Raw genomic sequence first — 113,627 nt, forward strand, 5'->3', positions numbered from 1 at the left:
GAGGCGGTGGACACGCTGCTGACCGACCCGCGGGTGCAGGGCGTCAGCTTCGTCGGCTCCACCCCCATCGCCGAATATGTCTATGCGACCGCCACCGCTCATGGAAAGCGGGTGCAGGCGCTGGGCGGGGCCAAGAACCACGCCATCGTCATGCCCGACGCGGACCTCGACAACGCGGTCAGCGCGCTGATGGGGGCGGCCTACGGCTCCTGCGGCGAGCGCTGCATGGCGATCTCCGTCGTCGTCGCGGTGGGCGACGAGGTGGCCGACCGGCTGCGGGACAAGCTGTCGGTGGCGCTCCGCGACCTCAAGGTCGGCGCCGGCACGTCCGCCGGCTGCGAGATGGGGCCGCTGGTCACCCGCGCCCATTACGAGAAGGTGAAGGCCTACGTCGACCAGGGCGTCGCCGAGGGCGCCGAGCTGGCGGTGGACGGCCGCGGGCTGGTGGTGCCCGGCCATGAGAACGGCAATTTCCTGGGCGGCTGCCTGTTCGACCGCGTCACCCCGGACATGACCATCTACCGGGAGGAGATCTTCGGCCCGGTCCTCTGCCTCGTCCGCGTCAAGACGATGCAGGAGGGCATGGACCTGATCGACGCCCACGAATACGGCAACGGCACCTGCCTGTTCACCCGCGACGGCGAGGCCGCCCGCTATTTCAGCGACATGATCAAGGTCGGCATGGTCGGCATCAACGTGCCGCTGCCGGTTCCGGTCGCCTATCACAGCTTCGGCGGCTGGAAGCGGTCGCTGTTCGGCGATCTGTCGGCCTACGGTCCGGACGGCGTGCGCTTCTACACCCGCCGCAAGACCGTGACCCAGCGCTGGCCGACCGGCGGCGTCCGCGAAGGCGCCCAGTTCGCCTTCCCGTCGATGAAGTAAAGATCCGTCAGTAATATGGAGCGGCGGCGGGACGCCGCCCCGCCGCCGCTCCACCACCGGTGACTCTACCGCCGATGACTTTGCGGCTTCACCGCGCGGGTTTCGCCCCCGCCAGGATCAGGTCGAGGCCGGCAAGGAACGCCTCCCGCTCGTCATGCGTCCGCACCTGCTCCGCAAGCAGGTGAACGAACGGGTATTCCCCAGGATCGCGCCGGGTCCAGCGCTCGACGATTGCAGCGAGGATGGCCGGCCGCTCCGACGCGCAGAACTTGTGGCGCGCCGCAGCCGCGGTCTGCGCGGCGGTGCCCAGGAGATACTGGACGAACGCCGACACGCAGTGGAAGAGCGACGCGCGCGGAACGCCCAACAGATCGAACTGCGCGCTGCTGCGCTCGAAAACCTCCACCATGGCCGGCTGCCACGGCTCCCTGGCGAGCTGGGTGCCGACCCATGGATGCGCCTCGATGGCGTCGAAGACGCTCAAGGCGATGGCGCGCAGGGCGTCCGCCGGATCGGACCCGCCCGCGGTTTCGGCCAACGCACGGGACAGCACGGTCTCGGTTGCCGCGGAGAGCAGCGCGTCCTTGTCCGGGATATGCCAGTAGATCGCCCCGCTTCCGGTCGACAGCCGGTTTGCCAGCGCGCGGAAGGTCAAGGCGCGCTCCCCCTCTCCATCGAGAAGCCCGATGGCGGATGCAACGATCCGCTCCTTGGAAAGCGCATCCTCCCGCCGCTCGGGAGTCTTGGGTCTTGGTTCCATGCCTCATCTTGACATGATTGGAACAACGTTCCAATGAATAGTCATGGAACGCCGTTCCAGAGCAAGGAGAGAGCGCAATGGAGCAAGCCGTCGTCATCATCGGCGCTGGATTGGGTGGACTGACGCTGGCCCGTGTCCTCCATGTCCATGGCATCCCCTCAATCGTCTACGAGGCGGAGGCCGGGGCGGAAAGCCGGACCCAGGGCGGCCAGCTCGACATCCACGACCACAACGGCCAGCGCGCACTCGCAGCCGCCGGCCTCACCGAGGCGTTCCGGTCGATCATTCACGAGGGCGCCGAAGCGACGCGCGTGCTGGACCGCACCGGCACCGTGCTCCTCGACCTCCCCGACGACGGACAGAACCGGCGCCCCGAAGTCCTGCGCGGCGATCTGCGCAGGCTGCTCCTCGATTCCCTGCCGGAGGGCACGGTGCGGTGGGGCAGGAAACTCGCCGGCGCCTCGTCCCTCGGCGATGGGCGGCACGAGGTCCTGTTCGCGGATGGAAGCACCGCGACCGCCGGCCTTCTCGTCGGGGCGGACGGTGCATGGTCCAGGGTGAGGCCGCTGCTGTCCGATGCCACGCCCCGCTATGCCGGCGCGACCTTCATCGAGACGTACCTGCACGATGTGGACAGCCGGCATCCCCGGTCCGCGGCGGCGGTCGGCGCCGGAGCGATGTTCGTCCCGGCACCGGGCAGAGCCATCTTCGCCCACCGGGAGGCCGGAGACGTGCTGCATGTCTATGTGGAGCTGAAGCGGCCGGCGGAGTGGTTCTCCGGGATCGACTTTGACGATCCGGCGGCGAAGGGCCTTGTCGCGGCGGAGTTCGACGGCTGGGCGCCGGAGCTGACCGCCCTCATCACCGGGAGCGACACGCCGCTGGTTCCCCGCATGGTCCACACGCTTCCCATCGGACACCGATGGCGGCGGGTTCCCGGCGTGACGCTGCTGGGAGATGCCGCGCATCTGATGCCGCCGTCCGGCGAAGGTGCCAATCTGGCGATGCTGGACGGCGCCGAACTGGCCGGCGCCCTGGTTCGGCATGCCGGGGATGTCGAGGCGGCGCTTGCCGCCTATGAGGAGCCGATGTTCGCCCGCGCCGCCCAGGAGGCCGTGGACGCCCATCGGATGCTGGAGTTCTGCCTGGGGGACGATGCGCCGTCGGGCTTCATCGACATGATGAGGAGCGTGTCGGAACCGGATATGCGGCCATCGTGATGGGAAGCAGGCTTACGGTTCGTTTCAGAGGCCGGCCGGCCGGCCCGGCCGCTGCCGCCACAGCTTGACGGCGCAGACGGCCAGCGGCACCGACAGGGTCGCCCAGCACAGCCAGTCCCACACGCCGTCGCCCAGGATGGCGGCCGCCAGCCCGACGACGGACAGCACGGCCAGCGCGGCCGGAATGCGCCAAACCCCGCTCATGCCTTGCTCCCCAGCTTGGCGCCCGATGCATTTCTGTCCGATGCCGACCGCGCCCGCGGCCGTTTCAGCCAGACGACGAAGCCGGTCACCGTCACCACGCCGGTGACGATGGTGAACAGCGCCCAGATGATCTGCAACGGCAGCCCGCCGTAATCGCCGAAATGGAACGGCCCCGACAGCATCAGCACCGTCATGTACCAGGGCGTGCCGGCCGCCTCGGCGACCACGCCGGTCTCGGCATCGACCAGGGCGACGCTGAGCAGCCGCTGCGTCAATTCGGTGTGGCCGCGCACCAGCACGCTGAAATGGCGGCTGCCGGCATATTCGTTGCCGGGATAGGCGATGAAGGCCAGATCCTTGCCAGGGAAGGCGGCCAGCCCGGCCGCGGCCACTTGGTCGATGGGCACCGCCGGTCCGGTCATCGGCTCCGGATGGCGGGCGGTCATCGCCGCCAGCTCGGTCTTCTGCCAATAGCCGGTGATCAGCGGCGAGAAGGACAGGATGGCGCCGGTCAGCCCGACGACAAAGGCCCAGACCAGCGTCGCCACGCCGAACAGGTTGTGCAGGTCGATGTTGCCGATCCGCGTCCCACGCCCGAAGCGCAGGATGCCGAAGGCCAGCTTCTTCATGAAGGGGCCGTAGACCACCAGCCCGCTGACCGTGCTGACCACGAACAGCAGCCCCATCACCCCGACGAACATCTGGCCGGCGAAGCCGGTGAACAGGTCGACATGCAGCTTCAAAAGGAAGCCGACCAGCGTCTCCTCCGGCTGCTTCAGCATCTGGTTGGCGCCGGTGAAGCCGTTCAGCACCACCCAGCGGCCCAGATCGAAGCCGCGCTCCTCCGGCGGGCCCAGGTAGATGTAGTTGACCGCCTTGTCCTCCGGATCGAAGGACAGCAGCTTGGGCACCAGCGCCGGGTCGGCCTTCTGCGCGATGTCGACCAGCGACTGGAGCGGCAGGCGGGCCTGCCCCTCCGTGTAGCTGCTGTCCAACTCCTCCCCCATCAGATGCTGGATCTCGTGGTGGAACACCAGGATCAGCCCGGTCACGCAGAGGATCAGCAGGTTCGCCGAGCAGATCAGGCTGGTCCAGCGGTGGACGAGGCGCCAGCCCCGCAGGCTCGCAGGCGTCATGACGGCTTCCTTTGCCAAGGGGGAAGGAGGGACGGCAAGGGTGGCTTACCAGCGGTAGCGCAGGCCGGCGGTCACCGTCCGGCGATAGCCGTAGGCGCACCATTCGCCGTAGTAGCAGGAGGCGACATACTCCTTGTCGAACAGGTTCTTGCCGTTGACGGTGACCTCCGCCCCCTGGAGCTTGGACGACAGCGCCCCCAGATCGTAGGACACCGTGGCGTCAACCAGGGTGAAGGACGGCACCTTGAAGGTGTTGGCCGTATTGGCCGTGCTGCCGGTGTAGCGCAGGCCGGCGCCGACGCCGAGGCCGGTCAGCGCCGTTCCTTCCGGCATGTGGTACATCGCCCAGGCCGACGCCTGATGGCGCGGCACCGCGGCCAGGCGCTTGCCCTCCAGCCCGTCATTGTCCTTGGTGTATTTGGTGTCGAGGTAGGTGTAGGCGCCGATCAGCTCCAGCTCCTTGGTGACGCCGACCTTGGCCTCCAGCTCGACGCCGCGCGACCGCGCCTCGCCGCTCTGGATGGAGAAGCCGGGGTGGACGGGATCGCTGGTCAGCAGGTTGCTGCGGGTCAGGTCGAACACTGCCGCGGTGAACAGGCTGTTCAGGCCGGGCGGCTGGTACTTCACGCCGATCTCGTACTGGGTCCCCTCCTCCGGCTTGAAGGGTTTGCCGCCGAAATCGACGCCGCTGCTGGGCGTGAAGGATTCGGCATAGCTGACATAGGGGGCGATGCCGTTCTCGAAGACGTAGGTCAGGCCGGCGCGGCCGGTCCAGGCCTGATCGGACTGGGTGCTGCTGCCCGACGCGGTGGTCGAGGTGGTCTTCGCCCAGTCACGGCGGCCGGCGACCGTCAGGACGAAGCCACCCAGCTTCATCTGGTCCTGGAGATAGACGCCGGTCTGGCGCCCGTCGATGTCGGTGCGATAGACCGCCGGCGGGGTGACGGCGATGCCGTAGACCGGGTTGAAGACGTCGATGGACGGCGCCATCCCGAAGCCGGCGGTGTAATGCCCGTCCAGCCGCTGGTGATCGACGCCGGCCAGCACGGTGTGGCCGACCGGGCCGGTGGAGAAGCGCCCTTCGATCTGGTTGTCGAAGGCGTAGGCGTTCATCTCCTCCCGCGAGGTGGCGACGCCGCGGAAGAGGCTGCGGTTGTCGGTGTCGAGGCCGTTGGCGTACAGGCTGTCGTAGGCGACCTTGGCGTTCAGCCAGCGCCCGTTCAGCCGGACGGTCCAGGCGTCGCCCAGCTTCTTGTCGAAGGCGTAGCCGACCGAGGCCTGACGGCGGTCGAACTTCTCGTAATTCGGGTCGCCGTCATAGAAATCGACCGGGATCCTGCCCAGCGGGTTCGACAGCACCGTGCCCTGCGGCGGAATGCCGCCATAGGAATTGCCCTTGGGGTCATGCTGGTAGAAGCCCAGCAGGGTCAGGCTGGTCTCGGCATCCGGCTTCCAGGTGAAGGACGGCGCGACGGCGATGCGTTCGTTCTCCGTCATCCGGATCTGGCCGTCCTCGCTGAGGCCGACGGCGGTCAGGCGGTAGAGGAACTTGCCGTCCTTGTCGATGGGGCCGGAAAAGTCGGCGGTGCCGCGCCAATGGTTGTCGGTGCCGTATTCGACCCCGACCTCGTTCAGCGCGGTGGCGGTCGGACGCTTGGAAACCTGATTGATCAGGCCGCCGGGCTGCGCCTGCCCGTACAGAACGGAGGTCGGGCCCTTCAGCACCTCCGCCCGTTCCAGCAGATAGGGGTCGATCTGCGGCGCCGCGTAGTAGAGCGACTGGAGCCTCAGCCCGTTCAGATAGGTGTCGGCGTCGAAGCCGCGGATCTTCAGCTGGTCATAACGGGTCGCCACCGCGCCGCGGGTCTCCGCCGTCACGCCGGCGGTGTAGCGCACCACCTGATTCAGCGTCTGCGCATTCTGGTCACGGATCTGGTCGGCCGGAATGACGGAGATCGACTGCGGCGTCTCGATCAGCGGGGTGTCGGTCTTGGTGCCGGTCGCCTGCTGATTGGCGACATAGCCGGTCACCGGCGTCAGCGCCGTTTCGCCCTGCCCGGTCACCGTCACCGCCGGCATCTGCACGGCAGCGCCGTCGGCGCCCTGCGCACCGGCAGTCTGTGCCCCCGCCACCGCCGGCACCATCAGCCCGCCCAGCACCATGGCGCCGAACGCCGCCCCCCGCGACACCCGGCCGCCGTCCACTCGTCTCTTCACGTGATTGCCCCCGACACGAATAAGAATCATTCGCAGTTATTGGCCCTGATAATGCAAATGATTCTTATCTTCAATACCTATTCGCGTATGTGACGCGACAATCGCATCATGCCGGCGACGCATCGCGGAAAGGGCCGCGTCTGCCTTTTCGGGCGTCCGGCGGAACGGCCGTCATCACCGATGAGCAGCCACTATGACAGAGCGCACCCACCCTCTGCGGGCAGGCACCTTCTTGACTTGTAAAATGCGATCTATCATATTGATATTTCGTTGTGATTTTCTTTGGATGTCAACTCATGGCGACGCCGATGAACGGAACCTTGCCGATGCGGCTCCTGCACGACCTGCGGCGCAGCGGCGTTGCGACCGTCGCGTCCGGGACCCTGGTCGGGCGTTACGGGTCCGCATCGACGGTAAGCCGTGCGCTCAGGAAACTGGTTGCCGCCGAGAAAATCGAACCCATCCAGCGCGGCCTCTACCGCATCCTGCCGGACAGGGAACCGCGTCTTGCTTTCAACCGGGCCTGGAGCAATCCCGGCGGCACCTTCGACCCCGACCACCTGATCGCCATGACGCTTTCCCGGCCGACGTTCAGGGACGTCGCCCGGCTTTGCAAATCCTACGGCGTCGCCCGGGTGCGCCGCGTTCTGGACAGCCTCGAAGCGGACAAGGACGTTCCTTCGGCCCTGGCGTCGGAGTGGCAGCATCGTCTGAACAACATCGAGAAGGGGTTCCGCGATGCTGCGCGTCGACTGCCTGCCGGGCGAAACCAAGCGGCTGCTTGAGGCTATCTCGTCCTGTCCGGAGATCGGTCAATTCACGCTGATCGGGGGCACGGCCCTGGCGCTGGCATGGGGGCACCGCCGCAGCGAGGATCTCGATTTCGCCATCCCCGGAACCCGACTGCCGCGCGACGGCTGCCGGGCCATTCTCGACCGCCTCGCTGCCCAGGGCTGGCGGATCTCGGACATCTCCAGCGAGATGGCGCGCATGTATGCCGAAAACGACGGAGACGACCTTGCCGACACCCAGCAGGATTGGCTCTGCCAGACTGGTGGAGCGGAGACAGGCGTCAAGCTGACCTTCTTCGCCGATTATTCGCCGAAGCGGCACGAAGCCTACGCGCTGGAGCCGTCGCGCCTGGGGTGCGTCAAGGCGATGCCGCCGGATGGCATTTTCCTGCTCAAATCCCAGCTCATCCTGCGTCGGACGACATCGCGCGACCTGTTTGATCTTTGGTCGTTCCTTGAGCGGGGCAAGACCATCGGCGATATCCTCGCCGCCGCGAAGCAGGAGAACCCCTATCTCTCCTATGAGAAACTCCGTACCCATTTGCTGCCGTCGCGCCTGCCCCGCACCGATCCGGGCCTGACGGCTCTGGTCGATGACGGTCCTGCGGACTTCGATTCCCTCAAGTCCGCGATCACCCGGCATCTGGACCGATACGAGGAAGCCCTTGCGGCGGAGATCCTGGTAAACGACCGCACCGATCCGGCGGGCGACGCCACCCCGTAAACGCTGCCATCGCCGCGATCCGCCGCAAAGGGGCGGGTATCCCCGCGCAAAAAAATCTTCGCCACCCCCCGACGAATCCGCCCCGCCGGCCCGTATCAGGGACGGACAGAAAGACCGGGGCGGCGGAAAGCGCCGTCCGGTCGGATGTCGGGACAAGCGTCGGAACAGGTCATGACGATTCGTTGGAAGCCGGTGGTCACCGGCGTTGTTCTTGCCGGACTGGTCGGCGGCGTCGGTTACGCGGTTCAGCAGAAGCTGGCCCCTCCGGCCGCGACGCAGCCGGGCCAGCCCCCCGGCCCCGGCGGCCCTCCCGGCGGCGGCCCAGGCGGCGGTCCCAGCGGTGGTCCGGGCGGTGCGCGCAACAGTGTGGTGGCGGTACAGGCCGGCACCGTGGCGCGCGAGGACGTGCCGATCTGGTTCGACGGCATCGGCACCGTCCAGGCCTTCAACACGGTCACCGTGCGCGCCCGCGTCGACGGCGAGCTTCAGCGCGTCTCGCTCCAGGAAGGGCAGCTCGTCAAGGCCGGCGACCTGCTGGCGACCATCGATGCCCGCCCGCTCCAGGCCCAGCTTGCCCAGGCCCAGGCGAAGAAGGCGCAGGACGAGGCGCAGCTCGCCAACGCGCGGCGCGACCTCGACCGCAACATGAGCCTGAAGGAGTTCGCCTCCCGCCAGACCGTCGACACCCAGCGCGCCCTGGTCGCCCAGTACGAGGCGCAGATCCGCGCCGACGAGGCGGCGATCGAGGCGGTGCAGGTCCAGCTGAACTACACCACCGTCACCGCCCCGCTCAGCGGCCGCATCGGCCTGCGCAACGTCGACCAGGGCAACGTGGTGCGGGCCAGCGACCAGAACGGCATCGCCACCATCACGCAGATCCAGCCCATCGCCGTCCTCTTCACCCTGCCGGAGAAGCAGCTCCAGGCGGTGCTGGCCGCCCAGGCGCAAGGGACGGTGAAAGTGGAGGCGCAGGACCGCGAAGGCCGCCGCGTGCTCGACACCGGCGCGCTGTCGGTGGTGGACAATTTGATCGACACCGGCACCGGCACCATCCGGCTCAAGGCCGAGATGCCCAACGACCCGCAGAAACTGTGGCCCGGCCAGTTCGTCAATGTCCGCCTGCTCTCCACCGTCCGCCGCGGCGCCACCACGGTGCCCGCGACCGTGGTACAGCGCGGGCCGCAGGGCACCTACGCCTATGTGATCAAGGACGACCTGACGGTGGAACAGCGCCCGATCAAGGTCGCCCGCCAGGAGGAGACCAAGGCGATCGTCGAGGAGGGACTGACCCCCGGCGAGCGGGTGGTGGTGGACGGCCAGTACCGTTTGCAGCCCGGCTCCAGGATCCGCATCGTCGAGCCCATCGCGTCGGCTGCCCCCACCGGCGCCGCCCCCGCCGGCACAGCACCGGAAGCGGCCCCCACCGGCGCCCCCGCCGGCAGGACGCAGGACCCTGCCGCGCGCGAGGAACGGCGGCGCGAACGCCAGCAGCAGCGCGAGCACAACGGCGGCGCCCCTCCCGGTGCCCCTGCCGGCCAGCCCGCCCCGCGTGAGGGACGGCAGCCCTCATGAACATCTCCGCCCCCTTCATCCTGCGGCCGGTCGCCACCGGCCTCCTGATGCTGGCGGTGGTGCTGCTGGGCCTGCTGGGCTACAGCACCCTGCCGATCTCCTCGCTGCCGACGGTCGATTTCCCGACGGTGCGCGTCACCACCCAGCTTCCGGGCGCCGCCCCCGACGTGATGGCCTCCTCGGTCACCGCGCCCCTGGAACGCCAGCTCGGCCAGATCGCCGGCATCTCCTCGATGGTGTCGACCAGCTCCTTCGGGCTGTCGGTCATCACCCTGCAATTCGACCTGACCCGCGACATCGACGCCGCCTCGCAGGACGTGCAGTCGGCGATCAGCGCCGCGTCGGGCACGCTGCCCAAGGGGCTGCCGAATCCGCCGGTCTACGACAAGGTCAACCCCGCCGACACGCCGGTGATGGTGCTGGCGCTGAGTTCGGAGTCCCTGCGGCTGGAGACCGTCAGCGACGCCGCCGACACGCTGCTGGCGCAGAAGCTGTCCCAGGTCGACGGCGTCGGCTATGTCGGGATCGAGGGGGGCTTGCGCCCCGCCGTCCGCGTGCAGGTCAACCCGGCCGCCGTCGCCGGTCTCGGCCTGACCTTGGAGGATGTGCGGACCACCATCACCCAGGCCAACGTCAACGCGCCGAAGGGCAGCTTCGACGGCCCGCGCCAGTCCTGGTCCATCGGCGTCAACGACCAGATCGAGAATGCCGCCGCCTACCGCCCGATCATCGTCGCCTACAAGAACGGCGGGCCGGTGCGGCTGACCGACATCGGCACCGTGGTCGATTCGGTGGAGAACACCCGGCTGGCGGCGTGGCATGACGGCAAGCCGGCGGTTCTGCTGAACGTGCTGCGCCAGCCCGGCGCCAACATCATCGACACGGTGGACCGCATCCACAAGCTGCTGCCCTCGCTCCAGGCGAGCCTGCCGCCGCAGATCCACATGGCGGTGCTGACCGACAGGACGGAGACCATCCGCGCCTCGGTGGTGGACGTGCAGAAGACGCTGGTGCTGACCGCCGGACTGGTGGTGCTGGTGATCTTCCTGTTCCTGCGCAAGGCGTGGGCGACGGTGATCCCGGCGGCGGCGCTGCCGCTGTCGCTGATCGGCACCTTCGGCATCATGGCGCTGTGCGGTTTCAGCCTCGACAATCTGTCGCTGATGGCGCTGACCATCGCGTCCGGCTTCGTCGTCGACGACGCCATCGTGATGATCGAGAACATCGTCCGCTACATCGAGAAGGGCGAGAAGCCGTTGCCGGCGGCGCTGAAGGGCGCCCGCCAGATCGGCTTCACCGTCGTCTCGCTGACCCTGTCGCTGATCGCGGTGTTCATCCCGCTGCTGTTCATGGGCGGGGTGGTCGGCCGGCTGTTCCGCGAGTTCGCCATCACGCTGTCCATCGCCGTGCTGGTGTCGGCGGTGATCTCGCTGACGCTGACGCCGATGATGTGCGCACGCCTGCTGAAAGCGGAGGCCGAAACCAAACCCAACGGCCTGTTCCGCTGGACCGAGCGCGGCTTCGACGCGCTGCTGAACGGCTATGCCGCCTCGCTGCGCTTCGTGCTGCGCCACCAGCCGGCGACGCTGGTCTTCACCATCGCCACGCTGGCCGCCACCCTCTACCTCTACGACGTGGTGCCCAAGGGCTTCCTGCCGCAGCAGGACACCGGCGTCATCATCGGCGTCACCGACGCCGCCCCGTCCATCTCGGTCAAGGCGATGGCGGAGCGCCAGCGCGAGGTCGCCGACATCGTCCGGCGCGACCCCGACGTCGCCGGGGTGGCGAGTTTCGTCGGCACCGGCACGGTGAACGCCACCACCAACACCGGCAATCTGACCATCGCGCTGAAGCCGCGCGACCAGCGCAGCGCCTCGGCGGAGGAGATCATCGCCCGCCTGCGCGCCGCCACCGGCGACCTGAAGGGCGTCTCGCTGTTCATGCAGGCGGTGCAGGACGTGCAGATCGACAGCCGCGTCAGCCGCACCCAGTACCAGTACGTGTTACAGGATGCCGACCCGCGCGAGTTGGAAAGCTGGACCCCGCGCCTGCTGGAGGCCTTGCGCGCCCGGCCCGAACTGACCGACGTGGCGACCGACCAGCAGCCGGATGGCTTGCAGGTCTATCTCACCATCGACCGCGACGCCGCCAGCCGCCTGCACGTCCTGCCCCAGGCCATCGACGACACGCTCTACGACGCCTTCGGCCAGCGTCAGGTCTCGACCATCTACACCCAGACCAACCAGTACCGCGTGATCCTGGAGGTCGAGCCGTCCTTCCAGATGGACCCGGCGTCCCTGTCGAAGATCTATGTGAAGGCCAGCGGCGGCACCGTCGTGCCGCTGAACGCCATCGTGTCGGTGGAGCGCAAGACCGCGCCGCTGGTCATCACCCACCAGGGCCAGTTCCCGTCCGTCACCCTGTCCTTCAACGTGGCGTACGGCGTCTCGCTGGGGGCGGCGGTGGCGGCGATCCAGCAGGCGCGCGACAGCATCGGCATGCCCGACACCGCGACCGCCCGCTTCGCCGGCACGGCGGCCGAGTTCCGCGCCTCGCTCGACACCCAGCCCTGGCTGATCCTGGCGGCGGTGGTCGCCGTCTACATCGTGCTGGGCGTGCTGTACGAGAGCACGATCCACCCGATCACCATCCTGTCGACCCTGCCGTCGGCCGGCATCGGCGCGCTGCTGGCGCTGATGGCGACCGGCCACGACCTGTCGCTGATCGCGCTGGTCGGCATCGTGCTGCTGATCGGCATCGTCAAGAAGAACGCCATCATGATGATCGACTTCGCCCTGGAGGCGGAGCGCAACCAGGGCATGGCGCCGGAACGCTCGATCTACGAGGCGTCGCTCCTGCGCTTCCGCCCGATCATGATGACCACCATGGCGGCCCTGCTCGGCGCCCTGCCGCTGGCGCTGGAGAACGGCACCGGGTCGGAGCTGCGCCGGCCGATGGGCATCGCCATCGTCGGCGGGCTGCTGCTCAGCCAGGTGCTGACGCTCTACACCACGCCGGTCGTCTATCTCTACATGGACCGTCTCGGCAGCCGGCTCGGCCGCTGGCTGCGGCCCTGGCGGCGCAAGGACGCAGCGGAGCCCGGCAATGACCGCTCGCCCGGCCGGGCGGCGGCGGAGTAGCCGGCCATGGCCTCCCTCAACCTCACCCCCCTGGCTTCGGCCGCCTCGCTTTCCGCCCTGTTCATCCGGCGGCCGGTCGGCACGTCGCTGCTGATGGTCGGGCTGATGATCCTGGGGGCGGTCGCCTACCGCTTTCTGCCGGTGGCGCCGCTGCCGCAGGTCGAATTCCCCACCATCATCGTCACCGCGTCCCTGCCCGGCGCCAGCCCGGAAACCATGGCGGCCTCCGTCGCCACGCCGCTGGAACGCCGCCTCTCCCGCATCGCCGGCGTGTCGGAGATGACCTCCAACAGCAAGCTCGGCAGCACCACCGTCGTCGTGCAGTTCGACCTGAACCGCAATGTCGAAGCGGCCTCGCGCGACGTTCAGGCCGCCATCAACGCCGCCGGCGGCGACCTGCCGGCCGATCTGCCGAGCCCGCCCAAGATGCGGCGCATCAACCCGGCCGACGCGCCGGTGATGACGCTGGCGATGACCTCGACCACGCTGGCTCCGGCGGACCTCTACAACCTCGCCGACAGCATCATCGGCCAGCGGCTGAGCCAGATCGAGGGGGTGGCCCAGGTCTCCATCAACGGGGCGGAGAAGACGGCGGTGCGCGTGCGCGTCAACGCCGCCGCCGCGGCCAACATGGGCGTCAGCCTGGAATCGATCCGCACCGTCATCTCCCAGGCGAATGCCAACGGCGCCAAGGGCAGCTTCGACGGCACTCATGAATCCTGGTCCATCGGCGCCAGCGACCAGCTGTTCGGCGCCGACGCCTACCGCAAGCTGATCGTGACCGAGAAGAGCGGCGCCACCATCCGCCTCGGCGACGTCGCCGACGTGATCGAGGCGCCGGAGAACAGCCGCACCGCCGCCTGGCAGGACGGCCACCGCGCCATCCTGATCAACATCCAGAAGCAGCCGGGCTCCAACGTGGTGGAGACGGTCGACCGCATCCGGGCGGAGCTGCCGACCCTGCGCGGCTGGATGCCGCCGGGGGTCAGCCTGTCGGTGCGCACCGACCGCACGCCGACCATCCGCGCCTCCATCGACGACGTGCAGAAGACGCTGGCGGTCACGGTGGCGCTGGTGGTGATGGTGATGGCGCTGTTCCTGCGCCGGCTGTGGGCGACGGTGATCCCGGCGGCCTCGGTGCCGCTGTCGCTGGCCGGCACCTGCGGCGTGATGTGGATCGTCGGCTACAGCCTGGACAATTTCTCACTGATGGCGCTGACCATCTCGGTCGGCTTCGTGGTGGACGACGCCATCGTCGTCATCGAGAACATCGTCCGCCACATCGAAAAGGGCACCAGGCCCTTCGAGGCGGCGGTGAAGGGCGCCCGGCAGGTCGCCTTTACCGTGGTGTCGATCAGCCTGTCGCTGATCGCCGTCTTCATTCCCATCCTGTTCATGGGCGGCATCCAGGGCCGGCTGTTCCGCGAGTTCGCGGTGGTGCTGTCGGTCGCCATCGCCGTCTCGGCGGTGGTGTCGCTGACCCTGACCCCGATGATGTGCGCCCATCTGCTGCAGCCGGAGGCCGAGCGCGGCCCCCCCGGACGCCTCGCCCGCGCGCTTTCCTGGGCCGGCGACCGGCTGTTCGGCCTCTATGCCGGCGGGCTGGACTGGGTGCTGGCCCACCGCCGCACCATGCTGGCGGCGACCTTCGCCATCATCGGCGTCAGCGTCTGGCTCTACGGGCAGGTGCCGAAGGGCTTCGTGCCGCAGCAGGACACCGGCCTGCTGATCGGCTTCAGCGACCCGCCGCCGGACATCTCCTTCCGCGCCATGGTGACGCGCCAGCGCGCCTTGCAGGACGCGGTGGCCGGCGACCCGGCGGTGGAGAGCGTCGGCGGCACCGTCGGCGGCGGCGGTCCCGGCGGCACCTATTCCGGCCAGATCTTCATCGCCCTGAAGCCGAAGGCGGAGCGCGACGACCTCGCCACCGTCACCCAGCGGCTGCGCATGCGCGCCGGCCGGGTGCCGGGGGTGCAGCTCTACCTGACGCCCGTGCAGGATATCCGCGTCGGCGGCTTCCAGGGCCGCAGCCAGTACCGCTACAGCCTTCAGGATTCCGACATCTCTGCGCTGAACGAGTGGGCGCCCAAGCTGGTCGACAAGATGCGCACCCTGCCGGAGCTGGTCGACGTCGCCAACGACCGCCAGAACGGCGGCATCCAGGCCAACGTCATCGTCGACCGCGACGCCGCCACCCGGCTCGGCGTGTCGCTCAGCGCCTTGGAATCGACGCTCTACGACGCCTTCGGCCAGCGGCAGGTCTCGACCATGTATCTGGCGCAGAACCAGCACAAGGTGGTGCTGGAGGTCGAGCCGTCGGAAGCACTCGGCCCCGACGACCTCAAGCGCATCTATGTCGCGGGCCGCAGCGGCATGGTTCCGCTGTCGGCGGTGTCGCGCGTCGTCATCGGCAACCAGGCCGCCAGCATCCAGCACCAGAGCGGTTTCCCGGTCGCCAACCTGACCTTCGACCTCGCCCCCGGCGTCTCGCTGTCCCAGGCGACCGAGCTGATCCAGCGCGCGGCCGACGACATCGGCATGCCGGCCAGCATCCGCGCCGGCTTCCAGGGCGACGCGCGCGCCTTCCAGCAATCCTCCTCCAGCCAGCCGCTGCTGATCCTGGCGGCGCTGATCACCATCTACATCGTGCTGGGCGTTCTCTACGAAAGCCTGATCCACCCGCTGACCATCCTGTCGACCCTGCCGTCGGCCGGGCTGGGGGCGCTGATCGCGCTGATCCTGACCGGCTACGACCTGTCGATCGTGGCCCTGATCGGCATCATCCTGCTGATCGGCATCGTCAAGAAGAACGCCATCATGATGATCGACTTCGCCCTGGAGGCGGAGCGCGAGCGCGGCCTGTCGCCCCTTGAGGCGATCCGCGAGGCCGGGCTGGTCCGCTTCCGCCCGATCATGATGACGACGATGGCGGCGCTGCTGGGCGCGGTTCCGCTCGCCTTCGACTTCGGCACCGGCGGCGAGATCCGCCGCCCGCTCGGCATCGCCATCATCGGCGGCCTGCTGGTCAGCCAGATGCTGACGCTCTACACGACGCCGGTGGTCTATCTGACGCTGGAACGGCTGGCCCTGCGGCGCAACCGCCGCCACGCCATCGCCGCGCCCGCGGAATAGGGGGGCGGAGGATGGCTGCGGTTCTTTCTCTTCCCGTCGCGCTGCGCTGGCGCCTCTCGACCCTGTTGGGCATAGTTCTCGCCCACGGCATGAGCGGAGCCCCGGTGGTCGAGGCGAGCGACACGGACGACGAACTGATGGGCCGCGTGGCCGGCGGCGACGCCGCCGCCTTCGACCGTCTGGCCGCCCGCCACATGCGCCGCGCCGTGGCGCTGGCCCAGCGGATGACCGGCAACCCGTCCGACGCCGACGAGATCGCGCAGGAGGCCTTCCTGCGGGTCTGGCAGCATGCCGGGCGCTGGGACGGGGGGCGCGCTGCCTTCACCACCTGGCTCTACCGCATCGTGATGAACCTCGCCATCGACCGCGGCCGCCGGCCCGGCTGGTCGCCGCTGGAGGATGCCGGCGACCTGCCCGACCAGACCCCCGACGCGCTGACCCGCATCGCCGAGCGCCAGACCGCCGAGCGGGTCAACCGGGCGCTGGCAGCATTGCCCGACCGCCAGCGCGCCGCCGTCGTGCTGTTCCACCAGGAGGGGCTCAGCCTGCGCCAGGCCGCCGAAATCCTGACCATGGGCGAAAGCGCCTTCGCCTCGCTGCTGGCCCGCGCCCGGGCCGCGCTGAAGACGGCGCTCAGCCCCGACGATCCAGCATGAGGGAGGATGCCATGACCGACGAAGACTTCCTCCGCCACCTCGACGATTACGGCGCCTCGCCGCAGCGCTGGCCGGCGGAGCTGCGCGCGGAGGCCGAAGCGGCGCTGGCCCGCTCCCCCGCCCTGCGCGCCGCCCAGGAGGACGCCGCCGCCTTCGACCGGCTGCTGACGGCCCCCGCGGCGCCGGTGGAGGATGCCCGCGTCGCCCGCCTGCTGTCCGCCGTCGGTGCCGCGGCGCGGGCCGTGCCGCAGGAGGGCGTGGTCATGCTGCTGCTCGGCCGGATGCCGCGGCGGAGGGTGGCCGGCTTCTGCGTCGCCCTGCTGGCGCTGGGCTGGCTGACCGGGGGCTGGTTCGCTGGCCATCTCGCCAGCCCGCTCCCGTCAGCGCCGCGCAGCCAGGAGCTGGCCCTGCTGAACGACGAGGTCGTCACCCTGTTCGACGGAGAGTCCCGATGAGCGGCCTCGTTGCCCCCCGTCGCCCGCAGCCCTCCCTTCTGGCCCGCCTCCGGCAAGGGATGAGCCTGCGCCGGCTGGCGCTGCTGTCGCTGGCGCTGAACCTGTTCCTGGCCGCCATGCTGGTCGGCACCACCCGCAAGCCGGCGCCCCCGCCCTTCCGGCCGATGCCCGACCGCTTCGTCGAGCATGTGGCCGCCGGCATGTCCGACGCCGACGCCGCCCGCCTGCGCGCCATCTTCGAGCCGCTGCGCCCGCGCTATGACGCGCTGACCGAGGATTATCGCGAGGAGGGGCAACGGGTGCGCAGCCTGCTTCAGGCGGAGCCTGTGGATTTCGAGTCCCTGAACGCCGCGATCGCCGCAGCCCGCGCCAAGCGCCGCCTGATCGGCGAATTGACGGAGCAGACCGTGCTGCTCGTGCTGCCCGACCTCTCGCCTGCCGGACGGTTGCGGATGGTTGGAGGATGGGGGACCGCTGGCGCCCCTGATACGCCTAAAAAATAGGCAAACCCACTCATCCACAGGCCGGATGCGCCCGCCGGAAGGATGCGGAAGATTCTGTTCGGAGTTTGCGCACACATCTATCCACAGATTCTGTGGAGAAGAAAACCGGCGAAAATTTTATCCACACAAATTCACATTCTATCATCCCCAAGTTTTATCGCCCGACTTCCCATGGATCCTTGTATCCACCACCGATCCGGCATATCCAAATAACGTGGATCAGCAAGATCGGTGGAGGATCGTCATGATCGGAGATCCGTTTCATCCAAAGAAGGCGACGATCTCTTTGCGCGTTGATCGCAGAGTCAAAGATGTCGCCAAGAATTACGCACGCCAGCGGCAGACGCCTTTGGCCGAGGTCATGCGCGACCTCTTGGCCCGCTACGTCGCCGAATGCGCGCGGGAGAATGCCCTGGCGTCCCCGGACCTGTTGAAGGACCGGCCGGCGCAATATGTGGATTTCGCAAAGCTGGAAGGCCTGATGGGCCGGCAGGAGTAGGCGCGCCCGCCTTGAGCGGATGCACCGTCACCCATACATCGACGGTGGACACGCTGCCAGGGGAAGGAGCCCCGCCATGCCGCCCACCGCCAGTTCTTCCACAGGCGCCGACAGCCTGCACGTCGCCTGCCCGCATTGCGACACGCTGAACCGCGTGCCTCGCTCCCGGCTCGGCGGCGGCAAATGCGGCCGCTGCGGCAAGGCGCTGTTCGAGGGCAAGCCGGTGGCGCTCGACGCCCGCCGCTTCGCCGCCCATGCCGAGCGTGGCGACCTGCCCCTGCTGATCGACTTCTGGGCGGGCTGGTGCGGCCCCTGCCGCGCGATGGCGCCGGCCTTCGCCCAGGCCGCGGCCCAGCTCGAACCGCAACTCCGCCTCGCCAAGATCGACACCGAGGCCTCGCCGGACCTCGCCGCCCGCTTCGCCATCCGCAGCATCCCGTCCCTGATCCTGGTCCATCGCGGCCGCGAGATCGCCCGCACCGCCGGCGCCATGCCGCTGCCGGCGCTGGTGGCGTGGGCGAGGCAGAAAATCCCCTCTCCCCCCCGGGGAGAGGGTTAGGGGGGTGCGCGGCGAGGATTTGCCCGCAAGCTCGTGCGTTTCCCGTTCCCCCTAATCCACCCTTTGAATCCCCCTCACGCCGCCCGCACCGTCGCGATGAAGGTGCCCACCTCCTTGCGCAGGCGCTCGGCTTCGACGGCCAGCTCCTGCGAGGTGCCGTGGACGCGGCCGGCAGCGTCGCCGGTTTCGTGAACCGCCGTGCTGACGCCGGCGATGTTGCTCGACACCTCTTCGGTGCCTTGGGCGGCCTGGGTCACGCTGGAGGCGATCTCGCGGGTGGCGGCGGCCTGTTCCTCGATGGCGGCGGCGATGGCGGTGGTGATCTCGCTCATGTGGCCGATGGTCTTGCCGATGCTGCCGATGGCCTTCTGGGCGCCGCCGGTGGTCTGCTGGATTTCCTGCACCTTGGCCTGGATCTCGTCGGTGGCCTTGGCGGTCTGGTTGGCCAGCGCCTTCACCTCGCTCGCCACGACGGCGAAGCCCTTGCCGGCCTCGCCGGCCCGCGCCGCCTCGATGGTGGCGTTCAGCGCCAAAAGGTTGGTTTGCGCTGCGATGCCGCTGATCAGTTCGACCACCGCGCCGATCTGCTCGGCGGCGGTGACCAGATCGCGCATGGTGCGGTCGGCGCCGGTGGCGTCGGCCACCGCCTGGGTGGCGATGCGGGTGGAGTTCTCCACCTGCTGGCCGATCTCGGAGATCGAGGCCGACAGCTCCTCCGTCGCGGTGGCGACGGTCTGCACGTTGGCCGAGGCCTGTTCGGAGGCCGAGGCGACGAGCAGCGAGCGCTCGCTCGCCTCATGCGCGGTGGCGGTCAGCTCCGTCGCGGCGTCGCGCATGCCGGTGGCGGCGTTGGCGACGGTGTCGACGATGCCCTTCACCGTCCGTTCGAAGGTGTCGGCCATCTGCATCATCGTCTGGCGGCGGTGGGCGGCGGCCTGCCGCTCGCTCTCCTCCTGCGCCTTGCGCATCCGCTCCATCTCCAGCGCGTTCGTCTTGAAGATCTGGAGCGCGCGGGCCAGCGCGCCGATCTCGTCGCGGCGGTCGTCGTCGGTGACGGTCACCGTCAGGTCGCCCTCGGCCAGCCGGCCCATTTCCCGCGTGATGTTGCCGAGCGGCCTGGTGATCGCCCGCGAGATCGCCCAGGCCAGCAGCAGGCCGAGCAGAACGGCGACCACCGTCACGGCGGTGCCGCGCGCTTCCGCCGCCGACACCTCGGCGGCGGCGGTGACCTCCAGCTGCGCCAGGAAGCTGGCGGAATGGTCGCGGATCAGGCCGATCTTGTCGCCGATCTGCTTGCCGGCCTTGCCCAGCGTCTCGCTGTTCAGCGACTTCAGCTGGTCGCTCAGCACGGCGATGCGGTCGATCCCGGTGCCATAGGCCGGCAGCTTGGCCACCGCGTCCGACAGCTTGGCCTTGACCGGGCCGTCGGCGATGCCGTTGCGCAGCGCGTCCGCCTTCCCCGTCAGGTCGCCCAGATCCTTGCGGATGCGGACCAGATCCTCCGGCTTGGTTTCGGCGACGAAGCGGGCGACCAGCACACGGACCAGCAGGAACTGTTCGCTGACGTCGGCGGCCCGCACCGTGCGGTCCAGATCGCCGCCGTCCTTCTCCGCCTTGACGGTTTCGCTCAGCGTACGGCGGATGTCGGCGCCCAGCGTGTTCACCACCGACGCGACGATGGAGTCGCGCTCGGTCCGCGCGGCGACCAGCCGGTCGAACCCGACGGTCAGCGTCTGGTGCAGGCTGGCGATCTCCTGCGCCGCCTGACGGTCGCCCGCATCGGTCATCCGCGCCGTGGCGTCCTCCAGTTTCCGGCGGAACTTGTCCATTTCGCCGCGGAAACGGTCGGCTACCGCGGCAGACCCGCTGGAGACGAACTCCTCCGCCGCCCCCAGGGCGTCGGCCATGTTCGTATCGGCCTCCGCCACCGTCATCGCCACGTGCGACTGCGCCGCATAGCGGCGGAGCGCATCGTCGCTGGACCGCAAGCCGCTCCAGGATACCGCCCCCAGCCCGACCAGAAGCGCCAGCGTGACGCCGAAGCCGGTGTAGATCTTGGTCGCCGTGCGCAGGTTGGCGAAGGGACCGGCCTTGGTCGGCCGGGCTGCAGTCTGCTGGCTTTTGCCTGTGCTGGGGTTGGCGGCGTTCATGACTGGGGACCTCGTCTTCTGACCCGGCTGCTGGCGGTGTCCCGATCTTTCGAGGGATCGGTTGTCAACGAGCTACCCTACAAGAACAATGCCAATGCACCATTAACGTTGGGATGTTTTTTTACCCTACGAAATCGATCTATTCCTGAAGCCCGGATACATTCGTCCTCTGCATTTTGCAAAAATCATTGAGATCGCTTTGCATTTTGCCAAAGCTTGACCTTCGCAATTGCGAAAAATTCCCCATTAGTTATAGAACTGACCGCCATTCACCTCTATCGTCTGGCCGGTGATGTATCCAGCAAGCCGGTTTGACGCCAGGAACAGGTAGGCGCCGACGCAGTCCTCCGCCGTGCCCAGCCGTTTCAGCGGAATGCGCGCCGCGGTCTGCGCCAGCTTGTCGGCGGTCGAATAGCGCTGGTGGAAGTCGGTGTCGATGGTGCCGGGCGACACCGCGTTGACGCGGATGCCGTGCGGCGCCAACTCCGTCGCCAGCGAGCGGGCGAGGCTGGCCTGGAAGGCCTTGGCGGCGCTGTAGAGCGACGAACCGGCGCTGCCCCCGGTGCGGCCGGAGATGGAGCCGGTGTTGACGATGGCTCCCTTCGACGCGATCAGCGCCGGCAGGGCGCTGCGGCTGGCGACGACCGCCGAGGCGGCGTTCAGGTCGAACTGCTCCTGCAGGAAGCCGTCGTCGATGTCGGCCAGCGCCACCCGGCCCAGCATGGTGCCGGCATTGTTGACCAGCACGTCCAGCCCGCCCAGCCGGTCGATTGCCTGCTCCACCACCGCGCGGGTCTGCCCCTTGTCGGCGAAGTCGCCGGCCAGCCCGATCGCGCCGTTCTCCGTTCCGGTCCCCATCGCCGCCGCAGCCGCTTCCACCGCCGCCCGGTCGCGGCCATGGATGGCGACGCGGGCGCCGAGCTGGGCGAAGGCCGCCGCCACCGCCGCACCGATGCCGCGGCTGCTGCCGGTGACCAGCACCCGTTTGCCGCGGAACTCCTGCGCCAGCAGGTCGGCGGGCCAGCCGGCGGACAGGTGGGTGGTGTCGGTCATGATGTGCGCTCTCCCTGCCAGCCGGCCCGGTCCATGTTCGGAATCGCAAGCCGGCTTGATTGTTCGTGTTCCAATCCGATCATAGGGGCCGGCACTCCGGCGTCAACAGCCGGGCCTTCGCGCCAGCGACATCCGGCCGTTTTGCGAGAATCCTGTCGATGGAACCCGGCCCTTCGGGCTATGTAGGCGCATGAACACCGACCCGACCAGCTCCGCCCAGCCTTTCGAGATTTTCCTGGTGGCCGCCCCCGGCCTGGAACCCGTGCTGTGCGCGGAGGCCAGCGACCGCGGCTTCACCAATCCCACCATGGTGAAAGGCGGGGTGACGGTCACCGGCGGCTGGCCTGAGGTGTGGCGCGCCAATCTGGAACTGCGCGGCGCCACCCGTGTGCTGGCGCGCATTGCCAGCTTCCGCGCTTTGCATCTGGCCCAGCTGGACAAGCGCGCCCGCCGCGTGCCGTGGGCCGAGATCCTGCGCGCCGACGTGCCGGTGCGGGTCGAGGCCTCCTGCAAGGCGTCCCGCATCTACCATGCCAGCGCCGCCGCCCAGCGCATCGAGCGCGCCATCGCCGAGGAACTCGGCGCCCCCATCGTCAAGGCGGCGCCCAAGAAGACCGGAAAGCCCGCCGACCGAGACGCGCCGGAAGAAGACACCCGCGCCGTCCAGATCAAGGCGCGCATCGACGACGACCTCTGCACCATCAGCGTCGACAGCTCCGGCGAGTCGCTGCACAAGCGCGGCCACAAGGAGGCGGTCAACAAGGCGCCGATGCGCGAGACGCTGGCAGCCCTGTTCCTGCGCCAGTGCGGCTATGACGGGCGCGAGCCGGTTCCCGTGGTGGATCCGATGTGCGGCTCCGGCACCTTCGTCATCGAGGCCGCCGAGATCGCCGCCGGCCTGAAGCCCGGCCGCTCCCGCTCCTTCGCCTTCGAGCAGCTCGCCAATTTCGATCCTGCCCGCTGGCAGGGCCTGCGCGGCAATGCCACAGTGACGCCGCCGCCGGTGCGCTTCTACGGCAGCGACCGCGATGCCGGCGCCGTCAATATGAGCCGCGCCAATGCCGAGCGCGCCGGCGTCGGCGCCTGGACCGACTTCGCCCACCACGCCATCAGCGACCTGACCCCGCCGGAGGGCCCCCCCGGCCTCGTCATCGTCAACCCGCCCTACGGCGCCCGCATCGGCGAGGGCAAGTCCCTGATCCCGCTCTACCACGCCATGGGCCAGACGCTGAAGACGCGCTTCACCGGCTGGCGCGTGGGCATCATCACCAACGAAGCCGCTTTGGCTAAGGCGACCGAGCTGCCCTTTCAGGAGGGCGGGGTATCGGTGTCAAACGGGGGGATCAGGGTGACGCTGTATCAGACGGGGGTGTTGGGGTAAGCTGCAAAATTGCGCACAGCAGACACCGCTTGAGCCGATAGGCGAGTTGAACAGATGCCTGTTTGGCTTAGCAGTGGTGCAAAGTGGTTAGAACTATCGCTTTTGGCATTATATTCCTTGACTGCCCGGCGCGTAACCGCTAGGTTGGGTCTATCTCACCTGCCATGCGTAGGAGGAGTCACGGTGCCGCCCCTCAGCCTAGCTGATGCGGCACCAGCCATTTTAGGGCCACTCTAATGCGCGCTTCTCTTTGACTGCCCGATTGTAACTGTTGATCAGCTTTCGCATCTCGTGCGGCTCATCAATAATATAAGCAGTCCATAGAAGATTAAACTCTTTTCTCTCACTCAGAATTACAATGTAGTCGGCCGGCTCAACAAGTATACTGATCCGCCACTCTCCTTTCTTGCGCTCTCTCCAACACCTTATTTCTGGATGGAGATGTCCACCAATTATGGCGCGTGGGTACTTTATGCGCGCAGACCGATGCTCGCAAAAGACACGCTCATCCTCATTCCCAGTTTTATTTATGTCTCTTGTAGTGATATGATGGAAGGTAGACCATTCCCCCTTACGCTCTGGATACCTTTTTATTCCGATGCGCGTCCCGTCAAAGTGGGCAATGTTTTCGATAAAATCACCTCTGAAGAATGCAAACAGAGCATCCTTGTATTCCTGCTGATTATTGTAATTAGTGTTCGGAATTAAATCTGGAAGCCAAGCAGGAATAGGCATCAAAATGTCTCCGTCGCACGCCATTTTAGAATGTTTACTTTCTTTTCCCTGTAGAGGGTTGTGTCTCTCAGTGTGTATCCTGATCGTTTTTTAATTCTGTCAACAAGCTCCAGCTTTGCTTTACTAGTTTCCAATTCTCTATTTGCATAACTAATTGCACCTATAAGCAAATCAGCAAGCTCCATTAGGACGTTTTCATTTGTTCTCGTTATTTTCACGTCTTTTATTATATTCCTTGAAAAATCATACTGATTTTTACAGAGAACATCATGAAGTTTTTTCAGTTTTGATTGACCAAGAGTATCTTTTATGTCGATGAATATTCTATATGCTTCATTTGGGCTGAATATTACTTTTAGCATGTCGAAATACATCTTATAGTACCATTCATCATGATCTTGCTTAAAAGTTTCATGATCGAGCACAGTCTTGTCTGGCACAATAATTGCCCGAAAATAAAGATCATCATCGTCGAAAAAGTAATCGATGAAATCTTTATAAAACTCAACCTTTCCTGGCGACACCTTTGTCCATTTAGACTCGAATTTATGAGGCAGACTATGCTTACGCTTTATTTCCTTTAATCGGAAAGCAATTTCCTTTCTCTTATCATTGCGACACCACAAAGCACCTAGAACCATGGCGCGCTGCCCATCATTCTCAAGATGACAACTTTCATCACAGTACACATTGTATAACTCAGCCATTGGGTCTAATCCGAAAACTCGTCAGCACAGGGAGGGCATATTCGCTCTTTAGCGAGATGGATTTCAACCCGTTTTAGGCAGCCACGCAATGCAAGCCGCCCTTCATAGACACTTAGTTGACCGCTAATACACGCAGCAATGCTGCCAGCCAACAGAGGCCGCTAGGTTATTTTGCGGAAATATTCAATAATTTACGATTTCGATCAATGCTAGGAAAACTCATGCTAAGACACTTCATCAGCGTACTGACAAAGTCTAAATAGCTGCCTGATATAGTGATGTTGTTCTATTCTTGCTCAATGTTGGCGGAAGGAAAGCTATCCGCTAATTTAGCAACATTGTCATGCAACGCCATTTAGCGTATCGCCTATGGTGGCGCGATGAGGCTGGCGATGAAGCCATAGCTTTTATTTGATTAGTTTATGAAATGGCGTCCCCGACGGGAGTCGAACCCGTGTCGCCGCCGTGAAAGGGCGGTGTCCTAGGCCTCTAGACGACGGGGACGTTGTACCTTCTAGCCCGCGCTCAACAAACGCATCCAGCGCGTGGATGGCGTCCCCAAGGGGAGTCGAACCCCTGTTACCGCCGTGAGAGGGCGGTGTCCTAGGCCTCTAGACGATGGGGACGTCTGGTCCCGATGCATGGCTGCGGCGGTGGAGGCTGCCACCGGCCGCGCGACCCAACCCGGAAAGGTTGGCGTCCCCAAGGGGAGTCGAACCCCTGTTACCGCCGTGAGAGGGCGGTGTCCTAGGCCTCTAGACGATGGGGACGTCATCGGCGTGGGCGGGTTTCTAACCAAGCCCGCTCCGCCGATCAAGCCTTTTCTTGGAGTCGGCGCAAAATATCCAGCAATCCGTCCACCACGGCCGCTGGCGTGTCGAACGCCGTCACGAACCGCGCCGTGCCGTCGTCCCAGCGGTAGAAGCCGTAGCCGGCCGCCTCCAGCGCCTCGGCGTAATGCCCCGGCAGGCGGACGAACAGCTCGTTGGCCTCCACCGGGTGGGCCAGCTCGACGCCGGGCAGCGCCGTCAGCCCGGCGGCCAGACGGTCGGCCATGGCGTTGGCGTGGGCGGCCAGCCGCAGCCACAGCCCGTCCTCCAGCCAGGCGTCGAGTTGCGCCGACAGGAAGCGCATCTTCGACACCAGATGGCCGCCGCGCTTGCGGCCGAAGCCGAAATCCTCGGCCATCGCCGGGTTGAAGAACACCACCGCCTCGGCGGCGAGGCAGCCGCCCTTGGTGCCGCCCAGCGTCAGCACGTCGACCCCGGCGCGCCACGTCACCTCGGCCGGCTTGCAGCCCAGCCGGGCGATGGCGTTGGCGAAGCGGGCGCCGTCCATATGCACGGCCATGCCGTTGGAATGGGCGACCTCGACCAGCGCCTCGACCTCCGCCGGGGTATAGACGGTGCCGGCCTCCGTCGCCTGGGTCAGGCTGAGGGCGGCGGGCTGGACGCGGTGGACGACGCCGACGCCGGCCTTCGCGATGTGGTGCTGCACCGCGTCCGGCGTCAGCTTGCCATGCGCGCCGGCCAGCGGGACCAGCTTGGCGCCGCCGGTGAAGAACTCCGGCGCGCCGCATTCGTCGATGGTGATGTGCGCCTCGTCGTGGCACAGCACCGCGCCATAGGGCGGCACCAGCGCCGACAGCGCCAGCGAGTTGGCGGCCGTGCCGGTGGCGACGGGGAAGACGGCGACCTCGGTCTCGAAGATCGCGCACAGCCGTTCGGTCACCCGCGCGGTCCAGGGATCGTTGCCATAGGGCGACGCGGTGCCGGAGGACGCGGCGGCCAGCGCCGTCATCACCTGCGGGGCGGCACCGGCGACGTTGTCGCTGCGGAAATCATGCATCATCTGTGTCCGGATAGGGGGAAACGGTCACTTGCCGGCCGTCACCGTCGCGGTGACGGCGCCGTTGCGCGGGTCGATCAGATACAGGCGGTCCGGCCCCTGCGGCAGGGTCACCTTGAACAGGACGCGGTTGCCGGCCACCAGCATCTCGCCGATGCGGGCGCCGGCCGGAACGTCCAGCGTCACCTCGGCCGGGCGTTCGGCCGGAACGGGCGCCGGGGCGGTGGCGGTCAGCGAGGCGCGGTTGGGGTCCGACATCCGCTTGTACAGCTCCACCCCCAGAAAGGTGAAGCCGGCGAGGATGAGAACGCCCATGATGACGATGAGTGCCTTGAGGATCTGCACGGTTTGGGGTCCACTCCCGGACGATTGAAACAGGACGCGATGCGCGAAGCCGATGCCAGCCGATATGCCAGATGACCTGTCCGACGATTTGCTCGATGCGGACGACGACGCCGGCTCCCCCGCCTACGCCGCTCCCCAGCTGCTCGCCTACACCATCCCCGACGAGGCGGCGGGCCAGCGGCTGGACAAGGCGTTGGCAGCGGGCCTGCCGGACCTGTCGCGGTCGCGCGTGCAGGCCCTGCTGGAACAGGGCTGCGTGCGCGGCGACGGCCGGACGATAACGGACGCGTCCCTGAGGGTCAAACCCGGCCAGACCTTCGAGGTGCAGGTTCCAGGCGCGGAGGCCGCCGAACCGCTGGCGCAGGACATCCCGCTCGACGTGGTCTATGAGGACGCCGACGTGCTGGTGATCGACAAGCCGGCCGGGCTGGTGGTGCATCCCGCCGCCGGCAACCCCGACGGCACGCTGGTCAACGCCCTGCTGGCCCATTGCGGCGACAGCCTGTCCGGCATCGGCGGGGTGCGGCGGCCCGGCATCGTCCACCGGCTGGACAAGGACACCAGCGGCCTGATGGTGGTCGCCAAGAACGACCGCGCCCACCATGGTCTCAGCGACCAGTTCGCCGACCGCACGCTCAGCCGCACCTATCTGGCGCTGGTCTGGGGCGTGCCCAACCCGACGCAGGGCCGGATCGAGGGCAACATCGGCCGCAGCAGCGCCGACCGCAAGAAGATGGCGGTGGTCACCGGCGGCGGGAAGCCGGCCGGCACCAAGTACCGGGTGGTCAAGAGCTTCGGCATGGCGGCCTCGCTGGTCGAATGCGTGCTGGAGACCGGGCGCACCCACCAGATCCGCGTCCACCTGACCCACATCGGCCATCCGCTGGTCGGCGATCCGCTCTATGGCCGCGGGCGGTCGGGGCGGCCGGGCGGAAAATTCGCCTCGCTGCTCCATGAGCCGGCGCGGTCCAGCCTTGTCGGGTTTCCGCGTCAGGCGCTGCATGCCGCGGCCCTGACCTTCCGTCATCCGGTTAGTGGCGAAATTGTGGCATTCCGCTCCTCAATTCCGGCGGATATTCATGAACTAATTGTCACCCTGGAGTCGGTTTAAAACGGTACACCGGGAAATCTTTCTTGGTTAGACTCAGCGTCGATGGCGAGGTTCCTTCGCCCGCTCATTGCGAGGGGCCTATGGAACCCGCGCTGAAGAACGGCGGCGGCCCCTGAAATCCTTCGGATGGGAACGCCGGCTGTCAGGAGAGGGGTTTTACCATGGCGACGGCATCCAACCTTCCGGCGATCGGGTCCGAGAGCAATCTGTCCCGCTATCTCCAGGAGATTCGCAAGTTCCCGATGCTGGAGCCGCAGCAGGAATACATGCTGGCCAAGAGCTGGCAGCAGCATGAGGATTCCGGCGCCGCCCACCAGCTCGTCACCAGCCACCTGCGGCTGGTGGCCAAGATCGCCATGGGCTACCGCGGCTACGGCCTGCCGTTGTCGGAGCTGATCTCCGAAGGCAATGTCGGCATGATGCAGGCGGTGAAGCGCTTCGACCCCGACCGCGGTTTCCGGCTGGCGACCTACGCCATGTGGTGGATTCGCGCGGCGATCCAGGAATACATCCTGCACAGCTGGTCGCTGGTGAAGATGGGCACCACCGCCGCGCAGAAGAAGCTGTTCTTCAACCTGCGCCGGCTGAAGGGCCAGATGCAGGCCATCGAGGAGGGCGACCTGTCGCCCGAGCAGGTCCACGCCATCGCCACCAAGCTGGACGTGCCGGAGCAGGACGTCGTCAACATGAACCGGCGGCTTGCCAGCCCCGACCATTCGCTGAACGCGCCCTTGCGGGCGGAGAGCGAGGGTGAATGGCAGGATTTCCTGGTCGATGAGACCGCCAGCCAGGAAATCACGCTGGCCGACCGTGAGGAGTTGGGCAAGCGCCGCAAGCTGCTGGCGAATGCCATGACCGCGCTGAACGACCGCGAACGCGACATCCTGACCGAACGCCGCCTGCGCGAGGCGCCGACGACGCTGGAGGATCTGTCGCAGAAATACGGCATCAGCCGCGAGCGCGTCCGCCAGATCGAGGTCCGCGCCTTCGAAAAGCTGCAGAAGGCGATCAAGGCCGCCGCGGTGGAGCAGAAGATGGAGAGCGAGGCGTAAGGCGGGGACCGGACCGCAAACGGCTCAAGAGAGTGAAGATGCAGGATCGCCCGGTCAATCCCACCCCGGTCACGGTCGCGCTCGCGGCCGTCGAGCCGCGCGACCTGCCGGCCTTCAAGGCCGACATGGAGGCGTCCTTCGCGGTCGCCGTCATCGAGGCGTTCGGGTGCCTTCCCGACGATTCGATCCCACGCGGCAGCGATCTCGACGAGTCGATGGGCGCGCCGGGCACCGAGCTTCTGCATATCCTGTGCGAGGACGAACGGGTCGGTGGCGCCGTCGTCGTGATCGACGAGGCGACGCAGCGCAATTCGCTGGACCTCTTCTTCCTGTCCCCGGCACAGCATGGCCGGGGATTGGGCTTCAAGGCCTGGATGGCGATCGAGCAACGCTATCCCGAAACGCGGGTCTGGCAGACGCACACCCCCTATTTCGAGAAGCGCAACATCCACTTCTACGTCAACAAGTGCGGCTTCAAGATCGTCGAGTTCTTCGGCGCCCATCACCCGGACCCGCATTGGCCCGGGCCCTCCGGCCTGCCCGGCGGCGGCGAGATGTTCCGCTTCGAAAAGATCATGTGAGACCGGCCTGACGCCTTTACAGCCGCTGCCTGCCCGGACATAGTTGCACGATACAACCATGTCCGGAACCGCCATGGCTTCCCAGCCCTCCGTCCCAGCCCCCCTCGCCAACAGGGATGCCGTCCTGCCGATCCGCGACGCGTCGCGCCGGATCGTGCGCGAACTCGGCTTCATGAAGCCGACCCTTGCGGGAACGGAGCTGCCGGCCTCGGCGGTGCATGCGCTGATCGAGATCGGCAACCGGGGCGGCCTGACCGCGACGGAGCTGTGCGACCGGCTCAATCTGGAGAAATCGAGCGTCAGCCGGATGCTGCGCAAGCTCATCGACGGCGGGGATCTGGCCGAGGTGAGCAGCGATACGGACGGACGGTCGAAGCGTCTTACCCTGACCGCCCGGGGGAGGCGGACGCTGGCCGCCATCGACGCCTTCGCCCATGAACAGGTCGGCGGCGCACTGGCCTGCCTGCCTGCCGCCGACCATGCCATGGTGGTGGAGGGGCTGCGGCTGTACGCGGATGCCCTGCGAGCCCGCCGGGCCGCACCGGGCAACGAATCGAAGGCGGCGGCTTCCCTGGCCGTGCGCATCGAACCTGGCTACCGGCCCGGACTGATTGGCCGCGCCGTGGACATGCATGCGCAGTTCTACGCCCGTGCCCATGGCTTCGGCGCCGTCTTCGAAAGCAGGGTCGCCGCCGGGCTGGCGGAGTTCCTGCCGCGGCTCGAGCGTCCCTGCAACGCCGTCTGGACGGCGCTGGACGGCGACCGCATCGTCGGCACCGTTGCCATCGATGGCGAAGACCTGTCCGGCGACGCTCCCGGCGCCGGCTCCGCTCCCCGTATTGCCCATCTGCGCTGGTTCATCGTCGAGGACGGGCGGCGCGGCGGCGGGCTGGGCCGCCGGCTGCTCGACGAAGCGGTGGCTTTCGCCGACCGCACCGGCTTCGCCGAAACCCGGCTCTGGACCTTCCGCGGGCTGGACGCCGCCCGGCGCCTCTATGAAGCCGCCGGCTTCGTCCTTGCCGCCGAATCGCCGGGCAGCCAGTGGGGCACCGAGGTGACCGAGCAATCCTTCGTCAGACCCTTCGTCAGGCCCCGCCAGACCTGACGGCTCCTTACGCCTTCACCCCTTACGCCTTGACGTAGACCCAGGCATCCGCCCCCGACCTCAGCCGGACCATGACGCGCCTGTAATCCGCGACCTCGTAGGAATCGGCGGCGGCCAGTTCTTCCGGGGTAATCTCGAACAGGGTCCCGGCGACCTCGTCGGCCGGATCGCCGCTCTCGCTGACCACGGGGTGGAAGCGCTTGCCGCTGGTGCGGATCACCTCGGGATCGGTGATCTCCAGCATGTCGCAGCGATAGCCCGGCATGGCGTCCGCCCGCCCGGTGAGCAGCCGGCCGAAGGACGCCAGCTGCACATTGTCCTGCTGCAAGGTGCCGTAGGAGAACAGGAGAACCGCATCCTCAGCCATTGCCACTCCTCCCCGCTTCCGAGCCGACCCGCAGCAGGTTGCCGTCGGGATCGATGTGGGCGAACTCGCGCAACCCATAGGGCGTGTCGGACACCGCCGTCAGCCGGCCGTCGGCGTTTGCCGCCTTCCACGCCGCGTGCAGGGCGTCGGCGTCGCTGACATAGAGGTAGCAGGCGACGACCGAGCGTTCGGGATCGAGGTCCGGAACACGGGTCAGATGCAGCCCCACCCCGCCCCAATCGAGGAACCCATAGACGGGATCCGCGGCGGCCTCGTCATAGGCGGTCACCGTGAAGCCGAGGCTCCAGTAATGGGCGAGCGCCGCGCGCACGTCGCGCACCGGCAGGATCGGCGCCACCCGCTCGAACTGGACGGTCATTGCAGCCTCACACCAGGATCGAGCCTTCGAGATACAGCACCGCCTGCCCGCCGATCTTCACCCGGTCGCCGGCCAGTTCGCACAGCAGCTCGCCGCCGCGGGCCGAGACCTGACGCGCCGTCAGCACGGTCTTGCCCAGCCGCTCCGCCCAATAGGGCGTCAGCATGCAGTGGGTGGAGCCGGTGACCGGATCCTCCGGAATGCCCTGGGCCGGGGCGAACAGGCGCGACACGAAATCGACCCCGTCCTCTCCCGAGGCATCGCCGGGGGCGGTGACGCAGACCGCCCACATGTCCAGCTTCGACAGCAGCGCCATGTCCGGCGTCAGCGCCCGCACCGCGTCGGCCGAGTCGTAGACCACCAGATAGTCGCGCCCGCTCAGGATTGCGACCGGCGCCGGTCCGCCCAGAGCCGCCAGCAGGGTCGGGTCGGGGCTCTCCGCCGGCTGGGGCGGGCGGTTGGGGAAGTCCAGCGTGTAGCGGTCGCCGTCGCGGGTGACCGTCAGCGTGCCGGCCTGCCGGGTGGCGAAGTCCATGCGCGCGCGGCCCGGCTCCAGGATGGTGGAGATGACGAAGGCGGTCGCCAGCGTGGCATGGCCGCACAGCTCGACCTCCACCGCCGGGGTGAACCAGCGCAGTTCGAACTCCGTGCCGCTGCGGATGAAGAAGGCGGTCTCCGCCAGATTGTTCTCCGCCGCGATGGCCTGGAGCTGCGCGTCGGGCAGCCAGGAGTCCAGCGGCACGACCGCCGCCGGGTTGCCGGCGAAGACGCGGTCGGTGAAGGCATCGACCTGATAAATGGGCAGGCGCATGGCTTTGCCGGTCAGTGGCCCGGTCATGAATGGGGATCCCTTACGTCTTGGGGGAACTCGGTTCCCTGGAAGAGGAGTAGACTCAGCCCACCTGAACCAGCGAGGCAAAGCGGGCAAGGTCGACGTTGCCGCCGGTAACGACGATGCCGACACGCTTGCCCCGCACGTCAAACTTGCCGGACATCACCGCGGCGGCGGCGAGGCAGCCGGTCGGCTCGACCATCATCTTCATCCGGCTGGCGAAGAAGCGCATGGAGTCGACCAGCTGGTCGTCGGTGACGGTCACGATGTCGTCGACCAGCCGCTGGATCACCGGGAAGGTCAGCTGGCCGACCGCGCGGCTCTGGGCGCCGTCGGCGATGGTCTTGGGCGCGTCGATGCGGACGATGGCGCCGCTGCGCAGGCTCTGCTGGGCGTCGTTGCCGGCCTCCGGCTCGACCCCGACGACGCGGCAGCCGGGGTTCAGCGTCTTGGCGGCGATGACGCAGCCGGACAGCAGCCCGCCGCCGCCGGTCGGCACCACCAGCAGGTCGAGCGGCCCGCCCGTCTGCCCCGCCTCCTCGATCAGCTCCTTGGCGACGGTGCCCTGGCCGGCCATCACATGCGGATGGTCGAAGGGCGGGATCAGCACGCCGCCCCGCTCCTCCAGCACGCGGGCGACGGCGGCGTCCGGCGGCTCGGCATAGCGGTCGTACAGCACCACGTCGGCGCCATAGCCGCGCGTCGCCGCCAGCTTGGCCGCCGGGGCGTCCTGCGGCATGACGATGGTGGACTTCACCTTCAGCATCGACGCCGCCAGCGCCAGCGCCTGGGCATGGTTGCCCGACGAATAGGCGACGACGCCCAGCGCGCGCTGCACCGGGGTGAAGCGCGACACCGCATTGTAGGCGCCGCGGATCTTGAAGGCGCCGGTGCGCTGGAAATTCTCGCACTTGAACAGCAGTTCGCCGCCGGTCAGCGTGTCGGCGGTGCGGCTGGTCAGCACCGGCGTGCGGTGGGCGACGCCGGCGATCCGCTCCGCCGCCCCCGCCACGTCGGCATAGGAGATGGCGAGGCCAGTGGTGTCGATAATGCTGTCGGCCACGGCGCTGGTGATCGTGTCGGGCATGGCGGCGGTGCTCCCCCTCCCCCCCGGTGTCTTGCTCCGGGGGCTTATTCCAGATCGGTGAACAGGAAGGCCTGCTCGTGCCGCTTCAGCCCGGCCTGCTCGTAGAAGCTGATGGCCTTGGGCGCGGACAGCAGCAGGCACATGGTGCCCGGTCCCACCGCGTCGCGGGTGCGGCGCATCAGCTCCTTGCCGATGCCGTGCCCCTGCAGGGCACGGTCGACGGCGAGATCGGACAGGTAGCAGCAATAGACGAAGTCGGTGATCGAGCGGGCGACGCCGACCAGCCGGCCCTCGTGCCTTGCGGTGATGATCAGGCCGGCGTTGCGCAGCATCGACTCCACCCGGGGACGGTCGCCCACGGGCCGGCGTTCGGCCAGCCCGGAGCGTTCCAGAACGTCGATGAACGCGTCCGCGCTCAGCTCCGGTTCGACCGCATAGTCGATTTGAACGGATTGTCCCTGAATGGATTGGTCGGCCATCGTCTCATCCCCGCCAGAACGGCTTCGACACCTCCTGCTCCACCTCGGACCGGCTGACGCCGATGTCCTTCAGCAGATGGTCGTCGAGCCCCATGAGTGCATGACGTTGTTTGCGCCGTTCCATCACGGAAAACAACAGGTCGAGCAGCCGCCAGAGGGGACGGCGGGCGACACGGGTGACGCGGTTGGCGGCCGGAACGGCGCTCTGGGCTGCCGTGTACAGGCCGGAACTGCGGGTCACATCGGTCTGGCGCATCGGATCCTCCATAATCTGGCGCACAATGCTCGAACAATCGAGACAATCAGGATTATGGAGACGAAATCGGCGGGGTCAAACGGAACATTGTCACCATTACATTTCCGATGTCGGATGTATCTTTTCGGCCACAGGCCGGTATGGCCCGCAAGACGGGGACAATGGTACAAGGACGGAGACAGTCAGGCAACGTGGCAGGACCGATGAAACGCCTGGGTTTTGACCGCATCCACCGGTGTCGGTTGGACGGCTAGGCGGGGCGACGGAGCGCTCATCGGCACAAGGGGTACAATCGGCCGCCTCGAAATGAGTTGTCACTCCGAACAGTCAGCCCCTGCCAAACAGCTAGCAGCCCGTTCCTGCCGGCGAGCCCTCGACGGGCGGAGCGGGCGCGCAGGACCTCGCCGCCCCTTGCCCGATGCCGCCTTCGGCGGCCGGTGCGGGGCGGTCCCCCACGCCGCTCCTGTCGTAACCGGTCCAGGCGAGATGGCCCGGCGACATCAGCAGCGGCGCCCAGATCACGGCCGACAGGACGTTGAACGCCTGAAACTTCCGGTGGGGCATCGCCATCATGCCGGCCGTCGTCGGCACCACCGCACGCAGCGGGCCGATGAAGCGCGCCAGGAACACGCTCTTGCTGCCATGCCGGAGAAAGAAGGCTTCGCCACGGCCGCGCAGTTCGGGGTGCCTGCTGAGGGGCCACAGCCGGAACATGCGCTCGCCATAGCGTCGGCCCAGCCAGTAGGAGGTGGCGTCCCCCAGGATGGCGCCGCCCGCGATCGCCAGATAGACCGACCAGAAATCGAGAACGCCTGCGGCGACAAGCGCGCCGCTCGCGGTCAGCATGACGACCCCGGGGATGAGAAGCCCGACGAGCGTCAGCCCCTCCGCGAAGGCCATCAGGAAGATGATGATCTCCGCCCATTCCGCGTGCGTTTCGATGAAGCCCGCGAGCGCGGTTCCATAGGCCGTGAAATCCAGGGCCGCGAAATCCGGAAGCCCCGTCAGCACGGCGTCCGCGCCCGCGTCGTCTCGCGCTTCGATGGGGGCTGGCAGCAGGGGCCGGGCGGGTCCGGATCGATCATGACGAGGGCTTTTGTCCTTATCGCGGTTCAGGCGCTTCACACCTGGGCCCGTCGCCATGGCCGTACAAGACCGCACCGTTCGGTTTATGGCGGGGGGCGGAAAGACCGGCGGGCCACGGCTTGGCGGCGGTCAATGCCAAAGCCCGGTCGCATGCCGGCGCGGCCGACGGCCGGGTCGAGAACGGCAGGACGATGGTGCTTCTGCCCGCAGCCTACGGCGAAGGCATTCGGCACCGACGTCGGCCGGTAATGCAGTTCGGGGATACTGCGCAGCCCGGCCCGCCGGGCCAAAGCCGTGGGCGCGTCCTGAGTATGCTGAGCGAGGCACCATGGTGGCAAGCGACGGCCGCGCTCGGCACGGCCGTCGCCGACCGGTCACGCCGCCTTGAAGGCGCGCTGATTGACCTCGCCCTCGGCAAGCCGGGTCAGCTTCTCATCGGTTGCCTTTTCCTCGCTGAGCGTCTCATCGAGCAGCTTGGCGACATCCGTCATTCCGCACGTCTCCGCCAGCGTCCTGAGGGAGCCGTAGCTGGCGATCTCGTAATGTTCGACCTTCTGGGCGGCCATGATCAGGGCGACATCGAGAACCTCCGGCGAGAGACCCTGGTCCATGATCTCCTCGGCTTCCTCGATCAGCCCCTGGGTGGCTTCGCAGGTGTTGCCCGCGGGATCGGCCTGGAGGATCTGGAAGATCTGCTCCAGACGCTTTACCTGCCCATCCGTCTCCTTGAGGTGGGTCTGGAATGCCTGCTTCAGCTGAGGAGATGACGCCGCGTCCGCCATCGCGGGCAGCGCCTCGAGGATTTGGGTCTCGGAACTGTATGCATCCTGAAGCTCCTCGATGAGGAGATCCTTGAGTGCTTCCTTGGACATGTGGGTGCTCCTGACGACTGTTTCGGTGAAGGCGGTTGGTGAGGGCGCCCCAACCTCAACAGGGATGCAGCACATTCCTTGCGAGCAAATCCTCGGATTGGCCATTGGTATAGCAAGCACCGGTTGATTGCCGTGATTGCGCTGCGGGCCTCGTGATCACGGGATCACGACCGTGGCTTCCGCCGTCATCGGCAAAGAGGCCATGCGCACCACCGGAGCGCTGCTGTTGGCGGCCGGACATCCTCCGCACTGGACGCGCATTGCGGGGCCGGTGCCCGTACGCCGCTCCGACGCAGGGCGCCGGCAGAAACCCTCCGGGACCTCAGACGGGCATCGGATTGATCCGGGCGAAGCCCTCCTGCGTGCGGTACGGGTAATAGGGGTAGGCGGGCATCACGTCGCTGGCCGCGTCGAGGTGAGCGATCTGCCCGGGTTCGAGCGTCCAGCCGACGGCCCCCAGATTGTCCCGCAGCTGCGCCTCGTTGCGGGCGCCGACGATCACCGAGGAGACGGTCGGCCGCGCGAGCAGCCAGGCGATGGCCACCTGGGGAACGCTGCGCCCGGTCTCGGCCGCCACGGCGTCCAGCGCGTCGACGATGCGGTAGAGGCGCTCCTCGTCGACGGGCGGCCCCCACTGGGCTGTGTCGTGGAGGCGGCTGCCCTGCGGGATCGGCTGGCCACGGCGGATTTTGCCGGTCAGCCTGCCCCAGCCGAGCGGGCTCCAGACCAGCGCGCCGACCTTCTGGTCGAGGCCAAGCGGCATCAGCTCCCATTCATAGTCGCGCCCGGTCAGAGAATAATAGACCTGATGCACGACATGGCGCGGCCAGCCATGGCGGTCGGCGATGGCGAGCGACTTCATCAGCTGCCAGCCCGCGAAGTTCGAAGCGCCGATATGGCGGATCTTCCCGGCGCGGACGAGCGTGTCCAGCGTGTGCAGCACCTCCTCCACCGGCGTGAAGGCATCGAAGGCGTGCAGCTGGAGCAGGTCGATGTAATCCGTCCCGAGCCGGCGGAGCGCCGCCTCCACGGCGCCGATCAGCCGATGGCGGGAAAGACCGGCGTCGTTCGGTCCGTCGCCCATCGGCAACCCGGTCTTGGTCGAGATCAGCAGCTTGTCGCGCCGCCCGCGGATGGCGGCGCCGAGCACCTCTTCCGAGCCGCCGTCCGAATAGACGTCGGCGGTGTCGAAGAGCGTGACGCCAGCGTCGAGGCAGATGTCGATCAGCCGACGGGCATCCTCGACGTCGCTGTTCCCCCAAGCCGAGAACAGCGGACCCTTGCCGCCGAAGGTGCCGGTCCCAAAGCTGAGCGCGGGCACCTTGAGGCCCGAGGCACCGAGTGTCCGGTACTCCATGTCCTGTCCTTCCGTGATCGAGGCTGTCGCGGTCGCGCCGATGGCAGCAGCCGCCTGCCAAGGATATAGCCGACGGAGCAGCTGTGAATTAGGCTGCCGCCAGTCTCAGGACTTGTGACGCGGGGTCATCGTTGTGACGCGGATGGATGTCAACCGGGCGGCAGAGATGGAGGTCTTCGCGCGGGTCGTCGATCTCGGCGGGTTCACCGCGGCGGCCCGTGCCTGCGGCCTCACGCCATCGGGCGTCAGCAAGCTCATCACGCGGCTGGAGACACGGCTGGGCACGCGGCTGATCCACCGGTCGACACGACGGCTCAGCCTGACGCCGGAAGGTCAGGCGTTTTACGCCCGCGCGGTGCGGATCCTGGGAGAGATGGAGGAGGCCGAGCGGGAGGCCTCGGCCGGTGCGACGCCGCGTGGACACCTGCGCGTCAACAGCAACGTCCCCTTCGGCATGCGCCACCTGATACCGCTGGTGCCCGAGTTCCTGGCCGCCCATCCCGACGTCACCATCGACCTCGTGCTGTCGGATGCGGTGGTCGACCTGATGGAGGAGCGGGCCGACGTCGCGATCCGGACCGGACCGCTGCGCGATTCCAGCCTGATGATCCGCAAACTGGGAAGCACGCGCATGGTCGTGGTCGCCTCCCCCGCCTATCTGGAGCGGCATGGGACGCCGGAACACCCGGACGACCTTGCCCGGCACAGGGGAATCGGCTGGACCTTCCCGCGGACCATCGGCGGCTGGCCTTTCAGGACCGGCGGCGGAATTGACGAACAGATCGAGGACAGGATCGAGGAGCATGTGCCGCCCATCGTCGCACGGGCGAGCGACGGGGACGCCGCGCGCCTGCTTGCCCTGGGCGGCGTCGGGCTGGCGCGACTGGCGCGCTTCCAGGTGGAGACCGACATCGCCGCCGGTGCGCTTGTGCCGGTGCTGGACCGAATGAACCCCGGCGGCAGCGAGGACATCCACGCCGTCTATCTCGGAGGTCCGGGCCCCCTGCCCGCCCGCGTCCGCGCCTTTGTGGATTTCATGGCAGGCCGATGCCAGCTGACCGATGCCAGCTGATCGACGAGCGATGACCGGGGCGCAAGCGCGCTGCGCCCGGCCCGGTCATTACCGCCGCCCCGCCGTCCGGACGGCGAGGAGGAGCGCCACGGCGATCAGCCCGGCCGCGACGGCGAAGGTCGTCCGGGTTCCCGCCGCGACGGCCTCCGGCGCCGCGACGGCCACCTCCGTCCCCACCCCCAGCGTGAAGAGTGTCCCCATCACCGAGGCGCCGGTGATCAGCCCCAGATTGCGCGACAGATTCAGCACCCCCGACACCACGCCGCGGCGGTCCTTCTCCACATCCACCATCACCGCCGTGTTGTTGGCGGTCTGGAACAGCGCATAGCCGGCGGTGACGACGACGAGCGGCCCGACATAGCCGGCCACGCCCAACGTCGCCGGCAGCAGCGCCAGCAGCACGCATCCACCCGCCACCGCCCCCAGCCCGACGACCGTCATGCCGGCGGCACCGAAGCGGTCGACGACCCGCCCGGCCGGCACGCCGGCCAGCGCCGCCACCAGCGGTCCGGCCGACATCACCATCCCAACCGCCGCCGCTCCCAGCCCCAGGGCACGGGCGAGATGGAACGGTCCCACCACCAGGGTCGCCATCAGCACCGTCGCCACCAGCATGCTCATCGCCAGGCGCCCGCGCAGCGTCCGGTCGCGCAGCATCTCCAGCCGCAGCAGCGGCGACGCCGTCCGCGACTCCACCGCCAGGAACAGCCAGGATCCGCCGGCCGCCGCCAGCAGAAGTGTCAGGTCGGACCAGCCGAAGCCGCCGCGCCCGCCGGTCATCGCCAGCGCGTAAGTCCCCAGCGTCAGGGCCAGGATCAGCGTGCCGGGACCATCGAAGCTCCCCCGCCCCGCTCCGCGCCCCGACTCCAGTTGGGACTCCAGTTGGGTCTCCACCCGGTCGGCCGGCAGGCAGCGCTGCACCAGCAGGAAGGCCACCAGCCCCGGCGGCACGGTGACCAGGAAGATCGCCGGCCAGCCGAAGGCGGCGATCAGCAGGCCGCCCAGCGCCGGGCCGAGCGCGGTGCCGACCGCCGATGTCGTTCCCATCAGCCCCATCGCCCGGCCGATCCGCTCCTTCGGCACCGCATCGCCGACGAAGGCGGTGGCGAGCGCCATCATCGCGGCGGCCCCCAGCCCCTGCACCGCGCGGGCCGCGACCAGCATCCACAGGCCGGACGCGGCGGCGGAGGCGGCGGAGCCCGCCGTGAACAGGGCGATCCCGGCCAGCAACAGACGCCGCCGCCCGACGATGTCGCCCAGCCGCCCGACCCCGACGATCAGCGTGGTGATCGCCAGCAGATAGGCCAGCACCACCCACTGGACCTCGCGGAACGGCACGTCGAACGCCAGCGCCAGTGCCGGCAACCCGACATTGGCGATGCTGATGCCGAGCGACGACAGCAGCATCGCCAGCGCCAGCCCCGCCAATCCCCCCTGCGCGACCAGCCTTCGCGCCGTTCCGCCCGCCGCCGCTTGCTCCGCAACCGCTTCCCTCATGACGCCTCTCCTTCCCGAATGACAGGCATCCAGGCTAGGGCGCGGGGTGACATGGCGGAATGCGCAGCATCCGCACTGTATTCGTGCATTGGGCGCCATGTCCCCGCAGCGGCGGCGGTCGGCCCGTGCTACGCTCCGGCGCATGACCGCACCCGACCTCAACATGCTCGTCACCCTGGACGCCCTGCTTACGGAAGGCAGCGTCGCCGCTGCGGCGCGCCGGCTGCGGCTCAGCCCGTCGGCGATGAGCCGGGCGCTGGCGCGGCTGCGCGAGGCGACCGGCGACCCGCTGCTGGTCCGGGCCGGGCGCGGCCTCGTCCCCACGCCGCGCGCGCTCGACCTGCGCGACCGCGTCCGCCTGCTGGTGCAGGAGGCGGAGGCGGCGCTGCGCCCGGCCGAAAATCTCGACATCGGCCGGCTGGCCCGGACCTTCACCCTGCGGACCAGCGACGGCTTCGTCGAAAGCTATGGCGCGGCCCTGCTCACCCTCGTCGCCGCCGAGGCGCCCGGCGTCCGCATCCGCTTTCTGCCCAAGCCGGACAAGGACAGCGGCCCGCTCCGCGACGGCTCGGTCGATCTGGAGACCGGCGTGGTCTCCGCCGACAGCGGGCCGGAACTGCGCACCCAGGCCCTGTTCCACGACCGCTTCATCGGCGTCGTCCGCCCCGGCCATCCGCTGGCCGCGGGCGGGATCACCGCCGAGCGCTTCGCCGCCGGCCGTCATGTGCTGGTGTCGCGGCGGGGCGACGACCGCGGGCTGGTGGACGAGGCACTGGAGCGGCTGGGGCTTCGGCGCGACGTGGTCGCCACGGTCGGCGGCTTCGCCGCGGCGCTGGCGCTGGTGCGCGGCACCGACCTGATCGTCAGCGTCCCCGAACGGCACACCGAGGGGTTGCGCGCCGGCCTCCACGGCTTCGCCCTGCCCTTCCCCGCCCTGGAGGTCACCGTCTCCCTGATCTGGCACCCCCGCCTCGACGCCGACCCGGCCCACCGCTGGCTGCGCGGCTGCGTGCGCAAGGTCTGCGCCTCGCCATCCGGGCCGGAAAGCCGGGAATGATGTGACCCAGCGCGATATGACCCAGCGCGATATGGCTGGGAGCGATATGACCGGCGGGGCCATTGCGCACCGGCGCATCGCCGCCCTATGCTGATATATCACTAAGAATCACATCGGGAGTTCGCCATGCAGCCGCCCTACCTCGCCGCCGATCAGCGCTATGGGAGCATGAGCTACCGCCGTACCGGCCGCAGCGGGCTCGACCTGCCCGCCATTTCGCTGGGGCTCTGGCAGAATTTCGGCGGCACCGACGTGTTCGCCACCGGGCGCGCCGTGCTGCGCCGGGCCTTCGACCGCGGCGTCACCCATTTCGACCTCGCCAACAATTACGGCCCGCCGCCGGGCTCGGCGGAGGAGAATTTCGGCCGCATCCTCGCCACCGATTTCCGCCCCTACCGCGACGAGATGGTGATCTCGACCAAGGCCGGCTACGAGATGTGGCCCGGCCCCTACGGCAACTGGGGTTCGCGCAAATATCTGGTCTCCAGCCTGGACCAGAGCCTGAAACGGATGGGCCTGGATTACGTCGACATCTTCTATTCGCACCGCGTCGATCCCCGCACCCCGCTGGAGGAGACGATGGGGGCGCTCGACCACATCGTCCGCCAGGGCAAGGCGCTCTATGTCGGCATCTCCTCCTACTCGCCGGAGATGACGCGGCGGGCGGTGGGGATCCTGAAGCAGCTGGGCACCCCCTGCCTGATCCACCAGCCCTCCTACTCGATGCTGAACCGCTGGGTGGAGGGCGGCCTGCTCGACACGCTGGACGACCTCGGCATGGGCTGCATCGCCTTCTCGCCGCTGGCCCAGGGCATGCTGACCAACAAGTACCTCGGCGGTCAGCCTGCCGACGCCCGCGCCGCCAAGGGCGGCAGCCTGCGCGCCAACTTCCTGTCGCCGGAGAATCTGGAGCGCATCCGCGCACTCGACGCCATCGCCAAGCGGCGCGGCCAGACGCTGGCGCAGATGGCCATCGCCTGGGTCCTGCGCGACCCGCGCGTGACCTCCGCCCTGATCGGTGCGCGGAACGTCGAGCAGCTCGACAACTCGCTCGACGCGCTGAACAGCCTGTCCTTCAGCCCGGAGGAACTGGCGGAGATCGATACCCACGCCGTCGCCGACGCGGGCATCAATCTGTGGAGCGCCTCCTCCGCAGCCGAAGCCGGCTGAGCGCCTCCCAATCCCCTCTCCCCCCTGGGGAGAGGGTTAGGGTGAGGGGGATGCACCTCGTGCCTTCCCAAGAATCCTCGCCGTGCGCCCCCCTCACCCCGACCCTCTCCCCAGGGGGGAGAGGGGGATTCCTCCGTCCTAAAAAGCCACCACCCTCAGTCCGCCGTGACGGTGTCGGTGGCCCGATACCGCTCCAGCCAGTGGGCGTAGGGCGCCGGCAGCACCCAGGACGAACGCTCGACGCCCAGTTCCTTGGCAGCGCGGTAGGGATAATGCGGGTTGGCGAGATGGGCGCGGCCGACCATCACCAGATCCAGCTGCCCGTCGGCGACGGTGCGGTCGGCGATCTTCGGCGCGTCGATGCCCCAGGCCGCCGCCACCGGCAGCTCCGCCTCGCGCCGCACCCGCTCGGCGACCGGCGCCAGGAAGGCCGGCCCCCAAGGAACATGCGCGTCGGGGGTGGAGAAGCCGACGCTGACGCTCAGCAGGTCGAGCCCGCCGGCGCGGAAGTTGCGGGCGAGTTCGATCGACTCGGCCAGCGTCTGCTCGTCGCGCCCGTCATACTCGATCACGCCGAAGCGGGCGGTCAGCGGCAGGTTTTCCGGCCACACCTCGCGCACCGCCGCCAGCGTCTCCAGCAGGAAGCGGCTGCGCCCGGCAAGGTCGCCGCCATACTGGTCGGTGCGCTTGTTGGCGTGGACCGAGAAGAAGCTCTGGCCGAGATAGCCGTGGGCGAAATGCAGCTCCAGCCACTTGAAGCCGGCATCGCGGGCGCGCACGGCGGCGGCCACGAAATCGGCGCGGACGCGGGCGATGTCGTCCAGCGTCATCGCCTTGGGCACCTTCGGCAGGTGATGGCCGAAGGGCACCGCCGACGGCGAGATGGTGTCCCAGCCGCGCGGATCGCCCTCGGCGATGTGGTCGTCGCCCTCCCACGGGCGGTTGGCGCTGGCCTTGCGGCCGGCATGGCCGATCTGGATGCCGGGGACGGCACCGGCAGCGGCGATGGAGGCGGCGATGCGCGCCATCCCTTCCGCCTGGGCGTCGTTCCACAGCCCGGTGCAGCCCGGCGTGATGCGGCCTTCCGGCGACACCGCCGTCGCCTCGACGATCACCAGACCGGCGCCGCCGCGGGCAAGGCCGGGATAATGGACGAGATGCCAGTCGTTGATGACGCCGTCGACGGCGCTGTACTGGCACATCGGCGGAACCGCGATGCGGTTGCGCAGGGTGACGTCCTTCAGCGTGAAGGGCGTGAACAGAGCGGACATGCGAATTCCCGTCTCGATCTAGTCGGTGGCGGCGGGGGGTAAGCTGTTCGCCGCCCCCGCCGCGGATCGGGGAGATTTAGGTCCGCCCAAGCCTCAGCCAACCCTCCCCGCCGCCAAACGCCCCACGATTGCCGCATGGCTGCGGATACCGTTGCGCAGGCATTTCAGCTCGAACTTCTCGTTGGGCGAATGGATGCGGTCGTCGTCCAGCCCGAAGCCGACCAGGATGGTGTCCAGACCGAGATGCTCGCGGAACCAGCCGACGATGGGGATCGATCCGCCGCCACCGATCAGCACGCCGTCGCGCCCCGTCGCCTCCTTCAGCCCGCCGCGCACCGCCTGCATCCACGGCGTGTCGGTCGGCACCTCGATGCCGGGGGACGCACTGAAACTGTGGAAGCCGACCGTGCAGTCGGCCGGCAGCCGCTCCTCGAAGAAGCGCCGGATCGATGCCTCGACGGCCGCCGGGTCCTGGCCGGGCACCAGACGGCAGCTCAGCTTGCAGGACGCCCTGGCTGGGATGACCGTCTTCGACCCCTCCCCGGTGTAGCCGCCCCAGATGCCGTTGATGTCGCAGGTCGGCCGGGTCCAGATGCGCTCCAGCAGCGTCCGCCCCGCTTCGCCATGGCTGCGGGTCAGGCCGAGCGCCGCCAGGAACTGCGCCTCGTCCAGCGGCAAGGCGCGGATCTGCTCCCGCAGTTCCTCCGGCAGCTCGCGCACGCCGTCATAGAAGCCGTCGAAGCGCACCCGCCCGTCGGCATCGTGGATCTGGCCCAGGATACCGCTCAGCACGTTGAGCGGGTTGGGCACCGCGCCGCCGAACAGGCCGGAATGCAGGTCGTGGCTCGGCCCCGTGACGGTCGCTTCCAGATAGAGCAGGCCGCGCAGCCGCGTGGTGATCGCCGGGGTGTCGGCATCCCAGGCGTTGGTGTCGGTGACGAGGCAGAAGTCGGCGCGCAGCTCCTCGGCATGCTCCTTCAGGAAGTGCGGCAGCGACGGGCTGCCGGTCTCCTCCTCGCCCTCCAGCAGCACGGTGGCGCGGATCGGGAGGGAACCGTGGACGGCGTGCCAGGCCTCGAAGGCCTCCATGAAGGTCATGGTCTGGCCCTTGTCGTCGGCGGCCCCGCGGGCGACGACACGGCAGCCCCGCTCGGCCTCGACGATCACCGGATCGAAGGGCGGGCTGGTCCACAGCTCCATCGGGTCGGCCGGCTGCACGTCGTAATGGCCGTAATAGAGCACATGCGGCGTCTCCGCCCCCTCCGGCCCCGGCTCTGGCCCCGGATGATGGGCGACCAGGATCGGGTGGCCGGGAGTGTCGTGGAGGGTGACGGTGAAGCCCATCGCCTTCAGCCTGTCGGCGCACCATCGGGCGGCGCGGCGGACCTCGCCGGCATAGGCGGGATCGGTGCTGACCGAGGGAATGCGCAGCAGCTCGCACAGCCGGCCGACCGACTCCTCGAAGGAGGAGTCGACCTTGCGCAGAACGGCATCGACAGGAAGCATGATGGCCTCACCTTAGAACATGGAATCCACCTTTTTCCCCTCTCCCCCCGGGGAGAGGGTCGGGGTGAGGGGGATGCACAGGGTGGAGTAAGTGGGGATCGGGGAGTGCGCGATGCTTGAAAAGACTAGCCACGCATCCCCCTCACCCTAACCCTCTCCCCAGGGGGGAGAGGGGAACCACTCACCCCCCAAGCCCCAACAGCCTGCCCAGGATCGGCTGCCCAACGGCTGCCCCCAGCGCGAAGCCGCCGACCAGCCCGATCACCAGCCCGGCAAGCCCCAGGCCCATCCCGCCCCGGCCGGAGGACTGCGCACGCTCCGCCTGCCGCGCCCCATTGCCTCCGCTGCCCGGCTCGTCGCCCTCGTCGATGGAGGACGCGCGCCGCGCGCTGTAGGAGGTGTCGGTCGCCTCGTGCCAGGAGCGGATGCGCTCCAGCGCCGGCTTCAGCTGGGCGTCGTCGGGGGCCGCACCGCGGCCATGGACGATCTCCCAGGCCAGTGCGGCGAAGCGGCTGGTCGTCCGCCCTTCCGGCGTGAAGATCGCCGCCGGCATACGGCGGTATGTGGCCTTCACCACATCCACGTCATAGGGGAAGGCGGTGCGGAACATCTGTTCGGGGAACTCGTTGCGCAGCTGCGTCAGCGATTCGCGCCCGACCTCGTCGTTGGTGATCGACAGCATTAGGATGCCGGCCAGCGTCAGGCTGGGGTTCAGCCCGTTCTGGATATGCTCCACCACCTGCAAGGTGCGCCGCAGCCCGTCCAGCGCATAGCGGCCGGGGAAGACCGGCACGATCAGCCGGTCCGACGCCGCCAGCGCACCGGCCGCCAGATGGCCCAGCGCCGGCGGGCAGTCGATGACGACATAGTCCGGCGGGTTGCGCGAGAAATGCAGCGCCTTGCGCAAGCCCCGCTGCGAGCCGCCGCGGCTGTCCAGCGCATGCTCCAGCGAGTAGAGCTTGCGCGCGCCGACGATCATCGACAGCCCGTCGAAGGCGGTCGGGGTGATGGCGTCCTCGACGAAGGTTTCCTTGCGCAGCAGGTCGTTGATGCCGACCTTCGCCTTGTCGCGCAGCAGGAAGTTGCTGGTGGCGCTGCTCTGCGGGTCGAAATCGATCAGCACGACGCTCTTGCCCAGCGCCGCCAGCGCGAGCGCGAGGTTCACCGACGTGGTCGTTTTGCCGACGCCGCCCTTCTGATTGTAGACCGACAGGATGGTCGGCTGCCGTGTCTCCGGCGTGTCGAAGACGTCTTCGTGGCTGGTCATGTCCATTCCGCTTCGCCGTTTCTGCGGCAATCCCCGCACGGCCCGGATCGGATTCCGGTCCGGACTGCGCGGGCGCACTATAAGCGGTGGGGTTTCAACTCTCCACACACCTTTGGGGACAGGTCGGCCCGGCATCGAGACGGCACCGCACACCCCCTTGCCGCATTCCTGCACAACCGATGCGCAAAGTTTCGGGTCGATCCGCGTGGCCGCTCAGGTCCACATGGTGACAAACAATCCCGAGGGAGGACAATAGGATGACCACCGAACTTCAGCACCTGATCGGCGGCAAGCTGGTTTCCGGCACGTCCGGCCGGTTCGCCGACGTCTACTCCCCGATGACCGGCGAGGTGCGCGCCCGCGTGCCGCTGGCGAGCGTGGAGGAGATGCGCGCCGCGGTCGAGAACGCCAAGCAAGCGCAGCGCGGCTGGGCCGCCACCAACCCGCAGCGCCGCGCCCGCGTCCTGATGCGCTTCCTCGACCTCGTCCAGCGCGATTACGACGAGCTGGCCCTGCTGTTGTCGCTGGAGCATGGCAAGACCATCGTCGACGCCAAGGGCGACATCCAGCGCGGTCTCGAGGTGGTGGAGTTCGCCTGCGGCATCCCGCACCTGCTGAAGGGCGAGTTCACCGACGGCGCCGGCCCCGGCATCGACATCTATTCGATGCGCCAGCCGCTGGGCGTCGTCGCCGGCATCACGCCGTTCAACTTCCCCGCCATGATCCCGATGTGGAAGTTCGCCCCGGCCATCGCCTGCGGCAACGCCTTCATCCTGAAGCCGTCGGAGCGCACGCCGGGCGTCCCGGTCAAGCTGGCCGAGCTGATGCTGGAGGCCGGCCTGCCGGCGGGCGTCCTCAACGTCGTCCATGGCGACAAGGTGGCGGTGGACGCCATCCTCGACGACCGCGACATCAAGGCGGTCGGCTTCGTCGGCTCCACCCCGATCGCCGAATACATCTACAACCGCGGCTGCGCGGCGGGCAAGCGCGTGCAGTGCTTCGGCGGCGCCAAGAACCACGCGCTGGTGATGCCGGACGCCGACCTCGACCAGGCGACCGACGCGCTGATCGGCGCCGGCTTCGGTGCGGCGGGCGAGCGCTGCATGGCGATCTCCGTCGTCGTGCCGGTTGGTAAGAAGACCGCCGACGCCCTGATGGACCGCCTGATCCCGCGGGTGGAAGGCCTGAAGGTCGGCCCCTCGACCGACAGCAGTGCCGATTTCGGCCCGCTGGTGACGGCCGAGCATCTGGAGCGGGTGAAGTCCTACGTCGATCTCGGCGTCAAGGAAGGCGCCAAGCTGGCGGTCGATGGCCGCGAGTTCAAGATGCAGGGTTACGAGAACGGCTTCTACATGGGCGGCTGCCTGTTCGACGAGGTGAAGCCGGACATGCGCATCTACAAGGAGGAGATCTTCGGCCCGGTCCTCTCCGTCGTCCGCGCCGACAGCTATGAGGAGGCGCTGTCGCTGCCGAACGATCACGAGTACGGCAACGGCGTCGCCATCTTCACCCGCGACGGCGACGCCGCCCGCGACTTCGCCTCCCGTGTCGATGTCGGCATGGTCGGCATCAACGTTCCGATCCCGGTTCCGCTCGCCTACTACACCTTCGGCGGCTGGAAGCGCTCGGGCTTCGGCGACCTGAACCAGCACGGCCCCGACGCGGTGCGCTTCTACACCAAGACCAAGACCGTCACCTCCCGCTGGCCCTCGGGCGTCAAGGAAGGCGCCAGCTTCGTCATTCCGACCATGGATTGATGGGCGTAGCATTCCCCTTCCCGCCTCCGGCGGGAGGGGGGTTACACGAGGTGACGCATGTCCTTTGAACTGACCGAAGACCAGGTCGCCATCCGCGACATGGCGCTGTCCTTCGCCCGCGACGAGCTGGCGCCCAACGCCGTCGAGTGGGACCAGAAGAAGCATTTCCCCGTCGACAGGCTGCGCGCCGCCGGCGAACTCGGCATGGGCGGCATCTATGTGTCGGAGGACCATGGCGGCTCGGCGCTCAGCCGCTTCGACGCCGTGGTGATCTTCGAGGCGCTGAGCCAGGGCTGCCCGACCATCGCCTCCTACATCTCCATCCACAACATGGTGGCGGGGATGGTGGACAATTTCGGCAGCGACGAGCAGAAGGCCCATTGGTTGCCCAAGCTCTGCACCATGGAATGGCTCGCCAGCTATTGCCTCACCGAGGCCAACGCCGGCTCCGACGCCGCGGCGCTGCGGACCAGGGCGGTGCGCGACGGCGACTCTTACGTCCTCAACGGCGCCAAGCAGTTCATTTCCGGTGCCGGCAGCTCCGACCTCTACCTCGTCATGGCCCGCACCGGCGAGGACGGCCCCGGCGGCATCAGCGCCTTCCTGGTGCCTGCGGACACCCCCGGCCTCTCCTTCGGCGCCAACGAGCACAAGATGGGCTGGAACGCCCAGCCGACCCGCGCCGTCATCCTGGAGGACGCCCGCATCCCCGCCACCGCCCTGCTGGGGCAGGAGGGGATGGGCTTCAAGTTCGCCATGAAGGGGCTGGACGGCGGCCGCATCAACATCGCCGCCTGCTCCATCGGCGGCGCCCAGGCGGCACTCGACAAGGCGCTGACCTACATGTCCGAGCGCAAGGCCTTCGGCCAGACGCTCGACCGCTTCCAGGCGCTCCAGTTCCGCATCGCCGACATGGCGACGGAGCTTGAGGCCGCCCGCACCTTCGTCCACCGCGCCGCCTCGGCGCTGGATGCGAAGAGCCAGGACGCCACACGTTTGTGTGCGATGGCGAAGCGCTTCGCCACCGACACCGGCTTCGAGGTGGCGAACAACGCGCTCCAGCTGTTCGGCGGCTACGGCTATCTGGCCGATTACGGCGTTGAGAAGATCGTGCGCGACCTCAGGGTCCACCAGATCCTGGAAGGCACCAACGAGATCATGCGCCTGATCGTCTCGCGCAGCGAGATCGGGCGGATGGCGTAAGAGCGAACCACAAAAACCAAACCTAAAAAACCAAAGCAACGGGAGACGCGACGATGGCGGTGATCGGTTTCATCGGATTGGGCAACATGGGCGGCCCGATGGCCGCGAACCTCGTGAAGGCGGGGCATCAGGTGGTTGGCTACGACCTCGTGCCCTCGGCCATCGAGGCGGCCAAGGCGGCCGGCGTCACCATCGGCGAATCCCCCGCCGCCATCGCCGCGGCGGCGGAGGTGATCATCACCATGCTGCCGGGCGGCAAGCATGTGCTGGGCGTCTATGGCGACATCGCGCCGGTGGCCCGGCCGGGCGCGCTGCTGATCGACTGCTCCACCATCGACGTGGACTCCGCCCGCAAGGCGCATGCGCTGGCCGCCGACAAGGGCGCCGCCTCGCTCGACGCGCCGGTGTCGGGCGGCGTCGGCGGCGCTGCCGCCGGCACGCTGACCTTCATGGCCGGCGGCGAGGCGGACGCCTTCGAGCGTGCCCGCCCGATCCTGGAAGCCATGGGCAAGAAGATCGTCCATTGCGGCGGCGCCGGTGCCGGTCAGGCGGCGAAGATCTGCAACAACATGATCCTCGGCATCTCGATGATCGGCGTCTGCGAGGCCTTCGTGCTGGCGGAGAAGCTCGGCCTGTCGCATCAGGCGCTGTTCGACGTGTCGTCGACCTCGTCGGGCCAGTGCTGGTCGCTGACCAGCTACTGCCCGGTCCCCGGCCCGGTGCCGGCCAGCCCGGCCAACCGCGATTACCAGCCCGGTTTCGCGGCGGCGCTGATGCTGAAGGACCTGAAGCTGGCCCAGGAAGCGGCGCAGGGCGCCGGTGCCCCCACCCCGCTGGGGGCCGCGGCGGCGCAGCTCTACGCCATGATGAACGCGCAAGGCGAAGGCGGCGCCGACTTCTCCGGCATCATCCGCATGCTGCGCGGCCAAAGCTGATCAGCACGGTAAATCAACTGGCCGGCGGGGGCAGGAACAGCGCCTGCTCCCGCCGCACCAGATCAGCGATGTAGTCGGCGGTCATCGAAATCCGCGCCAGCGAGCGCAGATCCTCGTGCACGATCAGCCAGAAGGACCGGGTGATCGTCAGCTCGTCGGGCAGCACCGGCACCAGATCCGGCTCGCCGGCTGCGATGAAGGCGGGCAGCATGCACAGGCCGGCACCGGCCAGCGTCGCCTTCAGCTGGGCGACGAGGCTGCTGCTCTTGATCCGCGGCGCGACCTCCCCGATGGTCTCGACATAATCCAGTTCCGGCGCGAAGATCAGGTCGTCGATATAGCCGATGAAGGAATGGCCGCGCAGGTCGCTGCGGCTGCGGATCGCCGGCCTTGCGTCGAGATAGGCGGCGGTCCCGTACAGCCCCAGCCGGTAATCGGTCAGTTTCCGTGCGAACAGCCGTCCTTCCTGCGGGCGCGACAGGCTGATGGCGATGTCGGCCTCGCGCTTCGACAGGCTGAAGACGCGCGGCATGGCGACCAGCTGCACCTCCAGCTCCGGATGGCGTTCGCACAAGGCCCCGATGCGCGGCGCCAGGAAACAGCTGCCGAAGCCGTCCGGCGCCCCGATCCGCACGGCACCGGCGAGCGCCAGATCGCCGTCGGCCACCATGCCCTGGGCCAGCAGGGCCGCACTCTCCATCACCTCCGCCGTCTGCTTCAGCCGTTCGCCCTGCGGCGTCAGGGTAAAGCCGCTGGGCCGCCGTTCGAACAGGGTGACGCGCAACGCGTCCTCCAGCGCGGTGATGCGGCGGCTGACCGTGGTGTGGTCGGCGCGCAGCCGCTGGGCCGCGGTGGTCAGCGTGCCGGCCCGGGCCACCGCCAGGAAGAAGCGCAGGTCGTTCCAGTTGAAATCGGCCATGTCCGCCGGCGCGCCGCCCGTTCTTGCAGGGTGAATGAGGGGCCGGACTCTCCCATCAAGCCGCCCGCCTGACAAGAGCGCCAATCTGCTCCTGCGACAACGCCGCACACGGGGGCAGCACGCCAATGGAAGGTGTACGGCCGAAAGAGCCTGATCCGAAGGGGTACCGCATCTTCCGGGGCAGCGCCCCCATTTCGCGCGGACGAACAGGCGCCCTGTTGCGTTTATCTGTTAAGCGACGCGGATGCGACGGCCAAGAGGATACAGGATGCCGGGCGAAGGCCGGACGGTGAGGGGCAGCGGAGCGGTGATGGTGGCGGCACTTGCGGCCCTGCTCGTCATGCCTGCCGCAGGCCCGGCTGCGGCGGAACCGCTGCTGTCGGCACCGGAGGTCCAGGAGGCCCACCAGGAGTCCGCCGCCCCCCTGCCCTCCCCCGCCCCGTCGAAGCCGCAGACGGACGCCTTCGACTGCTGGCTGCTCGATCCGGGCCGGCTGGAGCAGGCATCCGACCGCGGGTTGTGCGGCGATGCCTTCGCCCGCGCGCCCGAAACCGCGGCGCTGCCGGAGGCCCCTCCCCCGCCGCTGGTCACGCCGTCACGCAAGCCGAAGGCGCCGGACCGCCGCGCCCGCAGCAGCAGTAGCCGCAATGTCGGCGGCCCGGAAAGCCACAGCATCGCCAGTTCGCCCGCGCGGGTGTCGCGCGGCGGCGACGGCGACTTCTTCAGCAATTTCCAGCGGGATTTCCGGTCCCTGACCAACCTGCTGGGCGGCGGCAGCCCGCCGTCGCGCCGCGGCGACGACAGCCCCGCCTCCCACACCTCGCACAATCACTGAGGGTCGGATCGCCCGGTCTTTACCGCCGGTCGTCCTCGGCCTCCGCCCCGATGTCCTCCGCCTCCACATCGATGGTGACGCCGGCACGGCCGGAGCGGACATGATCGTCATGCTCCGGGTCGATGCCATGGTCGCGCCGCAGCTCGTCGCGGATTTCCGCCATGCGGACGCGCAGCCGGGCATAGTCCGCCAGCAGCTGCCGGCGCCGGTCGTTCGGCGTCACGTCCTTCGGCGGGCGCAGCGAGCGCTTGAAGTCGATCAGCTGGCGGCGGGTCACGTCGGGACGGATCAGCCCCTGGGCCTTGGCGCGTTCCAGCTCGTCCGGCGTCATGGTGACGATCTGGTAGGCGACGCTTTCCGCTCCCGGCAGCACGTCCAGCGACAGCCGTCCGGTGTCCACCGCCTCCGCCACCGCGCGGAAACGGAAGGCGGTCTCGACCGAGAACGGCATGTCGCTCTCGATCATCGCCTCGAAGTCGCCGTGCGGCAGGATTTCCTTGGCGCGGTTCAGGTACCGGCCGATCGACAGGAACTCCTTGCGGCTGCGGTTCCAGTGATAGCGGATTTCCTGGGCGAATTCCTGCCGGGTGTGGCAGGGCACGATGGCGTCGCTGATGTCCGACGCCCGGCGGTCCGCCTTCGACGGCGCCACGGCAGACCCTGAGCGCCCCCCACCATGCAACGGGGTAGACGCTACCTCGGTTCTGGCATCCGGCGGCGGAGCGGCCTTGCCCTGCTCCGCCACCTTCTTCATGAAGGACTTCACATTGGCCATCTTCAAATCCCCCGGGTTCAGATCCCCAGCTCGTGCCGGATGAAGTACCAGGCGCCCAGACACTCGTCGGCGCCGTTGACCGCGCCGACATCGACGATGGAGCAGCCGACGTCGTCGACCCGGTGCATGTCCTCGATGTCCGGCACCTCGTGCGGCACCAGCCGGCCGACCCGGCCCAGTTCCAGCTTCGCCTCGCGCAGGCTGACCGACCGGCGCTTGACCCGGTTCAGCAGAAAGGCGGCGGGGCGGCCATAGTCGCGCAGGAACTCCATCCAGGGGATGACGCTCATCTTGTCGAAGCGGCCGACCCCGGTCGGCACCAGCACCAGATCGGCGCGGCGCAGCAGGATCTTGGTCGCCTCCGGATACAGCTCCACCGACGGCGGCGTATCGACGAAGACCACGTCGTAGCGGCCGGGATCGATCTGGGCGAGCGCCGCCTCGATGTCGTCCAGCGTCCCTTCGTAATGGTCGATGGACGCGACATCGTGCGGACGGCGCAGTTCGTGCCACTGCCCCAGCGTGCGCTGCGGGTCGAAATCCAGCGTTGCCACCCGCATGCCGTCCTTGGCCGCGGCCACGGCGGTGTTCTTGCAGCTGGTGGTCTTGCCGGTCCCGCCCTTCGGCGCACTGTACACCACCCAGCGCGCGGGCAGCGGCGCGGCCTTGTTTACCGTGCCGCCGGCACCCTGGACTGCCGACCTGCCGGTTGATTTACCTGTGGATTTGCCCGCGGATTTCCTTGTGGCGACGGCGGTCGGATCGGCCATCTGTTCCCCCTGCATCGCGTGCCAGTCGTCTGATGGCCTTCTTCTTAGCGGATCGTCCCGGTCCCCGAAAGGGCAAAGGCGGCACCTGCGCCATGGAAATAGGCGCTCTCTGTACCGTCAAAGCCGTTACCGGTAACGCCTCGCCCCCATTTCCGTTACCGGTAACGCTTGCGCCAATGCCGGTCCAACCGCCTCTGTTGCCGCCACGAAACAATCTGTCACCACTTTCGGGATTTCCGTACCCGCGTCCCGTCGCTAAAATGTTTCGCATTCCAGGGTTTTGAACAGCGTATTGCCTTCCCGCAAGAGTCGGGGGCGGCAATGGGGGTTGGGTCGGTGATGCGGGGATCGGGGCGGGAGTTGGATGTGCACGGCAGGACGGCGGTCCGCCGGGACGGCGCACGGCGCCGGGCGGCATTGCGTCACAGCACGGCATTGGCCGGGGCGGCGCGTCTGGCGATCCTGACCGCCTTCCTCGCCCTGCCCCTCCCCGCACTCGCCAACCCCGAAGGCGGCGTGGTCACCGACGGTGCGGCCACCATCCAGTCCACCGCCCCCGGCCGGCTCGACATCATCCAGTCGACGCCCAAGGCGGTGATCGACTGGCGGCGCTTCGGCATCGCCGAGGGCGAGCACACCAATTTCCAGCAGCCCGACGCCGCCGCCATCACCCTCAACCGCGTCACCGGCTCCGACCCGTCGGCGATCCTGGGGCGGCTGACCGCCAACGGGCAGGTCTGGCTGGTCAACCCCAACGGCATCCTGTTCGGCCCGAACGCCCGGGTCGATGTCGGCGGGCTGGTCGCCACCACCCACGACATCCGCAACGCCGACTTCATGGCCGGCCGTCATAATTTCGAGGGCCGCGCCGGCTCCACCGCGACGGTGGAGAATGAGGGCACGATCACCGTCGCCCAGGCCGGGCTGGCGGCACTGGTCGCCCCCGGCGTCGCCAACCGCGGCACCATCCAGGCCCGCATGGGCGAGGTGACGCTGGCGTCGGGCCGCCGCTTCGTCGTCGACCTGTTCGGCGACCAGAAGATCAACATCGCAGTGGACGCCAAGACCGACGCCCGCCCCGTCGGCGCCGACGGCAAGCCGGTGGACGCGCTGGTCAGCAACAGCGGCAGGATCTTCGCCGACGGCGGCCGGGTGCAGATGACGGCGAGCGCCGCCAAGGGACTGGTCGACCGCGTCGTCAACATGTCCGGCACGATCCAGGCCCGCCGGGTGGAGCAGCAGGGCGGCGACATCGTCCTGCTGGGCGACGGCGGCGAGGTCGAGGTCTCCGGCAGCATCGACGCCAGCGGCAGCGGTGCCGGCCAGACCGGTGGCTCCGTCACCGTGTCGGGCAACCGCACGACGCTGACCGCCACCGCCCGCGTCACCGCCTCCGGTCCCGCCGGGGGCGGGGAGGTGCTGATCGGCGGCGACGTGCAGGGCGGCAGGGCGTCGGCCGCCACGCTGGCCGGCTACAACATCCGCCCGGCGCGCAAGCCGGTGCCGCCCTCCACCGAGACCGTCGTGGCACAGGGCGCGGCCATCGCCGCCGATGCCACGGAGAATGGCAAGGGCGGCAAGGTCGTGGTGTGGGCCGACGGCAGCACCCGCTTCGACGGCACCGTGTCCGCCCGCGGCGGGGCGGCCGGCGGCAACGGCGGCTTCGTCGAGACGTCGGGCAAGCTGTCGCTGCATGTGCGCGGCAGCGTCGATGCCGGGGCCGGAACAGGGCAGGGGATAGTGGCTGGCGGCTTCTGGCTGCTCGACCCGACCGACATCACGGTGGCGGCGACCGGCGGCACCATCACCGCCGACAGCATCCAAACCTCGCTGAACGGCGGGACCAGCGTCACGTTGCAGACCGATGCGGCGGGGACCGATGCCGGCGACATCACCATCGATCAGGCGATCCTGAAGACGGCCGGCGGGGATGCCTCGCTGACGCTGAAGGCCCACCGCAACATCGTCGTCAACCAAAGCATCGTGTCCAGCGCGGGCGCGCTCACCCTCACCCTGAACGCCGCGACCGGCTCCGGCAACGGCATCGTGCGGACGGCGGCAACCTCCGGCACGTCGCCCATCGCCATCACCACCAATGGGGGCGCCTTCATCGTCGGCGGCGGTTCCAACCCGGCGATGAAGCCGGCCTCCGGCATATCCGGCGGTTATTCGCCCAGCTCCGACCGGGCCGGCGTGGAGTTTCACGACACCGTCGTCACGACCGGCGCCGGCTCCATCCTGATCAACGGGGCCGGCGGCGAGAACAATGGCGACGGCAACCACGGCATCGCGCTGTACGACAGCCAGCTGACCACCGGGACCGGCTCGATCACGCTGAACGGGGAGGGCGGCAACGGCATCTATCACGGCGACAATGTCGGCGTGCTGCTGTCCTCCTCCGCGCTCCAGACCGGGGGCGGCGCCGTTTCCATCACCGGCACCGAGGGGCATGGCGAAAGCTCCCAAGGCAACGATGCGATCCGCGTCACCGACGACTCCTCCATCACGGTGCAGGGCAACGGGGCCATCGCCATCAGGGCGGGCGCCAACTCCAGCCGCGACATCCAGCTGAGCGGCGCCGTGATCCGCAACGGCAACGCCCCCATCACGCTGGAGTCGGGCGGCAACCTTTTTCTGGATTACGACAGCAGCCTGACCTCCAGCGGCGCCGTGACGCTCAGGGCGGCGTCCGGCATCTCCCTGATGGACAGCCAGATCGTCGCCACCGACCGGCCGGTCACGCTGAACAGCAACCGCAGCGGCAACGGCGGCGCCATCACCCTGGGCAGCAGCAGCATCGCGACCGCGGACGGCGACATCGTGCTGGGCGGCGACAGCGATCCGGCGAGCATGGCGGCCAAGGCCGACTATGGCGACTGGGCCGGCGTGTCGATCGCCAACAGCTCGCTCTACACCGGCCACGGCTCCATCTCGATCCGCGGCGAGGGCGAGGGGTACAGCAACAGCACCCACGGCGTCCTGATCAACGGCAGCTCGACCATCGGCGCCGCCACCGGCAAGATCGCCATCCATGGCAAGACGACCTCCCAGTCCGACACCCGGAACGCCGGGGTGCTGATCGAAAGCAACGACCAGGGCGGGCCGACCGTCACGGCCGGCTCCACCGCCGCCGACGCCATCCTGATCGACGGCGACGCCAGCGAGGCGGACTCCATCGAGTCCTGGGGCGTCATGCTCCAGGGCAGGGTAGGGCTGCTGTCGTCCGGCGGCGTCTCCGTCAGGGGCAAGGGCGGCGCGTCGTCCGCCGATTTCGAGGTCGCCGGCATCGGGCTGGACGCCGAAAGCACTGGCAACATCCAGATCGTGGCCGCCGCCGGAGAGGTGTCGCTGCAAGGCACCGCCGGAACCGCCGGCCCCCACGGCACCGCCTCGGCCCTGTACAGGAACGGCGCCGTGACGATCAGCAGCACGCCGGCTCCGCCGCCACCTCCTCCTCCCCCACCGCCGCCACCTCCACCACCGCCGCCACCTCCCCCCCCTCCGCCGCCGCCCCCCCCGGTAACGCCGCCGGTGACGGACCCGACGCCGACCGCACCGACGACGCCCACCACTCCCGGCACCGGAAGCGGAACCGATACGCCGTCCACCGGCACGCCGACCACGACCACCCCGTCGACCGGGACGGAAACGTCCGGGACCGGTACCACGGGCACGGGAACGACGGACACCGCGTCCCCGGAGACCGGAACGACCACGACCACCACGACGAGCGGCAGCCAGTCCGCCGCGTCCGCCTCCAGCTCCGCGCAGGCGGCGCTGCAAACGGTGGCGCAGATCGCCGCCAACCCAGCAACGACCACCACCGCCACGACCGGCACCGGCGCGACCACCGCCACGACCACGGGCAGCAGCACGACCCGCAGCAGCACCGGCGCGACCACGCCGCAGACCCTGCTGGCGACGCTGGAGCAAGGCACGGCCACCCAGACCGCGGCCGCCCAGACCGCAGAAGGGCAGGGCACCCAGGCGGCGGGCGGCAGTTCTGCCTCCAACAGCGCCCCCTCCAACGGCGCCCCGGCCTCGCCGCCTCCACCGCCGCCGGGTCCGGCGACGGTTGTGCTCGCCTCCGGCCGCTCGGTCTCCTTCACGGCGGACGCGGCGGCGGCCTATTCCTCCGGCGCCACCCTGTCGCAGCCGGGGCCGCAGCTTCTGGCCTCCCCGCAGGTGCAGGCGGCGGCCGGCACCCTCATCCAGGCGGCCGGCAACGGCGGCATGGTCCAGGCGGTGACGGCGCTGGCGAGCGGCGGCCTGTCGCTGCCCGAACAGCGCGCGGTGCTGGCCAGCGTGCCCGTAGCCACCCTGATCGGCGGGCTGACCGCCAGCAGCGACCCGGTGGCGGCGCGCGTCGGCGGCATTTTGCAGAACAGCGCGGCGGGCCAGCCCGGCGGCTACGCCCAGGTGCGCGCCGCGGCGGCGCAGGCCAACCTGCCTCCCCAGGTCGCCCGCACCTATCTCGCCATGGTGCAGCGGGTGGAGCGCGAACAGCGCACCCAGGCCTTTTCCGGCGCGCTCCGCCAGCTGGTGGCGAACCCGTCGGCGGCGGACATGTTCGGCCGGCCGGCAGCCGCCTCGGCGCCACCCAGCCTGCAACAGGCACGCGGCGGCCGCACCCGCGGCGGCACCATGACCCTGCGTGGCATCGTCGCCGACAGCGCCAATCTGGCCGAAGCGCGGGTGAACGGCCGCTGGGTCTTCATCGACGAACAGGGCCAGTTCCGCACCAGCATCCCGGTGGAACCGGGGGCGAAGGAAGCCACCCTGACCATGACCGACGAGGCCGGCAAGACGACGGAGCAGCGCATCGCCATCGACAGCGCCACGGCCGCTCCCGACCCGGCCGCTCCGCCGAAGCCGCGCAAGATCGCCCTGATGATCGCCGTCGACAGCTACCGCGACGGCGCCATCCCGGCCCTATCCACGCCCGACGCCGACATCAGGGCGGTGGGCAAGGCGCTGAACGACCAGCTCGGCTACGAGACGCGGGTGCTGCGCAACCCGACCAAGGCGCAGATCGGCGAGGCGCTGCGCAAGCTCGGCCGCGAGGTCGGCGAGCAGGACCAGGTGATGGTCTATTACGCCGGCCACGGCTATGAGCTGGCGGAGACCGGCACCGGCTATTGGCTGCCCGCCGACGCGGAGACGACCAGCGCCCGCAACTGGGTGTCGAACAACGACATCGGCCGGTTCCTCAGCCGCATGCCGGCCAAGCATGTGATGGTGGTGTCCGACAGCTGCTATTCCGGCGCCTTCACCAAGGAGCAGAAGGTCGATGCCAGCCGCCTCGCCAGCGAAACGGAGATCCGGCAGCGCCGCTCGGTCATGGCCCTGTCGTCGGGCGGCGACGAGCCGGTCGCCGACGGCGAGGTGAACTCGCCCTTCGCGGTGGCGCTGAAGAAGCGGGTGCTCGGCCTGCCGAAGGACAGCAGCGGCTACGCCCTTTATCAGGAGGTCCGCCAGGACGTGACCAGCGAGGCGCCGCAGACCCCGCAATATGGCGTGATCCGCACCGCCGGCTACGACGAGGGCGGCGACTTCATCCTGGACCTGCCCGACCGCGCGATGAACTGAGGGGAGGGGGCGTCCGCAACGGCACCCCCATTTTCCCCTGGCGCATAGTTTCAAAAGAAACTATATCAGCGGCAAATGGTCGCGCCCGGCGCCTGTCGCCGGCGCTCCTCGCAGAAGGGAGCAGCCCGCATGACGTCCTCCGCATTCACCTACCGGTCCGGCTTCGGCAACGAATTCGCGACCGAGGCGTTGCCCGGCGCCTTGCCCGTCGGCCGCAACTCGCCGCAGCGCCCGCCCTACGGCCTCTATGCCGAGCAGATCAGCGGCACCGCCTTCACCGCCCCGCGCGCCCACAACCGGCGGTCCTGGCTCTACCGCATCCGCCCGGCGGTGGTGCACGAACCCTTCCACCCGCTGGAGCCCGGCCGCCTGACCAGCCGCTTCGACGAGGTGCCGGCGCCGCCGACCCAGCTGCGCTGGAACCCGCCGCCGATGCCCGAAGCACCCACCGATTTCGTCGCCGGCCTCGTCACCATGGGCGGCAACGGCGGACCGCAGGCGCAGACCGGCTGCGGCATCCATCTCTACACCGCCAACCGGTCGATGGAGGGCCGCTTCTTCTACGATGCCGACGGCGAGCTGCTGATCGTGCCGCAGCAGGGCCGCCTGCGCCTGTTCACCGAGCTTGGCGTGCTGGAGGTCGAGCCGCAGGAGATCGCGCTGATCCCCCGCGGCATCCGTTTCCGCGTCGAACTGCCGGACGGAACCGCACGCGGCTATGTCTGCGAGAATTTCGGCGCGCCGTTCCGCCTGCCGGACCTCGGCCCCATCGGCTCCAACGGCCTTGCCAACCCGCGCGACTTCCTGACCCCCGACGCCTGGTACGAGGATGTCGACGGCGACTTCGAACTGGTGGCGAAGTTCGACGGCCATCTGTGGACCGCCTGCATCGACCATTCGCCGCTGGACGTGGTGGCGTGGCACGGCAACCACGCGCCCTGCAAATACGACCTGCGCCGCTTCAACACCATCGGCTCGATCGGCTTCGACCATCCCGACCCGTCGATCTTCCTGGTGCTGCACTCGCCCAGCGACACCCCCGGCGTCGACAGCATCGACTTCGTCATCTTCCCGCCGCGCTGGCTGGTGCAGGAGGACACCTTCCGTCCGCCCTGGTTCCACCGCAACGTCGCCAGCGAGTTCATGGGCCTGATCCATGGCGTCTACGACGCCAAGGAGGAGGGCTTCCTGCCCGGCGGCGCCAGTTTGCACAACTGCATGAGCGGCCACGGCCCCGACGCGGAGACCTTCGCCAAGGCCACATCCGCCGACACCAGCCGGCCGCAGCGGATCGCCGACACCATGGCCTTCATGGTGGAGACCCGTGCGGTGATCCGCCCGACACGGCACGCCCTGGAAACTGCGGAGTTGCAGCACGATTATTACCGCTGCTGGCAGGGGCTGGCGAAGCGCTTCGACCCCAACCGTCCTTGAAAGGGCCGTCCCTGAAAGAACCGTCCCTGAAAGCAGGGCAGGGCGGCGGACCGCCGCCGGCTCCCGGCCACGCGACAATTTGTCTCGACGGCGCGCGCGCAGACTTCCACACTGCACCCGTGCCGTTCGGGCGTTTGGCAAGGGGAGAGGGCCGATGGCGGCCGGTGTTGGGAATGGTGATGTTGGCAATGGTGGGGAAAGCCGGTCGCTGCTCGACCGGATGATCGACCGCATGACGGTGCAGCGCAACGCGCTGGCCTGGGCGGAGCGGGCCGTCGACGGCCGCGACGGTCTGGTGCTGGAGGTCGGCCTGGGCAAGGGCCGCACCTTCGACCATCTGCGCCACCTGTTCCCGCCGCGCGACATCCTGGTCTTCGACATGTGGGTCCGCGTACCGCCGGAGCTGACGCCCGACGAGGACCGCCTGTTCGTCGGCGATTTCAAGGAGACCATGCCGGCGGCGGCGGAACGGTTCGGCCGCTGCGCCCGGCTGGCCCATGCCGATTTCGGCAGCACCGACCGCAACCATGACGCCGCGCAGGCGGCGTGGCTGGCCCCCCTGATCGATGCGCTGGTGCTGCCCGGCGGCATCGTGCTGTCCGACCGGCCGCTGGACCGGCCCAACTGGACCCGGCTCGACCTGCCGCCGGACGAGCGCTGGACCTACCATGCCTGGAGGGTGGAAAGCTGAGCGGGGCACGGTGGATTGAAGCAGGGTGGATTGAAAAGGGCGCATGGCAAAAGCAGCGTTGGAAAACGGACCGGGCCACGCCAATTTATTTCCCCTCATCCTCCGCTGCATGACAGGGGCGGCCGGCGACGGCTGCGACGCTGAAGGCCGCGACGCTGAAGGCCATTGATGAACCGCAACATTTTTCAGTTCATTTGGAAGCACAGCGGGCGGCAGCAGATCCTGCTCGCCCTGTTGACGGTCGCCTCCTTTCCGGTGCTCTACGCCTCGCTGGAACTGCCGAAGATCATCATCAACCGGGCCTTGTCGGATCCCCAGCCGGAACGCGAGATCCTCGGCGTCGCCATGGGGCCGGTGACCTACCTGCTGGTGCTGTGCTTCACCTTCCTGGCGCTGGTGCTCGCCAACGGCGCCTTCAAGATGCGGATCAACACCTTCAAGGGCGTGGTCGGCGAACGGCAGGTGCGGCGCCTGCGCTTCATCCTGCTCGACCGCATGCTGCGCTTCCCGCTGCCGCATTTCTCCAAGGTCAGCCAGGGAGAGCTGATCTCCACCGTCGCGTCGGAGACCGAGCCGCTGGCCGGCTTCATCGGCGACTCCTTCGCCCAGCCGCTCTACCAGGGCGGCACGATGCTCACCATCCTGCTGTTCCTGTTCATCCAGCAGCCGACCATCGGTCTGGTGTCGGTCGCCCTCATCCCGGTGCAGGCCTACATCATCCCGAAGCTCCAGCTGAAGGTGAAGCTGCTGGGCAAGGAGCGGGTGCGCAAGGTCCGCCAGCTGTCCGAACGCATCGGCGAAAGCGTCGAGAACATCCGCGAGGTCCGCGTCAACGGCACCGTCCGCTACGTGCTGGCCGAATTCTCGCAGTATCTCGGCAGCATCTACTGGATCAGGCTGGAGATCTACAAGCGGAAGTATTTCGTCAAGTTCCTGAATAACTTCATCAACCAGATCACGCCCTTCTTCCTGTTCTCCATCGGCGGATATCTGGTCCTGCAAGGCAACATGACCATCGGTGCCCTGGTGGCCGCACTCTCTGCCTTCAAAGACCTGACGGCGCCCTGGAAGGAGCTGCTCGACTATTACCAGAACATGATCGACGCCCAGATCAAGTACGAGCAGATCGCCGAGCAGTTCTCTCCCCCCTTCCTGTTCGACTGGGCCACGCCGTCGCCCGCCACCCCTCCCGACCTGAAGGCCCCGCTGCGGCTGGAGGCGGTGACCTGGGCCAACGAATACGGCGACCGCATGCTGCAACGCCTGTCGCTGGAGGTGCCGCCGGGCGCGCTCATCGGCATCGCCGGCACCAACGCGCTGGCGCTGCGCCGTCTGGCCGAGGTGCTGGTGCGGCTGTCGCCGCCGACCTCCGGCCGGATCACCATCGGCGACCGCACGCTCGACGAGCTGCCGCTGGATCTGCTGGGCCGGCGCATGGCCTATGCCAGCCCGGAACCGCGCATGTTCACCGGCAGCATGATGCAGAACATCACCTACGGCCTGCGCCACCGCCCGCCGGCCGACGACCCGGACAGCATGACCCCGGCCCGCCGGCGCGAGATCGTCGAGGCCGAGGCGTCGGGCAACTCCACCGACAGCATGGATGGGATCTGGACCGACTTCGGCATGATCGGCGCCACCGACTGGGCCAGCCTGCGCCCCTGGTTCATGCAGTGCCTGGCCGCCACCGGCGGCGAAAGCGCGGTCTACCAGCGCGGCCTGCGCGAGGTGTTCGACCCCGACGATTATCCCTTCGTCGCCCAGCCGCTGCTGCGCGCCCGCCACTGGCTGCGCGACGCCATCACCGAACGCGGGATGGACAAACTGCTGGCCCGCTTCGAGCGTGACCATTTCAACCCCTTTGCCAGCATCGCCGAGAACATGCTGGCCGGCCTGCCGGACGGCAAGCGGCTGACCGTCGCCCGCATGGTCTGCAACCCCACCGTCCGCGGCCTGATGGAAGAGTACGGGCTGTGGGACTCCGCCGTGCGCATCGGCCGGCGCTTCGCCATGCGGGTGGTCGGCGTCTATCGCGACAGCGACGACGGCGACGTCATGATCATGCGCTACCCGCACATCGACGACGCCCTGTTCGAAGAGTTGGTGGAGGCGGTCACCCGGCTGAAGCGCCGGTCCGAGCGGCCGCAGCGCCGCCATCAGGAGGCCGACACGCTGCTGTTCGCCACCATGTTCCTGATGATCGTGCCCAAGCGCGACGGCATGGACTTCATCCCGCAGGCAGAGCGCGAGGCGATCATGGCGATCCGCGCCCGCGTGCTCGACGACATGCCGCACGAGCTGCGCGACAAGGTCGCCATCTTCCACCCCGACCTCTACCACCCGCGCCTGAACGTGATGGACAACCTCCTGTTCGGCCGTATCACCACCGAGGATCCGCGCGCCATCACCAAGCTCCGCGCCCTGGTGGACGAGGCGCTGGAGCGCACCGACGCGCGGGCCTTCGTGCTGATCCTGGTGGCGCTGGGCGAGGTCGGCATCGGCGGCTCGCTGCTGCCGATCAGCGTGCGCCAGCGGGTCCAGCTGATCCGCGGCCTGATGAAGAAGCCCGACATCTTCGTCATCTATCAGGCGCTGAACAGCTACGATCCGGAGGAGCGGCTGCGCATCTTCCAGGCCATGAAGGAGCTGCTGCCGACCATGACGCTGATCGTGCTGGAGGAGCGGATTTCCGACAATCCCGCCTTCGACGCGCTCTACGACCTGGAGGATGGCCGGCTGGTCCGGCGCGGCCAGAGCGGCGCCGACCAGGACGAGGACACCGTGCCGGGGGACGGGGAGGGCACCGACGAGCCGGCCCTGCGCCTGCTGTCGCGCTCCCCCGTCTTCTCCGACCTGCCGGAAACGGTGCTGCGCCGGCTGCTGGCGGCATCGGAATGGCGCACGGTCGCGGCCGGCGACTTCATCTACCGCAGCGGCGAACAGTCGGAATTCGCCTTCGTCCTGGCGGAAGGGGAGGCGGAGCTGGTACGGCTGATGCCGGATGGCCAGCCGCCGCTGCACATCGCCTACATCAAGCCGCCCGAGGTGATCGGCGAGCTGGAGCTTCTGGCCGGCGTCCGCCGTTTCTCCACCATCCGCGCCCGCACCGACCTGCGGCTGCTGCGGCTGGACGGGCCGACCATGCTGCGCCTGCTGTCGTCGGTGCCGGACCTGCCGATGCGGGTGATCCAGCAGATCGGCAAGCGCCTGACCAGCGAAGCCCCGGCCGTCCCGCCTCCGGCGCCGGCCCCGGCATCGCCCCCGGCACCCGAGGCCCAAACGGCCGAAACCGGCAGCAACAGTGAATCCGCAACGCAAGCATGATGGAATGGATGCGATGGGGCTGAGGCGCAAGGCATCCCCTCTCCCCCCCGGGGAGAGGGTTAGGGTGAGGGGGATGCATGGCGTGGCTATCCCGAAAATCCTCGCTGTGCGCCCCCCTCACCCCGCCCCTCTCCCCGCTTTCGGCGGACCAGAGGTCCGCCTGTCGCGTCAGCGCAAACTTCGTTTGCGCGAGAGCGGGGGAGAGAGGGGGATAACGGCGAATTACGAATGGCCTCGTAAAACGGCAGGAGAGCGGCGCGATGCTGAAGGTTGAGGGCCTGACGATCCGCTTCCGCAACGCCCCCCATCCGGTGGTCGACGGCGTCGGCTTCTCCATCGGCGGCGGGCAGAGCGTCGCGCTGGTCGGCGAGTCCGGATCGGGCAAGACGCTGACCTGCCGCAGCATCCTCGGCATCCTGCCGCGCGGGGCGACGGTCACCGGCGGCTCGATCCTATTCGGTCATGGTGCAGAGGCGGTCGATCTGCTGCGCCTGCCGGCGTCCCGCCTGCGCGACATCCGCGGCAGCCGCATCTCGATGATCTTCCAGGAACCGATGAGCGCCTTGTCGCCGCTGCACACCATCGGCGACCAGACGATGGAGGTGCTGCGGCTGCACGGCAACTGCAACCGGGCCGGCGCCCGCGAACGCTGCCTCGCCATGTTCGAGCGGGTGGGCTTCCCCGATCCGGTCCGCGCCTTCCGCTCCTATCCGTTCCAGCTGTCGGGCGGCCTGCGCCAGCGCGCGATGATCGCCATGGCGATGGTCGCCCGCCCGCAGCTGCTGATCGCCGACGAACCGACCACCGCGCTGGACGTCACGCTCCAGGCCCAGGTGCTGGCCCTGATCAAGGAGTTGCAGGGCGAAACCGGCATGGCGGTGCTGCTGGTCACCCACGATCTGGGCGTCGTCGCCAACATGGCCGACGCCGTGGTGGTGATGCGCGCCGGCCGGGTGATGGAATCGGGGGCCTGCGCCGACGTTCTCGGCCGGCCGCTGCACGGCTACACCCGCAAGCTGATGGCCGCCGCCCCCTCCATCCCCGAGACGACCTGCGCGCAAGGGTCCGGCGCCGTGCACGATCCCATCCTGGAATTCCACGGCGTCGCCAAGACCTACGAGCGCGGCACTATCCGCATCCGCGCGCTGGCCGGCGTCGACCTGTCGGTCGGCCGCGGCGAGACGCTGGCCATCGTCGGCGAGTCAGGATCGGGCAAGACGACGCTGGCGCGGCTGGCCATGCTGGCGGAGCGGCCGGATCCCGGTGGCCGCCTGCTGTTCCGGGCATCCGCCGGCGAACCGCCGCTCGACCTCCTTTCCGCCGCCGGGCCGGAGCTGACCGCCTACCGCCGCCGGGCCCAGATGGTGTTCCAGGACCCCTATGCCTCGCTCAGCCCCCGCATGAGCGTCGGCGAGATCATCGCCGAGCCGCTGGCGATCCACGGCGTCTGCGGCCGCGGCGAGGGACGCGAGCGGGTGCGGGCGCTGATGGCGCAGGTCGGGCTCGACCCCGCCTGGGCCAACCGCTATCCGCACGCCTTCTCCGGCGGCCAGCGCCAGCGCATCGGCATCGCCCGCGCCCTGGCGCTCGACCCGCAGTTGCTGATCTGCGACGAGCCGACCTCGGCGCTGGACGTGTCGGTCCAGGCGCAGGTGCTCGACCTTCTGGAGTCGATCAAGCAGCGGCTCGGCCTCAGCCTGATGTTCATCTCGCACGATCTGGCGGTGGTGGCGCGGCTGGCCGACCGCGTCGCGGTGATGCGCGCCGGCCGGGTGATGGAGGAGGCACCGCCCGCCATCCTGTTCTCCGCCCCGCTGCACCCCTACACCCGCGCGCTGATCGCCGCCTCGCCGGAGCCGGACGTGAGCCGTCCCATCGACATCGCGACGGTGGCCTTGGGCGCCGGCCGCCCCGACCTGTGGCCCGAACCCTTCCGCCCCACCCCCGACGGCGCTCCCCCTCCCCTGGTGGAAGCCGCGCCCGGCCATTTCGTGAGGCGGGCGGCATGAGCAGGCACTTTCCAATCTCCGGGGCTTCTTACCCTCTCCCCCCCGGGGAGAGGGAAGGGGCCCACCGCTTTGCGGTGGGAAGGGTGAGGGGGACGCGCGGCGGGATGCTCGCGAAAACCCTGCAACGCATCCCCCTCACCCTGACCCTCTCCCCGGGGGGGAGAGGGAAGTGGACCGCGGTAGTCGCGCAAATCCTCCTCACTCTCCTCCTCCTCGCCACCCCCGCCGCCGCCTTCACGCCGCAGGATCCGCCGATGCTGCGCGATCAGGTGCGCTACGGCCTCATCCCCCCCGTCCGCCAGCGCATGCCGGACGAGCCGCTGATCGTCGATGTGGAGGGCAAGGGTCGCGACCTCGGCCTGTCCGGCGGCTGGATCCGCACCTTCATCACCCAGCGGCGCAACAGCCGCATCGCCGTGCTCTACGGCTATGCCCGGCTGGTCGGCTACACCGCCAAGCGGGAGATCGTACCCGACATCCTGAAGGACGTGCAGGTCGTCGACGGCCGCGACTTCACCCTGACCCTGCGGGCCGGCCACCGCTGGTCCGACGGCGCTCCCTTCACCAGCGACGACATCCGCTACTGGTGGGAGGACATCGCCAACAACCCGATGCTGTCGCCGTCCGGCCCGCCGCGCTTCATGCTGGTGGACGGCAAGCCGCCGCAGGTCAGCTTCCCCGACGCCGTCACCGTCCGCTTCCACTGGGACGAGCCGAACCCCTATTTCCTGCCGACGCTGGCCGCCGCCCGGCCGCCCTTCATCTACCGGCCGGCCCATTACCTGAAGCGCTACCACGCCCGCTACACCAGCGAGGCGGAGCTGGCGCCGCTGCTCGCCAAGTACAAGGTCCGCAACTGGGCGGCCCTGCACAACGCGCTGGACGACATGTTCCGGATGGAGAACCCGGACCAGCCGACGCTCCAGCCCTGGATGGCGGTCTCCAAGGGCACCGGCAACCACCTGCTGTTCCAGCGCAACCCCTATTACCACCGCTTCGACCGGCGCGGCGTGCAGCTTCCCTATGCCGACGGGCTGGACGTGACGGTGATGGGCGGCGGGCTGATCCCGGCCCAGGTCGCCACCGGCAAGGCCGACCTCCAGGCCGAGGGGCTGACCTTCTCGCAGGTGCCGGTGCTGGTGTCGGGGGAGAGGCAGGGCGACTACCGCACCCTGCTGTGGCCGGAGGGCAAGGCGGCGGAAATCGCCCTCTACCCCAACCTGAACTACAACGACCCGGTCTGGCGCACCCTGCTGCGCGACGTGCGCTTCCGCCGCGCCCTGTCGATGGCGATCGACCGCCGCATCGTCAACCGCTCGCTCTTCTTCGGGCTGGCGCAGGAGAGCGGCGTCGACGTGCTGCCGGGCAGCCCGCTGTTCAAGCCGGAACGCAAGGGGGTGTGGACCGGCTACGACCCCCGCCAAGCATCGGCCCTGCTGGACGAGATCGGGCTGAAACGCAAACGCGGCGAGCTGTACCGCGAGCTGCCGGACGGCCGCCCGCTGGAGGTGATCGTCGAGACCTCGGGCGAGAAGCCGGAAATCTCCGACGCGATGCAGATCATCGCGGAGACCTGGCGCGACATCGGCGTGCGGCTGCTGATGCGCACGGTCGACCGCGACGTGCTGCGCAACCGGGTCTATGCCGGCCAGACGATGATGGCGGTGTGGGGCGGCTGGGACAACGGCATCCCCGATCCCGACAGCAGTCCGGAGGAGCTGGCCCCGATGACCCAGGAGAATTTCAGCTGGCCGAAATGGGGGCAGTATTACCAGACCTCCGGCAGCGCCGGCGAACCCATCGACATGCCGATCCCGCAGGAGCTGATGGACATCGCCCGGCGCTGGCGCCACACCACCGACGAGACCGAGCGGCGCGCCCTGTGGTCGGCCCTGCTCGACATCCATGCCGACCAGATCTACGCCATCGGCGTGGTGTCGAAGACGCCGCAGCCCATCGCCGTGTCCAACCGCCTGCGCAATGTCCCGGACAAGGGGCTGTGGCTGTGGGATCCCGGCGCCTATCTCGGCGTCTACCGCCCCGACGAGTTCTATTTCACCGACGCCCGCCCGGCCGATCCCGAGCCGGTCGGCATCCACCGCGGGGAGGACTGACGGCCATGCTGCGCTTCATCCTGCACCGGCTGCTGGTGATGGTGCCGACGCTGTTCGTGGTGTCGATGCTGATCTTCACCGTCATCAACCTGCCGCCCGGCGACTATCTGTCCAACCAGATCGCCGAGCTGCGCGCCACCGGCCAGGAGGCCGGGCTGGCGAAGGCGGAGTTCCTGCGCCACGAATATGCGCTCGACCGCCCGCTGGCCGAACAGTACCTGATCTGGATCGGCGTCTGGCCGGGGCCGAACGGCTTCCACGGCCTGCTCCAGGGCGATCTCGGCTGGTCCTTCGAGTTCAACAAGCCGGTGGCCGCGGTGGTGGGGGAGACGCTGTGGTTCACCGTCATCCTCAACCTCGCCGCCGTGCTGTTCGTCTATCTGGTGTCCTTCCCGCTGGGGGCGCTGGCGGCGATCCGCGCCAACAGCTGGGTCGATTACCTCGCCGCCGCCGTCGGCTATATCGGGCTGGCGACGCCCAATTTCCTGCTGGCGCTGATCCTGCTCTATTACGGCCAGAAATGGCTGGGCCTGCCCATCGGCGGGCTGGTCGATGCGACATACGAGGACCAGCCGCTCAGCTGGGCCAAGGCCGGCTCGGTGCTGGAACACCTGATCGTCCCGACCATCGTCATCGGCCTGTCCGGCACCGCCGCCATGGTGCGCCGCCTGCGCGCCAACCTGCTGGACGAGCTGGGCAAGCCCTATGTCGTCACCGCCAAGGCCAAGGGCGTGCCGCCGCTGCGCCGGCTGACCCGCTATCCGCTGCGCATGGCCCTGAACCCCTTCGTCTCCGACATCGGCTCGCTTCTGCCGTCGCTGGTGTCGGGATCGGTGCTGATCTCCGTCGTGCTCAGCCTGCCGACCATCGGCCCGGCCCTGCTGGAGGCGCTGCGGGCGCAGGACATCTTCCTGTCCGGCTTCATCCTGATGTTCATCTCGCTCCTGGTGCTGGTCGGCATGCTGGTCTCCGACATCGCGCTCGCCCTGCTCGACCCCCGCATCCGCCTGGGCAAGGCGAGGAAGGCCCAATCATGAAAGAAAGGGGCATGAAAGAGGGGGGCATGAAAGGCGAGGGCATGAAGGCTCCGGTCACGGGCGGCGGCACCGGCGGCTGGGAGCATTACGTCGACGACCGGCCCTATCCCGATCCGGCCGCGGCGGACGCGCCGGCCACCCGCTTCGACGCGAACGCCTCGACCGGCCGGCTGATGCTGCGCCGTTTCCTGCGCCACCGGCTGGCGGTGCTGGGGGCGCTGTTCCTGGGCCTGTCCTATCTCAGCCTGCCCTTTGTCGATTTCCTGGCACCCTACGGCGCCAACGAGCGCGACGTGGAGCATCTCTACGCCCCGCCCCAGGGCGTCCACCTGTTCCACGAGGGCCGGTTCATCGGCCCCTTCGTCTATCCGACCACCGGGCGGCCCGACCTGAAGGATTATCGCTGGCGCTACGAGACCGACGAGAGCCGGCCGATGCCGCTGCAGTTCCTCTGCCCCGGCGCGCCCTACCGCTTCCTGGGTCTGGTCGAATCGCGGGTCCGGCTGGTCTGCCCGCCACCGGGGGCCTCGCTGCATCTGCTGGGCACCGACCGGCTCGGCCGCGACATGCTCTCGCGCCTCGCCATCGGGGCGCAGCTGTCGCTGACCGTCGGGCTGCTCGGCATCGCGGTGTCCTTCGCCATCGGCATCACGCTGGGCGGCATGGCCGGCTATTTCGGCGGCTGGATCGACGCCGGGGTGCAGCGCCTGTCGGAAATCCTCAAATCCCTGCCGGAGCTGCCGCTGTGGCTGGCGCTGTCCGCCGCGGTGCCGGCGCAATGGTCTCCGGTGACGGTGTTCCTCTGCATCTCCGTCATCCTCGGCCTGCTCGACTGGCCGTCGCTGGCCCGCGCCGTGCGCTCCCGCTTCCTGGCTCTGCGCGAGGAGGATTTCGTCATGGCGGCGGAGCTGATGGGCGCCAGCCCGGCGCGCATCATCCGCCGCCACCTGCTGCCCAACTTCGCCAGCCACCTGCTCGCCAGCGCCACCCTGTCGATCCCGGCGATGATCCTCGGCGAAACGGCGCTGTCCTTCCTGGGGCTGGGCCTGCGCCCGCCGGCGACCAGCTGGGGGGTGATGCTGAACGACGCCCAGAACCTTATGGCCGTGGAAACCTATCCCTGGGTGTCATTGCCGATGCTGCCGGTGATCCTGGTAGTCTTGTCCTTCAACTTCTTCGGCGACGGCCTGCGCGACGCCCTGGATCCCTATCATGGCGACTGACCCTTCATCGCCGTCGGAAGCCGGCTGGCGGCCTGTCCGGCGCTCATATATATCACAGCGCATAGATGCGTTGCCCTTACCCGGTCGGAAGTCATATTGATGCGCGGCAAAATCCATGTGAGGGGTTCTCTCCAGGCTGGAGCTTTGCCGCCGGTGCCTGGACGCCCCCGCAACCACCGGCGCCGAACCGGTTCCAAAGACAAGCACAGCGATCTGTTCCGCAACGGATTGTCGGTTCCGAAGCATTGCTGAAGCGGAGTGTCCGAGCATGCACCAGCCACAGCCGCCCCTTCGGCCCCTCCATCCCGACCGGACGCCGCCGCGCATCCTGCTCTACAGCCACGACACCTTCGGGCTCGGCCATCTGCGGCGGTCGCGGACGATTGCCCAGGCGCTGGTGTCGGCCTTTCCCGACGCCTCCGCGCTGATCCTCACCGGCTCGCCGGTCGCCGGCCGCTTCGACTTTCCGGAGCGGGTCGACCATGTGCGCCTGCCCGGCGTGGTGAAGCAGCCCGACGGCGGCTACACCGCCCGCAACCTCGGCCTGCCGATCGAGGAGACCACCGCGATCCGGGCGGAGATCATCCGCGCCACCGCCCGCGCCTTCCGCCCGACGCTGGCCATCGTCGACAAGGAGCCGACCGGCCTGCACGGCGAATTCCTGCCGGCGCTGGACGAGATGCGGGCCAGCGGCAACACCCGCATCGTGCTGGGCCTGCGCGACGTTCTGGACGCGCCCGAAGCCCTCCAGCCGGAGTGGGAGCGCAAGGAGGCGGTCGCCGCCATCGAACGCTATTACGACCAGCTCTGGATCTACGGCCTGCCGGAGGTCTACCGCCCGCTGGACGGTCTCGACCTGCCGGCGGAGATCGCGGCGCGGCTGCGCTACACCGGCTATCTGAAGCGCGAGCCGACGGAGGGCGGCGGCGCCGTCCAGGCCGCGGACTGCCCGATGACGGGCCCCTACGTGCTGGTGACGCCGGGCGGCGGCGGCGACGGGGCGGCCCTGGTCGACTGGACCATCGCCGCCTACGAGAGCGATCCGGACCTCGTCCCCCGCGCCCTGATCGTCTACGGCCCCTTCCTGGAGGACGCCCGCCGCCAGGAGTTCGCCACCCGCATCCGCCAGCTGAAGGGCAGGGTGGAGACCATCAACTTCCATTCCCGCATGGAGGATCTCTATGCCGGCGCGGTCGGCGTGGTGGCGATGGGCGGCTACAACACCTTCTGCGAGATCCTGTCCTTCGACAAGCCGTCGGTGCTGGCCCCGCGCATCCGCCCCCGGCTGGAACAGCGCATCCGCGCCGAAGCGGCGGAGGCGCTGGGGCTGCTGCGCACGCTGGACAGCGACCGCGACGGCGCCGACCCGCGGGCGATGGCGGACGCCATCCGCGCGCTGCCCGGCCAGCCGCCGCCCTCGGCCAGCCCGCTGCCCGGCCTGCTCGGCGGGCTGGAGCGCATCGTCGACCTGACGCGCGAGGTGCTGGCGGCGGACTCAGTGCTCCCGCGCACCACCCCCGTCACCCCGATCCGCCGGGCGGCGGAACGGCTGTCCCGCGCCATGGCAGGCAAGCGCGCATGAATTCCGGACTGGGGAAGGACGGCCCTATGCCGTCCGGTGTGCCGACCCGTTTGCCGCCCCGTTTGCCATTGAAAATCGCCGTGGTGGTGAAGGGCTATCCCCGCCTGTCGGAGACCTTCATCGCGCAGGAGCTTCTGGCCCTTCAGGAGCGCGGCATCGATCTGGCGATCTGGTCGCTGCGCCATCCCACCGACAGCCGCCGCCACGCCCTGCACGACCGCATCGCGGCACCGGTCCATTACCTGCCGGAATATCTGCGCGACGAGCCGGCCCGCGTGCTGCGCGCGCTCGGCCGCCTGATCCTGCGCCACCCGGCCGGCCTGCTGCGCACCGCGGCAGGGTGGCTGCGCGACCTGTGGCGCGACCGCACCGCCAACCGCGGGCGGCGCTTCGGGCAGGCGCTGGTGCTGGCGGCGGAGCTGCCGGCCGACGTGCCCTTCCTCTACGCCCATTTCCTGCACACCCCGGCGTCGGTCGGGCGCTATGCCGCTGCGATCCGCGGCATAGGCTGGGGCTTTTCCGCCCATGCCAAGGACATCTGGACGACGCCGGAGTGGGAGAAGCGCGAGAAGCTGGCCGACGCCCGCTTCGGCGCCACCTGCACCGCGGTCGGGGCCGCCCATCTGCGCGCGCTGGCCGCCGACCCGTCACGCATCGACCTTGTCTATCACGGGCTCGATCTCTCGCGTTTCCCCGCCCCGCCGGACCGCAGCGACGCCCCCGCCCGAGACGGCTCCACCCCCGAGCGCGCGGTCGAGATTCTGTCGGTCGGCCGGCTGGTGGAGAAGAAGGGCTATGACCGGCTGCTCGACGCGCTGGCGACGCTGCCGGACGGGCTGCACTGGCGGCTGGTCCATATCGGTTCCGGCGACCTCAAGCAGGCCCTGCGCGCCCAGGCCGAACGGCTGGGGGTGTCGGACCGCATCGAGTGGCGCGGCGCCCAGGATCAGGCAACGGTGATCCAGGCGCTCCGCCACGCCGACCTGTTCGTGCTGACCAGCGTGGTGGCCGGCGACGGCGACCGCGACGGCCTGCCCAATGTGCTGATGGAGGCGGCGAGCCAGCGCCTCGCCATCCTCTCCACCGCCGTCTCCGCCATCCCCGAATTCATCGCCGACGGCACCCACGGCCTGCTGACCGACGGCACCCCGCCCGCCATCGCCGCCGCGCTGGAGCGGCTCGCCACCGACCCGGCGCTGCGGCTGCGGCTGGCCGACGCCGCCTATGGCCGGCTCCGTGCCGAGTTCGGCATGACCGCCGGCATCGACCGCCTCGTCCGCCGGCTGGAGGAGGCCGCGGCGTGACCGCCCCCCAAACCACCCTCTCGCGCATCGCCTTCTACGCCCCGCTGAAGCCGGTCGACCACCCGGTCCCCTCCGGCGACCGCCAGATGGCGCGGCTGATCCTGCGGGCGTTGGAGGCAACCGGCCCGGTGGAGGTGGCGAGCGGGCTGCGCGTCTATGACGGTGCCGGCGACCCCGCCGCGCAATCCCGCCTGACCGCCGCCGCCGCCGCCGAGTGCGACCGGCTGCTGTCGCTCTATGCCACAGAGCCGGAGCGGCGTCCGGCGCTGTGGCTCAGCTACCATGTCTATTACAAGGCGCCCGACCTGATCGGCCCGGTGATCGCCCGCCGCCTCGGCATCCCCTATGTCGTGGTGGAGGCGACCCGCGCCCGCAAGCGCCTGACCGGCCCCTGGGCCGCCTTCGCCGCCGCCGCCGAGGCCGCCATCGAGGCCGCGGCCCTCGTCCTCTGCGTCAGCGCCCGCGACCGTCAGGCGGTGGAGGCCTACGGCCCGCCCGGCCAGCGGGTGGCGATGCTGCCCCCCTTCCTCGACCTGCCGCCCGCAATCGAGCGCGGCGAACCGACCATGCCGCCCTGGCTTTTGACTGTCGCCATGATGCGGCCGGGCGACAAGCTGGCCTCCTACCGCCTGCTGGCCGACGCCCTCCACCTCGTGGCAACCCGGCCCTGGACGCTCGACATCGTCGGCGCCGGCCCGGCGGCGGCGGAGGTGGCGGCGCTGTTCGCTCCCTTCGGCCCGCGGGTGACACTGCACGGCGCTTGCGCCCCCGCCGACCTCGCCGGCCATTACCGCGCCGCCGACCTGCTGGTCTGGCCCGGCCTGAACGAGGCGTTCGGCATGGTCTACCTGGAGGCGCAGGCCCATTCCGTGCCGGTGCTCGCCATCGACAATGCCGGCACCGGCACCGTCATCCGCGACGGCGTCGGCGGCCGCCTGACCGGTCCCACCCCGGAGGATTTCGCCGCAGCCCTGTCCGCCCTGCTGGCCGATCCTCCGGCCCTGCGCGACCTCGGCCGCAGCGCCCGCGCCCATGTCGAGGCCCACCACGCCCTGACCGCAGCCGCCGAACGCCTGCGCGGCCTGCTGACCGGACTGCCCCCCGGACGGATGCCATGATCCGCCTCGCTTTCCTGCGCCACGGCATCACCGCCTGGAACCGCGAGGGCCGCATCCAGGGCCGCACCGACATTCCCCTCGATCCGGAAAGCCGCGAACAGCTCGCCGCCCTGACCCTGCCGCCGGACTGGCGCGCCGCCACCCTGCACGCCAGCCCGCTGTCGCGCGCAGTCGAGACCGCCACCCTCATCGGCAAGGGCCGCCCCGTCCACACCGATCCGCGCCTGATCGAGATGGACTGGGGCGCCTGGGAAGGCTTGCATGGCCGCGACCTGCGCGCCGACTCCGCCAGCGGCTACCGCGACCTGGAGCAGTGGGGCTGGGACTTCCGCCCCCCCAACGGCGAAAGCCCCGCCGACGTGCGGGAGCGGTTGAGAGGGTGGCTGAAGGACTTGGCGCCTCCCCCTTCCCAGGACCAATCCCCTCTCCCCCCCGGGGAGAGGGAGAGTTATCTCATCGTCACCCACATCGGCGTGATGCGCGTCGCGCTGGCGCTCGCCTGGGGCTGGGACTTCCGCGGCCCGCCGCCGGTGCCGGTCAAGCGCAACCGCCTCTACGCCTTGGGTCTGGCCGCCGACGGCACGCTCCGCCCGGCCGTGCCCAGGGAGGGGGAGCGCCTGTCATGAGGCTGCTGATCGCCGTCACCCATCTGCTCGGCACCGGCCATCTCAGCCGCGCGCTGGCCCTGGCGGAGGCCTTCACCGCCCGCGGCTGGCGCGTCGATGTCGCCAGCGGCGGCCGTCCCGCCCCTCACTTGGCCCCAAATCCAACGGGCGGCAGCGCCACCCTGCACCAGCTGCCGGCGCTGGCGAGCGACGGCGCCGACTTCGCTACCCTGCTGGGCGCCGACGGCACCCCCGCCGATGCCGGCCTGTTCGCCGCCCGGCAGGCGATACTGACCGGCCTGCTCGACAGCCTCCGCCCTGACGTGCTGATCACCGAACTCTTCCCCTTCGGCCGCCGCGCGCTGGCCGCCGAGTTCGACGCCCTGCTGGAGCGTGCCCGCGCCCTGCCGCAGCCGCCGCTGACGCTGGCCTCGGTCCGCGACATCCTGGCCCCGCCCTCCAAGCCCAAGCGGGTGGCCGAGACCGAGGACCGCCTGCTGCGCCTCTATGACGGCGTGCTGGTCCATTCCGATCCCGCCCTGATCCCGCTGGAGGACAGCTGGCCGCTGACGCGAGCGATGAAGCCGCTGCTGCGCTACACCGGCTTCGTCGTGCCGCCGCCGCCCGTTCCCGACGACGGCACGGACGGCAATGCCGAGATTCTGGTCACCGCCGGCGGCGGTCCGGTCGGCCGCCCGGTCTTCGAGGCCGCAGCCCAATGCGCCGCCTCCGGCGCCCTGCCGCAGCGCTGGCGCCTGCTGGTGGCGAAGGGCGACGCGGCGCTGGCCGACCGGCTGCGCGGCCTGGCCCCGCCCGACCGCCTGTTGGTGGAGCCGGTGCGCCCCGACTTCCGCGCCCTGCTGGGCCGGGCCTCCGCCAGCGTCGGGCGCTGCGGCTACAACACCGCGCTCGACTGCCTGACCGCCGGCGTCCCCAGCGTCTTCTGCCCCTTCGAGGACGGCAAGGAGGTCGAGCAGACCATCCGCGCCGCCATCCTGGCCCGCCAGCCCGGCATCGCCACCCTGCGCGAGGCCGACCTCACCCCCGACAGCCTCGCCAAAGCGTTGCAGTCCGTGCTCGGCGCCCGCATCCCGCCGCTCAGCCCCGCGGCACTGGCCGGTGCGGCGCGCAGCGTCGAGATCGTCGAAGCCCTGCTGGCGGAGAAGACATCATGACGAGCTGGACCGCCGTAGACGAAGAACTCGCCCGCTGGACCGGCCTCGGCCGCCGCTGCCCCCTGTGGCTGCGCGACGACGACGCGGTCGCCGCCGGCCCGCAACTCGACGGATTGCTGAAGCGCTGCGCCCGGTCCGGCATCCCGCTCGGCCTCGCCGTCATCCCGGCCGATGCCGAACCGTCGCTCGCCGAAGCCATCGCCGGTCACGCGCACGTCACCCCGCTGGTCCATGGCTGGTCCCACACCGACCACGCCGCCCCCGGCCGGAAGAAGTGCGAGTTCGGCCCGGAGCGCCCGCCCGAGGTCCGGCAGGCCGAGGCCGGGCGCGGCCTGTCCACCCTGCGCGGCCTGTTCGGCGACCGCCTGCTGCCGCTGTTCGTCCCGCCCTGGAACCGCATGGCCGCCGACATGCCGGCCCGCCTGTCGGCCGCCGGTTACCGCGCCGTCTCGGCCTTCGGCCCGTCGCCGAATCCTCATGACGGCATCGCCTGGATCAACACCCACCTCGACCTGATCGACTGGCGCGGCAGCCGCTCCGCCGTGCCGCTCGACGCCCTGCTCGACCTGCTCTGCCGCGAACTGCGCGACCGCCGCGAGGGCCGGCGCAGCCCGGCAGAGCCCATCGGCCTGCTGACCCACCACCGCGTCCACGACACGGCGATCTGGGACCTGCTGGACCGCCTGCTCGACCGGCTGGCCGGCCATCCCGCGGTGGAATGGCCGCCTGTCGGCGGCCTGGGGTGAAATAGGGCGGGGGCCATGTCGCAGGTGGAGAATGGATGTTCCGCCGCCTTCCGGAACTTCCCTTCGACAAAAGCATCACCACCACCGGAACGTGCCGAGCGCCCCAATACGCTCCACGGTAAGTCCGATACGCTTTTGAAAAGAATGCAACCGCAGTCGATCCTCAAGCTCCGGTAGTCGGGCGCGGCTCACGCCGCATCGGCCATGACGATCCCCGCGAAGCACATATAAGAGGAAACGAAAATGATCATCAATAATCTGAAGGCCGGCCTTCCCTATATCAACGGCTCCGACGAAGGCGATTATATATCCGGGCGTAATGCCTACGCCACCTACTATCAGGTCAACGACATCATCATCGGCGGGCGCGGCAACGATTACATGGTCGGCAATGGCGGAAACGATATTTTCGTCTTCCGTCCGGGCGACGGCTGGGATGTCATCGCGGACTTCTATGGCAACATGCGCGGCGAGAAGGACACGCTCGATCTCACCGCTTTTTCCGACATCAAGACCAGCGCGGACGTCCTCGCCCGCGCCACGGCCGACGGCGGCGACACGATCATCACGCTGGCCCCGGACTCCTCCATCCGCCTGGAGGGGGTGAGCCTGTCCCAGTTCAAGACCGGCGTGGATTCCGGCTGGTACGGCCTGCTGCTCGATCCGCCGGAACATGACGTCCCGTCGGGCAACGCCATCTACCTCAACGAGACGGCAATGACCGTCATCGAAGGCAGCGGCGGCGGCACCACCATGGTCGAGGTGCCGGTCACCCGCACCGGCGATCTGTCCGGCAACGCGACCGTGGAGTGGTCCGTCGGCTTCGCCGGAGGCCCCAGCGATCTGCGCCAGCGGGCGGATGCCAGCGATTTCGTCGGCGGGCAGAGCGCCCTGGCCGGTTCGGTTACCTTCGAGGCCGGCCAGAGCAAGGCCGTCATCCGGCTGCCTTTGTGGGCCGACAACAATGGCGAATACTCAAAGGAGCATTTCCAGGTTTCGCTGAAGAATCCGTCCGACGGCTATAGCGTCAACCCGTCGCAGACCACCGATGTCGCCATCAGCAACGACGACGCCCCCAGGGAGGTCCTTGGCACATTCCAGGATAATTTCCTTGCCGGCGATGTCGGAGACCAGTGGATCGTCGGATATGGCGGCAACGACTACATGCTGGGCGGCGGCGGCACCGACACCTTCATCTTCGGCCATGGCGACGGCTGGGACGTCATCGGCGACTTCCAGGCCGGTGCCGGCGGCGACCGGCTCGCCATCGGGCAGTTCAGCGACCTGCACTCGATGGCCGATTTGACGATGGTCGCGGAGGGCAACGACCTTACAATCGTGCTTTCGGCATCGGATACGGTGAAACTGCAGAATGTCCAGGCAAGCCAGTTGACCGCCGACAACTTCCTGTTCGCCGCCTGAGGACGGGCCGGAAGGAGGGGGTGGGGACGGGCGGCGCCTGCGGTCCGATGCCGGAGCGCCGCCTTACCCTGTACCGAATCCGTTCCGTCGCTTCAGAGGAAGACCCGCAATGACCGACCGCCAGCAGGCCCGCGCCGCCTTCGCCGACCTCCACAAGGACGGCTGCTTCGTCATCCCCAACCCGTGGGACATCGGCAGCGCGCTGATGCTGGAGCATCTCGGCTTCCGCGCGCTGGCGACCACCTCGGCGGGGTTCGCTTTCTCCTGCGGGCTTCCCGACACCGATTGGGCGGTGCCCTGCGCGGACATGCTGTCCCACATCGCCGGCATCGTGCGCGCGACCGACCTGCCGGTGAATGCCGATTTCGAATCCGGCTATGCCCATGACCTCGACGGGTTGGCCCGCAACCTGCGGCTCTGCGCCGACACCGGCGTCGCCGGCCTGTCGGTGGAGGACGCCACCGGCGATCCGGCGAAGCCGCTGTACGAGTTCGATCTGGCCGTCGAGCGCATCGCCGCGGCGGCGGAGGCCCTGCGCGGAACGGGCGTGCTGCTGACCGCCCGCTGCGAGGCCGTGCTGGTCGACCATCCGGCCGCCGTCGAGGAGGCGATGCGCCGGCTGCCGGCCTATGCGGCGGCGGGGGCCGACGTCCTCTATGCGCCGGGCCTGCGCACACCGGAAACCATCCGGGCGGCGGTCGAGGCGGTGGGACCCAAGCCGCTCAACCTGCTGGTCTCGGCGCCGATCGGCCTGACGGTGGCGCAGATCGCCGAGTTGGGCGTGCGGCGGATCAGCCTGGGCAGCGCGCTCAGCCGCGCCGCCTGGGGCGGCTTCCTGCGGGCGGCGCGGATGCTGGCCGACGAGGGCCGGTTCGACGCGCTGGCCGAAGCCGAGCCGTTCGACGCCCTGAACGGCTTCTTCCGGACACAGAACCGGGACAGCCGGCAGAGCTGAAAACACAAATAAAGGGCCGGTCCGCGTCAGTGACGACGCGGACCGGCCCGGCAGTGCGATGGAGGTGTGCGACAGAAAAGCTGCGCCTTACGCCGCGTGGTCGGTGATGAAGCCGGTGGCGGTGCCCAGGTTGGTGTTGTCGTGGGTCAGGTGCAGCAGGAAGTTCTCCGTGCCTTCATTGGCGGCGTTGTCGCCGGTGATGTGCACGGTGACCGTCTTGGTGGTCTCGCCCGGCTGGAAGGTCAGGCTGCCATGGGCGGCGGTGTAGTCGGTGCCGGCCTTGGCGGTGCCGTCCTCGGTCGCATACTCGATGGTGGTGGCGGTGGTGACCGCCTTGGCCAGCTGCACGGTGAAGACCGCCTCGTCGCTGCCGGCGACGGTGCCGGAGTTGCCGGAGTTGGCGGCGAGGCCCGCCTTGATGATGTTCATCTTGGTCGGATCGACGGTCTTGTAATCGTCCTGCAGCAGGCCGCCGACGTCGCCCGATTCCGGCGTCCAGGCCCAGTAGGTCCAGTTCATGCCCTGTTGGCCGGCCGCCAGATCGCTCTTGCCGTCCAGGTTCCAGTCGCCGTTCATGTACTTGATCAGCGTGCTGGCCCAGGTCTGCTCGGCGGCGCTGGTCATCTGGCCGCCGAACTCGCCGACCAGGATCGGGGCGATGTTGTTCTTGTAGATGTAGCCCCACATGCTGTCGTACTGGGCCGGCAGGTTGTCCGGATAGCTCGGATCCGACAGCCAGCTGAACTGCCCGACGCTCTGGCCGTAGGCGTGCGGCGAATAGACCAGCTTGTTGGGGGTGTCGAACTCGATGGGATGGGTCTTCACGCCGGCCAGCGTGCTGCTCCACTCCGTGCCCTCGACCAGCAGCAGCCAGTCCTTGTTGACGGTCTGGATCGAGTTGCCGATGCGCTCGGCCGCCGCGGCCCAGTCGGTGGCCTGGTTGCCGTCACCCCAGGTGGCCGACACGCTCGGCTCGTTGTGCAGGTCGGCGCCGATCACCGCCTTGTTGCCGGCATAATGCTCGGCCAGCATCTTCCAGTTTTCGATGACCTTCGATTCGGGGTTGTTGTCGGTGTACCACAGCCCGTGCTCGTTGGTGCCGGCGCCGCCGTCGTTGCGGTGGTGGTCGAGGATCACCTTGATGCCGTTCTTGCCGGCATAGTCGATGACCTTGTCATAGACCTCCAGCCGGGTCAGGCCCTTCAGGTCCGGGTTCTTCGAATAGTCGATGCCGTTGGTGACCGCGGTGCTGTCGAACATGTCGTCGGCCCAGGTCAGGCGGATGACGTTGAAGCCCAGATCCTTCATGCTGTCGATGTGGTGCTGGTAGCTGTCCGCCCACAGACCCGACGGCACGTAGTTGTAGCCCTCGCCGCCGAACCAGTTGACGCCGGTCAGGCGGACGTTGTTGCCGCTCTCGTCGACGATCTGGTTGCCGTTGGTGTGCAGGAAGCCGTTGATCGTGCTGCTGCTCTGCACCATGCCCGGATCGGACACCGTGACGTTGCCGACCTTCAGCGACAGCGAGGTGTCGCCGCCCGTCGTGCCGCCGGTCGAACCGCCGGTGGAGCCGCCCGTCGCCCCGCCCGTGCTGGTGCCGCCCTTGCCGGCGTCGGTGGAGCCGCCCGCCGAGCCCCCCGTGGAGCCTGTCGAGGCCGCGAAATGGCTGGCATCCAGCTTGGCGGTCAGCGTGGCGTCCCAATAGAGATCGGTGGTCGCCCCCAGCTCGGCACCATCGGCGGTGCGCTGGACCGACATGGCGGCGTCGGTGGCCGCCACGCTCTTGCCGTCGACGCTGACGCTGTGGACGTACAGGTTGCGGTCGGTGCCGTCGATGACGGCGTCGTTGTCGTACTTCACCTCGACCGAATGGGCGGCGCCCTGCGTCAGGTCGGCGGTGAACTTGTAATCCTTGGCGTCGGTGCTGGTGGCCGTGCCCTCGCCGATGGCCTTGCCGTCGACCAGCACGGTGAAGTGAGCGCCTTCGCCGCCCGCCGCGTTGCCGGCGGCATTCACGGTGATGACGTTCTGCGCGGTGCCGGCGGCCGGAGCGGCAGGGGCGGCGGGAGCGGCCGGGGCCGCGGTCTGGGCGCCGCCGTAGTAGTTGGCGGGGGTGCTGAAGGTCAGCGCGCCGTCCCACCACATGGCTTCCTGGCCGGCCTGCGTCGGCGCCGGGGCGGCATCGTCATAGCGTTCGTAGATGGCGTCGGTCGGCTTCAGCGTGTGGCCGTTGACCTCGATCGACTGGACGTAAAGGTCGCGAAAGGCGCCGGTCGCGGTGTCGTTGTCGTAGACGACCTGAATCTTGTGCGCCGTGTTCGCGGCAAGGTCGGCGGTGAAGCTGTATGCCTTCGACGAGGGGTCGGCCGCATTGGCCGAACCGACCTCCTGACCATCCACCAGCAGCTTGAAATGCGGCGTGACGCCATCCAGGGACTGGCCGTAGGCGTTGACGACGATCTTGCTCGGCGAGGTGGTCGTGCTCATGACTTCGATCCTATGTCCGTTGTGTTGAAGCCATGCTGGGGCTCCAATGGTTAACGAAACCTTTCCAAATCCGGTTAACTTTTCTCGAACCTTGTGGCAAATTTGGCCCAGATCGTCACAGGGGTGTTCAAGGGGGAGGGATCAGATCAGCGCACTATATCCCATCATGGTCACAGGTTTCGCCGTCATGCCAACAGTCTTCCTTTAATAACGCCAATATCCACTTTGCCTTTGCTGAGCTTGCACAGTTACTCTCAAAAGACATAGATGGGATGACCCGATACACTCCCCACAGATGCGCATCATTATTTCAAAAATACCGCGAGATGATTGCAGATATGATCCATAAATACTGACACATTCGGGCACTGGATTGATAGACACCTGTCGGGCTGAATTACAGCCTTGGGGGTAGGTCAAAATCGCAAACGGCCTTTTTTGCCCGCAAAAAAGTTAACAATCGTGAGGGCGTGGCGTCGCGCGACCGCGGCGTTCAGCGATTTATTAAAGGATTATGTTCCTTTTTGGCCATGACGTCGCCCGGGCGGCGCAATCCGGCGTCATTTTGGGATAAGGGCGGCGGCCCGACGTTCCCGGGCGCATCCGCTCCTGGAGAGTTCCGCCTTCACATTCGCCCTATCCGCCTCGCTGCGGTTCTGGCTCATCTTCCGCTTGGCGTCGATCCGGGCGATGGGCAGCCGCACACCGACGATGCCGCGCAGCTGCGCCCGGACGAAGTCGGGCGGGGCATCGCCGACGGCCCAGGGCTGCGGGCGCGAGGACTCGTGACGGTCGGTCAGCCGCGTGACGACATCGAGCAGCCGGTCGGCATCCTCGAAGAACTCGACCGGGCCATAGGCGTGGACCGCGACGTAATTCCAGGTCGGAACGACCTTGCCGTCCCGGCTCTTGCCCTCGTACCAGGACGGGGTGACATAGGCGTCCGGCCCCATGAAGATCGCCAGGGCCTCCGCCGCCGGGGTCTCCCGCCACTGCGGATTCGCTTTCGCCACATGCCCGTAGAGCGTGCCCATCCCGCCCTCGTCGGCAGCGAGGAACAGGGGCAGGGGAGTACACAGCAGCCCGCCGGCCGTGGTCGTCACGAGATTGGCGAGCCCGGCGGCCCGCATCGTCTCATGGATGAAGGGCAGATCGGTTTCGCGGAACGCGGCTGGGACATACATTGGGGCCTCCCTGTCGGAATAAGGTTTGTCGGGATGGAGTTTCCGCGAAAACTGGCCCACACTGAACAGCCAGTTTCCCTCTTTCCGACCGGTCCAGTCGATGCCCACGCTTCCGCAGCCGGATGGGGTCCGGACCATCGCCTCCCGGATCGTTCACGCGATCAGGACCCAGATCGCCGACGGTGTTTATCCGCCCGGCGCGCGCCTGCCGTCGTCGCGCGCGCTCGCCGCCGACCTCGGCGTGTCCCGCACGACGGTGACAGCCGCCTATGAGCAGCTCGCCGCCGAGGGCTATCTGGAGGTGAGGCAGGGCGCGAGGCCACAGGTCCCGGAAGGCCTGAGACTGGCTGGCCTGAGCCCGAATGACCTGAGACCCGACGGGCTGAAAACGGGACGGCCGGTACCACCGGACACCGGCGCGCCACCACCCCGGCTCTCGGAGTTCGGGCGCCGGCTGGCCGGCCTTCCCATGCAGCATCTCCCCGGACCCGATGCGCCCGTCATCGACTTCCGCTATGGCGAACTCGCCGCGTCGGACTTCCCGACCCTCACCTGGAAGCGGGCCGTCGACGCCGCCATCCTGTGCCGTCCATCCCGCCTGCGCTATGGCGATCCGTCCGGCTCGCCCGAACTCCGCTCGGCCCTGCAAGCCTATCTCTGGCGGGCCCGGGGGCTGCGCTGCGATCCCGACCAGATCATCGTGGTGAACGGATCGCAGCAGGGTCTCGACCTGAGCGTGCGGCTTCTGCTCGATCCCGGAGAGCCGGCGATTGTCGAGAATCCGTGCTATGCGGCGGTCCGGGACATCCTCACCGCCACCGGCGCCCGGCTGATCCCGCAGATGGTGGATCGGGAAGGCATGCGCACGGAGCGGCTGCCGCCTGCCCGTCTGGCCTATGTGACGCCGTCGCACCAGTTCCCGCTCGGCAGCGTCATGTCCGTCAGCCGCCGCCAGGATCTGCTGGCCTGGGCGCGGGCCTGCGGGGCCACTGTCATCGAGGACGACTATGACGGTGAATATCGTTTCGACGTCGCCCCCATCCCCACCCTGCAAACCCTGGATAGGGCCAGAAGCGTTATCTATCTTGGCACGGTGTCGAAGACGCTCTCGCCGGCCTTGCGGCTCGGCTATCTCGTGGTTCCCCGGCCGTTGATCCAGCCCTTCCGCGCGGCGAAGCGGCTGGCGGACCGCCACACGCCGGCACTGGAACAGAGCGCCCTGGCGGAACTGCTCGCCAGCGGCGCCTATGAACGGCACGTCCGCCGGGTGCGGCGGCGCAACGGCGAACGGCGCGCCGCTCTGCTGGCCGCCTTGCGGACAAGGTTCGGCGACGGGGTCAGGGTGGACGGCGCCGAGGCCGGGCTGCATGTCGTCGCCTGGCTCACCCGCTTTCCGCTGGAGCGGGAGGCCATGATCGTGTCGGCGGCACGGGCGGCGGGTGTGGGCGTGTATCCCATCACCCCTCTCTACGACCCGTCATCCCTTTCCGACCGTCCGGACCATCCCGGTCTGGTGATCGGCTATGCCGGCCTGGATGGCCGTGAGATCGCCCAGGGTATCGAAAGGCTGGGCGCCGCCCTCGAAATCTTGGCCTGAACCCTGGTCGAACGGTCTCCACACTCTCACAACTCCGGCCGATGAGGGCGCGCCGGTCAGCGCGCCTCGACCATGCCGATGAACTGCGCCAGTTCCGGCGTGGACGGCCGGTCGAACAGCTCGGCCGGCGGTCCCTGTTCGGCGATGCGGCCGCCATGCATGAAGACCAGCCGGTCGCAGACCTCGCGGGCGAAGCGCATCTCGTGCGTCACCAGGATCAGCGTCATGCCCTCTTCGGCCAGCTTGCGCACCACCCCCAGCACCTCGGCCACCAGCTCGGGGTCGAGCGCCGAGGTGATCTCGTCGCACAGCAGAACCTTGGGCGCCATCGCCAGCGACCGCGCGATGGCGACGCGCTGCTGCTGGCCGCCCGACAGCTGCGACGGGTAGGCGTCGAACTTGTGGCCCAGCCCGACCTTCGCCAGCGCCGATTCCGCGGCGGTGCGGGTGGCGGCCTTGTCCTGCTTCTTCACCACCTTCAGCGCCAGCATCACATTCTCGCCGGCGGTCAGATGGGGGAACAGGTTGAACTGCTGGAACACCATGCCGACCTTCTGGCGCAACGCCCGCAGGTCGATCTGGCCGGGATCGACGCATTCGCCGTCCACCTCGATCACGCCGCCGTCGATGCGCTCCAGCCCGTTGATGCTGCGCAGCAGGGTGCTCTTGCCCGATCCGCTGCGGCCGATCATGGCGACGACCTGTCCCTCCTCGACCGCCATGTCGACACCCTTCAGCACCTCCACCGGGCCGAAGGATTTGCGGATGGCCGACAGCTTCACCAGGGGCCGGACGGTGGCGGACGTGTTAACGGGCGACATTGAGCTTCCTTTCCAGCGCCTTGGCCGACAGCGACAGCGGGTAGCACAGGGCGAAATAGATCAGCCCGACCAGCCCATAGACCAGGAAGGGCTGGAAGGTGGCGTTGGTGATCATGGTCCCGGCCTTCGTCACCTCGACGAAACCGATGATCGAGGTCACCGCCGTGCCCTTCACCACCTGCACCGAGAATCCGACGGTCGGCGGCACGGCGATGCGCAGGGCCTGCGGCAGGATGACGTGGCGCATCTGCTCGGGGAAGGTCATGGCGAGGCTGGCCGAGGCCTCCCACTGGCCCTTCGGCACCGCCTCGACGCAGCCGCGCCAGATCTCGGCGAGATAGGCGGCGGTGAACAGCGTCAGCGCGACGGCGGCCGATGTCCAGGCCGAGGTCTCGATGCCGATCAGCGGCAAGGCAAAGAAGACGATGAACAGCTGCATCAGCAGCGGCGTGCCCTGAAAGATTTCAATGAACAGCTTTGCCGCGATGCGCAGCGGCGGCACCGGCGACACGCGGGCGACCAGCAGCAGCAGCCCGGCCACCCCGCCGGAGACGAAGGCGATCAGCGACAGCAGCACCGTCCAGCGTGCCGCCAGCAGCAGGTTGGACAGGATGTCCCACAGGGTGAACTCAAGCACGCGACACCCCCTTGGCGAACATCCGCTGCCCCATCAGGCTGAAGATCCAGCGCAGGGCCACCGCCAGCGCCAGATACAGCGCGGTCGCCAGGAAATAGACCTCGAAGGGCCGGAAATTGCGGGACTGGATGAAGTTGGCGGCGAAGCTCAGCTCCTCCGCCGCGATCTGCGAGCAGACCGACGAGCCCAGCATGACGATGACGATCTGGCTGGTCAGCGCCGGCCAGATCTTCGCCATCGCCGGCCCCAGCACGACATAGCGGAAGATCTGCGGCCCGGTCATGCCCAGGCTGGCCCCGGCCTCGATCTGGCCCTTCGGCGTCGCCTCGATGCCGGCGCGGATGATCTCGGTCGAATAGGCGCCGAGATTGATCACCATCGCCAGCACCGCCGCCTGCCATTCCGCCAGCCGGATGCCCAGCGAGGGCAGCCCGAAGAAGATGAAGAATAGCTGGACCAGGAAGGGCGTGTTGCGGATCAGCTCGACATAGGCGCCGACGACGACCGCCAGCGGCTTGACGCTGGATGTCCGCGCCGCCGCCCCGCCGATGCCGAGCGCCACCCCCAGCACCGTGCTGACCGCGGTCAGCGCCACGGTGGTCGCCACCCCGTCCACCAGCACGGGCGTATAGTCCAGCAGGGACGAGAAATCGAAACTGTAGGCCATCCGAAGGTCCGTCGCGGAGAATCTCCCTCTCCCGCCCCGGGAGAGGGAAGGGGCCCAAGCGCAGCTTGGGAAGGGTGAGGGGTGCTCCAAGGATAAGGGGGATCCATGTCCGGCTCGCCCCTCACCCTCCCCACGCCTTCGGCGCGGGTCCCCTCCCTCTCCCGGGGCGGGAGAGGGCAGCCTTACCTCACAGATCCTTCGGCAGCGGCGCGTGCAGCCACTTCTTGGCGATGTCGTTCAGCGAGCCGTCGTCCTTCGCCTTGGCGATGATGGCGTTGACCTTCTCCAGGAGCGGCCCCTCGTTCTTGTTCAGCCCGACGAAGCAGGGGGAGTTCTTGACCAGGAACTTCAGGATCGGCTGGCGCGGCGGGTTGCGCTCGAAGATGGCGGCGGCCACCACGTTGCCGGTGGCGACCAGCTGCACCTGACCCGACAGGAAGGCGGAGATGGTGCCGTTGTTGTCCTCGTAACGGCGGACGGTGACCTTGTCCGACACGATCTTCGACAGCTCGATGTCCTCGACCGAGCCGCGGGTGACGCCGACGGTCTTGCCGTCCAGATCCTCGACCTTCTCGGCCTTGATATCGTCGGGGCCGAAGACGCCGTTGTAGAAGGGGGCGTAGGCGGTGGAGAAGTCGATGACCTTCTCGCGCTCCGCATTCTTGCCCAGGCTGGAGATCACCAGATCGACCTTGCCGGTGGTCAGGTAGGGGATGCGGTTGGTGCTGGTCACCGGCACCAGCTCCACCTTGGCGCCCATTTCCTTGGCGATCAGGGTGGCGGCGTCGATGTCGTAGCCGACCGGCTTCAGGTCGGTGCCGACCGAGCCGAAGGGCGGGAAGTCCTGCGGAACGGCGACGCGCAGCACCTTTTCCTTGGCGATGCGCTCAAGCGCGTCGGCTTTTGCATGGGTGGGAGCGAAACCGCCGGCCAGAACCGCCGTGGCAAGGCCGAGAGCACCCAGAATCTTCGCGAACCGCATGGCACCTGATCTCCGAACCGAAAGACGATGACCCTCCTTTTCAAACCATGTGCCACTTTCGTCCTAAGAATTCAGGTGTGCTGCAAAGGCGCAGGAATGTTACGCTTATCCCGCCAGCGTAAGGAGCTGTTACACATGTAACACCGCTTTGGTTGCAGCCCCGGAATCCATTTTTTGTGCAAACGCCGAAGTCCAGAGGCGATCAGCCCATGAAACAGGCAATTTACGCCGCACAGGCCCCGGATGGACCGGAGGCAGGCGAACCGTCGCTGACCGCCCGCATCCGCAACCGTTATGGCGACCTCAGCCCTATGGAGCGACAGCTCGCCGATGTGATCCTCGCCTGTCCGGGCGAGCTGTCGGGCTATTCGGCGACCGAGCTGGCCGGCCGGGCCGGCGTGTCGAAGATGACGGTGTCGCGTCTGGTCCGCCGGCTCGGCTATGCCGGCTTCGAGGCGGCCCGTCTGGCCGCCCGGCGCGGCGGCGACTGGGGCTCGCCGCTGTTCCTGCTGCCGCCCGGCGGCCCGGCCTCCGCATCGTCAGCGGCCTCCGACGGCGACCCGGCGCCGCTCGACGCGCATTTCCAGCGCAGCGCGGAGGCGCTCGCCGCCACCGCCCGCCAGACCGACCCGGCGATGCTGGCGCGGGCGGCCCGCGCGCTCGCCGACGCCCGCCGCATCTGGGTCTGCGGGGCGCGCAACAGCGCCTTCCTGGCCGGCTATGCCCGCTGGCAGTTCATCCAGGTCCGTGGCGAGGTCCACCAGCTGGCGGCAACCGGCGAGACGATGGCGGAGACGCTGGCCGATCTGAATTCGGGCGACCTGCTGTTCCTGGTCGGCATCCGCCGCCGCCCGCCGGCCATCGTCCGCCTGCTGCGCATTGCGGGGGAGCGCGGCATCCCCACCATCCTGATCGCCGACAGCCATTCCGCGCTGGAGGCCCCGCCGCCGCCGCTGACCTTCCGCTGCGAGACGCGCAGCCTCGCCGCCCTCGACACCCATGTCGCCGCCCTGGCGGTGATCCACGCGCTCGCCGCCGAGCTGATCCCGCTGACCGGCGAGGCCGGCCGCGCCCGCATCCGCGCCGTCGAGGATCTGCATGACCGGCTTGGCGAATTGTGAGTCTGTTGCACCGACTGCGCTCGGATAGCATCCACCGGATGCGCGATTTACGGTCAGGAGCAGGGCGATGGCTTGGTTGCGGTGGGACCGTGGCCGCCAGGAGAATGGCGGCAGGGACTATTTCAAGATGCTGCTGGCCCGCTCGGCCCGGCTGCGCTTCGACTGCTATCTGCTGCGCTATCCGTCGACCAGCGGCCTCGACGAGCATGTCGACCCGGCGCCGGATGGCTTCGAGCACCACCGCGTCAACATCATCCTGCGCCAGCCGGCGTCGGGCGGCCTGTTCCTGTGCGACGAGGCGATCATCGACCGGCCCCGCATCAAGTATTTCCGCCCGGACCTCCATCCGCACCGCGTGACCGAGGGGGTCGGCGAACGGCTGGTCCTGTCCTTCGGCTGGCTGCGCAAAGCGCCCGGCACAGGAAAGAATGCGGAAACATAATTTCCATCAAAAGAATTATCGTTATTCTCCGCGTTTCGTCATCGTACTCACAAAAGGAGTCAGGTCTCTCATCGCCTTTCAAACCGTCCGGAACCTGCTGTTTTCGCGAGGAACTTTTGCTGCGGGCATGATGTTCAAGGCGTGAAGAGTCTCCGATGTCCACAGTCCAGGATCGATCATTTGCGACCCTGGAAATCGGAGACTCCAGTCTTTTGCGTCCCCTCCAGGCTTAAGGACCTTGAGCATGATCACACAGCACGGTGCCTACTCGTCGCCCGACTCGGGACCACGCCGCACAGTCCTTGCTGGCGATGTGGAGGTGAGGCCGGGAGTCCATCGCCGCGTCTCCTGGGCGGGTGTCTTTGCCGGCGTTGTCCTTGCCCTGGCGATCCAACTGCTGCTCAGCATGCTCGGGCTGGGCATCGGCATGACGGCCATCGACCCCGGCGCCGGACGCGACGCCCTGCCGCAGGCGAGTTCCTTCGGGATCAGCGCCGGGCTGTGGTGGACGGTCAGCTACATGGTGGCGCTCGGCGTCGGCGGCTATGTCGCGGCCCGGCTCGCCGGGGTGCCGACCCGCGGCGACGGCCTGATCCACGGCCTTCTGACCTGGGCCTTCGCGCTGCTGATCAGCGCCTATCTCGTCACCACCACGCTGGGCAGCATCACCGGCGGTGCATTCAACGCGCTGGGCAGCGCCACCTCGGGCGTCGCCCAGACGGTGAAGCAGGCGGTTCCGGAGGTCGCCCGCGCGTCCGGGCTGTCGGCCGAGGATCTGCGCCGGCAGGCCGAGGATCTGCTGCGCCCGGCCGACCAGCAGCGCAGCGGCGAGGATGCCCGCACGCAGCTGCTCAGCGCCCTGACCAAGATGGCGTCCGGCGGTCCCGAGGCCGACCAAGCCCGCCAGCAGGCGGTCTCCATCGTCGCCCAGCAGGCCGGCATCCCCGAGGATCAGGCCCGCCAGCGGCTCCAGCAGCTCGAACAGCAGTTCGGGTCGGCCAAGCAGCAGGCGGCCGAGACGGCGACCAACGCCGCCAAGGCGACCAGCAACACCCTGTCCGCCGCCGGCATCTGGGGCACCGTCGCCCTGCTGCTCGGCGCGCTGGCCGCCGCGATCGGCGGCCGCATCGGCACCCAGCGGCGCGACCGCCTCGTCGTCGCCGACTGATCTTCGATAACGGCCGGCAAAGCCGGCGTTAGAGCATCCTTAACCACAGGGGTGACATGACGTCTCCGACTGGAGGCCTCATGTCGTTCCTGTGGTTCTGCACCTGCGCCTATCTGCTCGTCGGCATCGTCGGTCTGCTGGAGGCGGACATCCGGGTCAGGCCCGGCGCTTCGCCGTCGGCACTTCAAATCGTCCGCTCGGCGCTCCTCTTCGCCCTGACCCATCCGGCCGATGCGGCCCTGCACTGGCTGCTGACCAGGGCGCGCGGCTGAGCGCCATCCGGCGCGGCAAGGCGGGGCCGCCCGCTGTTTCGCGCCGGTCCATTCCCCCATCCCCTGCCTGCCGCCTTGCTTTCCGGCGGCAATGGCGACACCTTGGTATGGCACGCGAACGGTAAACGGGCTGCCCCGAACGGCCGCCCGTCCCCGCCGCTCGCGCCGCTGACCAGTCACCACGCCGTCCTCCCATGGTGGCCGCCCCGGCGGCGCACCGGACGGCCCAGCCAACAGAGGACGGCCCCCGCGGCCGGAACCATATGCGCCGTCATCGCCGCGCCAAGATCGTCGCCACCGTCGGACCGGCCAGCAACTCGCCCGAGATGCTGAAGACCCTGTTCCTGGCCGGTGTCGACACGTTCCGGCTGAACTTCAGCCATGGCACCCACGACGACCACGCCAAGGTCCACCGCGCCATCCGCGAGCTGGAGGCCGAGGTCGGCCGCCCCATCGGCATCCTTCAGGATCTCCAGGGTCCGAAGATCCGCGTCGGCACCATCCGCGACGGCAAGATCGCAGTATCCACCGGCGAGCAGATCCGCTTCGTGCTCCAGGGGACCGACGGCGACAAGCGCTCCATCCCGCTGCCGCACCCGGAAATCTTCGCCGCCATCATGCCGGGCCACCATCTGCTGATCGACGATGGCCGCGTCCGCGTCGAGGTGACCGAGCTGGGCGACGACTGGATCGAGGCGAAGGTCGTCGTCGGCGGCACCATCTCCAACCGCAAGGGCGTCAACCTGCCGGGCACCGTGCTCGACCTGTCGCCGCTGACCGCCAAGGACCGCGCCGACCTCGCCTTCGGGCTGGAGCTGGGCGTCGACTGGGTCGCCATGTCCTTCGTGCAGAAGCCGGGCGACATCCTGGAAGGCCGCGGCCTGATCGGCGACCGCGCCGGCATTATGGCGAAGATCGAGAAGCCGCAGGCGCTGGAGAAGATCGACGACATCATCCGCCTGTCCGACGCGGTGATGGTGGCGCGCGGCGACCTCGGCGTCGAAATCCCGCACGAGGACGTGCCCGGCCGCCAGAAGGAGCTGGTGCGCGCCTGCCGCCTCGCGGTGAAACCGGTGATCGTCGCCACCCAGATGCTCGATTCGATGGTGTCCGCCCCGACCCCGACGCGGGCCGAGGCGTCGGACGTGGCGACCGCTATCTATGACGGCGCCGACGCGGTGATGCTGTCGGCCGAATCGGCGTCGGGCCAGTATCCGGTCGAAGCGGTCACCATGATGGACCGCATCATCCGCTCCACCGAGCAGCACAAGCTCTACCGCTCGCTGATCCAGGCGACCCATCCGGGCGAGGAGCACACGCCGCCCCACGCGGTGGCCGCCGCCGCCGCCGATCTGGCCGACACCCTGCATTCCTCGGCCATCGTCGCCTTCACCTCCAGCGGCACCACCGCGGCGCGCATCGCCCGCAAGCGGCCGGAGGTGCCGATCCTGGCGATCACCCCCGACACCGCGGTGTCGCGCCGGCTCTGCCTGCTGTGGGGCGCCCACAGCGTGCTGTCCGACGACATCCGCACCTACGAGGAGATGGTCGACCGCGCCATCGCCATCGGGCGCTCGGAGGAACTGGCCGGCAAGACCGGCACCCTGGTGGTCGTCGCCGGCATCCCCTTCGCCCAGGCCGGCACCACCAACAACCTGCGCGTCATCCACATGGACGGCAAGGCCTGAGGCCGCAGCGGAGCGGCGGCACCCCCGCCGCTCCGCTGGCTTTTACCGTTCCATCTTCGTCGACAGCACGATGGACGACATCGTCCGCTCCACCCCCGGCAGCCGGCCGATGGCGTCCAGTGCGGCGTCCATCGCGTCATGGGTTTCGGTGCCGACGGTGGCGCACAGATCGTACTGCCCGCTGATGCTGTGCAGCCGGAGGACCTCCGGCATCTTGCGCAGGGCATGGACGGCGCGGTCGGCCAGCCGGGCATTCACGCTGATCATCACCAGCGCCGACACGCCGCGCCGCGGCGCCGGATCGCCCAGCTTCACGGTATAGCCGGAGATCACGCCCTGCCGCTCCAGCCGGGCGATGCGGTCCTGCACGGTCGAACGCGACAGCCCCAGCGCCCGGCCCAGCGCCGCCGTGCTGGTGCGGGCGTTCACCGTCAACAGATCGATCAGCCGGCGGTCGAAATCGTCCATGATGGTCCGTCACGGGGGAAGAGCACGCATAATCCCCTCTCCCCGGGGGGGAGAGGGGGTAAATGCGCAATGTGTCAGACCTCGCAGCCCGCCTGATAGCGCTTCATGGCCTCCCGGATGTCGTCCGGGATCGGCACGGCGGCGAAATCGTCGAGCGAGGTGGTGACCACCGTCAGGCTGCCCGACAGGCGGACCTGCCCCTCATGCTCGCCGTTGATGCGCAGTTGGAGGGAGCTGCGGCCCAGCCGCTCCAGGAGGACGCCCAGCGTCAGCGTGTCGCCCATCCGGCTGGGAATGACGAAGTCGCATTCGGCATGCACGATGGGCAGGCCCAGGCGGCGCTGCAGGATCATCGTCGCATAGTCGATGTCCAGCCCCTGGGTGAACCAGTCCTCCACCGCCCCGTTGAACATGTCGAAATAGACCGGGAAATAGACGATGCCGGCCGGGTCGCAGTGGGAAAAGCGAATGGGCCGCTGCATCCGGAAACAGCCCGGCGGCAGAGGCCGGTGGCCGGGGTGATCGTCGGGGCGGCGCGTCCGCTCGCTGTACTCAGGCATCTCTCGGTCAATCCTTGTTCCGCTCCGGTCGCCTGACATATGGGGATGCCCGGTGCCTCGCGGTCGCCGCGTCTCGTTCCGGCGGCAAAAAGTTGTAGCTATTCCAAACAATCCGGGAAAAGCACCTTTCGTTCAACGGCTTCCTTCATCAATAGGTGAAAACCGCAAGTTTCGCACCCCGCGCTGTTGCGGAAATGCTGCACTGCAATCACGACAACGGCCGCAACAGGCCTCCGGCCCGGATGTCCGCAATTTGTCGCGGATTCCGCTCTTTTTAGGGCAAACATCACACAAAGATCCCGCAGCACCCCGCCATCCTGCGTCCCGCATCCGGGTTCAGGCCCAAAACGGACATCAGGCCCCATGGCCGGCCGCCCCAAGAGCGGCCGAGGCCGACGGGCACATCAGGCGAGGACACCGAACCGATGGCCACTTCCGCTACCAAGATCGTCGTGAACGCCCTGGGCAAGGCCGCAGGCGGCGTGAATGCCCATTTCACCCTGCTGGTCGACGGCCAGAAGGTGGGTGAGGGCACCGCCGGCACGACGGCAAAGGATTTCGTCTTCACGCCCGTGCTGACCAGCGACGTCGCGCACAAGGTGCAGATCAAGTACGACAACGACGCCGTCATCAACGGCCAGGACCGCAGCCTGACCGTCAACAGCATCAGCATCGGCGGCAAGACGATCGCGCCGACCGCCGGCATCGTCAGCTACGACAAGGGCGCGCTGGACGGCAAGGACGTCGTCGCCGGCCAGTCGAACCTGTGGTGGAACGGCACGCTGGTCGTCAACGCCGACAAGAGCTATTTCCCCACCGCCGTCACCGCGACCCCTGCGTCGGCCAAGGACACCATCGTGGTGAACGCCTCCGGCACCCCGGCGGGCGGCGTCAACGCCCACTTCAAGGTGCTGGTCGACGGCAAGCAGATCGGCGAGGGCACCGCCGGCACCGCCGCCAAGGATTTCAGCTTCACCACCGACGTCGCCGACCGCGTCGCGCACAAGGTGCAGATCCAGTACGACAACGATGCGGTGATCAACGGCCAGGACCGCAGCCTGACCGTCAACAGCATCTCAATCAACGGCCACAAATACGCCGCGACCGACAGCGCCGTCAGCTATGACAAGGGCGCGCTCGACGGCAAGGACGTGATCGCCGGCCAGAAGGGCATGTGGTGGAACGGCACGCTGGTGGTGAACGCCCCGGCCTCCGATTTCCCGGCCGGCACCACGACGACCCCGACCACCCCCACCACGCCCACCACGCCGACGACTCCCACCACCCCGACCAATCCCACCCCGACCGGCCCGGCCTTCTACGTCGCCACCAACGGCAAGGACAGCTGGTCGGGCAAGCTGGCCGCTCCCAACGCCGACGGCACCGACGGCCCCTTCGCCACGCTGCAGAAGGCCCAGTTGGCCATGCGCGCCGACCCGAACATCGACACCACCTACATCCGCGGCGGAGACTACCGCCAGAACGGGCTGTGGCTGGACGGCCAGGACAGCGGCGTGCATTTCGTCGGCTACGGCAGCGAGAAGGCGGTGATCCACGGCGGCTCCAACGCCACGGTGTCCTTCGGCCTCGGCGGCGCCAAGAACGTCACCATCGAAGGCCTGACCTTCGCCGACGGCGTCGTCGGCGGCCACTATGTCTACGCCGACAACGCGGCCGGCCTGACCTTCGCCAACAATGTGGTCAAGGGCGGCGGCTACGGCATCACGGTGCAGAACAGCGCCAACAGCAAGGTCACCGGCAACCAGTTCGACAACACCGGCGCCGAGTCGATCTTCGTCAAGGCCGGCTCCAACGCCACGCTGGTCTCCGACAACCTGATCCGGCACCCCAACGCCGCCGACCGCGGCGACGCCGGCATCTGGATCAACGGCAGTTCCGACGTCAAGGTCACCCACAACCAGATCGAAAATTCGCCGGAGAAGGCCATCGCCGTCGGCTCGGTCCAGACGGACGGCAGCGACGCGGCCTACCGCGTGACCATCTCCTACAACAAGGTGATCAACGCCAATCTGGAGTCCAACGACGGCGGCGGCATCTACCTGATCAACCGCCAGCAGGATCTGGCCAACCACACCGTCATCAACAACGACGTGTCGGGCACCACCGCGACCAACCCGTCGAGCAGCGTGGCGAGCTGGGGCATCTATCTCGACGACTGGACCAGCGGCACCACGGTGAAGGGCAACGTCGTCCACGACAACATCGGCGGCGTCTTCCTGCATGGCGGCTGGAACAACACGGTCACCGAGAACGTCATCGCCGGCAACAGCGGCGCCCAGATCGGCCTCCAGCAGGATGTCGCCTGGAGCGGCTGGAAGGGCCACACGATGACCAGCAACGACATCTCGGGCAACGTCATCGACGTGCGCGAGGGCACGGCCGTCCACATCTACGGCCCGGCCAATGTCGGCAACCTCCACAACAACTTCTACAGCAGCCTGAACACCGCCGAGAAGGAGTTCGACGCCTGGCCGCAAGTGATGTCGAGCGGCGCCTGGGGCACGCTGTCGAACTGGCAGGCCGCCGGCTACGACAAGGGCTCGGTGATCCTGAACCCGGCCTTCGTCAATCCGGGTGCCGACGATTTCAGCCTGGCGTCGAACTCGCCGGTCTACGGCCTGGGCTTCGACCACATCGCCTACAGCGACATCGGCCTGCTGCACGCCTGATCCGCTCTCCCACCACAAGATCCCCTCTCCCCCCCGGGGAGAGGGTTAGGGTGAGGGGGTCGCGCGGCGAGGATGTTCAAGAATCGCTCACTTCCGCTTATTGATTGAATTCTCGTATTGCATCCCCCTCACCCCGACCCTCTCCCCGCTTTCGGCGGACCAAAGGTCCGCCTGTCGCGTCAGCGCAAACTTCGTTTGCGCGAGAGCAGGGGGGAGAGGGGGAATCCCCCAGTCCTATCACCTGCGGCCGAAGACAGTCCGGCTGGAACCTTGGGTCGGACAGGGCGTTATGGCTTTCGAAAAGTCGCCCGATCCGACACCGGGCGTATCTTGAAGTGAAGACCGACCGCCCCAACCTGTCAGTCGTCATGCCGCTCCCGCCTTCCAAAAGGAACGCGGGCGTCATCCTGATAAAAACGCCGGATGACCCGCCCGCGACGCAGTTTCTGCACAGCGTCTTCAGGGGCGGCACGCCGCAGGTCTGTCCGGCATCCGGCCGGCGGCCAGCCAATATAAGAGGAAACCATGGATCGCCGCGAAATTTGGATGAACGACCCGGAGCTGAAGGCCGCCTACGAGGCTCTCGGCCCCAATTTCCGCCGCGAGGTCGAGCAGGCGCAGAAGCGCCGCAGCCAGCAGACCCTGCAAGGCGCCGCCATCGCCTCGCGCGGCAGCCGTTCCGCGTCCAAGCCCCACACCGTGAGCGTCGTCCGCCGCTGATGCCCGATCCTCACGCGTGACCGGGCTGGATCTGTGCCCCCCGGGCCCACGTAATCCCGGACCGTGACCCCAGATCTGCATGACTGCCGCTGGTTCTGCGGAGAAAGACGGACCTAAATTCGGCCTTCCGCCGTTTCACCCGTCTGTTCCCCCGCTTCCGGCCCGTCCAATGCCTTCCGCCAACCGCCCGCACCACCCGCTGCCCAATCGGCTGCGCCGCCCCCGCCATGTCTGGATGTCGCCCAGGAACTGGCGTCGGCGCCTGCTGTTCTGGTCCGGTGCCGGCGTGGTCGGTCTGGTCGCCGTGCTGTTCGCCCGCGCCGCCGATTATGCCCAGCAGCTGTTCCGGCTGGCGGAGGCGGCATCGCCCTGGCTGCCTTTCCTGCTGACCCCGCTGGGTCTGGCCGTCTCGGCCTGGGTGGCGCTGCGGGTGGTGCCGGGATCGCAGGGCAGCGGCATTCCCCAGGCCATCGCCGCCCGCCATGTCCAGGATCCGGCGGCCAAGCGCCGGCTGCTGTCGCCGCGCATCGCCGTGGGGAAGATCCTGCTGACCCTGGTCGGGCTGGCCTGCGGCGCCTCCATCGGGCGGGAGGGTCCGACGGTGCAGGTCGGCGCCTCGATCATGCTGATGGCCGGCTCCCTCGCCGGGCTGGGGCGGGAGCCCGGGCTGATCCTCGCCGGCGGGGCGGCCGGCGTCGCCGCCGCCTTCAACACGCCGCTTGCCGGCATCGTCTTCGCCATTGAGGAGATGGCCCGCAGCTTCGAGAAGCGGACCAGCGGCCTCGTGCTGGTGGCGGTGGTGGCGGCCGGTCTGGTCGCCGTGGCCCTGCTCGGCAACTATGCCTATTTCGGCCACACCGCAGCCTCGGCCAGCTGGCAGGACTGGAAGGCGGTGCTGGCGACCGGCCTCGTCGGCGGTCTGGCCGGCGGCGGCTTCAGCAGCCTGCTGCTGTGGCTGTCGCGCTGGATCCGCTGCGGCCTGGGCGGGCGGGTTGGCCGCCATCCGGTGTTCGTCGCGCTCGGCTGCGGCCTCGCCCTGGCCGTCATCGGCGCCGCCACCGGCGGCCTGACCTTCGGCACCGGCTACGAGCAGGCCCGCGCCGTGCTCGACGGGGTGGAGACCCTGCCCTGGTACTACGCCCCGGCCAAGCTGCTGGCGACCGCCCTGTCGGGCATCTGCGGCATTCCCGGCGGCATCTTCTCGCCCTCGCTGTCGGTGGGGGCGGGCATCGGCTCGATCGTCGGCGGGCTGCTGCCGGACAGCTCGCTGGAGGCGGTGGTGCTGCTGTCGATGGTCTCCTATTTCGCAGGCGTGGTGCAGGCGCCACTGACCGCCGTCGTCATCGTCACGGAGATGAGCGCCTCGCCCGACATGCTGCTGCCGCTGATGCTGAGCGCGGCGCTCGCCACCACGCTGTCCCGGCTGGTCTGCCCGCACTCAATCTATCACGCCATGGCCGACGCCTTCCTGGCGGTGCTGCGGACCGACGAGGCCGGCAAGCCGGCCCCGCCCAAGGCAGCGGCGATCCCCTCGCCCTGACCAGACGCCTCAGTAAGCGCCCTCAATAAGCGCTGGCCCGGTCCAACTGCGCGATGTCGTCGGCATCCAGCCGCAGAGCGGCGGCGGCGATCAGGTCGCCCATCTGCTCCGGCTTCGACGCGCTGGCGATGGGCGCCGTCAGGCCCGGCCGCGCGATCAGCCAGGCAATCGCCACCTGTCCCGGCGTCGCCCCATGCCGGCCGGAAACCTCGTCCAGCGCCGCCAGGATCGCCCGGCCGCGCTCGTTCAGATACTTCGACACCACCCCGTTGCCGCGCGCGCTCTTGCCGACATCCCCGGCCGAGCGGTATTTGCCGGTCAGGAAGCCGGCGGCCAGCGAATAGTAGTTGATGACGCCCAGCCCATTCTCCCGGCACAGCCCTTCAAGCTCCGCCTCGTAGCCTTCGCGGCTGTAGAGGTTGTATTCCGGTTGAAGTGTCTCGTAGCGGGGCAGGCCGGTGCGGGCGCTGACCTCCAGCGCCTCGCGCAGCCGGGCCGCGGTCAGGTTGGAGGCGCCGATGGCCCGGACCTTGCCCTGGTCGATCAGCTCCTTGTAGGCGCCGAGCGTGTCCTCGAACGGGGTTTCGGGATCGTCCCAGTGCGACTGGTAGAGGTCGATGCGGTCGGTCTGGAGCCGGCGCAACGAGTCTTCCACCGCCGTCCGGATCCAGGCGGGCGACAGCCCCTTCTTCCCCGGCCCCATCTCCGACCCGACCTTGGTCGCCAGCACGATGCGGTCGCGGTTGCCGCGGCTCTTCATCCAGGTGCCGATGATGGTCTCGGACTCGCCGCCCGTGTTGCCGGGGGCCCAGGCCGAATAGACGTCGGCGGTGTCGACGAAGTTGAAGCCGGCATCGACGAAGGCGTCGAGCAGCCGGAAGGAGGTGGCCTCGTCGGCGGTCCAGCCGAACACGTTGCCGCCGAAGCAGAGCGGGGACACAGTCAGGCCACTACGACCAAGCGGGCGTTGATCCATTGCATCGTCTCCTTTGAAGATTGCCGGTCAGGCGGCGGGCCGCCCGCGGAATTCGGTCAGGTAGAACAGCAGGCCGATGGCGGGAAAGGCGAAGCCGATCCAGGTCACCGGCTCCCAGCCGCCGACGGCGAAGGCATAGCCGGCCAGCGCCGAGCCGGCGGCCCCGCCCAGGAAGAAGATCGCCATATAGATGGCGTTCATCCGGCTGCGAGTCTCCGCCCCCAGCGAATAGATGGCGCGCTGCCCCAGCACCATGTTCATCTGCACGCCCATGTCGAGCAGCAGCCCGGCCAGCACCAGGAGCGCGATGGAGCCCTCGCCGGCACGCGCCACGAAGAAGGACAAGGCCGCCATCGCCAGCGCGAAGCCGGTGGCCGGCCGGGTCCAGCCGCGGTCGGCGATCCGCCCGGCAATCGGGGCGACCAGCGCGCCCGCCGCCCCCGACAGGGCGAACAGCGCAATGCCGCGCTGGCTGAGATGGAAGGGCGCCCCCGCCAGCAGCAGCGGGACGGAGGTCCAGTAGAGGCTGAAGGCGGCGAACATCATGGTCTGGTAGACGGTCCGCCGTTGCAGCACCGGCGTCCGCACCAGGAGCCGCCCCAGCGAGCCGAGCAGGGCGCCGTAGCTCGACCGGCCCGTCGGCCGCCGCTGCGGCAGCACCCGCCGCATCAGGACGGCGAAGCCGACCATCACCACCGCCGACAGGCCGAACACCGCCCGCCAGCCCAGGCTGTCGGCGATCAGGCTCGACACCGGGCGGGCCAGCAGGATGCCGAGCAGCAGCCCGCTCATCACATTGCCGACCACCTGCCCGCGCGAGGCCTCCGGCGCCATGTGGGCGGCCAGCGGCACCAGCATCTGCACGGCGACCGAGGTGACGCCGATCAGGAAGGACGCGGTCAGGAACAGGGACGCGGTGGGGGCGACGGCGGCCACCAGCAGGGCCGCGACCGTGCTGCACAGGGTGACCACCACCAGCCGGCGGTTCTCCAGCAGGTCGCCCAGCGGCACCAGCAGGATCAGCCCGGCGCCGTAGCCGACCTGGGTCAGGGTGACGACGAGGCTGGCGGTCTCCGGCGACAGCCCGACCGCCGGACCGATCAGCCCGACCAGCGGCTGGGCGTAATAGATGTTGGCGACCACCACGCCGCAGGCCAGCGCCATCAGCAGGACGAGCGAGCGGGAGAGGGCCGGGTGGGCGGAGTCTTCGGTGGGCAGGGGAGCAGGATGGGGGGCGGCGGTGGGCGGCATCGCGCGGTCCTGTGCGGTCATGGCTGGGCGAAACTGGGCTGTTCGAAACTGTGACAGAACAGCGCACACCCTATGTCGGCACCCGCGGCCGGCGCATCGGTCAATTGCGCCGCCCGGCCATGCGCCTCCTCATTCGATCTCCGCGCGCAGCCGGTAGAGCCAGTCGCGGAAGGCGCCGAAGCCGCCATCCTCCCGGCGGGAGGCGCGATAGACCAGATACCAGGAATGGACCATCGGCACCGCCAGCGCGAAGGGCGCGGCGAGACGCCCGGCGGCGATGTCGTCCGCACTGTAGAGCCGCGGCGCCAGCGCCACCCCGACGCCGTCGATGGCCGCCTGCAAGGTCATGGCATAGCTGCCGAAGGACAGCCCCCGCGTTCCCGAGGCCAGCATCGGATCCGCCACCCCGGCGGCATCCAGCCAACGCGGCCAGTCCTCTCCCCAATGGGAGACGTGCAGCAGCGTGGCGCCGGCCAGATCCGCCGGCTTGCACAGCGCCGCCGCCAGCCGCGGCGCGCAGACCGGCTCCAGGCTGGAGGAGAACAGCCGCTCCGCCTCATAGCCGGGCCACTGGCCGTCGCCGAGCAGGACGGCGCAGGTCCAGTCGTCGTTCATCGGCGCCCCCGCTCCGCCGGTGGCGATCCGCACCTCGATCTCCGGATGGGCGATGTGGAAGCCGGACAGGCGCGGGATCAGCCAGCGCACCGCCACCGTCGCCCCCATGCCGACCGTCAGCACCGGCCCGGCCCGCATCGCCGACACCTGCTCGACCCGCCGGGCGATGCCGTCGAACGCGTCGGTCAGCGCCGGCTGGAGCGCCCGGCCGCGCTCGGTCAGTTCCAGCGCGTTGGCCCGCCGGTCGAACAGGGCGAAGCCCAGCCGGTCCTCCAGCAGCTTCACCATCCGGCTGACCGCCGCCTGCGAGACATGCAGCTCCGCCGCCGCCGCGGTGAAGCTGCGATGGCGGGCCGCCGCCTCGAAGGCGCGCAGCCCGTTCAGCGAGGGCAGGCGGCGCATGCGTCCATCTCCAGGGTCACTCCCGATCCTACCCCAACTTTTCCTGGGGCTGAGCATCGAACAATGCCGTTTGCGGCGCAACCGCGCGCGTGAGAGTTTCCGGGCATCCTCTCTGGCATTCGGGCGATTCATGCTGACGCTTCCGCTGATGGTGGGGCTTGGCCTCACCGTTCTCGTGACCTCGTTTCTGTCGGGCCTGTTCGGCATGGCCGGCGGCATGGTGCTGATGGGCCTGCTGCTGATCCTGCTGCCGGTGCCGTCGGCGATGCTGCTGCATGGCGTGACGCAGTTCGCCTCCAACGGCTGGCGGGCGTGGCTGTGGCGACGCCATGTCGTCTGGCCGGTCATCCTGCGCTTCGCGCTGGGCGGCTCCGTCGCCGGCCTGCTGTTCGCCCTGGCCGGCGCAGTGCCGGACCGGGCGGTGTCGCTGCTGATCCTGGGACTGACACCCTTCCTGGCGCTGGCCATTCCCGCCCGCTGGGCGCTGAACGCGCAGAAGCCGCTGCATGGCGTGCTCGGCGGCTTCCTCTGCATGGGCATCCAGCTGCTCGCCGGCATCTCCGGCCCCTTGCTCGACACCTTCTTCATCCGCAGCGCCATGACCCGGCAGAGCGTGGTCGCCACCAAGGCCGCGATCCAGTCGGTCGGCCATCTGGTGAAGATCGTCTATTTCGCCCCGCTGGTGGCCGGGAGCGGCGACGAGACGGTGGAATCGACGGTGATCCTGATGTCGATCGCCATGGCGCTGATCGGCACGAATCTCTCCCGCCGCGTCCTCGACCGCATGAGCGACGCCCAGTTCCGCCTGTGGAGCCGCTATCTGGTGATGGGAACCGCCAGCGTCTATCTCGGCCAGGGGCTTCTCCTGCTGGCGGCCCATTAAGAAAAAACATTATATAACAAAGTCTTATCCTGTTCCTTCTTCCCTATCCTTACTCCCTGGGGGCCAGATCCCGGCCCGATGCGCACGACAGGCCCGCTTCCCGATCCTTACGGCTTGGGGGCGGGCTTCCTTACATCCTGGGGGCGTTTAAGCGCCTGTGACTCCTGGCACGGCCTGGAATCGGACGATGCGCTCCCTTGAATGCCCCGATCCTTACCTCTTGGGGGCCTGGATCCCGCTTTGAGCGCCCCCAGGCCGTAAGGATTGCGCTTGCTCACAGAGCCCCGGACAGCAAAAATGGCGTCGCTCCCCCACGGAGTAAGGATGGAGCGCATCCCCCCGGAGGTGCTTTTGGCGAATCGAGTCGGTCCGATTCGGGTCCGTAAGGATGCGGAGAGGCGGTTCCGGGCAAGATTCGCACTTGGCAAACCTTGGGGAAGCCGTTGCGGATCCGGCACTTGGCAAGGCTTTGCGACTCCCTTTCCCTTTTAAGAGGATTCGTCGGCGCGAATCTCCAGGGGAGTCCGCGAGTCGGTGTGAATCTTCCTTACAGGGTGGGGGAAACAGCCTTACGGGGCGGGGGCGATTCGCACACCCCCCGGGGCGTAAGGGTTCCGCCCCCAGGATGTAAGGATGAAAAGGATTCTGCGGCGCGACCCTTTCCTTACTTGTTTTTCTGGTAAGGATTGATTTAGCCTCCCCCGATTCTGGCGGAGGACGGCTATGGCGGGGACGGGGCGCAGGAAGGCGCGCAGCACGGTGGCGGAGGAGTCCGTCCCGTCGGACGCTGCTGCGCCCATGGCGGCCCCGATGGCCTCGATGACCGCGGAATCGGCGAAGGGTGGACCGGGACTGGTGGTGCTGGGCCCGCAGGATCTGGCCGGCGGCGCGGTGATCGACGGTGACGGCAGTGCGGCGACGCTGCCGGCCGTCAGTGCCGACTCCGCGGCTCCGGTCGCCGGCCTGACCGCCCGCGTCGCCAGCGCCACCTTCGAGCGCGACGGCTACAAGCATCTGATCAAGGCGGCGGAGGCGGTCTACAGCTATCCCGCCAACGGCACGCGCCTGTCGCTGCCGGCGCAGAAGATGCTGAACTTCATGATCCATCTCGCCGGCAGCCAGAATTTCGCCAACAAGCTCTATCGGATGCCCAAGCGCGTGGTGCGCGGCAACCACAAGGGCAACGAGCGCATCTTCGACGCGCTGAAGGAAATCTTCGATTCCAGCCTTGTCGTCATCGGCCCCTTCCGCGGCCGGCGGTCGCGCGCCGAACTGCGCATCCTCTCCAGCTATGTCCGGCCGGAGGAGGAGGAGGACAGCGACGCCGCCGACATCCATTTCCAGTTCACCGACGCCTTCCTGGAAATCCAGCGCTCGTCGCAGCTGTGGGCCAAGCTGTCCGGTCCGGCGATGGTCAAGGTCACCAGCACCTACGCGCTGAAGCTCTACGAGATCGGCATGCAGCGCTACCAGATGGACTATCCGTCGCTGGAGCTGGACATCGACACGCTGCGCAAGCTGATGAACGTGCCGGAGGGCGCCTACAAGGATTTCGGCATCCTGCGCACCCGCACCATCGACCGCGCCATCGCCGAGGTGAACCAGCTCGCCCCCTTCCGCGTCAGCATGCCGGAAGACAAGATGAAGCGGAAAGGCCGCAAGATCGAGGCGGTGACCCTCGAATTCCTCGCCAAGGACGAGGAGGAGGCGGCAGAAACCTATCTGGAGCGCGAACGCCACAGCGCCGGCCGCCGGGCGCGCCGCATCGGCAAGGTCGACACCGTGGCTCCCGCCGATCCGGTGGAGGCCGGCCTCGCCGATCTCGGCCCGCTGCCCGACGCCGACGACGTGACCGCCCTGTGGGCCGCCGTCCTGCACGCCTTGAAGGGCAAGGTCCCCGCCCCGCTGCTGGCCGAGCTGGAGCCGGACCGGGTGGAGGAAGCCCCGCAGGGTGGCCGCCGCCTCGTCCTGATGGCCCGGAACGCCGCCGTCGCCGACACCGCCCGCATGAACCACTGGCCGAGCCTGAAGTCGGCCCTGTCCTCGCTGACCGGCGGGCTGATCGAGGACGTCGCGTTCGAGGTGGCCGCGCGCAAGGCGAAGATGGCGAAGGCAGCCTCCCCCGAGGCGTAAGGATCGGGGGCCGCGCTTCACACCACGCGTCACCGCACAACGGTGCATCACCGCACGAGAACGTGCGCCGCCTCCTTGGTCCGTCCGACCGCGCCGGCCACTTGGCTGACCGCGCTGGAGATGGCGGAGACGTTGGAGGTGACGGTCGCCACGGCGGCGGACGCGCTCTGCATGTTGGACGACATGGTCTGGGTGACGGCGCTCTGTTCCTCCACCGCCGCCGCCGTGCCGGTCACATGCTCGCGCACCGCCGCGACGGCTCCGCGGATGGCGCTCAATGCAGTGGCAACCTCGGTCGAGGTGGACTGGATGCCTTCGATCTCGGCGGAGATCTGCTCGGTCGCCTTGCCGGCTTGGTTGGCGAGGTTCTTCACCTCGGAGGCGACGACGGCGAAGCCCTTCCCCGCCTCTCCGGCGCGGGCGGCCTCGATGGTGGCGTTCAACGCCAGCAGATTGATCTGGCCGGCGATGCTGTTGATCATCCCGACGATGCCGTTCATCGCCTGGGCCGCCGCCGCCAGCCGGTCGGTGCTTTCCGCCACCGCCACCGTGCGGTCGAAGGCGCCATCCGTCGCCGCGCGGGCTCGGGTCATACTCTCGGAAATCTCGCCGATGGAGGCGACCAGCTCCTCCGCGCTCGCGGCCACGGCCTGGACGCTGGCGGAGGTCGAACCGGCGGCGTGGCTGGCGGAGTCCGCCTCCCCCATCGACAGATGAAGCGCCTGATCGACCTCGCCGAAATTCTTGTCGATCATGACCTTCAGGTTGTTCAGCAGCATCACCTGGGCGGTCACGTCGACGGCGAACTTGACCACTTTGACCACCCGTCCCTTCTCGTCGAGAATCGGGTTGTAGGCGCCTTCGATCCACACCGGGTTGCCGGATTTGGCGATCCGCTTGTACTGCGCCGCCTGGAATTCGCCCCGCCGCAGCGTGTCCCAGAAGCGGTCGTATTCGGTGCTGCTGCGATAGGCGGGCTCGACGAAGATGTTGTGGTGCTTGCCGACGACCTCATCCAGGCGATAGCCCATCACCTTCAGGAAATTGTCGTTGGCCTTGGTGATGACGCCCTCGGTGGTGAACTCGATCACCGCCTGCGAGCGGCTGATCGCAGCCATCTGCGCGGCATAGTCGAGGTTTTCCAGCCGCTCCTTGGCGTCGGCCCATTCGACGACGAAACCGATGCGCTGGCCGTCTTCGGTCAGCGGCGTGACCAGCAGGTCGAACTGGTGCCCGCCGACCTTGATGGTGGCGCTGTGCGGTTTGGTCAGCGACGCCAGCATGGTGCGTTGATGGCTGGGGTTCTTGTGGAAGACGTCGATGTTGCTGCCGACCAGCCGATTGACGTCCAGGCGCGGCAGTTCCTTGCGCAAATCGCCCTCCGCCTGGCGCAGCAGCGCGACCACGGCGGGATTGACGTGGACGATGGTCAGATCGGCATCAGCCACCATCACCTTGGCGCGCAGCGCATCGAGCGCCGCCATCCTGCGCGTGAGCGCAAGAGTATGCTTTCTCCGTCCGAACATCGGTCCCCCCACTTGAATGCGCCAGTATGTTTTGGATCGTATTGAAAGCAAAAAAACTGTCTATCAGGGGAAATCCGGAATCATATAAAAATTTTACTTACTGAATTCAAACATAAATTTCCAATTCAATCTTATTGAAATCGTATTCGCGGCTTGGTCTCTACATATTATCCGGCGAAAATGCCGGTTGTTTATTTTTTATAATATTAAATAAACATTGCAATCAGCATTTGGAAAATACCAATCCGCATTTGGTTAAACAGCACAAAGCCCGGAATATAATTTTCAGCTGTGAGACAGAGATGTCCGATGAAAGAAATCATCGGGAGATTTTATGAAAGCGGAAAGGGCAATCGCATAGCAAGCCGATGGTCTTTCCAAGGAAACCCGCCTTCGCGGCGATGACGCCGAAGGGGGGCCAGCACATTGGAAAATGGGCAGAATTCTGTAAGTCAGCGCCTATGCGCCTTCGCGGCGATGACGGTCGATAAGGGGCGCGCTTGGCTTCGACGGCAATCGACCCCGCAAGCGGTCCGCACTCCCGGTTTTGCATAAAATCCACCAATCAAGGATCAAAATCCTATACCCTCTCCGCAAACCTTCCACCAGCTTGCGGAGCGACGCCATGGCCCTCGACAGCCGTACCTTCCAGAACGACAATTTCCCCCTTTGGGCCGAAGAGCCGCCGGTGCCGTCGGCAGGCTCGCTGGTCCCCGGTTCGCAGTTCCATGAGGAGCAGTGGATCATGGCCGCCGGCATGCTGGCCCGCGGCAGCAGCTTCCTCTATGTCGCCCGCGCCATGGGATGCAGCCGCACCACCCTGTGGCGGGCCTATTACGGCTCCAAGGATTTCCGTCACAGGGTTTGGTGGGAACGTCAGGCCCTGAACCGTGAGGCAGACCTGCGCCTGTCCTCGCTGCGCAGTCTGGTCGTCGAGCAGATCGAGCGGCTGGTCTCCTCCGGCGATCCGTCGACCGTGCGCTGGCTGGCCGACCGGCTCGGCATCCTCGACGGGCTCGCCGCCCAGCCGGCGCGACAGCCGGCGCATCAGCCGCAAACCCCGCAGCCGTCGGAAGATCCATTCGCCGGGATCGTCCCCGACCTCGACGACGACAGCATCCCCGGCGCGATCCGCGAACGCACGCCGCCCGATCCGCGCGCCGTCGCCGCCATCCTCGCCCGCCCGGAAGCGGCGGGGCCGAAGGGCGTCTATCCCTATACCCTCAACCCCGACGATCCCTATCCCACCCTCGGTTCGGCGCTGGAACGCCAGGGCGGACAGGCCGCCTTCGATCGTTTGTAAGGCGGCCGTTTGTAAGGCGACCGTCTGTGAGGCGGGCGGGCCGGTGAACATGGAACATCGGCCGGAAACCGTTCCACGCTGTTCCATCCCCCCAGGAGGTCCCCCAAGAGGTAAGGATCGGCGGAGTCTTCCCCCCGCCGATCCCCCGAACACTCAGTCGAATCCTCAGCCCTGCTTGGCCTTCAGCGCCGCCAGACGGTCGGACAGGCTGGTCGGGGCGGTCTTGCCCGACGCGGCGGCCAGCGCGGCGGCGATGTTGGGGTCTTCCTTTTCCGGGGCCGACGGGCGCAGCAGCTTGGCCTTGGCGTTGGCGGCCTCCGCCGCAGCCAGATCCTTGGCCGCCGTGTCCTGCATCGCCTTCAGCGCGACGGTCAGGCCGCTGGTGGCCCCGGCGAGGCCGGCGGCCTGACGGGCGGCTTCGGCCTGACGCTCGGCCATGGCGCGCTGCTGGTCGGCGCGGCCCATGTCGCGCTGGGCGCGGGTCAGTTCGGCGCGCGCGGCCTTCAGCTTGGCGCCGGCGTCGGCGTAGTTCTTCTCCAGCATCTCCAGGAACTCGCGCGCCTCGACCGCGTCGCGGACCTCGCGCTCGATGTCGGGGGCCATCTCCTCCAGCATGGCGATGACGGTCTCCAGGCTCTTCTCCAGGCCGGCCTTGCGCGACGGGTCGGTCTCGGCGTCGATCTGGCGCTGCAGATGCTCGGCGGCGGCCATGCGCTGGGTCGACAGGGCCTTGATCTCGTCGGCCTCGCGCTGCTCGCGGTCATGGATGGCGCGGGCTTCCGCCACCTGCCGGCCCAGCCCGTCGAGATGCTGCTCCATGGTCCGCAGCTCCGCCTCGGTCGCGGACTTCGGATCCCAGCGGACCAGCGCCTCCATGGCGCCCTGGACGGCCTGGTCGGTCTTGACACCCATAAGGTTGCGGATGAAGGCAAGCATGGCTGATTCCTGTCGAAGGAGGGTTGTTGGAGGCGCCTGCGGATCAAGACCGCGAACGCTTCGCCTGCACAGATGGGGTGGGGGCGATCCGGGAACCAGACCCCTGTCCTTACCTCTCGGGGGCGATTTTCTCTATCCCGCCCCGTTCATCCCACCCCGTTCATCCGGCCATGGCGGCGGCGTTGATCACCGCCACGCCCAGCTGGACGCCGACCAGCGTCGCGGCCGACGCGACGTTGCCCGATTCGATCTGGCCGCGCAGGTCGCGGATCAGCAGGGTCGCCACGGCGAAGGCGACCAGCTGGAGGATCACCGCCACCACGCCCCACAGCAGGATGTCGAGCACGAAGGTGCTGGTCGCCAGCGTCGCCGCCAGCGGAATGGCGATCGCCACGATGGACCCCGCCAGCGTCAGGCCGCCGGCGGCATTGCCTTCCGCCACCAGACGGCGCTCGTCGAAGGGGGTGATGCGGGTATAGACGGCGACGCCGACCGCCAGCAGCGCCAGCGTGACGGCGAGCTGGACCAGCAGCACCGGAAGGCCGGTGCCGAGCGCGGTCAGGATGGAACCGAAGGTGCTTTCCATGGGGCCGGCACTCTTGTCGTGTGGGTGGTTAGGACAGGGAGAGGGAGGCGGGGTTCACGTCGATGCCGGCGGCGATCTCGACCGACGCGCGGCCGGAGCGCTCCACCGCCTCCACCAGGATGTACTCGGTGGCGGGCGCCGGATCCCCTGCATTTGTTGGCGCACCGTACAGCATCGACTGGCTGGTCACCGTCTCGGTCCCGCGCAGGGTCTGGCGCGCCTCGCTGAGGGTGAAGGGCTGGATGCGGCTGGCGCCCGGCTGCCAGACTCGGGGATAGAGCTTGCCGTCCTTGGTCTGGAACTCCGGCCAGCCGATCATCCCCTCCGCATCGTCCAGCCAGAAGCCCCACTCGCCCTCGTCGGACGGGGTGACGCTGTCGATGGGGGTGAAATAGCGGCACTCGTCCGGCTGCCCGTCGGGGCCGAGATGGATCTGGAAGAAGCCGCCACCCGGCAGATGCAGGCGGTAGACGGTGGCCGGGCCGGAGGTGACGGTTCCCACCGCCTCGATCGATACCAGCCGGTCGGTGCCGGTGTCCGGCGCCTTGACCTTGGTGGCGCCCTCCGCCAGCAGGAAGGGGGTGGGGTCGATAGTGACCGTCATGCCCAGCCGGAACAGCGACGGGCTGTAGGCCTTGCCGCCGAGCTTCTGGTTCACATAGTTGCCGAGCGTTCCGAACAGGGGCACGTCCGATCCTCCCTTGGAGCCAGAGCCCTTGGAGACAGGGCTGTTGGCGACTGCATTTGGTTTGGATGGCGCATCCATCCGCCGCCGCGCCCGCCACAGCAGGAACAGCACCGCCGCTCCCAGCAGCAGCAGGCCCCACCACCAGAAACCGTGCCCGGAGCTGCGCGACGCCTGCGCGGCGCTGGCGCTGTCCACCGAACTGGCCGAGCTGGCCGAATCGGCGCGGGCCAGATCCGCCGGCACGTCGGGCGGCAGCTGTCCGGCCTGGCGCGGGGTGCCGGCCTGGGCCGCCACCGACTGGTCGAGCTGGTCCAGCTTGCCGCGCAGCTCCGCATTGTCGCGGGCCAGCCGGTCGGCCTCCTGGCGCCATTCGCGATAGCCGGGGTCGTCGGCGTTGTTGTGGAAGAAGGCGGCATGGCCCGGCCGGGTCAGCGTGTCGAGCATGAACCACAGGAACAGCCCGTCCCAGACGCCGAAGCGGCGCGGGGCGCTGACGGTGTAGGGCGGCGGGCTCCAGCCATAACCGCCATAGGGGTTGGCCGGCGCCGGGCGCGTCGACGGCGTGCGGTAGGACGACCCGCCCCAGCCCCAACTGGACCCGCCGGAGCTGCTCGACCCGCCGGTCCGTCCCTGGGTGGAGGCGGCGGGCGGTGGCGCGCCCGGTTGGGCCGGCGGGGTGCGGTCGGCCTCCTGCTTGGTGCGGTAGCGGTTCAGCGCGTCGGCCGAGCCCTGCTGGCTGAAGGTCCGGTCGCCCGCCGAAGTCGGCGGGGCGGCGACCGACGGGGCGCTGTTGCCCGGCCGGGCATAGCCGCCGCTGGAGCTGGAGGACCCGCCGGAGAACCAGCCGCCGCTTCCCGTGGACGGCGTGCGCGAGGTGGAGGGGCGGGAGTATCCGCCGCTGCCGCCGCTGCTGCCGACCGACGGGGTGCGCGACGGGCGCGAATAGCCGCCGGACGACCTACTGCTGGATGACCGGCTGCTGGACCCGGCGCGGGCCTCGGCCTCGTCCGGAGCCAGCGTGATGGCTGCTGCGGTGGCGGCGGCGATGACGGTTGCGGCAAGCGGGGCGGGGGCCGCGGGAGCGGTCAGGACGGTGCCGACGGGGGCCGCAAGCGGCTGCACCATCATCAGCAGGGCGACGGCGGCTGCGCGCCATCGCTCCGTCCAGCGATCCTGGTACCGGGTGGGGCACCGGGTGGGGCACTGGCTGGGCCTGGGGGGCTTCGCGGTCTGCGTCATCCATCCTCTCGCGCGTCATCCGGAGCCGGTTCAACTGGCCCTCCCGGCGATTCGTTGCGCGAGGGTAGGCAGATACGCGGCGGCGCTCAAGGGATTAACCGTCGCGACCGGCCCCTATGCCTTCCGTCAGGAGACGGCGGTCGCCGTCCGCTTGCTCTGTGCCGGTTCCGGCTGCGGCGGGCGCAGGGTGGGCGGGCCGCCGGCTGCGGTGACGAGGCGGTCGCTCGCGGCCTCCAGCCGCTCCTCCAGGTCGCGCATCGCCTCGGCGCGCGGCTGTCCGGGCATGATCGGCGGCAGGAACTCCACCACCACCGTGCCGGGGTACTTCAGGAAGCTGTGGCGCGGCCAATAGAGGCCGGCATTCAGCGCCATCGGCACGATGGGAATGCCGAGGCTGTCATAGAGCACGCCGACGCCGATGCGGTAAGGACGGTAGGTGCCCGGCGCCACGCGGGTGCCCTGGGGGAAGATCACAATGGGTCGACCCTCGTCCCGCACCGGGCGGGAGTTGCGGATCAGCGACTTGATCGCCGCCCCGCCGGCGCCGCGGTCGACCGGGATCATCTTCGCCTTGGCGGCATACCAGCCCCAGATCGGGATCCACATCAGCTCGCGCTTCAGGATGATCGCGGGGTCCTTCACCAGCAGGTGAAGCTTCATGGTTTCCCATGCCGACTGGTGCTTGGCCGCCAGCAGGAAGGGGCCGTCGGGCAGGTTCTCCCGCCCGCGCACCTCGTAGCGGATGCCGACGAGCGTGCGCTCCAGCCAGCCGACGGTGCTGAGATACCATTTCACCACCGCGACCATCTGCGGACGCGGCAGCAGCAGCATCCACAGCAGGGCGAAGCACATCAGCGCGGTCCAGAGGTGGAACGCGATGTTGAAGGCGAGGGACCGGATCCAGATCATGGCCGGCAACTTGTCAGGTCTTCACCGACTTCTCAAGTATTCCGCGCAGTGCGGGAGAGGACGGCCGGCGGATGGCGGCCGTTTGCGGGGCAGGGTGGACTCCGCTCCCCACCGGGTGCATTGTCCCGGCGTGGAGGGATGGCGAGCTGTGGTGGAACCGTGATCCGTTTCGAGAATGTCGGCCTGCGCTACGGCACCGAGGCGGAGGTGCTGCGGGACATCAATTTCACCCTTCAGCCGGGATCCTTCCATTTCCTGACCGGTGCCAGCGGGGCGGGCAAATCGTCGCTGCTGAAGCTGATGTATCTGGCCCACCGGCCGTCGCGCGGGCTGGTCACCCTGTTCGGCCGCGACATGGCGATGGTGACCCGCCGCGACCTGCCGGAACTGCGCCGCCAGATCGGCGTGGTGTTCCAGGATTTCGCCCTGCTCGACCACCTGTCGGCGCTCGACAATGTTGCGCTGCCGCTGCGCATGGCCGGCACGCCGGAGGCTGATGTGGTCGCCCATTGCAGCGAGATCCTGCGCTGGGTCGGGCTGGGCAACCATCTGCACGCCACGCCCTCCACCCTGTCGGGCGGGCAGAAGCAGCGGGTCGCCATCGCGCGGTCGGTGATCAACCGGCCGCGGCTGCTTCTCGCCGACGAGCCGACCGGCAACGTCGATGACGGCATCGGCATGCGGCTGCTCTACCTGTTCGAGGAACTCTACAAGCTGGGGACCACCGTGGTGATCGCCACCCACAACGAAGCGCTGATCCGCCGGTTCGACCACCCGCGCCTTCACCTCGACAATGGCCGGCTGATGGTGCTGCCGGCGCGCGGCCGCGCTCAAGAGGCCCGCGCGAAGGACACGCGCGCCAACGACTCTGCGTGGGAGTAGCGGCATGGCGCTTCGTCCGGTGCGGCCCCGTTCCGACCTGCCGCTGGCGGTCGATCCCTCCTCGCGCTTTCTCGGCTGGATCACCGCGCTGATGGCATTCCTGGCGGCGCTGGCGCTGGCCGGCGCCATGCTGGTGACGGACATGGCCCAGCGCTGGGACAGCGGGCTGGCCGGCGGCCTGACCGTGCAGGTGGCGCCGATGCCGGGTGCCCCCGTCGCCCCGCTGGACGAGCGGGCGGAGGCGGCGCTGACCGTCCTGCGCTCCGTCCCCGGCATCCGGTCGGCGACCCTGCTGGGCGGGGGGGAGATCGCCCGGCTGCTGGAGCCCTGGCTGGGGGCGGGGGCGGCGGACCCGCTGCTGCCGATGCCGCGGCTGATTGACGTCGTCGCCGACGGACCGGTCGATGTCGGTGCGCTCCGCCTGCGCCTGACCTCCGCCGCGCCGGGGGCGACGCTGGACGACCATGCGGTGTGGCTGGCCGATCTGCGCTCCTTCGCCGGAGCGATCCGGCTGGCGGCGCTGGGCGTGGTGGTGCTGATCGGGGCGGCGGCGGTGATGACCGTTGTCTTCGCCGTGCGCACCGGCCTTGCCATCCACCGGCCGGTGGTGGAGCTGCTGCATCTGATGGGCGCCACTGACCGCTATGTCTCGCGCCAGT

Annotated in this window: 96 protein-coding genes and 3 tRNA genes (2 of these 99 cut by a window edge); 54 read left to right on the plus strand and 45 right to left on the minus strand. The window is 68.5% G+C overall.

The genetic code is table 11. The features are described 5' to 3' along the window. Positions 1 to 882, plus strand: the 3' portion of a protein-coding gene (locus tag ABNQ40_RS05690) for a CoA-acylating methylmalonate-semialdehyde dehydrogenase (RefSeq protein WP_109048514.1). The gene continues 618 nt to the left of window position 1, outside the view; 882 of the gene's 1,500 nt are visible here — the last part of the coding sequence; its start codon lies beyond the left edge, outside the window; it ends in the stop codon at positions 880 to 882. A gap of 88 nt (positions 883 to 970) precedes the next feature. On the opposite strand, the gene ABNQ40_RS05695 is transcribed toward ABNQ40_RS05690, so the two are convergent. After that, complete coding sequence (locus ABNQ40_RS05695; RefSeq protein ID WP_109048515.1) at positions 971 to 1,642, minus strand: TetR/AcrR family transcriptional regulator; 672 nt, start codon at positions 1,640 to 1,642, stop codon at positions 971 to 973. Between the two features lie 77 nt (positions 1,643 to 1,719). Between ABNQ40_RS05695 and ABNQ40_RS05700 the strand changes: the two genes are divergently transcribed. Continuing rightward, complete coding sequence (locus tag ABNQ40_RS05700) at positions 1,720 to 2,862, plus strand: NAD(P)/FAD-dependent oxidoreductase (RefSeq protein ID WP_109048516.1); 1,143 nt, start codon at positions 1,720 to 1,722, stop codon at positions 2,860 to 2,862. 24 nt (positions 2,863 to 2,886) lie between these two features. On the opposite strand, the gene ABNQ40_RS05705 is transcribed toward ABNQ40_RS05700, so the two are convergent. The 3 genes from ABNQ40_RS05705 to ABNQ40_RS05715 are packed head-to-tail and all read right to left on the minus strand — an operon-like array spanning position 2,887 to position 6,419. Further along, entirely contained in the window at positions 2,887 to 3,066 is a 180-nt protein-coding gene (locus ABNQ40_RS05705) for a hypothetical protein (RefSeq protein WP_109048517.1), read from the minus strand. Next, entirely contained in the window at positions 3,063 to 4,202 is a 1,140-nt protein-coding gene (locus tag ABNQ40_RS05710) for a PepSY domain-containing protein (protein ID WP_109048518.1), read from the minus strand. Before ABNQ40_RS05710 ends, ABNQ40_RS05705 begins: the two co-directional genes overlap by 4 nt. Before the next feature lie 45 nt (positions 4,203 to 4,247). Further along, positions 4,248 to 6,419, minus strand: coding sequence for a TonB-dependent siderophore receptor (locus tag ABNQ40_RS05715; RefSeq protein WP_247879631.1), 2,172 nt, complete (start codon positions 6,417 to 6,419; stop codon positions 4,248 to 4,250). Positions 6,420 to 6,715: 296 nt separating this feature from the next. Here ABNQ40_RS05715 and ABNQ40_RS05720 point away from each other — a divergent pair, with 296 nt between their 5' ends. From ABNQ40_RS05720 to trxC, 10 genes are all read left to right on the plus strand, one after another. Then, positions 6,716 to 7,204 carry a hypothetical protein gene (locus ABNQ40_RS05720; RefSeq protein ID WP_109048520.1) on the plus strand — a complete coding sequence of 163 codons (489 nt, stop codon included), beginning with the start codon at positions 6,716 to 6,718 and terminating at the stop codon, positions 7,202 to 7,204. Further along, positions 7,158 to 7,934, plus strand: coding sequence for a nucleotidyl transferase AbiEii/AbiGii toxin family protein (locus tag ABNQ40_RS05725; protein WP_109048521.1), 777 nt, complete (start codon positions 7,158 to 7,160; stop codon positions 7,932 to 7,934). The genes ABNQ40_RS05720 and ABNQ40_RS05725 overlap by 47 nt, the downstream gene beginning before the upstream one ends. A gap of 171 nt (positions 7,935 to 8,105) precedes the next feature. Beyond that, the gene (locus tag ABNQ40_RS05730; RefSeq protein WP_109048522.1) at positions 8,106 to 9,506 is read left to right on the plus strand and encodes an efflux RND transporter periplasmic adaptor subunit; all 1,401 of its coding nucleotides are present in this window, start codon (positions 8,106 to 8,108) and stop codon (positions 9,504 to 9,506) included. Then, positions 9,503 to 12,646 carry a multidrug efflux RND transporter permease subunit gene (locus ABNQ40_RS05735; RefSeq protein WP_109048523.1) on the plus strand — a complete coding sequence of 1,048 codons (3,144 nt, stop codon included), beginning with the start codon at positions 9,503 to 9,505 and terminating at the stop codon, positions 12,644 to 12,646. The genes ABNQ40_RS05730 and ABNQ40_RS05735 overlap by 4 nt, the downstream gene beginning before the upstream one ends. Positions 12,647 to 12,652: 6 nt before the next feature. After that, entirely contained in the window at positions 12,653 to 15,778 is a 3,126-nt protein-coding gene (locus ABNQ40_RS05740; RefSeq protein ID WP_109048524.1) for an efflux RND transporter permease subunit, read from the plus strand. 11 nt (positions 15,779 to 15,789) lie between these two features. Continuing rightward, complete coding sequence (locus ABNQ40_RS05745; RefSeq protein WP_247879632.1) at positions 15,790 to 16,434, plus strand: RNA polymerase sigma factor; 645 nt, start codon at positions 15,790 to 15,792, stop codon at positions 16,432 to 16,434. An 11-nt stretch (positions 16,435 to 16,445) separates the two neighbouring features. Next, a complete protein-coding gene (locus ABNQ40_RS05750; protein ID WP_247879633.1) occupies positions 16,446 to 16,889 on the plus strand; it encodes a hypothetical protein in 444 nt (147 codons plus the stop codon). Then, positions 16,886 to 17,392, plus strand: a complete 507-nt coding sequence (locus tag ABNQ40_RS05755; RefSeq protein ID WP_109048526.1) for a periplasmic heavy metal sensor — start codon at positions 16,886 to 16,888, stop codon at positions 17,390 to 17,392. The genes ABNQ40_RS05750 and ABNQ40_RS05755 overlap by 4 nt, the downstream gene beginning before the upstream one ends. A 244-nt stretch (positions 17,393 to 17,636) precedes the next feature. Next, the gene (locus ABNQ40_RS05760; protein WP_109048527.1) at positions 17,637 to 17,891 is read left to right on the plus strand and encodes a hypothetical protein; all 255 of its coding nucleotides are present in this window, start codon (positions 17,637 to 17,639) and stop codon (positions 17,889 to 17,891) included. 76 nt (positions 17,892 to 17,967) lie between these two features. Next, on the plus strand, positions 17,968 to 18,450 hold the full coding sequence (gene trxC, locus ABNQ40_RS05765) for a thioredoxin TrxC (RefSeq protein ID WP_109048528.1): 483 nt from the start codon (positions 17,968 to 17,970) through the stop codon (positions 18,448 to 18,450). A gap of 74 nt (positions 18,451 to 18,524) precedes the next feature. Here trxC and ABNQ40_RS05770 read toward each other — a convergent pair whose 3' ends face one another. Next, positions 18,525 to 20,600 carry a methyl-accepting chemotaxis protein gene (locus tag ABNQ40_RS05770; RefSeq protein WP_391345772.1) on the minus strand — a complete coding sequence of 692 codons (2,076 nt, stop codon included), beginning with the start codon at positions 20,598 to 20,600 and terminating at the stop codon, positions 18,525 to 18,527. A gap of 246 nt (positions 20,601 to 20,846) precedes the next feature. Beyond that, positions 20,847 to 21,653 (minus strand): SDR family NAD(P)-dependent oxidoreductase, encoded by an 807-nt coding sequence (locus ABNQ40_RS05775; protein WP_109048530.1) that lies wholly within the window; start codon positions 21,651 to 21,653, stop codon positions 20,847 to 20,849. 190 nt (positions 21,654 to 21,843) lie between these two features. On the opposite strand from ABNQ40_RS05775, the gene ABNQ40_RS05780 reads away from it, so the two are divergent. Then, positions 21,844 to 23,034 carry a class I SAM-dependent RNA methyltransferase gene (locus ABNQ40_RS05780; protein WP_391345773.1) on the plus strand — a complete coding sequence of 397 codons (1,191 nt, stop codon included), beginning with the start codon at positions 21,844 to 21,846 and terminating at the stop codon, positions 23,032 to 23,034. A gap of 222 nt (positions 23,035 to 23,256) precedes the next feature. On the opposite strand, the gene ABNQ40_RS05785 is transcribed toward ABNQ40_RS05780, so the two are convergent. From ABNQ40_RS05785 to ABNQ40_RS05815, 7 genes are all read right to left on the minus strand, one after another. Beyond that, on the minus strand, positions 23,257 to 23,769 hold the full coding sequence (locus ABNQ40_RS05785) for a hypothetical protein (protein WP_391345774.1): 513 nt from the start codon (positions 23,767 to 23,769) through the stop codon (positions 23,257 to 23,259). Beyond that, on the minus strand, positions 23,769 to 24,476 hold the full coding sequence (locus ABNQ40_RS05790; protein WP_391345775.1) for a DUF3800 domain-containing protein: 708 nt from the start codon (positions 24,474 to 24,476) through the stop codon (positions 23,769 to 23,771). Before ABNQ40_RS05790 ends, ABNQ40_RS05785 begins: the two co-directional genes overlap by 1 nt. Before the next feature lie 428 nt (positions 24,477 to 24,904). Next, positions 24,905 to 24,980: transfer RNA gene (locus ABNQ40_RS05795), tRNA-Glu, on the minus strand. A gap of 46 nt (positions 24,981 to 25,026) precedes the next feature. Beyond that, positions 25,027 to 25,102 (minus strand) — tRNA-Glu (locus ABNQ40_RS05800). A gap of 68 nt (positions 25,103 to 25,170) precedes the next feature. Beyond that, positions 25,171 to 25,246, minus strand: a tRNA-Glu gene (locus ABNQ40_RS05805). Positions 25,247 to 25,289: 43 nt separating this feature from the next. Then, entirely contained in the window at positions 25,290 to 26,324 is a 1,035-nt protein-coding gene (locus tag ABNQ40_RS05810; protein WP_391346069.1) for a threonine aldolase family protein, read from the minus strand. Between the two features lie 27 nt (positions 26,325 to 26,351). Continuing rightward, the gene (locus ABNQ40_RS05815) at positions 26,352 to 26,669 is read right to left on the minus strand and encodes a hypothetical protein (protein WP_098735696.1); all 318 of its coding nucleotides are present in this window, start codon (positions 26,667 to 26,669) and stop codon (positions 26,352 to 26,354) included. A gap of 64 nt (positions 26,670 to 26,733) precedes the next feature. Here ABNQ40_RS05815 and ABNQ40_RS05820 point away from each other — a divergent pair, with 64 nt between their 5' ends. The 4 genes from ABNQ40_RS05820 to ABNQ40_RS05835 all read left to right on the plus strand — a co-directional run bounded on the left by ABNQ40_RS05820 (position 26,734) and on the right by ABNQ40_RS05835 (position 30,518). Beyond that, positions 26,734 to 27,780 carry an RluA family pseudouridine synthase gene (locus ABNQ40_RS05820; RefSeq protein ID WP_391345776.1) on the plus strand — a complete coding sequence of 349 codons (1,047 nt, stop codon included), beginning with the start codon at positions 26,734 to 26,736 and terminating at the stop codon, positions 27,778 to 27,780. A gap of 161 nt (positions 27,781 to 27,941) precedes the next feature. Beyond that, the gene (gene rpoH / locus ABNQ40_RS05825; RefSeq protein ID WP_376966495.1) at positions 27,942 to 28,832 is read left to right on the plus strand and encodes an RNA polymerase sigma factor RpoH; all 891 of its coding nucleotides are present in this window, start codon (positions 27,942 to 27,944) and stop codon (positions 28,830 to 28,832) included. A 38-nt stretch (positions 28,833 to 28,870) separates the two neighbouring features. Continuing rightward, positions 28,871 to 29,413: a GNAT family N-acetyltransferase gene (locus tag ABNQ40_RS05830; protein WP_391345777.1), complete on the plus strand. Its 543-nt coding sequence runs from the start codon at positions 28,871 to 28,873 to the stop codon at positions 29,411 to 29,413. A gap of 73 nt (positions 29,414 to 29,486) precedes the next feature. After that, positions 29,487 to 30,518: a GNAT family N-acetyltransferase gene (locus ABNQ40_RS05835; RefSeq protein WP_109491199.1), complete on the plus strand. Its 1,032-nt coding sequence runs from the start codon at positions 29,487 to 29,489 to the stop codon at positions 30,516 to 30,518. Between the two features lie 22 nt (positions 30,519 to 30,540). Here the strand turns inward: ABNQ40_RS05835 and ABNQ40_RS05840 are convergent, their stop codons facing one another. The 9 genes from ABNQ40_RS05840 to ABNQ40_RS05880 form a co-directional block, all read right to left on the minus strand. After that, positions 30,541 to 30,885, minus strand: coding sequence for a gamma-glutamylcyclotransferase family protein (locus tag ABNQ40_RS05840; RefSeq protein WP_109052063.1), 345 nt, complete (start codon positions 30,883 to 30,885; stop codon positions 30,541 to 30,543). Then, on the minus strand, positions 30,878 to 31,264 hold the full coding sequence (locus ABNQ40_RS05845) for a VOC family protein (protein WP_109052062.1): 387 nt from the start codon (positions 31,262 to 31,264) through the stop codon (positions 30,878 to 30,880). The genes ABNQ40_RS05840 and ABNQ40_RS05845 overlap by 8 nt, the downstream gene beginning before the upstream one ends. A 7-nt stretch (positions 31,265 to 31,271) precedes the next feature. Then, positions 31,272 to 32,075, minus strand: coding sequence for a PhzF family phenazine biosynthesis protein (locus tag ABNQ40_RS05850; protein ID WP_109491198.1), 804 nt, complete (start codon positions 32,073 to 32,075; stop codon positions 31,272 to 31,274). An 82-nt stretch (positions 32,076 to 32,157) separates the two neighbouring features. Continuing rightward, entirely contained in the window at positions 32,158 to 33,183 is a 1,026-nt protein-coding gene (locus ABNQ40_RS05855; protein WP_109052061.1) for a threo-3-hydroxy-L-aspartate ammonia-lyase, read from the minus strand. A gap of 44 nt (positions 33,184 to 33,227) precedes the next feature. After that, the gene (locus ABNQ40_RS05860; protein WP_109052060.1) at positions 33,228 to 33,662 is read right to left on the minus strand and encodes a GNAT family N-acetyltransferase; all 435 of its coding nucleotides are present in this window, start codon (positions 33,660 to 33,662) and stop codon (positions 33,228 to 33,230) included. 4 nt (positions 33,663 to 33,666) lie between these two features. Continuing rightward, complete coding sequence (locus ABNQ40_RS05865) at positions 33,667 to 33,918, minus strand: DUF1127 domain-containing protein (RefSeq protein ID WP_247880090.1); 252 nt, start codon at positions 33,916 to 33,918, stop codon at positions 33,667 to 33,669. Between the two features lie 345 nt (positions 33,919 to 34,263). Next, positions 34,264 to 35,043, minus strand: a complete 780-nt coding sequence (locus ABNQ40_RS05870) for a DedA family protein (protein WP_247880088.1) — start codon at positions 35,041 to 35,043, stop codon at positions 34,264 to 34,266. 335 nt (positions 35,044 to 35,378) lie between these two features. Next, positions 35,379 to 35,876, minus strand: coding sequence for a ferritin-like domain-containing protein (locus ABNQ40_RS05875; RefSeq protein WP_109052057.1), 498 nt, complete (start codon positions 35,874 to 35,876; stop codon positions 35,379 to 35,381). A gap of 322 nt (positions 35,877 to 36,198) precedes the next feature. After that, entirely contained in the window at positions 36,199 to 37,233 is a 1,035-nt protein-coding gene (locus ABNQ40_RS05880; protein WP_109049818.1) for an aldo/keto reductase, read from the minus strand. A gap of 133 nt (positions 37,234 to 37,366) precedes the next feature. On the opposite strand from ABNQ40_RS05880, the gene ABNQ40_RS05885 reads away from it, so the two are divergent. Further along, positions 37,367 to 38,305: a LysR family transcriptional regulator gene (locus ABNQ40_RS05885; RefSeq protein ID WP_109049817.1), complete on the plus strand. Its 939-nt coding sequence runs from the start codon at positions 37,367 to 37,369 to the stop codon at positions 38,303 to 38,305. 48 nt (positions 38,306 to 38,353) lie between these two features. Here ABNQ40_RS05885 and ABNQ40_RS05890 read toward each other — a convergent pair whose 3' ends face one another. Beyond that, on the minus strand, positions 38,354 to 39,802 hold the full coding sequence (locus ABNQ40_RS05890; RefSeq protein ID WP_109049816.1) for an MFS transporter: 1,449 nt from the start codon (positions 39,800 to 39,802) through the stop codon (positions 38,354 to 38,356). A 142-nt stretch (positions 39,803 to 39,944) separates the two neighbouring features. Between ABNQ40_RS05890 and ABNQ40_RS05895 the strand changes: the two genes are divergently transcribed. Further along, positions 39,945 to 40,859 (plus strand): LysR family transcriptional regulator, encoded by a 915-nt coding sequence (locus ABNQ40_RS05895; protein ID WP_391345778.1) that lies wholly within the window; start codon positions 39,945 to 39,947, stop codon positions 40,857 to 40,859. 126 nt (positions 40,860 to 40,985) lie between these two features. Beyond that, the gene (mgrA, locus tag ABNQ40_RS05900) at positions 40,986 to 42,029 is read left to right on the plus strand and encodes an L-glyceraldehyde 3-phosphate reductase (RefSeq protein WP_391345780.1); all 1,044 of its coding nucleotides are present in this window, start codon (positions 40,986 to 40,988) and stop codon (positions 42,027 to 42,029) included. A gap of 155 nt (positions 42,030 to 42,184) precedes the next feature. Here the strand turns inward: mgrA and ABNQ40_RS05905 are convergent, their stop codons facing one another. From ABNQ40_RS05905 to ABNQ40_RS05915, 3 genes are all read right to left on the minus strand, one after another. Beyond that, a complete protein-coding gene (locus ABNQ40_RS05905; protein ID WP_391345781.1) occupies positions 42,185 to 43,300 on the minus strand; it encodes an NADH:flavin oxidoreductase/NADH oxidase in 1,116 nt (371 codons plus the stop codon). Between the two features lie 93 nt (positions 43,301 to 43,393). Next, positions 43,394 to 44,806 (minus strand): M20/M25/M40 family metallo-hydrolase, encoded by a 1,413-nt coding sequence (locus ABNQ40_RS05910; RefSeq protein ID WP_391345783.1) that lies wholly within the window; start codon positions 44,804 to 44,806, stop codon positions 43,394 to 43,396. A 181-nt stretch (positions 44,807 to 44,987) separates the two neighbouring features. Beyond that, the gene (locus tag ABNQ40_RS05915; RefSeq protein WP_391345785.1) at positions 44,988 to 46,073 is read right to left on the minus strand and encodes a ParA family protein; all 1,086 of its coding nucleotides are present in this window, start codon (positions 46,071 to 46,073) and stop codon (positions 44,988 to 44,990) included. A 257-nt stretch (positions 46,074 to 46,330) separates the two neighbouring features. Here ABNQ40_RS05915 and ABNQ40_RS05920 point away from each other — a divergent pair, with 257 nt between their 5' ends. The 3 genes from ABNQ40_RS05920 to mmsB are packed head-to-tail and all read left to right on the plus strand — an operon-like array spanning position 46,331 to position 49,968. Further along, positions 46,331 to 47,830, plus strand: coding sequence for a CoA-acylating methylmalonate-semialdehyde dehydrogenase (locus ABNQ40_RS05920; protein WP_391345786.1), 1,500 nt, complete (start codon positions 46,331 to 46,333; stop codon positions 47,828 to 47,830). A gap of 57 nt (positions 47,831 to 47,887) precedes the next feature. Continuing rightward, positions 47,888 to 49,033, plus strand: a complete 1,146-nt coding sequence (locus ABNQ40_RS05925) for an isobutyryl-CoA dehydrogenase (RefSeq protein ID WP_109049809.1) — start codon at positions 47,888 to 47,890, stop codon at positions 49,031 to 49,033. A 53-nt stretch (positions 49,034 to 49,086) separates the two neighbouring features. After that, entirely contained in the window at positions 49,087 to 49,968 is an 882-nt protein-coding gene (gene mmsB, locus ABNQ40_RS05930) for a 3-hydroxyisobutyrate dehydrogenase (RefSeq protein WP_391345788.1), read from the plus strand. 13 nt (positions 49,969 to 49,981) lie between these two features. On the opposite strand, the gene ABNQ40_RS05935 is transcribed toward mmsB, so the two are convergent. Then, complete coding sequence (locus tag ABNQ40_RS05935; RefSeq protein ID WP_109049807.1) at positions 49,982 to 50,887, minus strand: LysR family transcriptional regulator; 906 nt, start codon at positions 50,885 to 50,887, stop codon at positions 49,982 to 49,984. Between the two features lie 268 nt (positions 50,888 to 51,155). On the opposite strand from ABNQ40_RS05935, the gene ABNQ40_RS05940 reads away from it, so the two are divergent. Beyond that, on the plus strand, positions 51,156 to 51,722 hold the full coding sequence (locus ABNQ40_RS05940; RefSeq protein WP_109049806.1) for a hypothetical protein: 567 nt from the start codon (positions 51,156 to 51,158) through the stop codon (positions 51,720 to 51,722). 19 nt (positions 51,723 to 51,741) lie between these two features. Here ABNQ40_RS05940 and ABNQ40_RS05945 read toward each other — a convergent pair whose 3' ends face one another. Continuing rightward, complete coding sequence (locus ABNQ40_RS05945; protein WP_109490926.1) at positions 51,742 to 52,497, minus strand: DUF3102 domain-containing protein; 756 nt, start codon at positions 52,495 to 52,497, stop codon at positions 51,742 to 51,744. 17 nt (positions 52,498 to 52,514) lie between these two features. Next, positions 52,515 to 53,267 carry a ParA family protein gene (locus tag ABNQ40_RS05950; protein WP_247879775.1) on the minus strand — a complete coding sequence of 251 codons (753 nt, stop codon included), beginning with the start codon at positions 53,265 to 53,267 and terminating at the stop codon, positions 52,515 to 52,517. Between the two features lie 366 nt (positions 53,268 to 53,633). Between ABNQ40_RS05950 and ABNQ40_RS05955 the strand changes: the two genes are divergently transcribed. From ABNQ40_RS05955 to ABNQ40_RS06030, 16 genes are all read left to right on the plus strand, one after another. Beyond that, on the plus strand, positions 53,634 to 58,856 hold the full coding sequence (locus tag ABNQ40_RS05955; protein ID WP_391345791.1) for a filamentous hemagglutinin N-terminal domain-containing protein: 5,223 nt from the start codon (positions 53,634 to 53,636) through the stop codon (positions 58,854 to 58,856). Positions 58,857 to 58,985: 129 nt separating this feature from the next. Beyond that, positions 58,986 to 60,290: a homogentisate 1,2-dioxygenase gene (gene hmgA / locus ABNQ40_RS05960; RefSeq protein ID WP_109049803.1), complete on the plus strand. Its 1,305-nt coding sequence runs from the start codon at positions 58,986 to 58,988 to the stop codon at positions 60,288 to 60,290. A 154-nt stretch (positions 60,291 to 60,444) separates the two neighbouring features. Then, positions 60,445 to 60,981, plus strand: coding sequence for a class I SAM-dependent methyltransferase (locus tag ABNQ40_RS05965; RefSeq protein ID WP_109049802.1), 537 nt, complete (start codon positions 60,445 to 60,447; stop codon positions 60,979 to 60,981). A gap of 168 nt (positions 60,982 to 61,149) precedes the next feature. Next, positions 61,150 to 64,305: an ABC transporter transmembrane domain-containing protein gene (locus ABNQ40_RS05970; protein WP_247879773.1), complete on the plus strand. Its 3,156-nt coding sequence runs from the start codon at positions 61,150 to 61,152 to the stop codon at positions 64,303 to 64,305. 260 nt (positions 64,306 to 64,565) lie between these two features. Continuing rightward, positions 64,566 to 66,314: an ABC transporter ATP-binding protein gene (locus tag ABNQ40_RS05975; protein WP_109490590.1), complete on the plus strand. Its 1,749-nt coding sequence runs from the start codon at positions 64,566 to 64,568 to the stop codon at positions 66,312 to 66,314. 104 nt (positions 66,315 to 66,418) lie between these two features. Further along, on the plus strand, positions 66,419 to 68,428 hold the full coding sequence (locus ABNQ40_RS05980) for an ABC transporter substrate-binding protein (RefSeq protein WP_109490591.1): 2,010 nt from the start codon (positions 66,419 to 66,421) through the stop codon (positions 68,426 to 68,428). A 5-nt stretch (positions 68,429 to 68,433) separates the two neighbouring features. Further along, entirely contained in the window at positions 68,434 to 69,465 is a 1,032-nt protein-coding gene (locus ABNQ40_RS05985; RefSeq protein WP_109490592.1) for an ABC transporter permease, read from the plus strand. Positions 69,466 to 69,491: 26 nt separating this feature from the next. After that, positions 69,492 to 70,688, plus strand: coding sequence for an ABC transporter permease (locus ABNQ40_RS05990; RefSeq protein WP_247880140.1), 1,197 nt, complete (start codon positions 69,492 to 69,494; stop codon positions 70,686 to 70,688). A 268-nt stretch (positions 70,689 to 70,956) separates the two neighbouring features. Further along, positions 70,957 to 72,270, plus strand: coding sequence for a glycosyltransferase family protein (locus tag ABNQ40_RS05995; protein WP_109490593.1), 1,314 nt, complete (start codon positions 70,957 to 70,959; stop codon positions 72,268 to 72,270). A gap of 26 nt (positions 72,271 to 72,296) precedes the next feature. Next, positions 72,297 to 73,574, plus strand: coding sequence for a glycosyltransferase family 4 protein (locus ABNQ40_RS06000; protein ID WP_109490594.1), 1,278 nt, complete (start codon positions 72,297 to 72,299; stop codon positions 73,572 to 73,574). Further along, entirely contained in the window at positions 73,571 to 74,692 is a 1,122-nt protein-coding gene (locus tag ABNQ40_RS06005; protein ID WP_109490595.1) for a glycosyltransferase family 4 protein, read from the plus strand. The genes ABNQ40_RS06000 and ABNQ40_RS06005 overlap by 4 nt, the downstream gene beginning before the upstream one ends. Next, on the plus strand, positions 74,689 to 75,318 hold the full coding sequence (locus ABNQ40_RS06010) for a histidine phosphatase family protein (RefSeq protein WP_109490596.1): 630 nt from the start codon (positions 74,689 to 74,691) through the stop codon (positions 75,316 to 75,318). Before ABNQ40_RS06005 ends, ABNQ40_RS06010 begins: the two co-directional genes overlap by 4 nt. Next, positions 75,315 to 76,472: a glycosyltransferase family protein gene (locus tag ABNQ40_RS06015; protein ID WP_109490597.1), complete on the plus strand. Its 1,158-nt coding sequence runs from the start codon at positions 75,315 to 75,317 to the stop codon at positions 76,470 to 76,472. Before ABNQ40_RS06010 ends, ABNQ40_RS06015 begins: the two co-directional genes overlap by 4 nt. Then, positions 76,469 to 77,218, plus strand: a complete 750-nt coding sequence (locus tag ABNQ40_RS06020) for a polysaccharide deacetylase family protein (RefSeq protein ID WP_109490598.1) — start codon at positions 76,469 to 76,471, stop codon at positions 77,216 to 77,218. The genes ABNQ40_RS06015 and ABNQ40_RS06020 overlap by 4 nt, the downstream gene beginning before the upstream one ends. Before the next feature lie 243 nt (positions 77,219 to 77,461). Further along, positions 77,462 to 78,640, plus strand: coding sequence for a hypothetical protein (locus ABNQ40_RS06025; protein WP_109490599.1), 1,179 nt, complete (start codon positions 77,462 to 77,464; stop codon positions 78,638 to 78,640). Positions 78,641 to 78,749: 109 nt separating this feature from the next. Further along, positions 78,750 to 79,595 carry an oxaloacetate decarboxylase gene (locus ABNQ40_RS06030; RefSeq protein ID WP_109490600.1) on the plus strand — a complete coding sequence of 282 codons (846 nt, stop codon included), beginning with the start codon at positions 78,750 to 78,752 and terminating at the stop codon, positions 79,593 to 79,595. An 87-nt stretch (positions 79,596 to 79,682) separates the two neighbouring features. Here the strand turns inward: ABNQ40_RS06030 and ABNQ40_RS06035 are convergent, their stop codons facing one another. Both ABNQ40_RS06035 and ABNQ40_RS06040 read right to left on the minus strand, forming a co-directional pair. Further along, positions 79,683 to 82,082 (minus strand): cellulase family glycosylhydrolase, encoded by a 2,400-nt coding sequence (locus ABNQ40_RS06035; RefSeq protein WP_109490601.1) that lies wholly within the window; start codon positions 82,080 to 82,082, stop codon positions 79,683 to 79,685. Positions 82,083 to 82,642: 560 nt separating this feature from the next. After that, a complete protein-coding gene (locus tag ABNQ40_RS06040; protein ID WP_109490602.1) occupies positions 82,643 to 83,266 on the minus strand; it encodes an FMN-binding negative transcriptional regulator in 624 nt (207 codons plus the stop codon). 100 nt (positions 83,267 to 83,366) lie between these two features. On the opposite strand from ABNQ40_RS06040, the gene ABNQ40_RS06045 reads away from it, so the two are divergent. Beyond that, positions 83,367 to 84,863 (plus strand): PLP-dependent aminotransferase family protein, encoded by a 1,497-nt coding sequence (locus ABNQ40_RS06045; protein WP_109490603.1) that lies wholly within the window; start codon positions 83,367 to 83,369, stop codon positions 84,861 to 84,863. Positions 84,864 to 84,919: 56 nt separating this feature from the next. Here ABNQ40_RS06045 and ABNQ40_RS06050 read toward each other — a convergent pair whose 3' ends face one another. The 4 genes from ABNQ40_RS06050 to ABNQ40_RS06065 form a co-directional block, all read right to left on the minus strand. Next, positions 84,920 to 85,684 (minus strand): amino acid ABC transporter ATP-binding protein, encoded by a 765-nt coding sequence (locus ABNQ40_RS06050; RefSeq protein ID WP_109490604.1) that lies wholly within the window; start codon positions 85,682 to 85,684, stop codon positions 84,920 to 84,922. Continuing rightward, positions 85,671 to 86,321: an amino acid ABC transporter permease gene (locus tag ABNQ40_RS06055; RefSeq protein ID WP_109490605.1), complete on the minus strand. Its 651-nt coding sequence runs from the start codon at positions 86,319 to 86,321 to the stop codon at positions 85,671 to 85,673. Before ABNQ40_RS06055 ends, ABNQ40_RS06050 begins: the two co-directional genes overlap by 14 nt. Further along, complete coding sequence (locus ABNQ40_RS06060; protein ID WP_109490606.1) at positions 86,314 to 86,988, minus strand: amino acid ABC transporter permease; 675 nt, start codon at positions 86,986 to 86,988, stop codon at positions 86,314 to 86,316. The genes ABNQ40_RS06055 and ABNQ40_RS06060 overlap by 8 nt, the downstream gene beginning before the upstream one ends. A 187-nt stretch (positions 86,989 to 87,175) precedes the next feature. Continuing rightward, positions 87,176 to 87,970, minus strand: a complete 795-nt coding sequence (locus ABNQ40_RS06065; protein ID WP_109490607.1) for a transporter substrate-binding domain-containing protein — start codon at positions 87,968 to 87,970, stop codon at positions 87,176 to 87,178. A gap of 209 nt (positions 87,971 to 88,179) precedes the next feature. On the opposite strand from ABNQ40_RS06065, the gene ABNQ40_RS06070 reads away from it, so the two are divergent. The 5 genes from ABNQ40_RS06070 to pyk all read left to right on the plus strand — a co-directional run bounded on the left by ABNQ40_RS06070 (position 88,180) and on the right by pyk (position 92,661). After that, positions 88,180 to 89,091 (plus strand): MurR/RpiR family transcriptional regulator, encoded by a 912-nt coding sequence (locus ABNQ40_RS06070; protein WP_109490608.1) that lies wholly within the window; start codon positions 88,180 to 88,182, stop codon positions 89,089 to 89,091. A 67-nt stretch (positions 89,092 to 89,158) separates the two neighbouring features. Then, positions 89,159 to 89,533 (plus strand): hypothetical protein, encoded by a 375-nt coding sequence (locus ABNQ40_RS06075; protein WP_391345799.1) that lies wholly within the window; start codon positions 89,159 to 89,161, stop codon positions 89,531 to 89,533. A 244-nt stretch (positions 89,534 to 89,777) separates the two neighbouring features. Next, complete coding sequence (locus ABNQ40_RS06080) at positions 89,778 to 90,701, plus strand: hypothetical protein (RefSeq protein ID WP_391345801.1); 924 nt, start codon at positions 89,778 to 89,780, stop codon at positions 90,699 to 90,701. A gap of 80 nt (positions 90,702 to 90,781) precedes the next feature. Continuing rightward, positions 90,782 to 90,973: a hypothetical protein gene (locus tag ABNQ40_RS06085; protein WP_391345803.1), complete on the plus strand. Its 192-nt coding sequence runs from the start codon at positions 90,782 to 90,784 to the stop codon at positions 90,971 to 90,973. A gap of 263 nt (positions 90,974 to 91,236) precedes the next feature. Then, complete coding sequence (gene pyk / locus ABNQ40_RS06090; protein ID WP_391345804.1) at positions 91,237 to 92,661, plus strand: pyruvate kinase; 1,425 nt, start codon at positions 91,237 to 91,239, stop codon at positions 92,659 to 92,661. A 42-nt stretch (positions 92,662 to 92,703) separates the two neighbouring features. On the opposite strand, the gene ABNQ40_RS06095 is transcribed toward pyk, so the two are convergent. Together ABNQ40_RS06095 and ABNQ40_RS06100 are read right to left on the minus strand one after the other, a co-directional pair. Further along, positions 92,704 to 93,129, minus strand: a complete 426-nt coding sequence (locus ABNQ40_RS06095; protein WP_109453031.1) for an Lrp/AsnC family transcriptional regulator — start codon at positions 93,127 to 93,129, stop codon at positions 92,704 to 92,706. A gap of 74 nt (positions 93,130 to 93,203) precedes the next feature. After that, complete coding sequence (locus tag ABNQ40_RS06100; RefSeq protein ID WP_247880142.1) at positions 93,204 to 93,689, minus strand: thioesterase family protein; 486 nt, start codon at positions 93,687 to 93,689, stop codon at positions 93,204 to 93,206. Between the two features lie 425 nt (positions 93,690 to 94,114). Here ABNQ40_RS06100 and ABNQ40_RS06105 point away from each other — a divergent pair, with 425 nt between their 5' ends. The 3 genes from ABNQ40_RS06105 (at position 94,115) to ABNQ40_RS06115 (ending at position 98,639) form a co-directional block, all read left to right on the plus strand. After that, positions 94,115 to 96,379, plus strand: coding sequence for a carbohydrate-binding domain-containing protein (locus ABNQ40_RS06105; RefSeq protein WP_391345806.1), 2,265 nt, complete (start codon positions 94,115 to 94,117; stop codon positions 96,377 to 96,379). Between the two features lie 546 nt (positions 96,380 to 96,925). Continuing rightward, a complete protein-coding gene (locus ABNQ40_RS06110; RefSeq protein WP_158285642.1) occupies positions 96,926 to 97,099 on the plus strand; it encodes a hypothetical protein in 174 nt (57 codons plus the stop codon). Between the two features lie 169 nt (positions 97,100 to 97,268). Beyond that, positions 97,269 to 98,639 (plus strand): chloride channel protein, encoded by a 1,371-nt coding sequence (locus ABNQ40_RS06115; protein ID WP_391345808.1) that lies wholly within the window; start codon positions 97,269 to 97,271, stop codon positions 98,637 to 98,639. Positions 98,640 to 98,661: 22 nt separating this feature from the next. Here ABNQ40_RS06115 and ABNQ40_RS06120 read toward each other — a convergent pair whose 3' ends face one another. From ABNQ40_RS06120 to ABNQ40_RS06130, 3 genes are all read right to left on the minus strand, one after another. Next, the gene (locus tag ABNQ40_RS06120; protein ID WP_391345809.1) at positions 98,662 to 99,615 is read right to left on the minus strand and encodes an aldo/keto reductase; all 954 of its coding nucleotides are present in this window, start codon (positions 99,613 to 99,615) and stop codon (positions 98,662 to 98,664) included. A gap of 27 nt (positions 99,616 to 99,642) precedes the next feature. Next, positions 99,643 to 100,887: an MFS transporter gene (locus ABNQ40_RS06125; RefSeq protein WP_391345811.1), complete on the minus strand. Its 1,245-nt coding sequence runs from the start codon at positions 100,885 to 100,887 to the stop codon at positions 99,643 to 99,645. A 108-nt stretch (positions 100,888 to 100,995) separates the two neighbouring features. Then, complete coding sequence (locus ABNQ40_RS06130; RefSeq protein ID WP_109490617.1) at positions 100,996 to 101,883, minus strand: LysR substrate-binding domain-containing protein; 888 nt, start codon at positions 101,881 to 101,883, stop codon at positions 100,996 to 100,998. Positions 101,884 to 102,013: 130 nt separating this feature from the next. Here ABNQ40_RS06130 and ABNQ40_RS06135 point away from each other — a divergent pair, with 130 nt between their 5' ends. Beyond that, complete coding sequence (locus ABNQ40_RS06135; RefSeq protein ID WP_109490618.1) at positions 102,014 to 102,766, plus strand: sulfite exporter TauE/SafE family protein; 753 nt, start codon at positions 102,014 to 102,016, stop codon at positions 102,764 to 102,766. Positions 102,767 to 103,489: 723 nt separating this feature from the next. Next, positions 103,490 to 104,899, plus strand: a complete 1,410-nt coding sequence (locus ABNQ40_RS06140; RefSeq protein WP_109490619.1) for a replication initiation protein — start codon at positions 103,490 to 103,492, stop codon at positions 104,897 to 104,899. A gap of 47 nt (positions 104,900 to 104,946) precedes the next feature. On the opposite strand, the gene ABNQ40_RS06145 is transcribed toward ABNQ40_RS06140, so the two are convergent. After that, positions 104,947 to 106,425, minus strand: coding sequence for a PAS domain-containing methyl-accepting chemotaxis protein (locus tag ABNQ40_RS06145; RefSeq protein ID WP_109490620.1), 1,479 nt, complete (start codon positions 106,423 to 106,425; stop codon positions 104,947 to 104,949). Positions 106,426 to 107,050: 625 nt separating this feature from the next. On the opposite strand from ABNQ40_RS06145, the gene ABNQ40_RS06150 reads away from it, so the two are divergent. Then, a complete protein-coding gene (locus tag ABNQ40_RS06150; RefSeq protein ID WP_391345814.1) occupies positions 107,051 to 107,728 on the plus strand; it encodes a hypothetical protein in 678 nt (225 codons plus the stop codon). 165 nt (positions 107,729 to 107,893) lie between these two features. Here the strand turns inward: ABNQ40_RS06150 and ABNQ40_RS06155 are convergent, their stop codons facing one another. The 4 genes from ABNQ40_RS06155 to ABNQ40_RS06170 all read right to left on the minus strand — a co-directional run bounded on the left by ABNQ40_RS06155 (position 107,894) and on the right by ABNQ40_RS06170 (position 112,086). Continuing rightward, on the minus strand, positions 107,894 to 108,664 hold the full coding sequence (locus ABNQ40_RS06155; RefSeq protein ID WP_109048242.1) for a hypothetical protein: 771 nt from the start codon (positions 108,662 to 108,664) through the stop codon (positions 107,894 to 107,896). Positions 108,665 to 108,824: 160 nt separating this feature from the next. After that, on the minus strand, positions 108,825 to 109,250 hold the full coding sequence (locus ABNQ40_RS06160; protein ID WP_109048243.1) for a DUF350 domain-containing protein: 426 nt from the start codon (positions 109,248 to 109,250) through the stop codon (positions 108,825 to 108,827). Between the two features lie 28 nt (positions 109,251 to 109,278). Continuing rightward, positions 109,279 to 111,177, minus strand: a complete 1,899-nt coding sequence (locus tag ABNQ40_RS06165) for a DUF2491 family protein (protein ID WP_109048244.1) — start codon at positions 111,175 to 111,177, stop codon at positions 109,279 to 109,281. Between the two features lie 126 nt (positions 111,178 to 111,303). Next, entirely contained in the window at positions 111,304 to 112,086 is a 783-nt protein-coding gene (locus ABNQ40_RS06170; RefSeq protein WP_109490746.1) for a 1-acyl-sn-glycerol-3-phosphate acyltransferase, read from the minus strand. 159 nt (positions 112,087 to 112,245) lie between these two features. Here ABNQ40_RS06170 and ftsE point away from each other — a divergent pair, with 159 nt between their 5' ends. Continuing rightward, a complete protein-coding gene (gene ftsE / locus ABNQ40_RS06175; protein ID WP_109048245.1) occupies positions 112,246 to 112,968 on the plus strand; it encodes a cell division ATP-binding protein FtsE in 723 nt (240 codons plus the stop codon). Between the two features lie 4 nt (positions 112,969 to 112,972). Then, a protein-coding gene (locus ABNQ40_RS06180; protein ID WP_109048246.1) for an ABC transporter permease crosses the window boundary here: on the plus strand, positions 112,973 to 113,627 show its 5' portion. Its footprint extends 239 nt past the window's final position; 655 of the gene's 894 nt are visible here — the first part of the coding sequence; its start codon is at positions 112,973 to 112,975; its stop codon lies off the right edge, out of view.

It is taken from the genome of Azospirillum sp. A23 (assembly GCF_042938965.1).
Lineage (GTDB): Bacteria > Pseudomonadota > Alphaproteobacteria > Azospirillales > Azospirillaceae > Azospirillum > Azospirillum melinis.

Bases quoted from the DNA above. Each gene is read 5' to 3' on its own strand.
- ABNQ40_RS05695 (WP_109048515.1), bottom strand. From the start codon at position 1,642: ATGGAACCAAGACCCAAGACTCCCGAGCGGCGGGAGGATGCGCTTTCC.
- ABNQ40_RS05700 (WP_109048516.1), top strand. From the start codon at position 1,720: ATGGAGCAAGCCGTCGTCATCATCGGCGCTGGATTGGGTGGACTGACG.
- ABNQ40_RS05705 (WP_109048517.1), bottom strand. From the start codon at position 3,066: ATGAGCGGGGTTTGGCGCATTCCGGCCGCGCTGGCCGTGCTGTCCGTC.
- ABNQ40_RS05710 (WP_109048518.1), bottom strand. From the start codon at position 4,202: ATGACGCCTGCGAGCCTGCGGGGCTGGCGCCTCGTCCACCGCTGGACC.
- ABNQ40_RS05720 (WP_109048520.1), top strand. From the start codon at position 6,716: ATGGCGACGCCGATGAACGGAACCTTGCCGATGCGGCTCCTGCACGAC.
- ABNQ40_RS05725 (WP_109048521.1), top strand. From the start codon at position 7,158: ATGCTGCGCGTCGACTGCCTGCCGGGCGAAACCAAGCGGCTGCTTGAG.
- ABNQ40_RS05730 (WP_109048522.1), top strand. From the start codon at position 8,106: ATGACGATTCGTTGGAAGCCGGTGGTCACCGGCGTTGTTCTTGCCGGA.
- ABNQ40_RS05735 (WP_109048523.1), top strand. From the start codon at position 9,503: ATGAACATCTCCGCCCCCTTCATCCTGCGGCCGGTCGCCACCGGCCTC.
- ABNQ40_RS05740 (WP_109048524.1), top strand. From the start codon at position 12,653: ATGGCCTCCCTCAACCTCACCCCCCTGGCTTCGGCCGCCTCGCTTTCC.
- ABNQ40_RS05745 (WP_247879632.1), top strand. From the start codon at position 15,790: ATGGCTGCGGTTCTTTCTCTTCCCGTCGCGCTGCGCTGGCGCCTCTCG.
- ABNQ40_RS05750 (WP_247879633.1), top strand. From the start codon at position 16,446: ATGACCGACGAAGACTTCCTCCGCCACCTCGACGATTACGGCGCCTCG.
- ABNQ40_RS05755 (WP_109048526.1), top strand. From the start codon at position 16,886: ATGAGCGGCCTCGTTGCCCCCCGTCGCCCGCAGCCCTCCCTTCTGGCC.
- ABNQ40_RS05760 (WP_109048527.1), top strand. From the start codon at position 17,637: ATGATCGGAGATCCGTTTCATCCAAAGAAGGCGACGATCTCTTTGCGC.
- trxC (WP_109048528.1), top strand. From the start codon at position 17,968: ATGCCGCCCACCGCCAGTTCTTCCACAGGCGCCGACAGCCTGCACGTC.
- ABNQ40_RS05770 (WP_391345772.1), bottom strand. From the start codon at position 20,600: ATGAACGCCGCCAACCCCAGCACAGGCAAAAGCCAGCAGACTGCAGCC.
- ABNQ40_RS05775 (WP_109048530.1), bottom strand. From the start codon at position 21,653: ATGACCGACACCACCCACCTGTCCGCCGGCTGGCCCGCCGACCTGCTG.
- ABNQ40_RS05780 (WP_391345773.1), top strand. From the start codon at position 21,844: ATGAACACCGACCCGACCAGCTCCGCCCAGCCTTTCGAGATTTTCCTG.
- ABNQ40_RS05785 (WP_391345774.1), bottom strand. From the start codon at position 23,769: ATGCCTATTCCTGCTTGGCTTCCAGATTTAATTCCGAACACTAATTAC.
- ABNQ40_RS05790 (WP_391345775.1), bottom strand. From the start codon at position 24,476: ATGGCTGAGTTATACAATGTGTACTGTGATGAAAGTTGTCATCTTGAG.
- ABNQ40_RS05810 (WP_391346069.1), bottom strand. From the start codon at position 26,324: ATGCATGATTTCCGCAGCGACAACGTCGCCGGTGCCGCCCCGCAGGTG.
- ABNQ40_RS05820 (WP_391345776.1), top strand. From the start codon at position 26,734: ATGCCAGATGACCTGTCCGACGATTTGCTCGATGCGGACGACGACGCC.
- rpoH (WP_376966495.1), top strand. From the start codon at position 27,942: ATGGCGACGGCATCCAACCTTCCGGCGATCGGGTCCGAGAGCAATCTG.
- ABNQ40_RS05830 (WP_391345777.1), top strand. From the start codon at position 28,871: ATGCAGGATCGCCCGGTCAATCCCACCCCGGTCACGGTCGCGCTCGCG.
- ABNQ40_RS05835 (WP_109491199.1), top strand. From the start codon at position 29,487: ATGGCTTCCCAGCCCTCCGTCCCAGCCCCCCTCGCCAACAGGGATGCC.
- ABNQ40_RS05840 (WP_109052063.1), bottom strand. From the start codon at position 30,885: ATGGCTGAGGATGCGGTTCTCCTGTTCTCCTACGGCACCTTGCAGCAG.
- ABNQ40_RS05845 (WP_109052062.1), bottom strand. From the start codon at position 31,264: ATGACCGTCCAGTTCGAGCGGGTGGCGCCGATCCTGCCGGTGCGCGAC.
- ABNQ40_RS05850 (WP_109491198.1), bottom strand. From the start codon at position 32,075: ATGCGCCTGCCCATTTATCAGGTCGATGCCTTCACCGACCGCGTCTTC.
- ABNQ40_RS05855 (WP_109052061.1), bottom strand. From the start codon at position 33,183: ATGCCCGACACGATCACCAGCGCCGTGGCCGACAGCATTATCGACACC.
- ABNQ40_RS05860 (WP_109052060.1), bottom strand. From the start codon at position 33,662: ATGGCCGACCAATCCATTCAGGGACAATCCGTTCAAATCGACTATGCG.
- ABNQ40_RS05865 (WP_247880090.1), bottom strand. From the start codon at position 33,918: ATGCGCCAGACCGATGTGACCCGCAGTTCCGGCCTGTACACGGCAGCC.
- ABNQ40_RS05875 (WP_109052057.1), bottom strand. From the start codon at position 35,876: ATGTCCAAGGAAGCACTCAAGGATCTCCTCATCGAGGAGCTTCAGGAT.
- ABNQ40_RS05880 (WP_109049818.1), bottom strand. From the start codon at position 37,233: ATGGAGTACCGGACACTCGGTGCCTCGGGCCTCAAGGTGCCCGCGCTC.
- ABNQ40_RS05890 (WP_109049816.1), bottom strand. From the start codon at position 39,802: ATGAGGGAAGCGGTTGCGGAGCAAGCGGCGGCGGGCGGAACGGCGCGA.
- ABNQ40_RS05895 (WP_391345778.1), top strand. From the start codon at position 39,945: ATGACCGCACCCGACCTCAACATGCTCGTCACCCTGGACGCCCTGCTT.
- mgrA (WP_391345780.1), top strand. From the start codon at position 40,986: ATGCAGCCGCCCTACCTCGCCGCCGATCAGCGCTATGGGAGCATGAGC.
- ABNQ40_RS05905 (WP_391345781.1), bottom strand. From the start codon at position 43,300: ATGTCCGCTCTGTTCACGCCCTTCACGCTGAAGGACGTCACCCTGCGC.
- ABNQ40_RS05910 (WP_391345783.1), bottom strand. From the start codon at position 44,806: ATGCTTCCTGTCGATGCCGTTCTGCGCAAGGTCGACTCCTCCTTCGAG.
- ABNQ40_RS05915 (WP_391345785.1), bottom strand. From the start codon at position 46,073: ATGACCAGCCACGAAGACGTCTTCGACACGCCGGAGACACGGCAGCCG.
- ABNQ40_RS05920 (WP_391345786.1), top strand. From the start codon at position 46,331: ATGACCACCGAACTTCAGCACCTGATCGGCGGCAAGCTGGTTTCCGGC.
- ABNQ40_RS05925 (WP_109049809.1), top strand. From the start codon at position 47,888: ATGTCCTTTGAACTGACCGAAGACCAGGTCGCCATCCGCGACATGGCG.
- mmsB (WP_391345788.1), top strand. From the start codon at position 49,087: ATGGCGGTGATCGGTTTCATCGGATTGGGCAACATGGGCGGCCCGATG.
- ABNQ40_RS05935 (WP_109049807.1), bottom strand. From the start codon at position 50,887: ATGGCCGATTTCAACTGGAACGACCTGCGCTTCTTCCTGGCGGTGGCC.
- ABNQ40_RS05940 (WP_109049806.1), top strand. From the start codon at position 51,156: ATGCCGGGCGAAGGCCGGACGGTGAGGGGCAGCGGAGCGGTGATGGTG.
- ABNQ40_RS05945 (WP_109490926.1), bottom strand. From the start codon at position 52,497: ATGGCCAATGTGAAGTCCTTCATGAAGAAGGTGGCGGAGCAGGGCAAG.
- ABNQ40_RS05950 (WP_247879775.1), bottom strand. From the start codon at position 53,267: ATGGCCGATCCGACCGCCGTCGCCACAAGGAAATCCGCGGGCAAATCC.
- hmgA (WP_109049803.1), top strand. From the start codon at position 58,986: ATGACGTCCTCCGCATTCACCTACCGGTCCGGCTTCGGCAACGAATTC.
- ABNQ40_RS05965 (WP_109049802.1), top strand. From the start codon at position 60,445: ATGGCGGCCGGTGTTGGGAATGGTGATGTTGGCAATGGTGGGGAAAGC.
- ABNQ40_RS05970 (WP_247879773.1), top strand. From the start codon at position 61,150: ATGAACCGCAACATTTTTCAGTTCATTTGGAAGCACAGCGGGCGGCAG.
- ABNQ40_RS05975 (WP_109490590.1), top strand. From the start codon at position 64,566: ATGCTGAAGGTTGAGGGCCTGACGATCCGCTTCCGCAACGCCCCCCAT.
- ABNQ40_RS05980 (WP_109490591.1), top strand. From the start codon at position 66,419: ATGCTCGCGAAAACCCTGCAACGCATCCCCCTCACCCTGACCCTCTCC.
- ABNQ40_RS05985 (WP_109490592.1), top strand. From the start codon at position 68,434: ATGCTGCGCTTCATCCTGCACCGGCTGCTGGTGATGGTGCCGACGCTG.
- ABNQ40_RS05990 (WP_247880140.1), top strand. From the start codon at position 69,492: ATGAAAGGCGAGGGCATGAAGGCTCCGGTCACGGGCGGCGGCACCGGC.
- ABNQ40_RS05995 (WP_109490593.1), top strand. From the start codon at position 70,957: ATGCACCAGCCACAGCCGCCCCTTCGGCCCCTCCATCCCGACCGGACG.
- ABNQ40_RS06000 (WP_109490594.1), top strand. From the start codon at position 72,297: ATGCCGTCCGGTGTGCCGACCCGTTTGCCGCCCCGTTTGCCATTGAAA.
- ABNQ40_RS06010 (WP_109490596.1), top strand. From the start codon at position 74,689: ATGATCCGCCTCGCTTTCCTGCGCCACGGCATCACCGCCTGGAACCGC.
- ABNQ40_RS06015 (WP_109490597.1), top strand. From the start codon at position 75,315: ATGAGGCTGCTGATCGCCGTCACCCATCTGCTCGGCACCGGCCATCTC.
- ABNQ40_RS06020 (WP_109490598.1), top strand. From the start codon at position 76,469: ATGACGAGCTGGACCGCCGTAGACGAAGAACTCGCCCGCTGGACCGGC.
- ABNQ40_RS06025 (WP_109490599.1), top strand. From the start codon at position 77,462: ATGATCATCAATAATCTGAAGGCCGGCCTTCCCTATATCAACGGCTCC.
- ABNQ40_RS06030 (WP_109490600.1), top strand. From the start codon at position 78,750: ATGACCGACCGCCAGCAGGCCCGCGCCGCCTTCGCCGACCTCCACAAG.
- ABNQ40_RS06035 (WP_109490601.1), bottom strand. From the start codon at position 82,082: ATGAGCACGACCACCTCGCCGAGCAAGATCGTCGTCAACGCCTACGGC.
- ABNQ40_RS06040 (WP_109490602.1), bottom strand. From the start codon at position 83,266: ATGTATGTCCCAGCCGCGTTCCGCGAAACCGATCTGCCCTTCATCCAT.
- ABNQ40_RS06045 (WP_109490603.1), top strand. From the start codon at position 83,367: ATGCCCACGCTTCCGCAGCCGGATGGGGTCCGGACCATCGCCTCCCGG.
- ABNQ40_RS06050 (WP_109490604.1), bottom strand. From the start codon at position 85,684: ATGTCGCCCGTTAACACGTCCGCCACCGTCCGGCCCCTGGTGAAGCTG.
- ABNQ40_RS06060 (WP_109490606.1), bottom strand. From the start codon at position 86,988: ATGGCCTACAGTTTCGATTTCTCGTCCCTGCTGGACTATACGCCCGTG.
- ABNQ40_RS06065 (WP_109490607.1), bottom strand. From the start codon at position 87,970: ATGCGGTTCGCGAAGATTCTGGGTGCTCTCGGCCTTGCCACGGCGGTT.
- ABNQ40_RS06070 (WP_109490608.1), top strand. From the start codon at position 88,180: ATGAAACAGGCAATTTACGCCGCACAGGCCCCGGATGGACCGGAGGCA.
- ABNQ40_RS06075 (WP_391345799.1), top strand. From the start codon at position 89,159: ATGGCTTGGTTGCGGTGGGACCGTGGCCGCCAGGAGAATGGCGGCAGG.
- ABNQ40_RS06080 (WP_391345801.1), top strand. From the start codon at position 89,778: ATGATCACACAGCACGGTGCCTACTCGTCGCCCGACTCGGGACCACGC.
- ABNQ40_RS06085 (WP_391345803.1), top strand. From the start codon at position 90,782: ATGTCGTTCCTGTGGTTCTGCACCTGCGCCTATCTGCTCGTCGGCATC.
- pyk (WP_391345804.1), top strand. From the start codon at position 91,237: ATGCGCCGTCATCGCCGCGCCAAGATCGTCGCCACCGTCGGACCGGCC.
- ABNQ40_RS06095 (WP_109453031.1), bottom strand. From the start codon at position 93,129: ATGGACGATTTCGACCGCCGGCTGATCGATCTGTTGACGGTGAACGCC.
- ABNQ40_RS06100 (WP_247880142.1), bottom strand. From the start codon at position 93,689: ATGCCTGAGTACAGCGAGCGGACGCGCCGCCCCGACGATCACCCCGGC.
- ABNQ40_RS06105 (WP_391345806.1), top strand. From the start codon at position 94,115: ATGGCCACTTCCGCTACCAAGATCGTCGTGAACGCCCTGGGCAAGGCC.
- ABNQ40_RS06110 (WP_158285642.1), top strand. From the start codon at position 96,926: ATGAACGACCCGGAGCTGAAGGCCGCCTACGAGGCTCTCGGCCCCAAT.
- ABNQ40_RS06115 (WP_391345808.1), top strand. From the start codon at position 97,269: ATGCCTTCCGCCAACCGCCCGCACCACCCGCTGCCCAATCGGCTGCGC.
- ABNQ40_RS06120 (WP_391345809.1), bottom strand. From the start codon at position 99,615: ATGGATCAACGCCCGCTTGGTCGTAGTGGCCTGACTGTGTCCCCGCTC.
- ABNQ40_RS06125 (WP_391345811.1), bottom strand. From the start codon at position 100,887: ATGACCGCACAGGACCGCGCGATGCCGCCCACCGCCGCCCCCCATCCT.
- ABNQ40_RS06130 (WP_109490617.1), bottom strand. From the start codon at position 101,883: ATGCGCCGCCTGCCCTCGCTGAACGGGCTGCGCGCCTTCGAGGCGGCG.
- ABNQ40_RS06135 (WP_109490618.1), top strand. From the start codon at position 102,014: ATGCTGACGCTTCCGCTGATGGTGGGGCTTGGCCTCACCGTTCTCGTG.
- ABNQ40_RS06140 (WP_109490619.1), top strand. From the start codon at position 103,490: ATGGCGGGGACGGGGCGCAGGAAGGCGCGCAGCACGGTGGCGGAGGAG.
- ABNQ40_RS06145 (WP_109490620.1), bottom strand. From the start codon at position 106,425: ATGTTCGGACGGAGAAAGCATACTCTTGCGCTCACGCGCAGGATGGCG.
- ABNQ40_RS06150 (WP_391345814.1), top strand. From the start codon at position 107,051: ATGGCCCTCGACAGCCGTACCTTCCAGAACGACAATTTCCCCCTTTGG.
- ABNQ40_RS06155 (WP_109048242.1), bottom strand. From the start codon at position 108,664: ATGCTTGCCTTCATCCGCAACCTTATGGGTGTCAAGACCGACCAGGCC.
- ABNQ40_RS06160 (WP_109048243.1), bottom strand. From the start codon at position 109,250: ATGGAAAGCACCTTCGGTTCCATCCTGACCGCGCTCGGCACCGGCCTT.
- ABNQ40_RS06165 (WP_109048244.1), bottom strand. From the start codon at position 111,177: ATGACGCAGACCGCGAAGCCCCCCAGGCCCAGCCAGTGCCCCACCCGG.
- ABNQ40_RS06170 (WP_109490746.1), bottom strand. From the start codon at position 112,086: ATGATCTGGATCCGGTCCCTCGCCTTCAACATCGCGTTCCACCTCTGG.